This window comes from Carnobacterium sp. 1290_CSPC (assembly GCF_001053265.1).
Taxonomy (GTDB): domain Bacteria; phylum Bacillota; class Bacilli; order Lactobacillales; family Aerococcaceae; genus Aerococcus; species Aerococcus urinaeequi.
The window spans coordinates 1-82,063 of sequence record NZ_JVVG01000053.1 but is presented as its reverse complement, the minus strand read 5'-3'; the positions used below and the strand labels follow the sequence as shown (position 1 = coordinate 82,063).

Annotated in this window: 86 protein-coding genes and 1 riboswitch; of the genes, 76 read left to right on the top strand and 10 right to left on the bottom strand. The window is 41.0% G+C overall.

What is annotated here, in order from left to right; all coding sequences use genetic code 11:
• Nucleotides 1–87: 87 nt before the first annotated feature.
• Nucleotides 88–912: a metallophosphoesterase gene (locus AC973_RS04585; protein WP_048727866.1), complete on the bottom strand. Its 825-nt coding sequence runs from the start codon at nt 910–912 to the stop codon at nt 88–90.
• A 125-nt stretch (nt 913–1,037) separates the two neighbouring features.
• Here AC973_RS04585 and AC973_RS04580 point away from each other — a divergent pair, with 125 nt between their 5' ends.
• Nucleotides 1,038–1,418 carry a hypothetical protein gene (locus tag AC973_RS04580; protein WP_016896516.1) on the top strand — a complete coding sequence of 127 codons (381 nt, stop codon included), beginning with the start codon at nt 1,038–1,040 and terminating at the stop codon, nt 1,416–1,418.
• A 130-nt stretch (nt 1,419–1,548) separates the two neighbouring features.
• Nucleotides 1,549–2,208 (top strand): hypothetical protein, encoded by a 660-nt coding sequence (locus AC973_RS04575; protein ID WP_048727863.1) that lies wholly within the window; start codon nt 1,549–1,551, stop codon nt 2,206–2,208.
• An 83-nt stretch (nt 2,209–2,291) separates the two neighbouring features.
• Here the strand turns inward: AC973_RS04575 and AC973_RS04570 are convergent, their stop codons facing one another.
• Nucleotides 2,292–3,806: a phosphate:AMP phosphotransferase gene (locus tag AC973_RS04570; RefSeq protein WP_225968932.1), complete on the bottom strand. Its 1,515-nt coding sequence runs from the start codon at nt 3,804–3,806 to the stop codon at nt 2,292–2,294.
• Between the two features lie 144 nt (nt 3,807–3,950).
• Here AC973_RS04570 and AC973_RS04565 point away from each other — a divergent pair, with 144 nt between their 5' ends.
• The 9 genes from AC973_RS04565 to AC973_RS09635 all read left to right on the top strand — a co-directional run bounded on the left by AC973_RS04565 (nt 3,951) and on the right by AC973_RS09635 (nt 10,413).
• Nucleotides 3,951–4,574 (top strand): carbonic anhydrase, encoded by a 624-nt coding sequence (locus AC973_RS04565; protein WP_048727856.1) that lies wholly within the window; start codon nt 3,951–3,953, stop codon nt 4,572–4,574.
• Nucleotides 4,575–4,652: 78 nt separating this feature from the next.
• Nucleotides 4,653–5,228: a ribonuclease domain-containing protein gene (locus tag AC973_RS04560; protein WP_048727853.1), complete on the top strand. Its 576-nt coding sequence runs from the start codon at nt 4,653–4,655 to the stop codon at nt 5,226–5,228.
• 18 nt (nt 5,229–5,246) lie between these two features.
• Nucleotides 5,247–5,516 (top strand): barstar family protein, encoded by a 270-nt coding sequence (locus AC973_RS04555; RefSeq protein ID WP_048727850.1) that lies wholly within the window; start codon nt 5,247–5,249, stop codon nt 5,514–5,516.
• 55 nt (nt 5,517–5,571) lie between these two features.
• Nucleotides 5,572–6,384 (top strand): hypothetical protein, encoded by an 813-nt coding sequence (locus AC973_RS04550; protein ID WP_048727847.1) that lies wholly within the window; start codon nt 5,572–5,574, stop codon nt 6,382–6,384.
• A 307-nt stretch (nt 6,385–6,691) separates the two neighbouring features.
• Complete coding sequence (locus AC973_RS04545; protein WP_048727844.1) at nt 6,692–7,441, top strand: TIGR02206 family membrane protein; 750 nt, start codon at nt 6,692–6,694, stop codon at nt 7,439–7,441.
• 171 nt (nt 7,442–7,612) lie between these two features.
• Nucleotides 7,613–7,861, top strand: coding sequence for a hypothetical protein (locus tag AC973_RS09895; protein WP_048727827.1), 249 nt, complete (start codon nt 7,613–7,615; stop codon nt 7,859–7,861).
• A complete protein-coding gene (locus AC973_RS04535) occupies nt 7,836–8,288 on the top strand; it encodes an alpha/beta hydrolase fold domain-containing protein (RefSeq protein WP_082148231.1) in 453 nt (150 codons plus the stop codon). The genes AC973_RS09895 and AC973_RS04535 overlap by 26 nt, the downstream gene beginning before the upstream one ends.
• 219 nt (nt 8,289–8,507) lie before the next feature.
• Entirely contained in the window at nt 8,508–10,220 is a 1,713-nt protein-coding gene (locus AC973_RS04530) for a DUF975 family protein (RefSeq protein ID WP_048727823.1), read from the top strand.
• Nucleotides 10,221–10,284: 64 nt separating this feature from the next.
• A complete protein-coding gene (locus tag AC973_RS09635) occupies nt 10,285–10,413 on the top strand; it encodes a YvrJ family protein (RefSeq protein ID WP_003143129.1) in 129 nt (42 codons plus the stop codon).
• Nucleotides 10,414–10,469: 56 nt separating this feature from the next.
• Here the strand turns inward: AC973_RS09635 and uvrC are convergent, their stop codons facing one another.
• Entirely contained in the window at nt 10,470–12,365 is a 1,896-nt protein-coding gene (uvrC, locus tag AC973_RS04525; RefSeq protein ID WP_048727820.1) for an excinuclease ABC subunit UvrC, read from the bottom strand.
• A gap of 581 nt (nt 12,366–12,946) precedes the next feature.
• On the opposite strand from uvrC, the gene AC973_RS04520 reads away from it, so the two are divergent.
• The 5 genes from AC973_RS04520 to AC973_RS04500 all read left to right on the top strand — a co-directional run bounded on the left by AC973_RS04520 (nt 12,947) and on the right by AC973_RS04500 (nt 19,535).
• Nucleotides 12,947–14,311 (top strand): metallophosphoesterase, encoded by a 1,365-nt coding sequence (locus tag AC973_RS04520; protein ID WP_048727817.1) that lies wholly within the window; start codon nt 12,947–12,949, stop codon nt 14,309–14,311.
• A gap of 102 nt (nt 14,312–14,413) precedes the next feature.
• On the top strand, nt 14,414–15,775 hold the full coding sequence (locus tag AC973_RS04515; RefSeq protein ID WP_048727815.1) for a DEAD/DEAH box helicase: 1,362 nt from the start codon (nt 14,414–14,416) through the stop codon (nt 15,773–15,775).
• A gap of 102 nt (nt 15,776–15,877) precedes the next feature.
• Nucleotides 15,878–17,257, top strand: coding sequence for a bifunctional UDP-N-acetylglucosamine diphosphorylase/glucosamine-1-phosphate N-acetyltransferase GlmU (glmU, locus tag AC973_RS04510; protein ID WP_048727812.1), 1,380 nt, complete (start codon nt 15,878–15,880; stop codon nt 17,255–17,257).
• Between the two features lie 125 nt (nt 17,258–17,382).
• A complete protein-coding gene (locus AC973_RS04505) occupies nt 17,383–18,378 on the top strand; it encodes a ribose-phosphate diphosphokinase (RefSeq protein ID WP_048727809.1) in 996 nt (331 codons plus the stop codon).
• Nucleotides 18,379–18,596: 218 nt separating this feature from the next.
• Nucleotides 18,597–19,535, top strand: a complete 939-nt coding sequence (locus tag AC973_RS04500; protein ID WP_048727803.1) for an AEC family transporter — start codon at nt 18,597–18,599, stop codon at nt 19,533–19,535.
• A gap of 89 nt (nt 19,536–19,624) precedes the next feature.
• On the opposite strand, the gene AC973_RS04495 is transcribed toward AC973_RS04500, so the two are convergent.
• Nucleotides 19,625–20,581 (bottom strand): L-lactate dehydrogenase, encoded by a 957-nt coding sequence (locus AC973_RS04495; protein WP_048727799.1) that lies wholly within the window; start codon nt 20,579–20,581, stop codon nt 19,625–19,627.
• An 852-nt stretch (nt 20,582–21,433) separates the two neighbouring features.
• On the opposite strand from AC973_RS04495, the gene pth reads away from it, so the two are divergent.
• The 20 genes from pth (at nt 21,434) to carB (ending at nt 48,910) form a co-directional block, all read left to right on the top strand.
• On the top strand, nt 21,434–21,997 hold the full coding sequence (gene pth / locus AC973_RS04490; protein WP_048727795.1) for an aminoacyl-tRNA hydrolase: 564 nt from the start codon (nt 21,434–21,436) through the stop codon (nt 21,995–21,997).
• A 22-nt stretch (nt 21,998–22,019) separates the two neighbouring features.
• Entirely contained in the window at nt 22,020–25,721 is a 3,702-nt protein-coding gene (gene mfd, locus AC973_RS04485) for a transcription-repair coupling factor (RefSeq protein WP_048727792.1), read from the top strand.
• Nucleotides 25,722–27,386 carry a putative polysaccharide biosynthesis protein gene (locus tag AC973_RS04480; protein WP_048727788.1) on the top strand — a complete coding sequence of 555 codons (1,665 nt, stop codon included), beginning with the start codon at nt 25,722–25,724 and terminating at the stop codon, nt 27,384–27,386. It abuts the gene before it with no gap.
• 295 nt (nt 27,387–27,681) lie between these two features.
• Nucleotides 27,682–27,960, top strand: a complete 279-nt coding sequence (locus AC973_RS04475) for an RNA-binding S4 domain-containing protein (RefSeq protein ID WP_048727786.1) — start codon at nt 27,682–27,684, stop codon at nt 27,958–27,960.
• 95 nt (nt 27,961–28,055) lie between these two features.
• Complete coding sequence (locus AC973_RS04470) at nt 28,056–28,499, top strand: FtsB family cell division protein (RefSeq protein WP_034258092.1); 444 nt, start codon at nt 28,056–28,058, stop codon at nt 28,497–28,499.
• Between the two features lie 95 nt (nt 28,500–28,594).
• Nucleotides 28,595–29,155, top strand: a complete 561-nt coding sequence (locus AC973_RS04465) for a S1 domain-containing RNA-binding protein (protein WP_026465813.1) — start codon at nt 28,595–28,597, stop codon at nt 29,153–29,155.
• A gap of 177 nt (nt 29,156–29,332) precedes the next feature.
• Nucleotides 29,333–30,784 (top strand): tRNA lysidine(34) synthetase TilS, encoded by a 1,452-nt coding sequence (gene tilS, locus AC973_RS04460; protein ID WP_048727779.1) that lies wholly within the window; start codon nt 29,333–29,335, stop codon nt 30,782–30,784.
• A 197-nt stretch (nt 30,785–30,981) separates the two neighbouring features.
• Nucleotides 30,982–31,533 (top strand): hypoxanthine phosphoribosyltransferase, encoded by a 552-nt coding sequence (gene hpt, locus AC973_RS04455; RefSeq protein WP_048727775.1) that lies wholly within the window; start codon nt 30,982–30,984, stop codon nt 31,531–31,533.
• Nucleotides 31,534–31,600: 67 nt separating this feature from the next.
• On the top strand, nt 31,601–33,766 hold the full coding sequence (ftsH, locus tag AC973_RS04450) for an ATP-dependent zinc metalloprotease FtsH (protein WP_048727773.1): 2,166 nt from the start codon (nt 31,601–31,603) through the stop codon (nt 33,764–33,766).
• Between the two features lie 439 nt (nt 33,767–34,205).
• On the top strand, nt 34,206–35,081 hold the full coding sequence (gene hslO, locus AC973_RS04445) for an Hsp33 family molecular chaperone HslO (protein ID WP_048727770.1): 876 nt from the start codon (nt 34,206–34,208) through the stop codon (nt 35,079–35,081).
• A gap of 75 nt (nt 35,082–35,156) precedes the next feature.
• A complete protein-coding gene (locus AC973_RS04440; protein ID WP_048727768.1) occupies nt 35,157–36,086 on the top strand; it encodes a PLP-dependent cysteine synthase family protein in 930 nt (309 codons plus the stop codon).
• A 49-nt stretch (nt 36,087–36,135) separates the two neighbouring features.
• The gene (locus AC973_RS04435) at nt 36,136–36,471 is read left to right on the top strand and encodes an ArsR/SmtB family transcription factor (RefSeq protein ID WP_003142497.1); all 336 of its coding nucleotides are present in this window, start codon (nt 36,136–36,138) and stop codon (nt 36,469–36,471) included.
• Nucleotides 36,472–36,699: 228 nt separating this feature from the next.
• Entirely contained in the window at nt 36,700–38,226 is a 1,527-nt protein-coding gene (gene lysS / locus AC973_RS04430) for a lysine--tRNA ligase (RefSeq protein ID WP_048727766.1), read from the top strand.
• Nucleotides 38,227–38,539: 313 nt separating this feature from the next.
• Nucleotides 38,540–38,950, top strand: a complete 411-nt coding sequence (rpsL, locus tag AC973_RS04425) for a 30S ribosomal protein S12 (RefSeq protein ID WP_026465805.1) — start codon at nt 38,540–38,542, stop codon at nt 38,948–38,950.
• Between the two features lie 25 nt (nt 38,951–38,975).
• Complete coding sequence (gene rpsG / locus AC973_RS04420) at nt 38,976–39,446, top strand: 30S ribosomal protein S7 (RefSeq protein WP_016896550.1); 471 nt, start codon at nt 38,976–38,978, stop codon at nt 39,444–39,446.
• Between the two features lie 110 nt (nt 39,447–39,556).
• Entirely contained in the window at nt 39,557–41,650 is a 2,094-nt protein-coding gene (gene fusA / locus AC973_RS04415; RefSeq protein WP_016896551.1) for an elongation factor G, read from the top strand.
• 168 nt (nt 41,651–41,818) lie between these two features.
• Nucleotides 41,819–43,006 carry an elongation factor Tu gene (gene tuf, locus AC973_RS04410; protein ID WP_048727763.1) on the top strand — a complete coding sequence of 396 codons (1,188 nt, stop codon included), beginning with the start codon at nt 41,819–41,821 and terminating at the stop codon, nt 43,004–43,006.
• A 316-nt stretch (nt 43,007–43,322) separates the two neighbouring features.
• On the top strand, nt 43,323–44,180 hold the full coding sequence (locus AC973_RS04405) for a glycosyltransferase family 2 protein (protein WP_048727760.1): 858 nt from the start codon (nt 43,323–43,325) through the stop codon (nt 44,178–44,180).
• A gap of 447 nt (nt 44,181–44,627) precedes the next feature.
• A complete protein-coding gene (locus AC973_RS04400) occupies nt 44,628–45,716 on the top strand; it encodes a carbamoyl phosphate synthase small subunit (protein WP_048727757.1) in 1,089 nt (362 codons plus the stop codon).
• A complete protein-coding gene (gene carB / locus AC973_RS04395; RefSeq protein ID WP_048727754.1) occupies nt 45,716–48,910 on the top strand; it encodes a carbamoyl-phosphate synthase large subunit in 3,195 nt (1,064 codons plus the stop codon). Before AC973_RS04400 ends, carB begins: the two co-directional genes overlap by 1 nt.
• 79 nt (nt 48,911–48,989) lie before the next feature.
• Here carB and AC973_RS04390 read toward each other — a convergent pair whose 3' ends face one another.
• The 4 genes from AC973_RS04390 to AC973_RS04375 form a co-directional block, all read right to left on the bottom strand.
• On the bottom strand, nt 48,990–49,829 hold the full coding sequence (locus tag AC973_RS04390; protein ID WP_004262525.1) for an energy-coupling factor transporter transmembrane component T family protein: 840 nt from the start codon (nt 49,827–49,829) through the stop codon (nt 48,990–48,992).
• Entirely contained in the window at nt 49,822–51,624 is a 1,803-nt protein-coding gene (locus AC973_RS04385; RefSeq protein ID WP_048727750.1) for an ABC transporter ATP-binding protein, read from the bottom strand. The genes AC973_RS04390 and AC973_RS04385 overlap by 8 nt, the downstream gene beginning before the upstream one ends.
• Before the next feature lie 18 nt (nt 51,625–51,642).
• Entirely contained in the window at nt 51,643–52,197 is a 555-nt protein-coding gene (locus tag AC973_RS04380) for an ECF-type riboflavin transporter substrate-binding protein (protein ID WP_048727747.1), read from the bottom strand.
• 70 nt (nt 52,198–52,267) lie between these two features.
• Nucleotides 52,268–53,110, bottom strand: a complete 843-nt coding sequence (locus AC973_RS04375) for an SAM hydrolase/SAM-dependent halogenase family protein (RefSeq protein WP_048727744.1) — start codon at nt 53,108–53,110, stop codon at nt 52,268–52,270.
• 358 nt (nt 53,111–53,468) lie between these two features.
• On the opposite strand from AC973_RS04375, the gene AC973_RS04370 reads away from it, so the two are divergent.
• The 38 genes from AC973_RS04370 (at nt 53,469) to fabV (ending at nt 77,197) form a co-directional block, all read left to right on the top strand.
• On the top strand, nt 53,469–53,876 hold the full coding sequence (locus AC973_RS04370; RefSeq protein ID WP_225968931.1) for an SseB family protein: 408 nt from the start codon (nt 53,469–53,471) through the stop codon (nt 53,874–53,876).
• 369 nt (nt 53,877–54,245) lie between these two features.
• Nucleotides 54,246–54,554 carry a 30S ribosomal protein S10 gene (gene rpsJ / locus AC973_RS04365; RefSeq protein WP_016896561.1) on the top strand — a complete coding sequence of 103 codons (309 nt, stop codon included), beginning with the start codon at nt 54,246–54,248 and terminating at the stop codon, nt 54,552–54,554.
• Between the two features lie 68 nt (nt 54,555–54,622).
• Nucleotides 54,623–55,258 carry a 50S ribosomal protein L3 gene (gene rplC, locus AC973_RS04360; RefSeq protein WP_004262542.1) on the top strand — a complete coding sequence of 212 codons (636 nt, stop codon included), beginning with the start codon at nt 54,623–54,625 and terminating at the stop codon, nt 55,256–55,258.
• A 23-nt stretch (nt 55,259–55,281) separates the two neighbouring features.
• Complete coding sequence (gene rplD / locus AC973_RS04355; RefSeq protein ID WP_016896562.1) at nt 55,282–55,905, top strand: 50S ribosomal protein L4; 624 nt, start codon at nt 55,282–55,284, stop codon at nt 55,903–55,905.
• Nucleotides 55,905–56,195, top strand: coding sequence for a 50S ribosomal protein L23 (gene rplW / locus AC973_RS04350; protein WP_004262545.1), 291 nt, complete (start codon nt 55,905–55,907; stop codon nt 56,193–56,195). Before rplD ends, rplW begins: the two co-directional genes overlap by 1 nt.
• Nucleotides 56,196–56,216: 21 nt before the next feature.
• Nucleotides 56,217–57,050, top strand: coding sequence for a 50S ribosomal protein L2 (gene rplB / locus AC973_RS04345; RefSeq protein ID WP_016896563.1), 834 nt, complete (start codon nt 56,217–56,219; stop codon nt 57,048–57,050).
• 37 nt (nt 57,051–57,087) lie between these two features.
• On the top strand, nt 57,088–57,366 hold the full coding sequence (gene rpsS, locus AC973_RS04340; protein ID WP_016896564.1) for a 30S ribosomal protein S19: 279 nt from the start codon (nt 57,088–57,090) through the stop codon (nt 57,364–57,366).
• A 21-nt stretch (nt 57,367–57,387) separates the two neighbouring features.
• Nucleotides 57,388–57,744 (top strand): 50S ribosomal protein L22, encoded by a 357-nt coding sequence (gene rplV, locus AC973_RS04335; RefSeq protein ID WP_048727736.1) that lies wholly within the window; start codon nt 57,388–57,390, stop codon nt 57,742–57,744.
• Nucleotides 57,745–57,747: 3 nt separating this feature from the next.
• On the top strand, nt 57,748–58,398 hold the full coding sequence (rpsC, locus tag AC973_RS04330; protein WP_004262563.1) for a 30S ribosomal protein S3: 651 nt from the start codon (nt 57,748–57,750) through the stop codon (nt 58,396–58,398).
• Between the two features lie 3 nt (nt 58,399–58,401).
• The gene (gene rplP, locus AC973_RS04325; RefSeq protein WP_004262566.1) at nt 58,402–58,830 is read left to right on the top strand and encodes a 50S ribosomal protein L16; all 429 of its coding nucleotides are present in this window, start codon (nt 58,402–58,404) and stop codon (nt 58,828–58,830) included.
• Nucleotides 58,823–59,014 (top strand): 50S ribosomal protein L29, encoded by a 192-nt coding sequence (rpmC, locus tag AC973_RS04320; RefSeq protein ID WP_004262569.1) that lies wholly within the window; start codon nt 58,823–58,825, stop codon nt 59,012–59,014. The genes rplP and rpmC overlap by 8 nt, the downstream gene beginning before the upstream one ends.
• Nucleotides 59,015–59,043: 29 nt before the next feature.
• Entirely contained in the window at nt 59,044–59,307 is a 264-nt protein-coding gene (gene rpsQ / locus AC973_RS04315) for a 30S ribosomal protein S17 (RefSeq protein WP_004262572.1), read from the top strand.
• Between the two features lie 27 nt (nt 59,308–59,334).
• Complete coding sequence (rplN, locus tag AC973_RS04310; protein ID WP_004262575.1) at nt 59,335–59,703, top strand: 50S ribosomal protein L14; 369 nt, start codon at nt 59,335–59,337, stop codon at nt 59,701–59,703.
• A gap of 32 nt (nt 59,704–59,735) precedes the next feature.
• On the top strand, nt 59,736–60,074 hold the full coding sequence (gene rplX, locus AC973_RS04305) for a 50S ribosomal protein L24 (protein ID WP_004262586.1): 339 nt from the start codon (nt 59,736–59,738) through the stop codon (nt 60,072–60,074).
• The gene (rplE, locus tag AC973_RS04300; RefSeq protein ID WP_016896565.1) at nt 60,074–60,616 is read left to right on the top strand and encodes a 50S ribosomal protein L5; all 543 of its coding nucleotides are present in this window, start codon (nt 60,074–60,076) and stop codon (nt 60,614–60,616) included. Before rplX ends, rplE begins: the two co-directional genes overlap by 1 nt.
• A gap of 27 nt (nt 60,617–60,643) precedes the next feature.
• The gene (locus tag AC973_RS04295) at nt 60,644–60,829 is read left to right on the top strand and encodes a type Z 30S ribosomal protein S14 (RefSeq protein ID WP_004262592.1); all 186 of its coding nucleotides are present in this window, start codon (nt 60,644–60,646) and stop codon (nt 60,827–60,829) included.
• Nucleotides 60,830–60,865: 36 nt separating this feature from the next.
• Nucleotides 60,866–61,264, top strand: coding sequence for a 30S ribosomal protein S8 (rpsH, locus tag AC973_RS04290; RefSeq protein ID WP_026465792.1), 399 nt, complete (start codon nt 60,866–60,868; stop codon nt 61,262–61,264).
• A 49-nt stretch (nt 61,265–61,313) separates the two neighbouring features.
• Entirely contained in the window at nt 61,314–61,850 is a 537-nt protein-coding gene (gene rplF / locus AC973_RS04285; protein ID WP_016896567.1) for a 50S ribosomal protein L6, read from the top strand.
• A gap of 92 nt (nt 61,851–61,942) precedes the next feature.
• Nucleotides 61,943–62,308, top strand: a complete 366-nt coding sequence (rplR, locus tag AC973_RS04280) for a 50S ribosomal protein L18 (protein ID WP_016896568.1) — start codon at nt 61,943–61,945, stop codon at nt 62,306–62,308.
• Nucleotides 62,309–62,329: 21 nt separating this feature from the next.
• Nucleotides 62,330–62,842 carry a 30S ribosomal protein S5 gene (gene rpsE, locus AC973_RS04275; protein WP_016896569.1) on the top strand — a complete coding sequence of 171 codons (513 nt, stop codon included), beginning with the start codon at nt 62,330–62,332 and terminating at the stop codon, nt 62,840–62,842.
• Nucleotides 62,843–62,855: 13 nt separating this feature from the next.
• Nucleotides 62,856–63,035 carry a 50S ribosomal protein L30 gene (gene rpmD / locus AC973_RS04270; protein WP_004262600.1) on the top strand — a complete coding sequence of 60 codons (180 nt, stop codon included), beginning with the start codon at nt 62,856–62,858 and terminating at the stop codon, nt 63,033–63,035.
• Nucleotides 63,036–63,060: 25 nt separating this feature from the next.
• A complete protein-coding gene (gene rplO / locus AC973_RS04265) occupies nt 63,061–63,501 on the top strand; it encodes a 50S ribosomal protein L15 (RefSeq protein ID WP_016896570.1) in 441 nt (146 codons plus the stop codon).
• Nucleotides 63,501–64,802: a preprotein translocase subunit SecY gene (secY, locus tag AC973_RS04260; protein ID WP_048727728.1), complete on the top strand. Its 1,302-nt coding sequence runs from the start codon at nt 63,501–63,503 to the stop codon at nt 64,800–64,802. Before rplO ends, secY begins: the two co-directional genes overlap by 1 nt.
• A gap of 33 nt (nt 64,803–64,835) precedes the next feature.
• Nucleotides 64,836–65,483, top strand: a complete 648-nt coding sequence (locus AC973_RS04255) for an adenylate kinase (protein WP_026465788.1) — start codon at nt 64,836–64,838, stop codon at nt 65,481–65,483.
• A gap of 119 nt (nt 65,484–65,602) precedes the next feature.
• Nucleotides 65,603–65,821: a translation initiation factor IF-1 gene (gene infA, locus AC973_RS04250; RefSeq protein ID WP_004262604.1), complete on the top strand. Its 219-nt coding sequence runs from the start codon at nt 65,603–65,605 to the stop codon at nt 65,819–65,821.
• Between the two features lie 31 nt (nt 65,822–65,852).
• The gene (rpmJ, locus tag AC973_RS09630; protein WP_004262605.1) at nt 65,853–65,966 is read left to right on the top strand and encodes a 50S ribosomal protein L36; all 114 of its coding nucleotides are present in this window, start codon (nt 65,853–65,855) and stop codon (nt 65,964–65,966) included.
• 32 nt (nt 65,967–65,998) lie between these two features.
• Nucleotides 65,999–66,364: a 30S ribosomal protein S13 gene (gene rpsM, locus AC973_RS04245; RefSeq protein ID WP_004262607.1), complete on the top strand. Its 366-nt coding sequence runs from the start codon at nt 65,999–66,001 to the stop codon at nt 66,362–66,364.
• 23 nt (nt 66,365–66,387) lie between these two features.
• Nucleotides 66,388–66,777: a 30S ribosomal protein S11 gene (gene rpsK, locus AC973_RS04240; RefSeq protein WP_004262610.1), complete on the top strand. Its 390-nt coding sequence runs from the start codon at nt 66,388–66,390 to the stop codon at nt 66,775–66,777.
• A gap of 66 nt (nt 66,778–66,843) precedes the next feature.
• Complete coding sequence (locus AC973_RS04235; protein WP_004262612.1) at nt 66,844–67,788, top strand: DNA-directed RNA polymerase subunit alpha; 945 nt, start codon at nt 66,844–66,846, stop codon at nt 67,786–67,788.
• A 25-nt stretch (nt 67,789–67,813) separates the two neighbouring features.
• A complete protein-coding gene (gene rplQ / locus AC973_RS04230; RefSeq protein WP_004262615.1) occupies nt 67,814–68,194 on the top strand; it encodes a 50S ribosomal protein L17 in 381 nt (126 codons plus the stop codon).
• Nucleotides 68,195–68,613: 419 nt separating this feature from the next.
• Complete coding sequence (locus tag AC973_RS04225) at nt 68,614–70,527, top strand: acyltransferase family protein (protein ID WP_048727723.1); 1,914 nt, start codon at nt 68,614–68,616, stop codon at nt 70,525–70,527.
• Nucleotides 70,528–70,636: 109 nt separating this feature from the next.
• Nucleotides 70,637–71,086: an OsmC family protein gene (locus AC973_RS04220; protein WP_048727720.1), complete on the top strand. Its 450-nt coding sequence runs from the start codon at nt 70,637–70,639 to the stop codon at nt 71,084–71,086.
• A 70-nt stretch (nt 71,087–71,156) separates the two neighbouring features.
• A riboswitch (FMN riboswitch) is annotated at nt 71,157–71,282 on the top strand.
• Between the two features lie 120 nt (nt 71,283–71,402).
• The gene (locus AC973_RS04215) at nt 71,403–72,245 is read left to right on the top strand and encodes an energy-coupling factor ABC transporter ATP-binding protein (RefSeq protein ID WP_048727717.1); all 843 of its coding nucleotides are present in this window, start codon (nt 71,403–71,405) and stop codon (nt 72,243–72,245) included.
• A complete protein-coding gene (locus AC973_RS04210) occupies nt 72,221–73,153 on the top strand; it encodes an energy-coupling factor ABC transporter ATP-binding protein (protein WP_048727872.1) in 933 nt (310 codons plus the stop codon). The genes AC973_RS04215 and AC973_RS04210 overlap by 25 nt, the downstream gene beginning before the upstream one ends.
• Nucleotides 73,154–73,942, top strand: coding sequence for an energy-coupling factor transporter transmembrane component T family protein (locus AC973_RS04205; RefSeq protein ID WP_048727713.1), 789 nt, complete (start codon nt 73,154–73,156; stop codon nt 73,940–73,942). It abuts the gene before it with no gap.
• Between the two features lie 24 nt (nt 73,943–73,966).
• A complete protein-coding gene (truA, locus tag AC973_RS04200; RefSeq protein WP_048727712.1) occupies nt 73,967–74,824 on the top strand; it encodes a tRNA pseudouridine(38-40) synthase TruA in 858 nt (285 codons plus the stop codon).
• 157 nt (nt 74,825–74,981) lie between these two features.
• Nucleotides 74,982–75,764 (top strand): type I 3-dehydroquinate dehydratase, encoded by a 783-nt coding sequence (gene aroD / locus AC973_RS04195; protein ID WP_048727709.1) that lies wholly within the window; start codon nt 74,982–74,984, stop codon nt 75,762–75,764.
• Nucleotides 75,765–75,997: 233 nt separating this feature from the next.
• Nucleotides 75,998–77,197, top strand: coding sequence for an enoyl-ACP reductase FabV (gene fabV, locus AC973_RS04190; protein WP_048727706.1), 1,200 nt, complete (start codon nt 75,998–76,000; stop codon nt 77,195–77,197).
• A gap of 113 nt (nt 77,198–77,310) precedes the next feature.
• On the opposite strand, the gene AC973_RS04185 is transcribed toward fabV, so the two are convergent.
• Complete coding sequence (locus AC973_RS04185) at nt 77,311–78,207, bottom strand: fructose bisphosphate aldolase (protein ID WP_107069894.1); 897 nt, start codon at nt 78,205–78,207, stop codon at nt 77,311–77,313.
• A gap of 193 nt (nt 78,208–78,400) precedes the next feature.
• On the opposite strand from AC973_RS04185, the gene pepF reads away from it, so the two are divergent.
• Together pepF and AC973_RS04175 are read left to right on the top strand one after the other, a co-directional pair.
• On the top strand, nt 78,401–80,212 hold the full coding sequence (gene pepF, locus AC973_RS04180; RefSeq protein WP_048727703.1) for an oligoendopeptidase F: 1,812 nt from the start codon (nt 78,401–78,403) through the stop codon (nt 80,210–80,212).
• Between the two features lie 50 nt (nt 80,213–80,262).
• Nucleotides 80,263–80,427, top strand: coding sequence for a hypothetical protein (locus tag AC973_RS04175; RefSeq protein ID WP_048727700.1), 165 nt, complete (start codon nt 80,263–80,265; stop codon nt 80,425–80,427).
• Nucleotides 80,428–80,796: 369 nt separating this feature from the next.
• Here AC973_RS04175 and AC973_RS04170 read toward each other — a convergent pair whose 3' ends face one another.
• Entirely contained in the window at nt 80,797–81,975 is a 1,179-nt protein-coding gene (locus tag AC973_RS04170) for a 5-methyltetrahydropteroyltriglutamate--homocysteine methyltransferase (protein WP_048727698.1), read from the bottom strand.
• Nucleotides 81,976–82,063: the final 88 nt, after the last annotated feature.

Genomic DNA, 82,063 nt, shown 5'->3' with positions numbered 1-82,063 from the left:
TGAGACTAGGACGTTGCCATGCAAGATGAAAAACCAGTAGCTTCGGCTACTGGTTTTTTTTGTGGTCATTTTTCAAAAAAGGAAGGTTTAAACGTACTTTATAAACATGGCGTGGTCGATTTCTAGGTAGAGGTTGTTATGACGCCATTCGCGTTCATAGCCGAGACTATTACTGATAAAATGTTGATTGCCTTGCTTTATTTGGTGTCTGATGTGAACGTGTCCCATGATTGATTGTTTGATTGGGTAATCTTGATAGAAGGGTAAGTAGTCGTCGGTTGCGATATAGGCATTGAAGAAGTCGAACACCCGGTGTGGCATGGGAATAGTAAACTCAGGAATGGTGATGACATGGGTCAGAAGAATGATGTTTTTGGGTTGATGATCTGCCATGACTTGATCTAAGGTTTCTTTGGTTTCCTGAGCGAATTGCTTAGAGACTTCTTTGTCAGTTGCTTGCCAATCTAGCCGGACTTTGTCTTGCCAGGTGACGAGTTTGTGACGGCCGGTCTCTAACTTTTCTTTTGTAAAGGCTGGATCATGGTAGGCATGGTTGTACCAACCTGTATGACCGACAACCGCAGTATCGTTGCCCACTATCAATGCTTTGTTTAACATGCTTTGCGGGTGACTTTTAAAGGTGTCGTGGATAGTCAATGTATGTTTTTTGGCCGACTTTGCTTCCCAGTAATCATGGTTACCTGGTATAAAATAAATCTTAGCGCCGGATTGGGCTTGTAACTTTTCCACAAATGCAATGGTCTTCTCGAAATGGTTAGAGATGTCACCACCGATAAAGACTTCGTCTAGTGCTTGGTCGTTGATGTAGGCGGATAGGGTATGAAGAAAGTCTGTTTCTTGTAGTGTCTTACTGCGGTCGATATGTATATCTGATATAAATCCTAGTTTCATTTGTTTCACCCTTATTCTTGGAATCAACTCTATTCTACCATATGGCTTGAGAAGGCATATTAATTGAATTTCTACTGTCGAAAGCATACCATGAGTTTATAAACAAAAACTAGGAGGTATTATAAATGGTAGACAATATTCAACCATTCACACAAGATGAATTTGAGAAAGAGATTAAGGATTTTCAAGAGATTACAGCAAATGTGGCGAAAGGGTTCTTAGAAGAAGACGAAGCTAAATTGGTATTTATTGGTCGTCCTACTTGTCCTTTCTGTCGTAAATATTTACCAAAATTAATCCAAGCCTTAGGCGATGATGTAAGCAGTACATACTATTTAAATTCTGAAGAAACAGCAACTGATGATGCTTTATCTGACTTCCGTTTTGAAGTGGGCGCTAAAACTGTTCCTTCATTAGTTTACGTTGGTGGAGACGGTAAATTTAAAAACTTAAATGCGGATTCTTCAAATTCTGTAGCGGAAATTGCGCAAGCTATTAAAGGGTAATGCCAGGTTAAAGGCAAGTTTAGTAAATATATCTTTGCTAAACCCTTAAGAAAGGTTTAAAGCGCATGAAATCGTTTGAATATATCTATATTTTTCTTTAGACTTATAGGTATAGAAAGGTGTGATTTTAATGAAAACGCCAAAAGTAGTGATGGGATTCCTAGCTGCCGGAGTATTAGCAGCTGGATATACTATTACACAAGTTCAAGCGGATGAAAATGCACAAGATTTATATACAAGTAATGTGGCATCATCTCAAGTTGAATCAGCTACGTCAAGTAGTGAATCAACTAGTCAATCGGAAGAAGCAAGCACAAGTACTGAGGAAATAGCCACTAGTGAGAGTGAGTTAGCTTCAGATACGTCTGAAACTTCAGCTACTAGTGAGGCAACAGACACTATTGCAACAGATACTGAGGAAGCAAGTAGTCCTGTAGTGGAAACCACTACAAGTGAAGAACTGACAGATCAAACTGACACAGATACACCAGCTGCGGAGCCTGCAGTTGCTGAAGAAACAGCAGTGGAAGAAGCTGAATCAGCTGATCAAGTAGCAACAGAAGTTGCACCAGCAGCTAGTGAAGAAGCTACTAGTGTGCCTGACCAAACTGAAAACCGTCAAATTATTATTGATCGTGTAGGTTTAGCAAGTGATGCACTAGATGGTTATAGTGATGAGCAAATTGCACAATCACGTGTAGAAGCAGAAAACTTAGGTTCAGACCCCGGTTATTCTTACTCATGGTTATTGCAACAAACGCCAGCTAACGCTGCAACACAATCAATGTAACAAATAAAATTAAAGAACCACTTCCCTTAAATCCATTGAAGATTTAGGAAGTGGTTCTTTTTATCATTCATTCGATACTTCTTTTAGTCATCTAAGAAAGCTTCCATCCGTTTGATGAAGTCTTTTAATACAGTAATACGCGCGTGACGTTTGTCGACCCCAGAAATGACTTTCCATGGGGCTTCTTTAGTAGAAGTTGCAGCAACCATTTCATTCATGGCGGTGTTATAGATGTCAAATTTATCCCGGTTTCGCCAGTCTTCATCAGTAATTTTGTATTGCTTGTCAGGGTCTTTTTCCCGGCCCATAAACCGGTCATATTGGGTGTCTTTATCAATGATAATCAGGTATTTCAATAGGAGATAGTCCTGGTCAGTGATGTTGTGTTCCATCTGGTTAATTTCTTCGTAAGCTTCTTGCCACCGGTAAACTGGCGTCAGGTTTTCGATTCGTTCAACTAAGACACGGCCATACCATGTGCGGTCAAAAATCGTCATCCGTCCCAAACTTGGGAAGTCTCGGTAAAATCGCCATAGGTAATGGTGATTCAACTCTTCATCATTTGGGGCAGCGACGGTAGCCACGTCATACCCACGAGGGTCCATCAACCGGGTTAAGCGTTGGTAATTCCCACCTTTACCGGCAGCATCTGACCCCTCGTAGGCTACAATAACCCCTTTGTTTTCTTGGTAAGCCCTAAACAACAAGTTGGCAGCCTGTTCTTGCAAGTCTTCCTTGATGTCATCATAATCTTTTTTTGAAATTATTGGTGAATGATCAACTTGCCCCACGATATCTGGACTATTACCAATAAAGTCTAAGTCTAATTGCGGACGTGTCAAATCTCTAGACAGCCAATCTTCTAAGCAATCGATACAAGTTTTGAGGGCCAAACGGGATTGATCCTTTTGGTCATCCACATGTAGGATATGCCATGGCGTTTCCTCAAAGTTTGTTTTCTCCAAAATCTCCGTAAAGTGTTTACGGTAAGCCTTGTAGTTTTTCAACTGGTCCTTATCTTGCTTGGTGACTAAGACTTTCCGGTAAGGATCTTCTTTCAAAGCCTCAATCCGGTCCGCCATTTCGTCCTTACTATGGTGGATAAAGAACTTGACCACTATGGTATCATCGTGGGCGAGGGCTTTTTCAATAAAGGAAATATCGTCTAAAACATGATTAAGTGTTTTCTCCTTCATATCCAGCTGGTGGAAGAGGTCATAGTAGAATGAGCGGTCGAAGAAGACGATCTGACCGCGCTTAGGCGACCGCATGAAGAATCGGCGCAAATACGGGCGCTGTTCATCTTCCAAAGTACTTTCATCAAATACGGCCACTTCATAATATTTAGGGTCTAGTTCACGCGTCAAATCCTTGAGCAAGAATCCTTTACCAGAAGCCTCCCAACCATCCACAATCACCAGCATACTTTTCTTGGTTTCTTGTAGTTGGCGGTGTAATTCAGCAAATTTCTCACCTAATTCTGACCGTTTCATATCCTGTAATTCGACTGGAATACTTGTTCTATGAGTGTTTTTGTTGGGTAACATCCGCGTCACTTCTTTCTTTTTGTCAAAATGGCAATTAATATTTAAGGTCATTTTCTTGTATATACATTATAAAGCATAAATGCAATAATGCATAAGGATTGTGCTATTTTCGGTAAAACAGTAGGTATTTTAAAGGAATCCAAGAGTTTTATGATAAAATAATTAGGAAGTACTATATGAAAGAAGGAAAACTGAATGAGAGATTTTAAACTAGCGGTCGATCACTTCCATGAAACGGCCTATAAAGACAAACAAGACATATACGAAGCATTAGCGCGCACCCATTCGCCACACACTTTAGTGATTACTTGTGGTGATTCACGTATTAATGTTGAGAGCTTGTTACAAGCCGGCCCCGGTGAAGTTTTCCAAATCCGAAATATCGCAAATATCGTACCAGAATACAACGACCCAGACCCAGTATTATCCTTACAAGCAGGTTTAGATTTCACTGTAACCTCATTAAAAGTCAATAATATTATCTTACTTGGCCATATCAACTGCGGGGGCTGTAACACTTGTTTGAACCCACCAGAAAATTTTGACGAAATGCCTTATTTAAAAGAATGGCTTAGCAAGTTAAATCCAGTCAAGGAATCTATCGCAGACCAATTAGCAGCCTTAGATGATCCAGTTGCTAAGAGTGACTTGATGGAAAAAACGAATATCATTACCCAATACAACCACTTAATGGAATACCCAATCATCGCTGACCGTGTGGCAGCCGGAAACCTAAAAGTAGAAGGTTGGCATTTCCATACGGATGAAGGTTTTGTTGAAGTTTATCAACCTGAAACCAAGACATTCACGCGACTTTAAGTTAAAATAGATATAATTGAAGCGTCCTTAAATCAAAAGGACGTTTTTCTTTTCGATTTGAAGGAGGGACAAGAGACGATGAATCCACAGAAAAATCAGTTAGAAGCGATCCAGCAGCTGATCAAAAATCCGAAGTCGGTTATAGGGATAATCTTAGCGGCGTTAGCAGTCTATGCCTCGCAAGAACCGTGGAATACGGACGACCAGAACAACAATCAAAGTGACCAAGCACAAGTAGCTGACAGCGAATCAGATTCTTCAACGACTAGTGAATCTGCAACAGAATCCGCTCAAGCAACAGACGGGGACACAGTCCAAGTGGCTGAAGACAGAACTTACACAAGTCCTGAAGAAGTAGCTGCCTACATTGACCAATATGACACACTGCCAGAAAACTATATCACCAAATCCGAAGCCGAAGATTTAGGTTGGGAATCTAGCGACGGCAACTTGTGGGAAGTAGCAGAAGGCATGTCAATCGGTGGCGATTATTTTGGAAACTATGAAGGCCTACTGCCAGAAGAAGACGACTACCGAGAAGCAGACGTTAATTATGTCGGCGGCTTCCGCGGCGCTGAACGCATTATCTATTCAGACGACGGCGATATTTACTACACGGACGACCACTACGAATCCTTCCAACAACTCTATTAATCTTAAGGAGTGACAGGCATGCAAACACTTATCATTGATGGACAAGACCTTTATGGGCAAAAGGACTTGCACGATTACCTAGCAAAAGCCCTAGATTTCCCTAGCTATTACGGTGCCAATCTAGATGCCCTTCACGACATGCTAACTTCATGGCAAACACCCATCATCATTTACTTAGTCAACCTAGATGCCTTGTCAGAACACCTAGGCGCGACTTACAGCAAAAAGTTCCTCAAATTATTGTTGGATGTTGAAGAAAAGAATGCATTCTTGACGATTCTTAGGTAAGATGAAGACAAAGCATTTCTAGACGAAGCAATAAAACGAGCGAAGGAGGGAAGAAATGGGCGTAATGTTAACGTTAGCCTACGAGGTTGCGATTAAAGACCAACAAGTGGCCCTTGAAATTATCAATCAGGCCCACACCATGATTCAAAGCAAATTCCAACCAGCCTTAATGTCTGACAATATCCAATTAGACCATGCCATTCATAAGCAATCTATCCTATTTGCCGATGGTATGTCAGCATTCTTATACTACCGCCTTTTACAACAGGCCATTTACCCCATTCAAATCAATGGGGGGCTAGGTCTATCTGAGGATATTGCCCAGTCATTAACCTATTCAGAACAAGTATTAAAAGAAGCACAGAGAATGGGCGAAGGCTACATTCTATACAATGCGAACTTTTTTGAAGACGGCTTATTAAATATGCAATTGATTAACTGGCAAAAAATCATCCAAGAACAAACGCCAGTTGCCAGGGTATTGTCATTCCTCTATGAAATCCAAGCCCCTGTCTATGTTGACGGATCTATGTTGACCCAAGATTTCTTAGGGGGAGACTTGATTGCGCTAGACCAAGCCAAACAAGCCCTATATGCAGACGATGAAAAATTATTATCTATGACAGATATCAACTTTTCAGCCCGTAAAACCAGCAAGTGGTTGGAGGTTTTTGACCAAGTCGATAAAAACAAGTATTTTATCACCGGTTTATTTAAAAAAGGCTATGCCACAGCCGTTGCCAATATGACCTACATGACCCGGCAAAATATTGATTACCATTTCCGCAGTGGACGGTTCGCGTTTGAGCGAGACATGCTTGCGACAATTGTCTTACAAATGGACCGCGAGATCGCCGCACTAGGTTAGGTAAAGTGAATAAGTGGATCAGTAGACCAGTGGAAAAGGAATACATGAGAAAAAGGTTTGAGAATCACTATTTACTGAGGGATTTTCAGGCCTTTTTTCTTTGGGATGGATTGTAAACAATAAGTAAATATTATGTTTACAAAAACGAAACTTTTCCAAAGGGTTTTCTACTTGAGCAAGGGCGAAAGTCTTTGGTAATATGAATAAAGAAAGCGTTCGGAAGAACCGAATTAAACTGAACGCTAAAGGAAGCATTATAGGGATGATGTTATTTGAATGGGATTGAAAGGAAAATGGTGAACGATTCATGGAATCATGGGATAAACAAGCAAGTCGCCGTAAAGCCAAGCTACAAGGGCTAAAAGAAAAGATTTACTTGAACTGTGTCAATATTGATGCACCCTTTATTAAGGCATTTTCACTGGCGCATATCTTATACTTAGCTGCCTTCTTTATGATTTTACTTGCCATGTTTATTTTTAGAGACTTTATCAACATCCACCAGGTAGTTATTGGTCGTGTCATGTTTACCATTTCCATTTTACAACAAATACTCTTATACTCTTGGTATTATTTCGAGACCAAATTCGACTTAAAACAAGCCTTGCCACTGCACATTTGTCGCCTATCAACCATAATGGGACTGATTTACCTACTAACAGGTAACCAAATGATCATGCAAGTATTATTCTATTTCGGAATTTACGCTTACTTCTCATTTTTTATGCCAAGCCGTATCAACAAAATTTACCACGTATCAGGCCTAAGCTACTTTTTAAACCATGTTATTACGATTTTGATTCCATTCTTCGCTTACTTCACCACAGGATGGACACCCTCAATCCGCGGTTTAATCGTGTCACTAGGTATTTTTGCAGTTTACTGGTTTGTCGCATTAATGGTCAACAAATCAACTGACGGTAACTATTTCTACATGAAATATCGCCCAGTACCAGCCTTAGATAAAGTCAACTTCAAAACCTATACAGTAGGAAACTTTATCTTTACAGTAGGGCTATTCTTGATTGGCTACAGCATCTTCAATTTCTTTGTCTAAATATTTTCTAAAAGAACATACGCACGCTGAGTTGAGCGCTAGCGCTACTTGGGGTGCTTTTTTCAATGATGGGCCACACGGGATACGCTAATAGTGGGATTCTTATAAGTTGGCGGCCAATGGGACGAGTGCTTGCTTGGATGAATTAAAATTCACCGGGACCCGACGCCAATGATTCAATACCTCAACAACATTATCGAGAAAAAATATACCCCCTTCCTATTCTTGTATCGACGGGTAGTGGGGACGACTTTAAACCGGGATATTTCAAACGGGCAAGTGACTATTCGCGAGTATGACTGCCCTATTGAAGAACGGTTTACGCATGCCCGGCTCTTTTATCCGGATGAAGTGCAACAAGCCATTGAGCCAGCACCTGTAATCCTTTACCTCCATGGTGGGCGATTCATCGGGCGCTAATATTGCTGCAGCCATGAATATCTATGACATCGAATCGGGTAACCAGTGGATTAAACAGCAAATTCTCCTTTACCCCGTCGTTAATATGGCACTTAAGGAAACGCCGGGTTATGAGTGGTCCTTGGACGAGTATGATATCCATGACAACGACGAAATCATTACCTTTATCGTCAAGTCACTTGGAATCGGTGTTCATTATATTAACAAGTTATATGTTAAAAATGTGGACCTCAAAGATCCGCTACTGTCGCCACTATTCGCTTCAGATAAAACCATTCAACAAATACCACCGACCGTTATTGTGACAGCGGAATACGATTTCTTGCGGATTGAGTCAGAAGCCTATGCCAAACGCCTGCTGACAAATGGTGTCCAAACGTCCTTCTTCCGTTACCTGGGTTTAGACCGTGGTTTTGTCGATAAATAGGGATTTCCCCCCAATCAGAAGATGCCTTAAATGAGATTGGTATCCGCTTTAGAGAGACCTTTGGCTTGGGGAAAATGACTGAATCTGAAAGTGTGTGACCTTTTCCTTCAATATCTAAATGGGTTTCATGTATAATAAGGTATATAGTATTTTTCACATACAGAAGAAAAAATGTAAGTGATCAATTTTAAAAGGATCAACAAAAAGGGAGTGTGTAAAATGTCTTATAAAATTTCACGAAAAGCTTCGGAGATAAACAAAGAAGCGAGTGCCATCCAGCAGGGGAATACCCTAGCGATTTTTGGTGCGACTTTAGTTACCGGAATTATTACAGGCTTGATTACTTGGGCAATTGAAATGATTACCGGCACAACCGATACGACAACCGCAACAGATTCTATGTTGACGATTGCGGGTATGGCATCGTTGATTATTACGATCTTTATTTCTTTCCCGTTAAGCTTAGGGATTGACTGGTCGGTTTTACGATTGGTGGATGAGGATCGTTTCCATATTGGGAATATTTTCGAACCCTTCCAACGTCGTTATTTCCGTAATATCTGGAACCAAATTATCTATACTATCGTCATCTTTTTATGGACAATCTTGTTTGCCGTAGTTCTTGGTGGTATTGGTGTTGGAATCTTCTACCTAACTGGTCAATCTTTAACACCGCCAGCTGACTTAACAGCAGGTGATTATTCAGGATTAGCAGGTCTTGCAGTAGGGTTAGCACTTCTTTTTATCATCTTGTATGTTATCTTGATGACAATCGTTACCTTGCGTTTAGCGATGAACAGCTACCTACTATTTGACAATGACCGTATTGGTGGCCGTAAGCCATTGAAAGTGTCTAAAGTCATGATGAAAGGGAACAAGTGGACATTATTCTGGATTGGTTTCCAAAATGCCCTTTACCCAGTTTTACTAGCTATTGTGATTTTTGGTGGTTTAGGACTATTAGGTGCCTTCCTAAATAACGGTGGTATCTTAATTGCTATCTTAGCGATTATCGCGACTGTAGCCATCATGATCTTCTCGATTAAATATACAATCCGTCAAATGGTTGCGACAGCTTTACTATACCGTTTAATTACTGACGAGCACGGTGATGACTTAGACCTTCGTTTTAAAGAATTAGACCTAACACCAGACGCACCAGTAAACAACTACCACACTGAGCAACGTCCAGCCTTTACGGAAAATGCAGCAGCCATTCATCCAGCTGATGATGTCGCAACAGGTACTGCCGCTAACCAAGCGATTAGTGAAACTGAAGCAGAAAAAGAAACAAAAGCCGCTGACCAAGCTGACAACCATGTTGGTGAAACAGCCACTATAGCAGCAGGCGCTGCCGCAGTATTCTCCTTAGCTGACGAAGAAAAAGCTGGCCAAGATGACGAAGTGACTGAATCTAGCGAATATAAAGCAGAGGCAGTAACTGACAATAATGCAGGTGGATCTTCAGCCTTACGTGGTTCATACCAAGTAGGTCAAGATGCAGATATACGTCAACCTTACCAAGCAACTTATACAGCTAGTGATGGTCCTATTTCAGCCATACGTAACCACTTTACGGTAGAAGCGTCTGATTATAACGTAGGAAGACCAGCACAAGAAAAGCCTAGCTTTGACTTGAACGCAGGTCCAGCATCAGAATCAGCAGCTGTACGTCACTCATACGTAGTGGGCGGTCAAGCAAGCTCAGATGATGCAACAAACAATGAGGACCAAACGCCGGGAAAGAAACCTTATAACATTATGGGCTACAATACACCAGACCGTACGGATTTTGGTAAAGTTGAAAACGCCAAGGATGTTATTCTAGCAACAGACAAGGCCGAATCAGGTGAAAACGGTATGTTAAACCCTGGGGATTTCGATAAAGATGTAGACTATGATCCTGAAATCGATCCAGATCAGCAAAACTAATTGAATACTTGTCAAAAAACAAACCACCACCGTTCCTTTATATAAGGAGGTGGTGGTTTTGGATATGTTGGATGTTTCCATGCAACTGATTGGCAATGTCGGCTTTCCTATATTCGTGTCGATTTACTTGATGACACGAACAGAGAAAAAGCTGGATGACCTAATAGCAGCCGTCGAAAAACTAGCACAATAGAGAAAGGCGTCTAGCCCATTCAATTTCGATGGGGCTAGGCGCCTTTTTAATGCAAGTTATTCACTTAAACCTTGATCAATGTTTAACAGGATTTCGTCAACTTCATTTGTTTCTTCACCATCAACCGCTCCGATACTATCAACAAGGCCTTCATTTGCATAAGGAGAGTCTTTTTGCCCGTCCCAAGCAGCCTTATGAATTTCAACAGCCACTTTTTCTGGAATGGCTAATGCTTGAATATCCGCAATCGCAGCTTCACGAACGGCTTTCATTGTCTTAAAGTGACGCAAGACTTTAGTCCGCGTCTTAGGACCTACCCCGTCAATGCCGTCCAGTTTAGAAGTAAAGGATTGTTTACTTCTAGTCTTACGGTGGAAGGTAATGGCAAATCTGTGGACTTCATCTTGAATCCGTTGCAAGAGATGGAAGGCCTGGGACCGAGGATCAAGCGGGATAATGGTTAGAGGATCACCAAAAATCAGGTTGGCCGTCCTATGCTTATCATCCTTGACCATACCAGCCACTGGAATGTCTAAACCAAGCTCATCTTCCAAGACTTCCTTGGCAGCATTCACTTCAATTGCACCACCATCCATCAAGATTAAATCAGGGAAATCCCCATTCTCTTTCAGGAGGCGTCCATAACGACGGCGGATAACTTCTTGGGTTGTCGCAAACTCATTGGATCCATCAACCGTCTTGATCTTGTACTTGCGGTACATAGATTTATTCGGACGCCCGTCCTCATAAGCCACCATCGCCGATACAGGGTTTGTCCCTTGGATATTTGAATGGTCGAAGCTTTCAATGACTTTTAAGTAGGGCAAGTTCAAGGCTTCAGACAATTGGTCAATAGCACCAGTCGTTTTTTGTTCCTTCATAGCCAACAATCTAAATTTGTCTAGATGGGCAATCTTGGCATTTCGTTGTGCCATCTGCAGCATCTTGTGCTTGTCGCCTCGTTTAGGTGTCGATACCTTCACTTCAACCGTATCCGAAATCAATTCATTGTCCAAGTTACCCGGCACCAAAATTTCTTTAGGCTTAGTATGGTTGGCTTCTTGGTAGAATTGGACGATGTAGGAAGTCAACTCCTCTTCGGGGTCAGAATACACTGGGAAAAGGGCCGAGTCCCGCTTAATAATAGAAAACTGCCGTAACAAGAATACCTGGATGGAAATCCAGCCTTTGTCAAAGTAAAAGGCGAAGACATCACGGTCATTGTATTGCTTGGACATGATATTTTGCGGTTCAACCGTTTGTTCAATATAGTTGATTTGATCACGGTACTCAGCAGCTCGTTCAAACTGCAAGTCTTCAGAAGCAGCAACCATTTTCTCCTTCAAATCATCTTTAATATTCTTCACGTCACCATTTAGGAAACGGCGAATCCGTGCTTTCTGCGCCTCATATTCTTCAACCGGCACCTCATGGTCACAAGGACCAATACATTGTCCGAGATGGTAATAGAAACAAGCCCGCTTTTCATTCTTCCCGCACTTACGCAAAGGATAAGTCTTCTGTAGCAAATCAAGCGTACCGGATGCAGCATAAATATTCGGATAGGGACCAAAGTACTCGCCACCATCATCCTCCACCACAGACGTAATAATCATCTGCGGATCGCGCTCCTTGGTAATCTTGATATAAGGATACATAGTCCCATGCTTCAAGCGAATATTGTAGTGAGGCTGGTGTTTCTTAATCAGATTAATCTCCAGCAACAAACTCTCTTTATCCGTTTGTGTGACAATATAGTCAAAATGGTCAATTTCACTCACAAGCTGAGCCGTCTTCCCGGTATGGGTCGACTTGAAATAAGAACGGACACGATTTCTTAAATTCTTCGCTTTACCAATATAAATAATTTGGTCATCCGCATTCTTCATAATGTAGCAACCAGGTAAAGTTGGTACAAGGGTTAACAAATTCTCAATTAACTCACTAGCCATCCTTGGCCTCCTTTCGTCAATAATAGCGGCCCTAACATAAGGCCTCCAAGTTTAAATGAATCATTTCATAAAGATTGGTTGTCGCTTATATCGCAATTACTATTTGTTATGCTAGTGAACTTTCTAAGAAAAGTAACACTTATATTGAAATATGGCTAATCTTGATTATCCGAACTATAATCAAATTACCGCCGCGTTAGTTGGTGATCCTTAAAAGCGCATGCCAGCAACTAGCACGGTCAAACTTCGCCACTAATGCCATATCAAAATAGTGCGATATCTTTCTATAACTACCTTACGTGTTTCTTATTTTAGGATAAGTATTTTTTCCTCTTCAATCCAAAATTATACCACGCAGAGGTGGTTTTGGGCAGTAATTTGAATGCGTGGGTGAAATAGTAGCTTAGAATTGGTATATTTCGTCTTTGTGTTATAAGGATTGGGATGGATATGGTAAAATATACAACAAAGCTAGCAAGTACAGGGCAGTCCTTTTTCAAGAGGGCTACATGTAGATAAAGCAAATTTCCTAGGCTGAGTGAGATTTGAGTTTGGGAAACAAAAACCAAGGAGGAATTGTTATGGCAAAAAAATCAGCTTTCAACACTTTATTAGGCTTGGGCACCTTAGCTTTAGGTGCTGCTTATGTTAGGTGGCAAAACTATACTGTTGGAACGACAGATTACTTTGTCGAGAATCCTCAATTTAAGGATAGTTTAAATGGTTTTACCATTGCCCACCTATCTGATTTACACTTACCTGACCAAAATGTAAATTTGAATGATATTTTAGACCAAGTCTATAAAATACAGCCAAATATTATCGCCATTACCGGGGATATTGTGCAAACTGATGCTACTAATTTAGATGAAGCGACCTTGTTTACATTTTTTAAAGCTTTGACTGACATTGCACCAACATTTGCCACTTTTGGTAATCATGATGCAGCGTCATTGCAACATAACCTTTTAGTCCGCACCATGGGAGCAGCAGGTATTGTTCATTTGAATGACCGGGCCATTACCTATACTTATAAGGGTCAACCGCTGACCTTGATGGGCTTAGATGATAAAATGAATAAATATTTCTTAGTTGGAGATGCACTGAGAACAGTTGATTTAACAGCTGAACAAATGGCTCAACCAAAGATTTTATTAGCTCATCACCCAGAAGCATTCTTACGGTATCATGAAAATATCAATAAATCACCTGATTTGGTTTTATCAGGTCATGCCCATGGTGGCCAAATTCGTGTACCAGGTATTGGTGGTTTATTTGCACCTAACCAAGGAAAATTACCAAAATATACTTCAGGTGTATTCTATTTGCCAGGTAACCCTGACAAGCAAATGGTGGTATCTCGCGGGATTGGGGCGTCAAGCTTCCCAATTCGCTTAAACAACCGTCCTGAAGTGATTGCAGTCCATTTAACAACGGATATTGGCCGGGCTGTTGATGGGTTAACCAAGTCAATTGATTACATCACTGAACAAGAGGGCGGGGTAACCTTTCAGCAAGTTGAAAAGCAATACCTAGCCCGCAAACAAGAACGTGCGCAAGCGCAAGGCTACTTTTCAGTAACACCGGATGCCACAAGTAGCCACGAAATTATCGATGCCATTGATAAAGAAGCAAATGTTGATGCCTATACATTGGTGCCGAATGAGGAGGAAACGGATATGACAGATCCAAGAGAAAATCCTTTTGTAGACAATAATGACTATGATGATGATGCAGTAGACCGTTCGACGATCGAAGCCCCTAAATATGAGGCTGATGATGAGGAGAAAGTACCGCATAACCCAAGTATTAAGTCGTCTTATATCTTGTTGGACCCAGAAACAAATGAAAAAACAGTCGTAGATGAAAACGTAAATGCAGAGAAAATTTTCTCTGATAATTTAAATGAAGATGTATTTATTGTGAAGGACCCTAAGAAAAAATAGGGGGTTAATAACTTAAAGGAGAGGGCCTAACCATGGCCCTTATCTTTTATAGGGATAAGAACCCAAAAGCAGTAAATTAGAAAAAAGAAATAGAGGACTAAAATGACGGAAAATGATACACAAACAACTGGTTTTGTAAGCCAATTACCTACTGGCCTTCAAGAAAAATGGCAGTCAGCTGGCTTTGGCCAAGCAACTGACATTCAAACGGAGACCTTCCAACCCATGTATGATGCTCAAAGTGTGATCGCATCAGCACCAACAGGTTCAGGGAAAACCTTGGCTTATTTACTACCGGTTTTAAGCCGAATGGTGGCTGAACGAGAAGCGTCCCAAGGTCAATACAATGGGGGCTTGAAACTGATTGTTTTGGTGCCTTCACAAGAATTGGCTTCCCAAGTTGGGGATGTGGTCCAAGCGTGGGCACGAGCTGTTGACTTCAAAGCCATGAAAATTATTGGTGGCGCCAATGTGAAGCGGCAAATTGAGAAAATTAGAGAAAGACCGGATATTGTAGTCGGAACTTCAGGCCGGATGATTGAACTGATTGACCAACGTAAGTTGAAGGTTCATGAAGTGGATACCATCATTATTGATGAGGCGGATGCTTTGTTAGATGAGGAACATATTGGCCAAACCAAGCAATTCGTTAAAAAATTACCGGGTAGAGCGCAAGTAGCTTTATTCTCAGCAACAGTACCAGATACTTTGGCTGGCTTAGCTAGTGACTTATTGGCTGAACCTGTGGTTGAATTGGCAGCTGAAAAAATAAGAACGGCCTTTGAAAAACAACGACAAGATGGCTATATTAACGTTCCTGTTCGTAAGCGTGACGATATGTTGCGTCGACTTGCTCAAGTTGAGGGGATGCAGGCCTTAGTCTTTGTCCGTACGGTAGCTGAAATTGAACAGTTGCAACAAAAATTGCAGTTCAACCATATTCAAACGGCTTACTTGCATTCGAAGATGGCGGCGCAAAACCGCCAGCAAGCCATTGCCAAGTTCACGAAGGGTGAATATACTTACCTATTTACAACGGATGTGGCGGCACGTGGTTTGGACATTGAAGACCTACCTTTGGTTATTCAGTATGATTTACCAGCGACCCCTGAACAATATACTCATCGGGCTGGGCGAACTGGCCGTATGGGGAAAGAGGGAATTGTCTTGACTTTCGTTAACGACCGTTCGCTTAGAGATTTGAAGAAGCAGGTTGGTGATGATATTCAACTGACAGCATTCTATACTTATGGGGGGCAACTGACGGACCAGGTACCGAGTGCGAGCCATAACGACGAAGACCAACCCCTTTTACAGGAAGAAAAAGAGGGGGCGGCTGTCAAAGCAAAAGTACGGGTGAAAAAACCGAAACAAGCGAATAAAGCGGCGGCACCAGCGAAGGCGCGCAAGAAGAACCGGAAGCGAGATAATAAGAATAAAGGGGCTAGACGGCACAAGGATTAATCTAGACTGGTCGAGCAACTTGGAATTCGATACAATGAAGTAGTAATAATCGGTTATATAATGAATGATGGATAAATGATTTTAGAGGAGTGAATGTACATAATGAGCAACCGTTATGCAGTAATTCTAGCAGCAGGTAAAGGGACTCGTATGAAGTCTAAATTGTATAAGGTGTTACACCCAGTTGCGGGTAAACCTATGGTAGACCACGTTTTGACTAGTGTGAATGACGCTGGGATTGATGAAGTGGTGACGATTGTTGGACATGGTGCGGAAGCGGTCCAAGAGTTATTGGGCGACCGTACAGCTTACACGACACAAACGGAACAATTGGGTACTGGTCATGCGGTGCAACAAGCGGCGAGTGAATTGGCTGATAAAGAAGGTACTACTTTAGTTATTTGTGGTGACACGCCTTTATTTACAGCGGATACGATCGCGCGTTTGTTAGATGTGCATGAAGAGGCTGGCTTTAAAGCGACGATTTTAACTGCGCCTGCTGATGATCCGACTGGTTACGGTCGTATTGTCCGTGATAAAGAGGGCCAAGTGGTGAAAATTGTTGAGCAAAAGGATGCTAATGATGCTGAAAAATTAATTGCTGAAATTAACACAGGGACTTATGTCTTTGATAATGCTTTGTTATTCGACGCTTTAAATAAAGTCGGTAATGACAATGCGCAAGGTGAGTACTACTTGCCAGATGTGATTGAAATCTTGAAGGAAGCTGGCGAGGCTGTTGGGGCCTTCCAAATGGATAACCTAGATGAGTCACTTGGGGTAAATGACCGTGTGGCTTTAGCGCAAGCTAACCAAACCATGTTTAAACGAATCAATGAGTTCCATATGCGTAATGGGGTAACGATTGTCGACCCGGATGCGGTTTACATTGAAGCTGGCGTTGAAATTGGTGCGGACACGGTGATTGAACCAAATGTATATCTTAAAGGGGATACTGTGATTGGTGAAGACTGCCATATTCACGCAGGGACAACAATCCGCGATTCTAAGATTGGTGACCGTGTGAAAGTCCGTGCTTCTGAAATTGAAGAAAGTCAAGTGAACGATGGCGTGGATATTGGACCAAATGCCCACTTACGCCCGGCATCTGTTATTGATGAAAATGCCCATATCGGAAACTTTGTGGAAATTAAAAAAGCGCATATTGGTGCGGGCACTAAGGTTGGTCATTTAACTTATATTGGTGATGCAACTTTAGGCAAAAATATCAATGTTTCTTGCGGTGTGATTTTTGCAAACTACGACGGTGTGAACAAACACCATTCAACAATCGGTGACAACTCATTTATCGGGTCTGACGTGACTATCATTTCACCTGTAAATGTTGAAGCTAATGCCTTCTTAGCAGCTGGTTCAACTATTACCAAAGATGTCCCAAGCAAGGCTTTGGGGATTGCCCGTTCACGTCAAGAAAATAAAGAAGGTTTTTGGGATAGATTACCAATTGGTAAAAAAGACTAAGACTGCAAATGTTTTAACTAAATTCACATTTTTCGATTCGCTATTTAGCTAACAATCGTCGTTTTTCTATGGTAGAATAGGTACGATAAGAGTGTCTGAGCATTCAGTATTGTGGAGGGAAAAAAATGTCAGAATCTATAGTCGATCATGGACTAAAAATCTTTTCATTGAGTTCAAACAAAGAACTTGCTGAAAAAATTGCAACTTCAATGGGCGTAGAGTTAGGTCATATTTCAGTGTCACATTTCAGTGATGGTGAAATTAAAATTGCGATTGAGGAATCTATTCGTGGGGACAATGTTTATATCATCCAATCAACATCTGACCCAGTAAATGATAACTTGATGGAATTATTAATTATGATTGATGCTTGTCGTCGTGCAAGTGCCGAAACGATTAATGTTGTGATTCCTTACTTTGGCTACGCACGCCAAGACCGTAAGGCACAACCGCGGGAACCAATCACAGCGAAATTAGTGGCGCGTATGATGGAAAATGCTGGTGCAACCCGTATTCTTGCGTTAGACTTACATGCTGCGCAAATCCAAGGTTTCTTCGAAGTGCCAGTAGACCACCTATACGGTGCGCCATTACTAGCAGAATACTTCTTAACCAATGACCGTTATACCGATTCAGACATCGTTGTTGTTTCACCTGACCATGGTGGGGTAACACGTGCACGTAAACTCGCTGAATTCTTAAAAGCACCGATTGCCATTATCGATAAACGTCGTCCAAAAGCAAACGTGGCAGAAGTCATGAATATTGTTGGGGACGTTGCCAACCGTCACGCCATCATCATCGATGACATGATTGACACAGCGGGTACCATTACCCTAGCTGCATCAGCAATCAAAGACGCGGGCGCATTATCTGTTGTGGCTTGCTGCACACACCCAGTATTATCTGGCCCAGCAATCCAACGTTTAGAAGACTCAGACTTAGACGAAGTGGTCGTTTCTGACTCAATCTACTTACCAGATGAAAAACGTATCGATAAAATTAAACAAGTAACTGTATCTGAATTAATCGCGGAAGCTATTGTACGTATCCACGAAAACCGTTCAGTATCACCGTTATTTAATGAAAAATTCGAAGGTATGCACCACGTAATTGAATAAGCTTGTTGATGAGTGAGTGATAGATAAATTGAAAAGGGCGGTCCTACCATTGCTGGCGGGACTGCTCTTTTATTGTCTTAGCAATTCCAACGTGTAGAAATCTTGGAGCGGTATGCTACAATGGGTTTATTGTAAATTATTCAGGTGCGGGAAAAGTGGCAGTCCCTTGGTAAGCACGCCGAGCGTTTGTCAAAAACATTTTATATTGGAGGAAATTTATGTTTGGTAACTTTATGATCGGGTTTAATGCAGTCATGCCGATGTTAATCTATATGCTTTTTGGACAATTTTTTGCTCAAGCGGGGATGATTAAACAAGAATCCTTTCAAGATTTTAACAACGCCTTATTTAAAATTTTGCTACCAATTAACTTATTCACCAATATTTATAAGTCTGATTTCAAGCAATCATTCAACGGCTATGCCTTGACCTATATCCTTGTCATCGCTTTGACCCTATACTTTATGCTAGCCTTTATTATTCCAAAGGTATCCGATGACCGGACCCGTTACGGGGTGATGCTACAGGGGTCAGTTAGAGCTAATGCCATCCTATTTGGTTTACCCTTGGGGACATCTCTATTAGGTGAAGAAAATATGGGGATGGTGACTATTACCTTGGCCATCATCGTGCCGTTCTGGAATATCATGTCGGTCGTCGGTTTTTCTTTATATTCAGAAGATAAGGTATCTTTTAAACAGATGGGTAGAAGTATTATCACGAACCCAATGGTGATTGCCACGTTCATTGGTTTGATTGTTGTCTTACTGGGTTTACAATTTCCAGAAGCCATCAATACTTCTTTAACCAACATTAACCGAATGGTATCGCCGCTTGCCTTGATGGTCATGGGTGGGACTTTCTCTTTTAAATTGAAAGATGTCGATTTTGCCTTAATCTTTACGGTAGCCAATAAATTGATTATTATTCCTTTAATCGGAATCACCCTCGGTGCTATTCTAGGTTTTAGAGGGGATGCAATCGTTTCTATCCTGATTGCATTCGCTGGGCCAACGGCTGTGTCGTCTTATGCTCAAGCCATTGCAGCGGACGGAGACGGGGACTTAGCCAACCAAACAGTGGTGTTTACGACCATCTTTTCTATGATTACGTTGGTATTCTTGATTACCTTGATGAAAACATTTGGTTTATTCTAATAAAACAGTAAGTAAAAACCCCCTAAGTCGCGGAACTTAGGGGGGTTTTATGTATTAATGAGCGTCTTGTAGTAGGATGAGTTGGGCAATTAGAAGTCTAATTTTGCCCAAGCTGTTTCTAAGGTGTCGCGTAATTTAGTTGCTGACAATTCCATTTGTTGTTGCTCGTGGTCGTTTAAGTCAGCTTCGATGATACCACGGATACCTTCACGGTTGATGATAGCTGGAGCACCAATATAAACATCATTTTGGTTGTATTCGCCATCTAGGTAAACAGATACAGGTAAGATAGCATTTTCGTCATTTAAGATAGCTTTTAAGATGCGGACTAAAGATACACCAATACCGTAGTAAGTTGCGCCTTTTTTCTCGATAATCTTATAAGCCTTGTCACGTACGTGGTAGAACAAGTTCACTAAAGCTTCTTCGTCGATTGCTGAAGTTTGAGACACCCAGTCGTAAATTGATTGGCCACCAATGTTTGCGTGTGACCATACGGGGAACTCGGTGTCACCGTGTTCACCCATGATGTAGGCGTGGACGTTTCGTGCGTCAACATCTAATGTAGTGGCTAATTCTTGACGAAAACGTGCTGAGTCTAATGACGTACCAGAACCGATGACACGGTTAACAGGTAAGCCAGAGAATTTCCAGGTTGCGTAAGTTAAGATGTCTACTGGGTTAGTAGCTACTAAGAAGATACCATCAAAGCCTGAAGCCATAATTTGATCAACCATGCTCTTGAAGATACGTAAGTTTTTATCTACTAAATCTAAACGTGTTTCACCAGGCTTTTGTGCAGCGCCTGCAGTAATCACAACAACATCAGCGTCAGAACAATCATCGTAAGTCGCCTTGTAGATTTTCTTAGGAGATGTATAAGCTAGGGCGTCGATAAGGTCTAATACATCACCTTCAACGCGGTCTTCATCTAAATCGATAATTCCTAATTCTCTACCAACACCTTGAATAACGGAAGCATACGCAAATGCAGATCCTACAGCACCATCACCAATTAAAATAACTTTTTGACCATTTTTTGACATAATAGATTCTCCTTAACTTTTTGTCTCTTATAGTATACAAAGCAAACCATATGGTAAATGTTCCATTAACCCGTGCAAAGCTATTGAACAATCGGTTTAAAACTTAGCTTGTTGATTAGTTAGTGAAATATTTAACATAATCATACCATCCTGTTTAAAAAAATCAATAGGTTTTTATCATTATTTTTCAAGTATTTTAGTATAATTGGAACTTTAGAACGCTTGTAAACGGATACAAAAGCTTGGTATCAAGTGTTTTTAAAAAATATAAAAAACTGTTACATATGTAGTTTGAATCTGTACTAATAAAAATAAGAAACTTTGTGAAAAGTTGCGTAAAGCGTTCGTAAATGAAACAATATTGTTTCGAACTTTAGTCAATTTCTTGTAAAAAGGGGACGGTGATGATGGTGGGCGACCACTTTTAAATGGGCCTCCACCCCTATTATGGCAAAAATGTATCCGCTTTCCAAGTAAGACCTCCTAAAGTCGCAAAAATTGGCTACTATAACACGTGAACAAAATGAACTAGCGTTCACTGTGCACAAGGACCAGGCTTTTATCTTTCAAGCCGAGGGGCTCTTTGTGGTATAATAAACCTATCGAATATATAGGCGCTGTATGGGCTAACTCGCTAGGGGCGAGTGAATGCCTGTGCAGGTTTTTGTGTGTTAACAAGGATTTGTGCTACGAATTTAGAGTCTATTATCGAGATGACGATTGGCAAATAAAGGGCAATTCACTATTATAGATGAATTTGAGTTTGACTTATCGATAACTAGAAAATACCTATACAACATGACAACAAGTATTTAAACGAATATTAGAAGCGAAAACAAGGAGCTATCAAGAATGAAATTAATCGTCGGATTGGGTAATCCAGGTAAAAAATATGAGGGCACACGACACAACATTGGCTTTATCGCTTTAGGTGAATGGGCCTACCAACATAATGAGACTTTCAACAAAACAGGCTTTAAAGGGGAATACTTTGAAACTTTTGTTAACGGGGAGAAAGTGATTTTCCTAAAACCAACTACCTTTATGAATAATTCAGGAGAAGCGGTTGGCGCTATGGCCAACTATTATTCAATTCCAGTAGAAGATATTTTAGTGGTTTATGATGATTTAGATATGGATCCAGGCCGGATTCGTTTACGTCAAAAGGGGTCTGCTGGTGGACACAACGGGGTGAAATCACTGATTGCCCACCTTGGTACCGACAAAATTCGCCGCATTAAACTAGGAATCGGCCATCCGGGTAAAGAAGGGACCGTTGTCAACCACGTCCTATCAAGATTCCCTAAAGAAGACCATACCCCAATGCTTGCTGCTACGCGTGCAGCGGTTGAAGCCATTGACTACTGGTTAGCAGGCAATTCTTTTGAAGAAACCATGACCAACTACAACAACTAGCCAAGAAAAGGAGGGAGACCGCTTGGATTTACAAACATTTTTCTTGCAGGAATCTCAAAATGAATCATTTAAACAACAAGCCAAATCAGGTCAATCAGTCCTTTATCTAGGCCTTCAAGGGGCTAGTCGGGCTTATATGGCTAAAACCCTACTGAATTTGGCCAGCGAGCAAAAAGTAGTCATTGTAACCAACAATCTACTGCAAGCCGACCACTTTTATAATGACCTACAAAGTGACTTTTCTGATGAACAATTGCATCTCTTTAATGTGCCTGAATCTGTGGCTGCTGACTGGGCGATTGCCAGTCCAGAAGCCTTAGCCGATCGGTTGAATGTTTTAAATTGGGCGCGTGACCCTAAAGCGACTGGTGTCCTAATCACGCCTATGTTTGGTTTGAAACGCCTATTAACCCCAACTGAAATTTGGGACAACACTCGTTTGCTAGTCAAATTAGGGGATGAATTAGAACCAGCTACCCTAGTTCAACGTCTGTTAAATCAAGGTTACCAACGGGCGGAAATTGTCATGACCCCAGGTGAAATGAGTCAACGCGGGGACATCGTAGACTTTTATCCTATAAATGCCGAATATCCAGTCCGAGTATCTGTGGGCTTTGACGAGGTAGAACGGATTTCAACTTTTGATCCCAACACCCAAAAATCCCTGCAAGACCAACCAAGTATCAACATTCAACCGTCGCAAGAATTCATTGTCTTGCCGCAACAATTACAAGCCCAAGCTGATGCCTTCCAAAAACTGATGGCCAAGTCGTTGGCTAAGATAAAGGACGACGTGGTTAAAGATTTAGCGACTGCCGTTGTTAACGATGAAGTCCTTGCATGGAAAAATGGCGAAACCACGGAAAACTCAAAATACTTCCACCAGTATATGTACCCAGAAACCACGACCATCCTTGACTATATTGGCGACCAAGCTTTCTTAATTTTGGACGACTATGCGCGTCTAATCCAAGAAGAGGCTACTTGGACCAGCAATACTGAAATGTACTTACAAACTATGGTTGAAATGGGACAGTTACCGGCTCAAGTCCAAGTATATGCTGACTTTAAGGAAGGTATTCAAGCTTTTAAAGGTCGTAAATTTTACTTTTCAGTATGGCAGCAAGGGCTAGGGTCACTGAAATTCGATGGGCTGTACCAGTATCAAACGCGAATGATTACACAGTTTTATGACCAAATGGATGCCCTGAAAATTGAACTAGATGCTTGGATTCGTACAGGTCGAACAGTGGTTATCATGTTAAAAGACAAGGACAGGGTGAAAGAAGTCCAAGCCATTTTGCGAGAAATAGATGTAGCGGCTGAAGCGACGGACGAAGGGAATATCTTCGCCAACAAGGTTAACCTAATTGCGGGCGGCTTATCAGGATCGATTGAATTCGTCCAAGAACGTTTAGTCTTACTGGCTGAAGCGGATATCTTCCATACCCAGAAGAAACGACGCAAGGCTAAGAAACCGCTGATTTCAAATGCGGAACGGATCAAAAACTACCAACAATTAGAAGTTGGGGACTATGTGGTTCATGTTAACCACGGGATTGGGCGGTATACTGGTATTGAAACTATCGAGTTTGCCGGCACCCACCAAGACTACTTGACCATTGTCTTCGCCGACCAAGCAGCTATTCATGTGCCGATTGACCAAATCGATTTGGTTCAAAAATATGTGTCTGCTGAGGGGCGTGAGCCTAAATTAAATAAAATGGGCGGTAGCGAATGGGCGAAAACCAAACAGAAGGTGTCCAGCAAGATTGAAGATATTGCGGATGAACTGATTGAATTATACGCCTCTCGTGAAGCACAGAAAGGTTTCGCTTTTAGTCCAGATACTGCTGAACAGGCCGAATTTGAAAATGCCTTCCCGTATTCAGAAACCGATGACCAAGTCCGGTCGATAGCTGAAATTAAGAAGGATATGGAAGTAGAGAAACCGATGGATCGATTACTCGTTGGAGATGTCGGTTTTGGAAAAACGGAAGTCGCTATGCGAGCTGTCTTTAAAGGTTTAATGGAGGGTAAACAAGTAGCTTTCTTAGTGCCCACGACTGTTTTAGCCCAACAACATTACGAAACCTTCACTGAACGGTTTGCAGACTGGCCTTTTGAAATTGGCTTATTATCTAGATTTAGAAGCAAGGCCCAACAAAATGAAACCATTGCGGGCTTGAAAAAAGGGCAAGTGGATATTGTGATTGGTACTCACCGCGTCCTATCTAAAGATGTTGAATTCCTTGATTTAGGGCTATTAGTGGTTGATGAGGAACAACGGTTTGGGGTGAAGGCCAAGGAAAAATTGAAGGCCTTAAAAGCGAATGTAGATGTGTTGACCCTGACGGCGACACCGATTCCTCGTACCTTAAACATGTCTATGCTAGGGGTTCGGGACTTATCCGTTATTGAAACACCGCCAGCCAACCGGTATCCCGTCCAGACTTTTGTAATGGAGCAAAATTACGGGGCAGTCAAAGATGCCATTGAACGAGAAATTGCTCGAGATGGTCAAGTTTTCTATCTCTTTAATAATGTGGCCCAAATCGAAGAGAAGGCGGCCTTTATCAATGAGTTGGTCCCTGAAGCGAGGGTGGCCATTGCCCATGGTCAAATGACTGTTGCCCAACTGGAAAATGTCATGATGGACTTTGTACTTGGTGAGTTTGATGTTTTAGTGACGACAACCATTATTGAGACAGGTGTCGACATTCCTAACGCCAACACCTTACTGGTTGAAGGAGCCGACCGGATGGGGCTATCTACCCTCTACCAATTACGGGGCCGGGTTGGACGATCAACTCGAATTGCCTATGCCTATTTCATGTACCGTCCGGACAAGATGTTGTCTGAGGTATCTGAAAAACGCTTGATGGCCTTACGTGATTTCACGGAACTAGGGTCTGGTTTTAAGATTGCCATGCGTGACTTGTCCATTCGTGGGGCAGGTAACTTGCTCGGGAAACAGCAACACGGCTTTGTTAACTCAGTCGGTTTCGACCTCTATTCACAAATGTTACGTGAAGCAGTCCAACGTAAACGGGGCATTTTACCGGCTAAGAAAACTGAGCCAGTGGAAATATCACTATCTATTGATGCTTATATTCCGCAGAGCTATATCCGGGATGAGCGACAAAAAGTGGAGATTTATAAACGGGTGCAGGCCATGACCAGTGTAGATGAAATGTGGGACTTGGATGATGAGTTGATGGATCGATACGGTGAACCACCAATTGAAACGCAACTGTTACTGCAAGTGGGTGCTATTAAAGCGGCGGCTGATAAGGTTGGTGTGACAAGCATTAAACGCATTACTGCTAGCAACACCATAGAAGTCCTTTTCTACGAAAATCTTGAACAAAAAATCATGACACCAGCTATCTTCAAGGCATTAGAGGACAATCCTTTACGCTTGGCGATTAAGCAAGTTGGGGCTGCCTTAATGATTAGCCTAGGTTTAAACAAGTTGTCTACTGAAGAATGGTTGGACTACTTACTGCAATTTACAACCAAGTTAGCTGATGACGAAAAAGTAGTCCAAATGAAGGCGGACCAATTGGCTAAGGAAAAAGCTGACTACGAGAAATCCCAAGCCTTAAAAGTTGAACAAGAAGAGGCGGCGAGTAAAGCTGCTGTAGACGCACAAGTGAAGGCTGCTGAAAATGAAGCTAATCAAACTGGTTTAGATGCAGAAAATAATCAAGCAGGTGACTAGATGGTGAAAAATGACGATTCAAAGGCAAGGTCAACGGGCCAAGTGGCCATGCAAGGGGCTGCCGTTCTAACGCTCGCAGCCTTAGTGGCTAAAGTATTGTCTGCTATCTACCGGGTTCCTTTACAAAATATGGTCGGTAACGAAGGTTTCTATGTCTACCAACAGGTCTACCCAATATACGGAATAGGGATGACCTTCGCTTTAAATGGTTTGCCATCTTTTATTGGTAAACAGGTCGCCCTACAAAATAACCACAAGCAAAGTAAATCTTTGTTGAAGAGATACGCAGTCATTGTGTCGGTTTTTGCACTCGCTTGTTTTGCCCTGATTTATTTTGGGGCTGATTGGATTGCAACTATGATGGGTGATGGTTTATTGGCGCCTGTTATCAAAAGTGTGTCTTTTATGTTCCTCTTGATGCCAGGTTTACTCCTGTCCAGAGGTTTTATGCAGGGGCGTAATCTTATGACCCCAACCGCTATTTCGCAAGTTGCCGAGCAATTCGTTCGGGTGGCAGTCATTTTAACTGTCGCCTTCATCTTTAGCCGGATGCAGGTGACTGACAAGAATCCAGATGTCTACCAGATGGGTTTTTGGACCATGCAGTCAGCTTGGATTGCCGCCGCAGCTGCTTCGATCGTCATGGCTTATTACCTGTTAGATTACCGCGAGAAGGCCATGTACCAAGACTTTTTAGCCGGGCATTACGGGTTAGGTCAAGCGAGTGAGACTGATGATGCTACAGGATTATCTTGGACTAAATTAACCAAAAACTTTGTCACAGAAGGCTTTGTTATTTGTTTCTTCTCAGCACTATTGGTCTTTTATCAGCTGATTGACGCCTTTACCGTTTACGACCAATTGGTAGATAATGGAATTGCGACGGCGGTAGCCAAGGATATGAAGGGGATTTACGACCGCGGCCAGCCCATCGTCCAACTAGGCATGGTTGTGGCCACATCACTTGCCACTTCATTCTTACCCGCCCTTGCTTTAATGAAAAAGGGTGACCGCAAGCAAGCTGGCGAATTTGAAATTGTCAGCAGACAATACCTGCGGGTGACCCTCTTTCTCGCCACTATCATTACGGGCGGATTGATATCGATCATGCCTCAATTAAACCATTTCCTATTTGCTAGTTCTGCTGGCTCTGAGGTCTTAATGGTTTATGTGATGATGGTTATCTTCGCCAGTCTCGTATTAGGGCAAAATAATATTCTCCAAGCCCAAGGGCAGTGGTATAAAGCAGGTATTGCCTTTATGGTCGGCATGCTGGTTAAAGGGATATTTACAGCGAGTTTAGTTGATTTTCTAGATACGGCAGGCGCCGCCTGGGCGACCAATTTAGGTTTAGCAGCTATGATCATTTACCTAAATTGGACCTTGCCTAAGCAAGTACGTCTGGTTAAATGGGGGCGAGTAGCCTTTAAAGCAGGATTACTAGCTGTTTTAATGGTTGCGGTGAACTTTACTTTAGCTTACTTATGGCACCAAGTTTTAGGGATAGCGCCGGAACGGTTGATGGATACCTTGTTGATGGGGATTCAAATCTTTGTAGGCGTTATGTTGACGATGGTTTACTTACGGAAAGACCCGATATTAAGCCAAGTCGATTGGGAAACCTTGCCAAAAGGCGAGTTGATATGGCGGCTATTGCAGGGATAAAGCGTAGTGAATTAGTGCACGTTCCCGAAATGGGAAAGGCGTCCCCTATACGGAAATGTTGTTTCCAATAGGGGTATAGTCATTTTGCCTAGAGAATCATTAAAGCTTGTAAGGGGATAAAACCCCGGAAAAGCTAGCAAATTCCTAGCTTATTGGTTAAGGACTAGGCGCAAACCATGGTATACTAGATTTAAGATAAGTATGGAAATGGTTTTTGTGGATTAATTTAGAGAAGATTAAAAGAAACTAGCCGAAATTTCAAAAAAAATACGTATATAATAAAGGAGCAAGATTTTTGCGATTAGATAAATTTTTAAAAGTATCCAGAATTATTAAAAGACGAAGTGTTGCTAAAGAAGTTGCGGACAAGGGTCGGATTACCATTAATGGTCGTCCAGCTAAGTCAGGTACAGATGTTAAAATCGGTGACGAACTGGTGATTACATTTGGGAATAAAGACCTGACTGTTCAGGTTGAAAACTTGAAAGAAACAACACGAAAAGATGAAGCGGAAAATATGTTTACCATAGTTGGCGAAAGTTACCACGAGGATCAGGAAAAAGGTAGTCTTTAGTCTTGATTTATGATGGCGCTAGCTTTGAATTATTGTTATACTATTTAAGTATATGATTGACGGATTCAAAGCAACCACAGAAAGGGGTTTTTGCTATGCGGCCAGAAGATCGTCCCGACCGTGAAAGCAAAAAAGTGACATCATTAGCAGAACACCGTAAAGCAAAAACCAAGAAGTGGTCACGAAAACCAAGGACCACAGCTGATTGGATTACAAGGCTTATCGTTGGTATCTTCGCTGTTGTGACCTTGGGTTGTGTGTCGACTGCTTATGCAGCGCACAAGGACCAACAAGGCGTTGAAGAACAAATTGCTTTAACTGAGGATGAAATTGCCGGTGAACAAAAGGCGATTGACACCTTAAGTCAACAAGCATCCTTACTGAAAGATGATGAATACGTGGCTAAATTAGCGCGGTCACGTTATTACTTAAGTAAAGATGGGGAAGTTATCTTCAGTGTACCTGAAGATAACGCTTCTAAACAAGCTGAAATCTTAAATAAGGCTTATTTACAAAATCAAGAAAATAATGATGAATAAATTGCGATAACAAGGTAAACTAGAAATAGCTTTACTCGTCCGGATAAAAATCCATTTACCGGATGCAAGAATTTCAAGGAGGATATTTGGGATACATGGCAATTGAAGTAGGAAATAAAGTTACCGGAAAAGTTACAGGGATTACAAAATTTGGTGCATTTGTTGATTTAGGAGAAGGCAAAAATGGTTTAGTCCACATCTCTGAAGTAGCTGAAGGCTACGTGAAAGATATCAACGATGTCTTATCGGTTGGAGATGAAGTAACTGTTTTAGTGACCAATGTAGCTGATGACGGTAAGATTGCATTGTCAATCCGTCGTTTAAACGCAGATGGCGCAAGCAAACCAGCGTCTTCTAATCGCGGAAACAACGATGGTGGCGGTCGCGACCGTGGCAACCAAAACTTCCGTAAAGATGACAACCGCGACAACCGTGGTGGTGGCTATCAAGGTAAACCAAAATCAAACAACCATTCAGGTGGTCGTTCAAACTTTGGTGGCGGGAATTCATTCAAGTCTAACGCTGGTAATAAAGCGGGTACAAATGATTTCGATAGCTTGATGTCATCATTCTTAAAAGATTCTGATGACCGTTTAACTTCTTTAAAACGTAATACAGAAGGTAAACGCGGTGGTCGAGGCGGCCGTCGTTCTTAATAAGATATAGTGGGTCGTAACTAAGGTTACAGGCCCAAAACTAAGTGTAGACACTTATTGAGAGGGGTCTGTGGCAATTTGTCGCAGACCTCTTTGATGTTTAACCGTGTCTATGATAGAAAGGGATACCTAGAGAATATTCGGGAAAGTAAAAACTTAGGAAAGGAGCGGTATGTAATGGGTGAAAATGTACTAAAGATAGTGGAAGACTGGCTACTAGCTACGAAAGACCGGTTGAAGTCGCAACTACCGGCTAACTATGTGCCAATTGATGGGCAGATCCCCTTTCTATTGGCTGTATCTGGTGGCGTCGATTCTATGGTTTTGTTGGATTTGTTTCACCGCTTAGGTCAAAAATCATTAGTGACTTTTTCAGTAATCCATATTAACCACCAGCTCCGTCCTGAATCAACGGCTGAGCAAGATATGGTCATCAAGTTTTGCGAGGACCGAGACATTCCTATCCAAGTAGTGGCTTGGGACCACGATGACCCGCAGAATCCAAATCGGTCGGAATTGGCGGCACGCGAATTCCGATATGCGGTCTTTGAGCGGATGATGGTCTTGACCAAGTCACCTTTCCTAGTGACTGCCCACCATCAAAATGACCAGGCGGAAACAGTCTTGATGCGGTTAGTTCATGGCGGCCGCTTGAAGAGTATTGCCGGCATTCATCCCTACCGGCCAATTCCCTTGGACCAGGGCTTGCAGACGGGCTATGTGCTCCGCCCCTTGTTAAGTGTGGATAAGGCTGATTTATATGACTATGCAACGGCGTGGCAGGTCCCTTTTAGTGAGGATGCGTCTAATCTTGACCTGTCTTATACCAGAAACAGGTTTAGACAGCAGTATTTGCCGGAATTGGAGTCGGAAGATGGCGCTCTTATTGACCATCTGGGCGACTTCGCCTTGGCTGCTCAAGCGACTAGCCGGTTTGCGGAGGCTTATATGGACCAATTTTTAAGAGATGTCTTGACGAAGAAAGATGACACTTGGCAAGTCGATTTGGTTGCCATAGCGGACTATGACTTGCCTGAACAGGTCTTGTTGTGGCAGCGATTGTTCGACCGAACGAGGGTTGCCGACTTGGCTGCCTTTACGCAAGACGGCTTTAAGCGGATGGTGGCTTTCTTACAAAGCGAGAATGGGCAAGCTGAGTGGCGGTTGCCTGGAGGCTACCGCCTGGTCAAGGTGTATGATACGGCCTATATTCTGCCCGGTGGCCGGTCTGATTTCTTAGCAAGTGTTGGTGCCACCGGTAAAATGACTGAGCAAGTTTTAAGCTGGCAGGACTGGGTGGCAGTAAACGACCAGGTCAAATTTGGTTGGTTTGACGAGGACCAAGCGGATGTTTATTTGCACCAGGGGTCTGTTTTGTTGGCTGAGGTGGGTGCTGACGTTAACTTGACTGTGCGCAATCGCCGTCCCGGAGATTTTATCCACCTCTCAAACGGTCATCGACAAAAGCTAAATCGCTTTTTAATCAACGAAAAAGTCCCATCTGGTATCCGAGATGATATTTTTGTGTTAGCGGATAGCCAGCAAGAGGTGTGGGGCCTCTTTTTCAATGGAGAGGTCTTATATGTAAACCGGAGTGGTGCGGGGGCTAAAGTATTGGTAAAATTTTAGGGGTTTTTGACGTATTTGTTGGCGTTTAATGGTAAGATTGATATAATACTTTTCGCTTATTGAAAGTTTTTTAGGGTGGTTTTTCTGCGCTAAAGGGGCTAGATTTGGATGAGTAGTCTTAATTAATTGCTATTAAATTGGGTTGTTTGCTAAAATAACCTAGAATTATGTGAAATGAAATGTGGAGGATTATAGGCATGCATAAAGATGTAGAGGAAATTTTATTTTCTACTGAGGAAATTGCGGAACGTATTCAGGTGTTAGGTGAGGAATTATCGGCGGATTATCAAGATAAGAAGCCGATTGTAGTTGGTATTTTGAAGGGTTCTGTCCCATTCATGTCTGACTTGATTCGTGCAATGGACATTAAATTACAAATTGACTTTATGGATATTTCAAGTTACGGCGGTGGGGTTGAGTCATCAGGTCAGGTGAAAATTTTGAAGGACTTAGATGCAGACGTATCTGGTCGTCACGTGATTATTGTTGAGGATATCGTGGATACTGGTAATACGCTAGCAAAAATTCATGATTTGTTCCAACACCGTAATGCAGCAAGTGTGAAGGTGGTAACTTTACTTAATAAACCTGAACGCCGTACTGCAGATGTTTCAGTGGATTATATTGGTTTTGAAATCCCTGATAAGTTTGTAATTGGTTATGGTATGGATTTTGACGAAGAATATCGCCAGCTACCTTATATCGGTATTTTGAAGCCTAGTGTTTACGCACATTTATTCCATAATTAGTGAGTTTTTTATATTTATAACTATTCGATGGCTACTTTAAGAACAACAATTAGAATGGGGAAAATGAATGCAACAAAAGAGACCTAACAGACCAAATAGAAACACCTTCATCAGAAGTGGTTTGCTGTGGCTGATTATGTTCTTTGCTTTGATGGCATTAGTTAGATCATTAACGAGTGATTCTACTGGTGGTACCACTGAAGAGTTAACACAATCAGAATTCATTCAAACACTTTCTGATGGAGATGTAGAGAGTTTCTCTATCCAATCCAACGCCGGGGCTTACCAAATCCGCGGGGCTTACAAGGGTTCGGGTGAGGAATCAAGTGAATCATCATCATCAACTAGTGATGGGATTCCAATTTTCCAAGATTTACAACAAAGCTCAGCTTCTGAGTTTGTGGTAAACGTATTACCCAATGACAACACGATTGCAACGATTACGGACACAGCGAATGCGACCGGTACTGAAATGACGGCCTTAGAAGAAGACCAGTCTGGTATGTGGTTGAGCTTATTATTCACTGCTGTACCGATTGTTTTCTTCGTTGTGATTATGTATATGATGTTCAGCCAAAGCCAAGGTGGCGGTCGAAACAACCCAATGTCTATGGGTAAATCGAAGGCTGTTGATCAATCGAAGAAAGAAGTAAAAGTACGATTCTCTGATGTCGCTGGTGCGGATGAAGAGAAACAAGAGTTGGTTGAAGTGGTGGACTTCTTGAAAGATCCACGTAAATTCCAAGCTTTAGGAGCCCGTATTCCAAAAGGTGTGCTTTTAGAGGGTCCTCCAGGTACTGGTAAGACATTACTTGCTAAAGCAGTTGCCGGTGAAGCTGGCGTGCCATTCTACTCAATCTCAGGTTCTGAGTTTGTGGAAATGTTCGTTGGTGTCGGTGCTTCTCGTGTACGTGACTTATTCGAAAATGCTAAGAAGAGTGCCCCATCTATCATCTTTATTGATGAGATTGATGCTGTTGGTCGTCGTCGTGGTGCTGGTCCAGGATCAGGTCATGATGAACGTGAGCAAACATTAAACCAATTGTTGGTTGAGATGGATGGTTTCTCTGAAAAAGATAATGTTATCGTGATTGCAGCAACTAACCGTTCTGACGTATTGGACCCAGCTTTACTACGTCCAGGTCGTTTTGATAGACAGGTATTAGTTGGTCGTCCAGATGTTAAGGGACGGGAAGCAATCCTGAAAGTACATGCCCGTAACAAGCCGTTCGGCCCAGGTGTGGACTTGAAGGTATTAGCGAAACAAACGCCTGGATTTACTGGTGCTGAACTTGAAAACTTATTAAATGAGGCGGCTTTAGTGGCAGCTCGTGTAGATAAGAAACAAATTGATATGATTGATATTGATGAAGCGCAAGACCGCGTGATTGCTGGTCCGGCTAAGAAAGATCGCGTGATTTCTAAGGTTGAACGTCGTATGGTTGCTTACCACGAGGCTGGTCATACCATTGCTGGTTTAGTCCTAAGCGACGCCCGTGTAGTCCACAAGGTGACAATTGTACCGCGTGGTAAAGCTGGCGGTTATGCGATTATGCTTCCTCGTGAAGACCAAAACCTTTACACAACCAAAGACTTGCGTGAACAAGTTATTGGTTTACTAGGTGGACGTGCCGCTGAACAATTAATCTTCAATACCCAAACTTCTGGAGCTTCTAATGACTTTGAACAAGCGACAGGTATTGTTCGTGCCATGATTACTGAATACGGTATGAGTGAATTACTTGGACCAATTTCATACGAAGGTAACCACTCAATGCGTGGGGCAGCTTCTGGTTATGCACAAAACAAATCTTACTCTGAACGCACGGCTGGTCAAATTGATGACGAAGTACGTAAGTTCATGGACGAGTGCTTGGACGAAGCAGAAAGTATCTTAGCTTCTCACCGTGATCAATTAGATGTGATTGCTGAGAAATTACTAGAACTTGAAACATTAGATGAACGCACAATTCGCGCCTTATTCGAAACTGGTGAAATGCCAGAACCATTAGATGGCGAACAACAACGTGAATCAGAAGCTAAATCTTTTGAAGAAGTGAAAAAAGACTTACAACGTGGCGCTGAGCACCGTCAATACCGTAATGGTGAGTGGTCTGAAGAAACGACTTCAGAAGACCAAACCGAAGCGGCTGATGATGTTAATGACTCTGATGACGACAACGACGATCATCAAGGTCCACAAGGGCGAAACGCACATATAGATCAAGACTAAGTAAGGGTGCGAGCGAGACCGCTAAGCTCAACAACACTGGAAGACTAGAGTCGTGCCACACGCAGTGTGGTGCAAACTAGTTTGAAGTAGACTTGAGCTGCCCTTACGAACCCGACTAGGGTGTAAGGGCCGATTTTTCTTGAATCAATAAAAAACCTCCGATGACATTTTATCGGAGGTTTTTCAATGCAATTAAAGAAGCGACTTTCCTAGCAGCAATAAACGGGTTCATTAAACCAATAATGACTGCGTTTCACAAAAACTGCACAATATCTTTCAGATATTGTGCAGTTTTTGTTCCAAGGGTCATTATTTACCGGGTTGCTTTACACTTTGCTAACTATAATATTTTCACTGTTCGTCAAATTAGGTTAGAATGGTAGTTGAAGAGCGACAAGCGAATAATGGGTGCCTAGCACCTAATGATGGAGTGAAATGAATGACAGATAAATTAATTAAGGCAGTGGCCTTTGATGGTGAAGTTCGTATTACAGCTGTAGATGCTACAGGTATTGTCCAAGAGGCACAAAAGAAACATGATACATGGTCTGCTTCTACAGCAGCCCTAGGACGTACGTTAGTGGGTACTTTGATGATGGGGTCTGATATTAAAGATGATGCCAAAATCACTATCCAAATCAACGGGAATGGCCCGGCTGGTAAGTTAGTGGCTGTTGCGGACGGTCAAGGAAATGTGAAAGGCTACGTTCAAGAGCCACATATCAGCCTAGATCCAAACGACAAAGGCAAGATTGATGTACGTGGCGCGGTTGGAACGGAAGGACTTTTTACCGTAACGAAAGATTTAGGTTTGAAAGAACCCTTCTCAGGTCAAGTGCCAATCGTTTCAGGTGAAATCGCTGAAGACTTCACGTACTATCTTGCTTATTCTGAACAAACGCCTTCTGCAGTAGGTTTAGGTGTCTTGGTGGATACGAATGAAACAGTAATTAACGCTGGTGGCTGGATGATCCAATTGATGCCAGGGGTGACTGAATCATCTATTGAAGCCGTTGAAAAGGCCGTTGCTGAAACACCGCAAGTAACCGAATTATTGTCAGATGGCGCGACAGCCAAAGACATGATCAACCGTTTGTTAGGGGAAGAAAATGTCAAATTCTTAGATGAACGTGATGTGCAATTCGCTTGTGACTGTAACAAAGACCGGTTTGCAGCTGGATTAGCGACTTTACCAAAAGAAGAAATCACAGCTATGATCGAAGAAGATAACGGGGCCGAAGTGGTATGTCAATTCTGTAATAAACGCTATCAATTCACAGCTGAAGATTTAAAAGGCATTGAAGACCAAGCTTAAGGTCAAGGTTTGCTATAATAGGCACAATCAACAAGGCTATGCAATCATTTTATAGAGAAAGGTTTGAGCTAGAACATGGAAGTTACAAATTATATGAGTCAATTAATCGGAGAAACACCATTACTGAAATTGCAACGAACAGTCCCATATAAAGCCGCCCAGGTATACGTCAAACTCGAAACAGCTAACCCAACCGGATCAATTTACGACCGAGTTGCCTTAAACATGATTGAAGTAGCGGAAAATGAGGGTCGCTTACAAGCGGACCAACAAATTGTGGTCGCAACCACAGCCGAAGTTGCTGCCTCTTTCGCCTTACTAGGAGCGAGCAAGGGTTATGATACAAAGGCCTTTGTCCCAGATACGGCCACTCACCATGACTTGACAATCTTACGTGCATACGGGGCTCAAGTGCAACTAGTACCCGGCAAACAAGGTGTTGTAGATGCGATGACCCAAGCACGGGCTTACGCTGAAGCGGGCAACCACCTATTTATTGATGTTTACGATGATGAGGGCAACGCTGCCGTCCATGAAAAAACAACAGGACCAGAAATCATCGAAGCCTTAAACGGCGCGCCAGATGCCTTTGTATCAACTGTCGCAACTGGTGGGACGATGACGGGCGTTGGAACAACCCTTAGACAAGAGAATAAGGATATCCAACTCTACGCGGTAGAAGATAAGGATAGCAAATTCTTGTCAGGTGAAATGGCTAAGCCAAGTGTAGCTACTGGATTCAACCCAGGTTTATTGCCTTTGAATTTGGATACCACTTTATACGACAGTATTGTGGCTATTGATTTGGCCAAGGCCAAAGAAACTAGTCGTTTGTTAGCCATCAATGAAGGTTTATTGGTAGGGCCAGCAGGTGGTGCGGCAGTTGCAGCAGCTATCGCAGTGGCTAAAACACTAGGCCAAAACAAAAAAGTAGTCGTTGTTATTCCAGATGATGGTAGACGATTTGTTGCTGAAGGTGCTTTCGACTTCAATACAATCAATTAACAGAAGTAATTGAGTGAATAAACATTATTAAAAGTGAAAGAAGGCTTTTATGAAGGAAGCAGAAGAACATCTTGAGGATCTACATGGTACGGTTGAACCGGAGCAAATTCAACATTTGAGTAAAATGTTTAAGGCTTTGGGGGATCCGACAAGATTACGCATACTATATTTATTGGGTGAAGGCGAAATGATGGCTACTAAGATTTCTGAAGAATTAGGTTTGGAACAATCAGCAGTGTCCCATCAATTAAAGAAATTGTTTGAATTGCGGCTAGTAAAGAAACGTAAGGAAAGAAATACGGTCATTTACAGCCAGGCAGACAGCCATGTCCTGCAAATTTTAACGGATGCCTTTACGCATATTAAAGAAGAGGATGACCAATAATTGAAAGCATAAGCAGTTCCTACCATAATAAGGTTTTCTTTAACCTGAAAATTTGGTACAATGCTTGTGTTTTCGTATTCTCATAGAGAGACGACAGTTTATCCGAAAAAACTGTTCTGATAGAAATTGTCGACAAGGGTCGCTTGCTTTTTTGGCAGAAAGTTGGCAATATAGATAAGTATCAAATTGACTAGAGGATAACGATAGATAAAGTAAGGAGTGTATATAGTGACTGAAGAAAATAATCAACATCAAGCTACTGATGCGACTGAAGGGTTGAACGACCAACTACTTGTCCGTCGTGAAAAAATGGCTGAGTTAGAAGAAAGCGGCTATAACCCATTTGCTTCAGGGTTTGAACGTAACGCAGTAGCAGCTGATTTACACAAAAAATATGAGGCTTATGACAAAGAGCAATTAGCTGAAATGGATGACGTCGTAGCCATTGCCGGTCGTTTAGTAACGAAACGTGGTAAGGGTAAAGCTGGTTTTGGGAACATCCAAGACATGTCAGGCAACATTCAAATCTACGTGCGTCGTGACCACATCGATGAAGAGGATTACGACCACTTATGGAAGAAAGCTGACTTAGGGGATATCGTTGGTGTTGAAGGTACTTTAATGCGTACAAACACTGGTGAATTATCTGTTAAAGCAACGAAATTCGTCCACCTAACAAAAGCTTTACGTCCATTACCGGATAAATACCATGGTTTAACAGACGTAGAACAAATCTACCGTCACCGTTACCTAGATCTAATTGCCAACCGTGAATCATTCGACCGCTTCACAAAACGTTCGCAAATCATCCGTGAAGTTCGTCACTACTTAGACAGTAACGACTATCTAGAAGTTGAAACACCTGTCTTACATAACATTGCTGGTGGTGCCTCAGCGCGTCCATTCATTACCCACCACAATGCCTTAGACATGGAATTATATCTACGTATCGCCCTAGAATTGCACTTAAAACGTCTAGTTGTTGGTGGTATGGAACGTGTGTATGAAATCGGTCGTGTATTCCGTAACGAAGGGATCGATACAACGCACAACCCTGAATTCACTATGCTTGAAGTTTATACAGCTTATAGCAAAATGACTGACGTGATGGACCTAGTTGAAGGTTTATTCCAATCAGTCGCTGAAAAAGTATTGGGTACAACAAGTATCACTTACGACGGTCAAGCAATCGAATTAGGTGGCAAATGGCGTCGTGTACACATGGTAGATGCAGTTAAAGAAGCGAGTGGCGTTGATTTCTGGCAAGAAATGACAGATGAAGAAGCTCGCGCAATTGCCAAAGAGCACCATGTACAAGTTGAAAACAACTTTACAGTTGGACATGTCATTAACGAATTCTTTGAAGAATTTGTTGAAGACACTTTAATTCAACCAACATTCGTTTACGGTCACCCAACAGCGATTTCGCCATTGGCACGTAAAAACGAAGAAGACCCACGCTTTACTGACCGTTTTGAAGTATTCATTGTAGGTTCAGAATCTGGTAACGCCTTTACCGAGTTAACGGATCCAATTGACCAACGTGAACGTTTTGAAGCCCAAGTGAAAGAAAAGGCTGAGGGTAACGACGAAGCGCATCCACTAGATGAAGAATTCTTAGAAGCCTTAGAAACAGGTATGCCGCCTACAGGCGGATTAGGAATTGGTATCGACCGTATGGTTATGCTATTAACAGACGCACAATCTATCCGTGACGTCTTACTATTCCCAACAATGAGAAACGTAGAACAGTAAGTATAAAAAAAGGCCACACTTTCCCATGCTAGCCGGGGTAAAAGTGGTCTTTATTTTTTTGAGATTATTTGTTGACGCGACCTTGCGAATGTGATAAATTATATAAGGTGCTTTTTGTATGCAGATTCCTGTATTTGTATCCAAATCGAACAGTCGTGCTGACTGGTACATTAGCACACAAACATTGAAAAGCTGAAATCGTAGCTGTAAAGCGATTTTTATTTTTTCAAAAAAATTATGACACGCTTGGATGTGTGAGCATAAAGTATATACAAAAAAATCACCCATTAATGGGAAGGAGGAGCTTATAGTTATGCCAACTATTAACCAATTAGTACGCAAATCACGCCAAAGCTCAACTAAAAAATCTGGTTCTCCAGCTTTAGGCCGTGGTTACAACTCAATGAAACGTAAATCTACTTCTACAAACTCTCCTCAAAAACGTGGAGTTTGTACACGTGTAGGTACTATGACACCGAAAAAACCTAACTCAGCGTTACGTAAATACGCTCGTGTTCGTTTATCAAACATGATCGAGGTAACAGCTTACATCCCAGGTATCGGCCACAACTTACAAGAACATAGTGTTGTTCTTATCCGTGGTGGACGTGTGAAAGACTTACCAGGGGTTCGTTACCACGTTGTTCGTGGTGCGTTAGATACTGCTGGAGTTAACGACCGTAAACAAAGCCGTTCTAAATACGGTACTAAAAAACCTAAATAATTAAAATTCGAAAGGAGGAGCACAAATGCCTCGTAAAGGACATATTGCAAAACGTGATGTATTACCAGATCCAATTTATAACTCAAAATTAGTTACTCGTTTAATCAACCGTATCATGGTTGATGGTAAACGTGGTAAAGCAGCTACTATTTTATATACTGCCTTCGACAACATTAAAGCTGAAACAGGTAACGATCCAATGGAGGTTTTCGAACAAGCAATCGAAAACATCGCACCAGTTTTAGAAGTTAAAGCTCGTCGTATTGGTGGTTCTAACTACCAAGTGCCAATCGAAGTTCGTCCAGAACGTCGTCAAACTTTGGCATTACGTTGGTTAGTAAACTACGCTCGCCTACGTGGGGAGAACACAATGGAACAACGCTTATCACACGAAATTATGGATGCTGCTAACAATACAGGTGCTTCAGTTCGTAAACGTGAAGAATCACACCGTATGGCAGAAGCTAACAAAGCCTTCGCACATTTCCGTTGGTAAGAGTTTTCTAAAAGTCGATAATTTATATTGTCGACTTTTCTCTAAAAACGTTATAATGATTGTGGAAACCAATTATTAAACGAATCAAAGAAAAAAGGAGTAAAGATAAGATGGCTAAAAGAGAATTTCCTCTTGAAAAGACTCGTAATATCGGTATCATGGCCCACATTGATGCTGGTAAAACGACGACTACTGAACGTATCTTGTTCTACACTGGTAAAATCCATAAAATCGGTGAAACTCACGATGGTGGGGCACAAATGGACTGGATGGAGCAAGAACAAGAACGTGGTATCACTATTACATCTGCTGCAACAACTGCACAATGGAAAGACCACCGTGTAAACATCATTGATACCCCAGGACACGTGGACTTCACTGTTGAAGTTGAGCGTTCATTGCGTGTATTAGATGGTTCAGTAGCTTTACTAGATGCCCAATCGGGTGTAGAGCCTCAAACAGAAACTGTTTGGCGTCAAGCAGATACTTATAAAGTACCTCGTATTGTATTCGTAAATAAAATGGATAAAATGGGTGCAGACTTCTTATACTCTGTAAACACTATCCACGAACGTTTACAAGCAAACGCTCAACCTATCCAATTACCAATTGGTTCTGAAGATGACTTCGAAGGTATCATTGACTTAGTGGAAATGAACGCTGAAGTTTACACTTCTGATGACGGTAGAGAATACGAAGAACGCGAAATTCCAGAAGAATACCGCGAATTAGCTGAAAAATGGCACACAAACCTAATTGAATCAATCGCTGACGTGAATGAAGATATTATGGAAAAATACCTTGAAGGTGAAGAGATTTCTAAAGAAGAGTTGAAAACGGCTATCCGTACAGCAACTACTAACGTTGACTTCTTCCCTGTAATGTGTGGTTCTGCCTTTAAAAATAAAGGTGTTCAATTAATGCTTGATGCAGTTATCGACTACTTACCTGCACCAACTGATGTACCACCAATCCAAGGTCATGCATTTGACAACCCAGAAGAAGTGATCGAAGTTCGTGCGAACGACGATGCACCATTCTCAGCATTAGCGTTTAAAGTTATGACTGACCCATTCGTAGGTCGTTTAACTTTCTTCCGTGTATACTCTGGTACTGTTCAATCAGGTTCATACATCCAAAATGCTACTAAAGACAAACGTGAACGTTTAGGTCGTATCTTAATGATGCACGCTAACTCTCGTTCTGAAGTAGATGAAGTATTCTCTGGTGATATCGCTGCTGCCGTAGGTCTTAAAGACACTACTACAGGTGATACATTATGTGACGTTGACAACAAAGTTATCCTTGAGTCAATGGAATTCCCTGAGCCGGTTATCGAAGTTGCTATCGAACCAGATACTAAAGCTGACCAAGACAAAATGTCTATCGCTTTAGGTAAATTAGCTGAAGAGGATCCAACTTTCCGTGCGTCAACTGACCACGAAACTGGTCAAACAATCATCGCTGGTATGGGTGAGCTTCATCTTGACATTATCGTTGACCGTTTGAAACGTGAATTCAATGTTTCTGCAACTGTAGGTGCGCCTCAAGTATCTTACCGTGAAACATTCACACAACAAACTCAAGTTCAAGGTAAATTCGTTCGTCAATCAGGTGGTAAAGGTCAATACGGTGACGTATGGATTGAATTCACACCTAACGAAGAAGGTGCTGGATTTGAATTTGAAAATGCAATCGTCGGTGGTGTGGTTCCTCGTGAATACATCCCTGCTGTTGAAGCTGGTCTTAAAGATGCAATGGAAAACGGTGTATTAGCTGGATTCCCATTAATCGATGTTAAAGCTAAACTTTACGATGGTTCTTACCATGATGTCGATTCATCTGAGACAGCTTTCAAAGTTGCTGCTTCATTAGCGTTACGTAACGCTATTAAATCTGCTAAACCTGCAATTCTTGAACCAATGATGCGTGTTGACATCCAAGTTCCTGAAGAATACTTAGGGGACGTTATGGGTCACGTATCAGCTCGTCGTGGACGTATTGAAGGTCAAACACCACGTGGTAACGCGTTGATGATTAACTCACAAGTTCCGTTATCAGAAATGTTTGGTTACGCAACTACTTTACGTTCTGCAACTCAAGGACGTGGTACTTTCACAATGACATTCGATCATTACGAAGCTGTACCAAAATCTATTCAAGAAGACATTATCAAACAATATGGTAAAGGTTCAGAAGATTAATTTTTAAATTAAGACTTTGACCATAGGCTTACTCGTGGAAATCAAGTACCTGCTAGGTTTTTCAAAGGTTAGATGCTTGATTTCTGAAGCGAGTTTGACTATAATGAACTTATTGAAAATCTATAAAATTTAGGTTTATATTTTCTATTCTTAGGAGGAATACATAAAATGGCAAAACAAACATATGAACGTACAAAACCCCATGTTAACGTTGGTACTTTAGGACACGTTGACCACGGTAAAACAACTTTATCAGCTGCAATCGCAACTGTATTAGCTAAACACGGTTTCGGTGAAGCTCAAGACTACGCTTCAATCGATAACGCTCCAGAAGAGCAAGAACGTGGTATTACAATCAATACTTCACACATCGAGTACGAAACAGCTAACCGTCACTACGCGCATATCGACGCCCCAGGACATGCTGACTACGTTAAAAACATGATCACTGGTGCTGCTCAAATGGACGGTGCGATCTTAGTAGTATCTGCTGCTGATGGTCCAATGCCACAAACTCGTGAGCATATCCTTTTAGCTGGCCAAATTGGTGTTCCAGCATTCGTAGTATTCTTAAACAAAGTTGACCAAGTTGACGATGAAGAATTACTAGAATTAGTTGAAATGGAAGTTCGTGACTTATTATCTGAGTACAACTACCCAGGTGACGATCTACCTGTAGTTGCTGGTTCTGCTTTATTAGCATTACAAGGCGACGAAGCTCAAGAAGCTAAAATCATGGAATTAATGGAAGCTGTAGATACTTACATTCCAGAACCAGAACGTGACAACGACAAACCATTCATGATGCCAATTGAGGATGTATTCTCAATCACTGGTCGTGGTACTGTTGCTACAGGTCGTGTTGAACGTGGTGAAATTCGTACAGGTGACGAAGTTGACATCGTTGGTATTGCAGAACAAATCGGTAAATCAGTTGTAACTGGTGTTGAAATGTTCCGTAAAAACTTAGACTACGCTCAAGCTGGTGACAACATCGGTGCATTATTACGTGGTGTTCAACGTGAAGACATCCAACGTGGTCAAGTATTGGCTGCTCCTGGTTCAATCACTCCACATACTAAATTTAAAGCGCAAGTTTACGTTTTATCTAAAGAAGAAGGTGGACGTCATACGCCATTCTTAACTAACTACCGTCCACAATTCTACTTCCGTACTACTGACATCACTGGTGTTATCACTTTACCAGAAGACGTAGCTATGGTTATGCCTGGTGACAACGTTGATATGGACGTTGAATTGATTCACCCAGTTGCGATCGAAGATGGTACTAAATTCTCTATCCGTGAAGGTGGACGTACTGTAGGTGCGGGTACAATCACTACAATCGAAGCTTAATTAACACAATTAAACTTTAAAAATCAAATTTGCAAATTGGAAAGGCGACCGGGTGACGACTCGGTCGTCTTTTTTTGTGCTTCTATAATAAATGGTTCTATAATAAATAGTGTTGGTGAGATTTCATGTTGAATCTCATTGACACTATTTTTGTGTACGGCAAAAGGCCATGCTATCTTTCATGCATGCAAAACAGTTACCTAACGAAATATCATGAATGATATAAACAAATAACGAAATATTTTGCCGCAATATCTTTTTTTGAACCAAGGGAGTATACTTATGGCAGCGAAATTTAAATGAAATTTGGTGTTTTATGCATATCTTTGAGGATGCGACTACGGTTGCTGTTGGTGATTTATTAGGCGTTTCAAATGATGTTGTTTTTAAACATGCATATCCTGTGGAAACAAAAATCTCTAAAAGTTTGGTAGCAGCTATGCAGTCACTAGAGTATTCACGAGCCTTTATGGGCTCTCGCATTTTTAGCGATGCTTTTAATGGTAATTTAAATGTATCGGGTGGGTTTGGTCTCTTTAAAAAGGAAGCGCTTATTAGTGTGAATGGTTATGATGTGAATAGTGTGGCTGAAGACATGGACTTGGCCTTACGCTTACATCGGTATTACGTGGAGAATAAAATCCCCTATAATAATCGGTATGTTGCGAATGCAATCTGTTGGACGCAAGCGCCTTTTACTTTAAAAGACTTGGCGAAACAGCGGTCGAGATGGCATCGAGGATTAATACAAAGTATGTGGCAACACCGTACCATCATGTTAAATCCTAAATATGGTTTACTAGGTACCGTATCGTACTTATTCTATTTTCTATATGAATTGATGGCGCCATTTATTGAATTACTAGGTATCATCATTATTTCTTTATTATTCATGCTAGGCATGTTAAATGTTTCTTCCGCGATAGCACTTGCGCTGTTATATTTTCTGTTTTGTGTTTTTCAAACGATGGTTTTCTACGTGGGCAGATATTTTATCCAAGACTATCAATTTTTCCGCGGGGATACCTTAAAAGCTTTTGGTATTACAATTCTAGATTCGATCTTCTATAGACCCTATCTACTATTTGTTCGTTTATATGCTGCGATTACTTATAGTACCCACTTGCATAGTTGGCATAAGATTGAACGAGAAGCATTCGATAAGACAAGCTAAATAAAGCTAGTGCATTTGTAAAGAGACAAGTAGCTTTAAGGAATAAGGATTTGTGCTTGCTTGTTATCTTTTCATTTTTATACAGTATTTGCACATTCTAACCTAAATTAATATAGTAATGAAATTTCAGGAGACCGGATTTAAGGGCCATTTATCAGAATTCTATGAGTAGATTGTATATAAAATTGTGAAAAATGATAATTTTTTACATGATTTTGTTGACTTTGCATAGTCAATAGCGTAATCTTAGAAAAAACAAAGCAACCTTTTAATCAAGTCCTGTGAGGCTTTCAAGGGGTCAAGTGAAACCATGCGAATGGTTTGTTTACTATATCTTCAATTTACTTGTAGTGTCGTAAAGCGCTTAGCCCTCGGGCTAAGTGCTTTTTTTTATGGTGTAAATGTAAATGGTCATAATCGGTGTGTTCGTTGAAGGTGAGTGAAAAAATGGAAAAAATATTGTTGTTAGAAACTGGTGAAACATTTTATGGTGAAGCTTTTGGTGCTACGAAAGAGGTTATTGGCGAAGTAGTCTTTTCAACAGGAATGACAGGTTATCAAGAATCATTAACTGACCAGAGTTATAACAGTCAAATGTTAACATTTACCTTTCCATTAATTGGAAATTATGGTGTAAATGCTGATGATTTTGAATCTGTAGACCCTACAGTGAAGGCTATCATTTGTCGTGAAGTTGCACGTTTCCCATCTAACTGGCGATCAAAAATGAGCTTGGATGAGTTCTTAGTGGAATATGATATACCAGGCATTAAACATATTGATACGCGTCAATTAACCAAAACAATCCGTAGTCACGGAACGATGAAAGCTAGTTTACTAAATGAGGGGACTGACATTGAAGCTGCGCTTGCGACACTTCGCGCGATAGACTTGCCTACAAACCAAGTAGCGCAAGTATCAACTAAAACGCGATATGTGAATCCAAATGCTGGTAAGAATGTGGTCGTAGTAGACTTTGGTTTGAAACATTCAATTTTACGTGAATTAAACAAACGTGAGTGTAATGTAACGGTGGTACCATATGATACAACTGCCCAAGAAATTTTACGTTTAGCTCCTGATGGCGTCATGTTAACCAACGGCCCTGGGGATCCAACGAGTATTCCAGAAGCTTTAGACATGATTAATGAAATTCAAGGTAAAATACCTTTGTTTGGTATCTGTCTTGGTCACCAATTGTTGTGTTTAGCGAATGGTGGCGAAACCTTCAAAATGAAATTCGGCCATCGTGGCTTTAACCACCCTGTACGTGAAATTGCTACTGGTCGTATTGATTTCACTTCTCAAAACCACGGTTATGCGGTAGATGCTGATTCATTAGTGCATACAGATTTAGAAATCACTCATATCGAAATCAACGATGAAACGGTAGAAGGTGTGCGCCACAAAACTTTACCTGCTTTTAGTGTGCAATATCATCCTGATGCAGCACCAGGACCACATGATGCAGACCACTTATTTGATCGTTTTATTGAATTAATGGATAACAACAAGAACTTGGAGGGGACTATTTAATGCCAAAACGTACTGATATTCACAAGATTATGGTTATCGGATCTGGTCCAATTATCATCGGACAGGCAGCAGAATTTGACTATGCTGGTACACAAGCATGCTTATCTTTACGTGAAGAAGGTTATGAAGTTGTATTAATTAACTCCAATCCAGCAACTATCATGACTGACACGGAAATTGCTGACAAAGTGTATATTGAACCGATTACGCTAGAATTTGTATCACGCATCTTACGTAAAGAGCGTCCAGACGCGATTCTACCTACTTTAGGTGGCCAAACAGGTTTAAACATGGCGATTGAATTAGCCAATGATGGTATTTTAGATGAATTAGGTATCCAATTATTGGGTACAAAATTATCAGCTATCGATCAAGCTGAAGACCGTGACCTTTTCCGTAATCTAATGCGTGAATTGAATGAACCAGTTCCTGAGAGTGATATTGTACATACAGTTGACGAAGCACTAGCTTTCGCAGAACAGGCTGGTTATCCAGTAATTGTACGTCCTGCCTTTACCATGGGTGGAACAGGTGGGGGGATTTGTAATGACCCTGCTGAATTACGTGAAATTGTTGCTAAGGGCCTTAAATTATCGCCTGTAAACCAATGTTTGATTGAAATTTCAATCGCTGGTTACAAGGAAATCGAATACGAAGTAATGCGTGATAGCGCAGATAATGCTTTGGTTGTTTGTAACATGGAAAACTTTGACCCAGTTGGTATTCATACAGGAGATTCAATTGTTTTCGCACCGACCTTGACTCTAACAGACCACGAAAACCAAATGTTGCGCGATGCATCATTAAAGATTATCCGTGCCTTAGGTATTGAAGGTGGTTGCAATGTGCAATTAGCCTTAGATCCAAACAGCTTCAATTACTACGTTATTGAAGTAAACCCACGGGTGAGCCGTTCTTCAGCGCTTGCATCTAAAGCAACTGGTTATCCAATCGCCAAAATTGCAGCCAAAATCGCAGTAGGGTTAACACTTGATGAAATGATCAACCCTGTAACAGGTACAACCTTAGCCGAATTTGAACCAGCTTTGGACTATGTGGTTGCGAAGATTCCACGTTGGCCATTCGATAAATTCGAGAAAGGTGATCGTCAGTTAGGTACTCAAATGAAAGCCACTGGTGAAGTCATGGCTATTGGTACGAACCTTGAAGAAGCGCTGTTAAAAGCTGTCCGTTCACTAGAAATTGGTGCTGAACACATGGCAACAACTGCTAGTCGCGAAGCTGATGAAGTAACCTTAATTGATAAGATTACACGTGCACAAGACGACCGTATCTTCTACTTAGCTGAAGCTTTGCGCCGCGGATATACCATTGAACAATTACATGACATGACAAAAATTAATCTCTATTTCCTAGATGTTTTAATGCACATTGTAGAATTAGAAAATACACTTGAAGCCAATAAAGAAGATGTTGCTGTCTTAAAAGAAGCAAAACGTTATGGTTTCTCTGATTTAGCCATCTCTAGACTATGGGAAAATGATTTAGCAGATGTACGTGACTTACGAGCTGCAAACGGCATTCGCCCAGTCTACAAAACCGTTGACACCTGTGCGGCCGAGTTTGAATCGAACACACCATACTACTATTCAACCTATAGTGCTGATAACGAAAGTATGCCTTCAGACAAAAAGACTGTTTTAGTATTAGGTTCAGGTCCCATCCGTATCGGTCAAGGGGTAGAATTTGACTACGCCACAGTTCACTCTGTCAAAGCAATCCAACAAGCTGGCTACGAAGCGATTATCATGAATAACAACCCAGAAACAGTTTCAACTGATTTCTCTATTTCGGATAAACTTTACTTCGAACCACTTACTTTAGAAGACGTACTACATGTCATCGACCTTGAACAACCAGAAGGGGTTATTGTACAATTTGGTGGTCAAACAGCGATAAATCTAGCTGAACCATTACATGCATTAGGTATTCCTATCTTAGGGACAACCGTAGAAGACTTAGATCGTGCTGAAGACCGTGACTTGTTCGAGCAAGCCTTAACAGACTTAGGAATCCCTCAACCAGAAGGTTTTACAGCAATGTCTGTAGAAGATGCTTTACAAATCCCAAGTAAGATTGGCTATCCAGTCTTAGTACGTCCAAGTTATGTCTTAGGTGGGCGTGGTATGGAAATCGTGGATAACGATGCCGACTTACGCAGCTATATGGAAGATGCCATGATTGCCTCTCCAGACCGTCCAATTTTGATTGACCATTATGTAGTGGGTACCGAAGTCGAAGTCGATGCAATTTGTGACGGTGAAAATGTCTTAATCCCAGGAATTATGGAACATATCGAACGTTCTGGGGTCCACTCAGGTGACTCTATGGCCGTTTATCCTTCACAAAGTCTATCTGATGAAGTGAAGGCGACCATCGTCGATTACACTGAACGTCTATCTTTTGGCTTAAATTGCTTGGGTATGATGAATATTCAATTCATTGTTCAAGATGGCCAAGTTTATGTGATTGAAGTAAATCCACGTGCCAGCCGTACAGTACCTTTCTTGAGTAAGGTAACGGGTATTCCAATGGCACAAGTAGCAACGCGTGCTATCCTTGGCGAAAGCATTATTGACCAAGGTTACCAACCAGGTCTTTACGCTGAAGGCAACATGGTTCATGTAAAAGCACCAGTATTCTCATTCACTAAATTGAACCTAGTTGATCCGCAATTAGGACCAGAAATGAAATCAACTGGTGAAGTGATGGGTTCAGATATCAACCTTCAAAAAGCACTATACAAGGCCTTTGCAGGTAGCAACATCCACGTCAATGATTTCGGTAATGTCTTGTTCACAATTACCAAGGCTGACGTAGCAGAAAGTTTGGCATTGGCACAACGTTTCCGTCAAATTGGCTTCAGTGTCATGGTAACGGGCGACATGCAAGCGGAATTTGAAGCTGCAGGTATTGATACTGTTGCAGTGACATCAAATGAAGTAACAGACGAAAAAGAAATTGAGCAAACATTAGTGAACTTGATTACCGAAGAACGTGCACAAATTATCATTAATACATGGGGTCGCGCGCGACACGACCAAAACTCGGGTCAATTAATTCGTAAAGCTGCCATCGAGCGTGGTGTGCCACTATTAACATCCATCGATACAGCAGAAGCAATTCTATACGTATTGGAAGACCGCGGTTTCCAAATCAAAGCGTTAGTATAAACCGCCATCTGATTTGAAACTTTAGGCAAAATAAAAAGGTAGTCCGAAAGTACATGAAACTTTCGGGCTACCTTTTTTGTTATTGAAATGGATTATAGAAACGACCACCATTGGTAAAGAATAGATATATACCAATCGCTACAATGATGACTGTCACAAACAGGGCAAGGAAATCCCCACGCTTGAAGGGGCGTGCGCTATACCATGTACGTCGATTTTCTTTACCAAAACGACGCAATTCCATCGATTGGCTAATCACTTCAATGCGGTCGAGACTAGAAAATATCAAAGGCATGATAACCTGAGCCGAACGCTTAATGCGTTGGAAAAAGGGCGCCTTTTTTGACATTTCAATCCCGCGCGCTTGTTGGCTTTGACGAACAGCAAAGAATTGACTTTGGATATCCGGAATATAGCGTAAGGCTAAGGCCACAGCATAAGCAATACGGTAGGAAACCCCAATCCGGTTTAAGGAAGAAGCAAACTCACTAGGGTTTGTCGTTAAGATAAAAATTAAAGCCAGGGGTATGGTCGAGAAATATTTAACAAACAGATTAAACTCATAGAATAGTTGTTCCTGAGTGATGGTATAACGACCAATACCTTCAGCAATCACCGTACGTGATCCATAGAGTTGAACCCCGTATTCTGGTTCGAAAATATAGATCGTAATTAGGTTCAAAATAGAGAAGAAGAGGATAAAGTAAATGACTGTATTCACTTCAGACCATCGAATCTTGGAAAGCCAAAAGAGTACAAGCGACAAAATACCCAAGCCAATCAGAAATCTTGTATCGTAGGATGTCATGGCAATAACCGAAAGGGTGATAAAGGCAATTAACTTGGTTGCACCAGATAAACGGTGAAGTGGCGTGTCATGGGCAATGTAGCCTAATGTTTGGGCTTGTGTTTTAGCCATAGTCAGTCACGCTCCTTTCTATACCTGCTGTCGTTGGGTTAACTGTTGGAAGATTTCGTTCAAAGCGAATGAAGGTATCAATAAAGTTTGTCGGTGCGATATTAGGCAATGTCTTGGCTAACTGATAAATGCTAGTCGGTGCCAAATGTGCTTGCTTCATCAAATATTCATTAGAAAGAACGGCAGAAGGTTTATCATCTGCTAGGATTTTTCCATCATGTAGTACGATGGTTCGATTAGAGTATTCCTGCATCAAATGCATATCGTGGGTAATCATCAATATGGTGATTCCTTCGGTAGCATTCAATTCTTGAATAAATGTCATCATATCCGTGTAGTGTTTATAATCTTGTCCAGCCGTAGGTTCATCCAAAATCAAGAGCTTTGGATTTAAGACTAGAATGCTTGCAATCGTCGCGCGTCTTTTTTGCCCATAAGATAGTGCCGAAATTGGCCAATTACGATAGGGATATAGACCACAAATGGTCAACGCATGACCCACACGTTCCTGTAAGGCCTCATCCGTTGCATACTGGTACAAACCGCGATTGATTAAACCCGCAGCCACCTCATCCGCCAGAATATTCTTTGAAATCATCAAATTTGGATTCTGCATGACATAGCCTATATTATCTGCAATTTCCTTAATCGATAGATTTGCCGCATCTTGACCGAACAAGGTAATTGTCCCCGCATCAGGACGCTCAAAACCACACAGGAGCTTAGCGAGCGTTGATTTGCCAGCCCCATTCGTGCCGACCAACGAAATGAGTTCCCCATCGTAGATTGTCAGATGCATATCGGAAATCAGAGGCGCATCTTGATAGCGAAAAGCAACATCATCGAGTTGAACAATTGGGGTCTGTTGGACATTTTGGCTCGTTTCAACCTGACTATCATACCAAGTCGTTAACTCCTGCGCCACCTTAGGCGTTACTAGGTCAGGTGTAAAGGCACCAAGGCGTTGAAATTGATCCAAGGAGACCCCAGCATAAGCAAAAGCATCCAAATAGAGGGGTTGACGAACTCCAATTTGGTCCAACAAATCAGAACGTAGCAACGCGTCAACGGACATATCGCCCACCAAATGGCCGTCTTCAATCACGATTACGCGATCAATATCAGCAATCAGGGTTTCCTCCAGACGATGCTCGATCACAATCGTCGTTAATTGTTCAGACGCATTTAGCTGACCAATGAGTGCCATGGTTGCTAAGCCCGATGCTGGGTCTTGATTAGCTAATGGTTCATCAAATAGGGCAATCGGTGATTCGTCAATTAAAACCCCACCAATAGATACCCGTTGTTTCTGCCCGCCTGACAAGGCTTGAGGTTTGGCATTTAATAAGTCATGAAGATCTAATGTAGTAGCCCAGGCATTTACCTTGTTTACCATTTCTCCTTGATCAACATAATCATTTTCTAAAGCAAAGGCTAGGTCTTCAGCTACTGTTAAGCCAACAAATTGACCATCGGTATCTTGCAAGACGGTACCAACTTGTAGTGAAAGGTCAAAAATTGACTGTCCTTTAATTGATTGCCCGTTAATAAAAATATCACCTGTGAAATCACCGTCAAAGGTATTGGGGATTTGCCCATTAATCATTTTTCCGATAGTGGATTTCCCAGAACCTGAAGGTCCGATAATAAGTACTTTCTCACCAGGATAAATGGCAAATGACAAATCGTGTAGATTTAAGTCCGCTTGACTCGCATAGCGAAAAGATACATTTTTAAATTCAATAGCCGGTGTGACATTCAAGTCCACCGGCTCTGTTGTAAATACGTTATTCATAATAAAAACTACTTTCTATTATTGCTCTTTACGCAAACTTCCTGATTTCGTACGTGTAGAAGCATATCCTTTAAGTAACAATGTACCAATAATACCAACAGATAATGCGTTAACAAGTGCAGAAACACCACCTTGTAAGAAAACTTTGTTGGCAGGTTCAGAATAAATTAAAATGTCTAAGACTGGTGCAATGACAACCCATGATAACACGTTCACGATAACTTGACCAATATTGAATTGAATTGCATCTTTCAGTGTAAAAATACCTTCGTTTACTTTTAAACGACGACCTACGATACCAAAACCATAACCAGCAAAACCAGATGTTAGTACCCATGACCACCACAAACCGTATGTTAATAGGTCTTTGATAGCGTGACCGATTAAACCAATGAATAGACCAGCAAATGGTCCAAAGATAGTAGCCATTAAAGCTAAGAAGGGATAGGTTGTTTCAATACTTGTATTTGGAATACCAGTCGGGATAGATAGGAAGCGACCTAAGATAAAGAATACGGCTGCACCCACACCGATAGCAACTAGGGTTGTAATAGATGATTGTTTTTTATTCATTTTTATTCTCCTTTGAATGTTTCTTCTATATAATAGCACTTGTGTATGCGTTCGAATATAAGCTTAGCAATTAAATTTTAGTGATTTCAATATTCCAATCCACACCAGTACCTACACCGTATGTTTCAGAGAAGTTTTGTTGGTTAATGGCTACACCCAAATTCAATAATGAGTTGATATAACCCACTGGTTCACCAACAGGTACATCAGCGAATGAATGGCCGAATAAAATATGGTTTTGATAATGTTTAATGCCGTTATGGTAAATAGTAACCGAAATGGTGTCACCGTTTTGAATGCCCGCTTCTTTTAGCATAGTTGAAGAGATATTCGTCCACAGTGAACCAAAGCGGACGTCTAGTATATCGATAGTTCCGTAAATAGTGTTGTCAGCTAAACGCAAGTCGCCTAGTTTGAAGCTAGTCACCGCATCAACAGGGATATTATTTTTCAATTCGTCATAGTAAGACGCGTCTTGTGCTAGTTTAGCACCGTTATAAACGTAAACGTCACGTCCATGGAAGGTATGTGATTCTTCAGAATGTGGTAAGCGGTTTTTAATTTCATCGATTTCCTTCACAGATTCAAGGCCGATGTGTTTAGCCACGTGAGTTAAGGTGCCGTTGTCAGGCGTTACAATATAATGACCTGAGTCAGTTTTCGCTACAACAGATTTACGTGCAGAACCAACACCAGGATCGACTACAGAAACGAAGACTGTATTTGCTGGCCAATATTTAATGGTTTGTAATAGGCGATAAGAAGCGGCGAAAATATCGTAAGCAGGAATTTCGTGGGTTAAGTTAGCAACTGTTAAAGCTGAGTCTACTGTGTAAGCCACTCCGTACATTGCTGCTACCGCACCATCACCTAAACCGAAGTCAGTTTGTAATACTAAGAAACTATTCGTCATATCTGTATCCTCCAATGATATAATATCCTGTTATAGGCTTATCATACGCAACTTGTGGGCATTTAACAATCACTGTCAAATGAATTTCGCAAGATATAAGCTATCGCAAGTGATAGGTAAACTTGTTCGGTCCAAGTGGAGATATATGATTTTTGAACAGTCATTTGTTACAATAAACACCTAAAGCATGAATTCGCTATAATATAGAAGTAATTCTTATTTGAAAAAGCTGGTCCGGATTAGCTGACGACCATCTAAAGGAGAGAATGCTATTTTCCGAGAACTCAATAGCGAATAACAAATAAGAATGATTATACAGTTATTATATAGAAGAAAAATGAAAGGAAGGCAAGATTTAATGACGCAGCCATTCGGCAAGCAAAGTTTAATAGAAGTATTGACCGCATATAAGGCAGATCCCAATCCGTTAACAACGCTGGCTATGTTGACCACGATGGCGACCGCCCACTTATACGCTATCCAACTAGAGGGGACACCAGCCGACAAAAGTATCTGGTTAACTTACGACAAAGAAAAGGGAAAACGAGAGCTTGTGACTTTCACGGACAAAGATCAAGCTAGCCAATACGCATCTAAAGCAGATAATGTTTCGACTCAGCAAATGACTTTTAAACAGATTGCCTTGATGGTTTTAACCACAGACAACCCTATTGATAGCTTTATCGTCAATCCTTGGACCACCAAAGCAAAATTTAATCAAAGTATCATCGAAAAGGTATGGCAGTACGCGATAAAACATGTATAATATACCTATTGAAAGATGACACAGTAGGGCGCGTTGCTAAGAAATGGCAACCGCCTTGTAAAATATTTCGAAATGATACACTAGGTAGCGTTGGCAATAACCGCCAAAAAATGGCCTTTAATAAAGAAATAGCGATAAATAAGGATTTTTTTGAAAAAAAGACGAGAAAAAGCTTGCACTGCCTAGTTTAATTTTGTATACTAATTGGGTGCCGTTTTATACGGAGCAACAGTATTTGCGTGCAAACGTTGATACACCAATAAGCAGTGATGTATGAGGTTGCGACACACCCGGTAGCATTGCCATAAGGGTGGCCGGTAATTCATACGGAGCAAGTCAAATTTAAAATATGACGAGGAGGAAAAAGTCATGGCAAAACAAAAAATTCGTATTCGTTTAAAAGCTTACGAACACCGTGCATTAGATCAATCAGCAGCTAAAATTGTTGATACTGCACAACGTACAGGAGCAGAAGTATCAGGCCCAATTCCATTGCCTACTGAACGCTCATTATTCACAGTAATCCGTGCAACACATAAATACAAGGATTCACGTGAACAATTCGAAATGCGTACGCACAAACGTTTAATCGACATCGTTAACCCAACACCAAAAACTGTTGATGCGTTAATGAAATTAGATTTACCATCAGGCGTAGACATCGAAATCAAATTATAATTCCAGAATCATCGAAACAAATTAGTTAACCCAATTATTAAATAAAAAAATTATACGGAGGTGTACTCATGACTAAAGGAATCTTAGGAAAAAAAGTAGGTATGACACAATTCTTTACAGAAACTGGTGAATTAGTACCAGTTACAGTTATCGAAGCACAACCAAACGTTGTTTTACAAGCTAAAACAAACGAAACTGATGGCTACGAAGCTATTCAAGTTGGTTTTGACAACAAACGTGAAGTATTGGCAAACAAACCTCACAAAGGTCATGTAGCAAAAGCAGAAACTACTCCTAAGCGCTTCATTAAAGAATTCAAAGATGTTGAGCTAGGAGATTACGAAGTTGGATCAGAAATCAAGGTTGATATCTTCCAAGCAGGAGACATCGTTGATGTTACGGGTACTTCAAAAGGTAAAGGATTCCAAGGTGCTATCAAGCGTCATGGTCAATCACGTGGACCTATGTCACACGGTTCTCATTACCACCGCAGCCCAGGTTCAATGGGTATGGCGTCGGATGCTTCTAAAGTATTCAAGGGTAAAAACTTACCAGGACAAACTGGTGGTACTCAAATCACTATCCAAAACCTAGAAATCGTTAAAGTAGATGCAGAGCGCAACGTCATCTTAATCAAAGGTAACGTTCCAGGTGCTAAAAAATCTATGGTAACAATCAAATCTGCAGTTAAATCTGCTGAATAATACCAGGAAGGAGGAACAGTTTCATGGCAAACATTACATTATTTAAACAAGACGGTTCACAAGCTGGCGAAATCACATTAAACGATGAAGTCTTCGCAATTGAACCAAATGAAAATGCAATTTACGATGTAGTTATTATGCAACAAGCTTCATTACGTCAAGGCACCCACAAAGTTAAAGGACGTTCAGAAGTTAGCGGTGGTGGACGTAAACCATGGCGTCAAAAAGGTACAGGTCGTGCTCGTCAAGGTTCAATCCGCTCTCCACAATGGGTAGGCGGTGGCCGTGCATTCGGACCAACACCTCGTTCATATGCTTACAAATTACCTCGTAAAGTTCGTCGTTTAGCTTTACGCTCTGCATTATCTAATAAGGTAGCAGAAAACAACTTTATCGTTGTTGATGAATTAGCATTCGAAACACCAAAAACTAAATTATTCCAAGAAGTGTTGAATAACTTACAAGTTGAAAATAAAGTTTTAGTTGTAATCAATAAAGACAACGACAACGCACAATTATCAGCTCGTAACTTACCAAACGTAAAAGTAGTTGATGAAAACAACGTTAACGTATTCGACTTAGTTAACTCTGAAAAAGTCATCATTACAAAAGCAGCACTTTCTAACGTAGAGGAGGTACTAGCATAATGTTGGCACACGACGTAATCATTCGCCCAATCATCACTGAAGAATCAATGTTGAAAATGGACGAAAACAAATACACTTTTGAAGTAGCTGTTAAAGCAAATAAAACAGAAGTTAAACAAGCAATCGAAGAATTGTTCAACGTAGACGTGAAAAACGTAAACATCATGAACGTTCGCGGTAAATTAAAACGTATGGGACGTTTTGCTGGTTATACACGTAAACGCCGTAAAGCAATCGTAACCATCGCTGAAGGTCAATCAATCGAAATCTTCGGAAACGAAGCAGAATAATTAAGATAGGAGGAAATTCACGTGGCGATAAAAACATATAAAGCAACGACTAACGGTCGTCGTAACATGTCAGGTTCAGATTTCTCAGAAATCACTAAAACAACTCCTGAAAAAACATTGTTAGAATCACAAAGCAAACGTGCTGGTCGTAACAACAACGGTCGCATTACAGTTCGTCATCACGGTGGTGGACACAAACAAGCTTACCGTATCATTGACTTCAAACGTAATAAAGACAACGTTGAAGGTTTAGTGAAAGCTATTGAGTACGATCCAAACCGTTCAGCTAATATTGCGTTAATCCACTATACAGATGGTATTAAGACTTACATCATCGCACCTAAAGGTTTACAAGTTGGTGCTCGTATTTCTTCTGGTGAAGCAGCAGATATCAAAGTTGGTAATGCATTACCATTGAAAAACATTCCAGTTGGTACTTTAGTACATAACATTGAAACTAAACCTGGTAAAGGTGGACAATTAGTTCGCTCTGCTGGTGCTAGCGCTCAAGTGTTAGGTAAAGAAGACAAATACGTATTGATCAAATTAACTTCTGGTGAAGTTCGTATGATCTTAGGTACTTGTCGTGCAACAATTGGTGTTGTTGGTAACGAACAACACAGCTTAATCAACGTAGGTAAAGCAGGACGCTCTCGTTGGGCAGGTAAACGTCCAACTGTTCGTGGTTCTGTAATGAACCCTAACGATCACCCTCACGGTGGTGGTGAAGGTAAAGCTCCAGTCGGACGTCCAAGTCCAATGACTCCATGGGGTAAACCTGCACGTGGTATTAAGACTCGTGATAAGAACGCACGTAGCAATAAATTAATTGTACGTCGTCGTAACTCTAAGTAATCACATTAAATAGGATAGCGAAGGGAGCCAAATAAATATGAGCCGTAGCTTGAAAAAAGGACCTTTTTGTGATGACCATTTAATGAAAAAAGTGGTTGCACAACAAGACGCACAAAAGAAACAAGTAATCAAAACATGGTCACGCCGTTCAACAATTTTCCCTAACTTTGTTGGGTTAACAATTGCTGTATACGATGGCCGTAAACATGTACCAGTTTTTATCCAAGAAGATATGGTAGGTCACAAACTAGGTGAATTCGTACCAACTCGTACATACAAAGGACATGGCGCTGACGACAAGACAACTCGTCGTTAATCTGAGAGGAGGAAATAAAGAATGGCAGAACAAATTACATCTGCAAAAGCAACTGCAAACACAGTTCGCGTTTCTGCTCGTAAAGCACGTTTAGTTGTTGATTTAATCCGCAACAAAACTGTCGGTGAAGCTATTGCAATCTTAAAAAACACTCCTCGTTCAGCATCTCCTGCTGTAGAGAAAGTGTTAATGTCTGCAATTGCAAACGCAGAACACAACTTTGGCTTAGAGCCAGCTAACTTAGTAGTAAGCGAAGCATTCGTAAATGAAGGACCAACGATGAAACGTTTCCGTCCACGTGCGAAAGGTACAGCTTCTAGAATCAACAAACGTACAAGCCACATTACAGTGGTAGTAAAAACAGCAGAGGAGGCATAATTAATGGGACAAAAGATTAATCCTATCGGTATGCGTATCGGCGTCATCAAAGATTGGGACGCTCGTTGGTATGCAGAAAAAGACTTTGCAGATACTTTACACGAAGACTTACATATCCGCGAATACATCGCTGAAACATTAAAAGATGCTTCTGTATCTCAAGTTGAAATTGAACGTGCTGCAAACAAAGTTAACGTAAACATCCACACTGCTAAACCGGGTATGGTTATTGGTAAAGGTGGTTCTGAAGTTGACGCATTACGTAAAACTTTAAACAACCGTACAGGTAAAAAAGTACACATCAACATTGTAGAAATTAAAAAACCTGAATTAGACGCTAAATTAGTTGGTGAGTCAATCGCTCAACAATTAGAAAACCGTGTAGCTTTCCGTCGTGCGCAAAAACAAGCAATCCAACGCACAATGAAATCAGGAGCTAAAGGTATCAAAGTTCAAATCTCAGGTCGTTTGAATGGTGCCGACATGGCGCGTTCAGAAACTCAAGTAGAAGGAACAGTTCCATTGCATACATTGCGTGCGGACATCGACTACTCATGGGAAGAAGCCGACACTACTTACGGTAAGATCGGTATCAAAACATGGGTATGCCGTGGTGAAATCCTTCCAACAAAAAATATTCAAGGGGAGGCTTAAAACATGTTAGTACCTAAACGTGTAAAACACAGACGTGAATTCCGTGGTAAAATGCGTGGCGAAGCTAAAGGCGGAAAAGAAATTGCATACGGTGAATTCGGTTTGCAAGCATTAGATTCAGCATGGATCACTAACCGTCAAATTGAAGCATCTCGTATTGCCATGACACGTTACATGAAACGTGGTGGGAAAGTATGGATTAAAATCTTCCCACATAAATCTTATACAGCTAAAGCAATTGGTGTTCGTATGGGTTCTGGTAAAGGTGCTCCAGAAGGTTGGGTATCTCCAGTTAAACGCGGTAAAATCTTATTTGAAGTTGCCGGCGTTCCAGAAGAAGTAGCTAAAGAAGCATTGCGTTTAGCATCTCACAAATTACCTATTCGTACTAAAATCGTAAAACGTGAAATTGGTGGTGAATCTAATGACTAAATTTACAGATATTAAAGATCTTTCCACTGCTGAACTTACTGCTAAAGAACAAGAATATCGTCAAGAATTATTCAACTTACGATTCCAATTGGCAACTGGTCAATTAGAAAACACAGCTCGTATTAAAGCTGTTCGTAAAGATATCGCACGTGTTAAAACTGCGTTACGTAATCAAGAAGCGTAAGAAAATTCAGTAAAGGAGGAAACCTGTCCATGGAAGAACGTAATAACCGTAAAGTGTTACAAGGCCGTGTTGTTTCTGACAAAATGGAAAAAACAATCACAGTCCAAGTTGATACTTTCAAATTCCATCCAACATATGGTAAACGTATCAAATATTCTAAGAAATACAAAGCACATGATGAAAACAATTCAGCAAAAATGGGTGACATCGTCCGCATCGCGGAAACTCGTCCATTGTCAAAAGACAAATACTTCCGTCTTGTTGAAATCGTTGAAGAATCAATCATTATCTAATAACAACTGGAAGGAGGTACTCTATAAATGATTCAATCAGAAACTCGTTTAAAAGTAGCAGATAACTCAGGCGCGCGTGAAGTCCTAACAATTAAAGTATTAGGCGGATCTGGCCGTAAAACTGCAAACATTGGTGATGTTATCGTGGCAACTGTTAAAAATGCAACACCAGGTGGAGTTGTCAAAAAAGGTGATGTAGTTAAAGCAGTTATCGTTCGTACTAAGAGCGGCGTTCGTCGTCCAGATGGTTCATACATCAAATTCGACGAAAATGCATGTGTAATTATTCGTGACGATAAATCTCCTCGTGGAACACGTATCTTTGGTCCAGTTGCACGTGAATTACGTGACAACAACTATATGCGTATTATTTCATTAGCTCCAGAAGTAATCTAAAATCTGAAGAAAATAAGGAGGTGCCCGTTTAAATGAAAGTAAAAGCAAATGACACAGTTATCGTTATTGCCGGTAAAGACAAAGGCAAACAAGGTCGTGTAAAACAAGCTTTGCCAAAAGCTGACAAAGTTGTTGTTGAAGGTGTTAACATCGTTAAAAAACATCAACGTCCAACTCAAATGAACCCTCAAGGCGGTATCATTGAAGTTGAAGCACCTATTCATGTATCTAACGTACAACTAGTAGACCCTAAAACAGGCGAAGCAACACGTGTAGGTTACCAAGAACAAGATGGTAAACGTGTTCGCGTAGCGAAAAAATCAGGCGAAGTAATCGCTGAAGCAGTATCAGGAGAGGAGGACGCTGAATAATGGCTAATCGTTTACAAGAAAAATATAAAAATGAAGTAGTTCCGTCAATGATTGAAAAATTTAACTATAGCTCAATCATGCAAGCACCTAAATTAGATAAAATCGTTATCAACATGGGTGTTGGTGATGCAGTATCTAACGCGAAAAACTTAGAAAACGCTGTTGAAGAATTAACATTAATCGCTGGTCAAAAACCAGTTATTACAACTGCTAAGAAATCAATCGCTGGTTTCCGTTTACGTGAAGGTATGCCAATCGGTACCAAAGTTACTTTACGTGGCGAACGTATGTATGAATTCTTCGACAAATTAGTATCAGTATCACTACCTCGTGTACGTGACTTCCGTGGTATCAGCAACCGCTCATTCGATGGTCGTGGTAACTACACATTAGGTATCCGTGAACAATTGATCTTCCCAGAAATCGACTTTGATAAAGTATCTAAAGTACGTGGTATGGACATCGTAATTGTTACAACTGCTGATTCAGACGAAGAATCATTAGAATTATTAACTCAACTAGGAATGCCATTCCAAAAATAATAAAGTCTTGAAGGAGGCGTGAGTAATTTGGCAAAAAAATCAATGATCGAAAAGAACAAGAAACCAGCTAAATATTCTACTCAAGAATATACTCGTTGTGAACGTTGTGGACGCCCACATTCAGTTTACCGTAAATTTAAATTATGCCGTATTTGCCTTCGTGAACTTGCCTATAAAGGGGAAATTCCTGGAGTCAAAAAAGCAAGCTGGTAAATTTCTGGTAATTAAGTAAAGGAGGGTGTACTCGTAATGGTCATGACTGATCCAATTGCGGACTTTTTAACTCGTATTCGTAACGCCAACATGGTGCGCCACGAATCATTCGAAAGTCCATCATCAAAAATCAAAGAAAATATTGCTGCTATCCTTAAAGAAGAAGGATATATCAAAGATTACGAAATCATCGAAGATGATAAACAAAACGTTATCCGTGTATTCATGAAATATACTAGCGATAACCAACGAGTAATCACAAACTTAAAACGTATCTCTAAACCAGGTTTACGTGTATACGCGAAAAGTGATCAAATTCCTAAAGTTTTAAACGGTTTAGGTACTGCATTAGTTTCAACATCGGAAGGTGTTATCACTGATAAAGCAGCTCGTGCTAAAAACATCGGTGGCGAAGTTTTAGCTTACGTTTGGTAATAAATAACAAAAATAAAAAAACAAAATTGAAAGGCAGGTGCAGTCTAGAATGAGTCGTATTGGTAACAAAATTATCGAGATTCCTAGTAACGTAACCGTAGAAAAAGCTGGTTCAACTATCACTGTTAAAGGCCCTAAAGGCGAATTATCACGTGAGTTCAACCCTGTAATTGATATTCAAATCGGAGAGAAAGAAATCACTTTCACTCGTCCGAATGACCACAAAGAAGTACGTTCTATCCACGGAACTACTCGTGCATTAGTAAACAACATGGTTGTTGGTGTTTCTGAAGGATTCGAAAAGAAACTTGAAATGACTGGTGTTGGTTACCGTGCACAATTAGCAGGTAACAAATTAACTGTCAATGTTGGTTTATCTCACCCTGTTGAATTCGTAGCACCAGAAGGCATCGAAATCGAAGTGCCAACTAACACTACAATCAACATCAAAGGTATCAACAAAGAAGTTGTTGGTGAATTAGCAGCGAATATCCGTTCAACTCGTTTACCAGAACCATACAAAGGTAAAGGTATTCACTATGTTGGCGAATACATTCGTCGTAAAGAAGGTAAAACTGGTAAATAATTGTAATTCTTTACAATTATTTCCTTTTACTTGTATCCAAATTATCTATAAAATAAGGGTGACGAGGTCATCCTTACAAATCTAACAAAGAGGTGACTATTTTGATCAGCAAACCAGATAAAAATAAATTACGTCAAAAACGCCACGCGCGTGTTCGTCGCAACATTTCTGGAACAGCAGAGTGCCCACGCTTGAACGTATTCCGTTCTAACAAACACATCTACGCTCAATTAATTGATGACGTAGCGGGTGTTACTGTAGCGAGTGCCTCTACAAACGAAGAAACATTATCTGCCGCAACTAAAACCGAAAGTGCAGCATTAGTTGGTAAAGCTATCGCTGAACGCGGTGTAGCAGCAGGCGTTAAAGTTGTAAAATTTGACCGTGGTGGCTACCAATATCACGGACGTGTACAAGCTTTAGCAGATGCAGCTCGTGAAAACGGCTTAGAATTTTAGGAAAAGGAGGAAGCCAAGAACATGACAAACACATTTCAAGAATTAAACATTAACGAAAACGACCTTGAAGAACGCGTTGTTGCCATTAATCGTGTTGCTAAAACCGTTAAAGGTGGACGTCGTATGAACTTCGGTGCCGTTGTTGTTGTCGGTGATAGAAATGGCCATGTTGGTCTAGGTACTGGTAAAGCTGCCGAAGTACCAGAAGCAATCCGTAAAGCGGTTGAAGATGGTAAGAAAAACTTAATTACTATACCTCGTGCAGGATCAACTGTTCCTCATGAAGTTATCGGTAAATTTAACGGTGGTAACGTATTACTTAAACCAGCTCAAGCCGGTTCAGGTATCGCTGCTGGTGGTCCAGTTCGTGCCGTAGTCGAATTAGGTGGTATCGCAGATATTACTTCTAAATCACTAGGTTCTAATTCACCAATCAACATCGTACGTGCTACTCTAGAAGCAATTAAATCATTAAAATCTCCAGAAGATGTCGCTGCATTACGCGGTAAATCTGTGGAAGAATTATTAGGTTAAGGAGGAAATTCGAATGACTGAAGTAAAAATTACTTTAAAACGCAGTTTAATTGGACGTCCTCAAGACCAAATTAAAACAGCTCAAGCACTAGGTTTAACAAAAGTTGGTAAAACAGTTGTTAAAACTCGTAACGAAGCAATCAACGGTATGATTACTAAAATTGCTCACTTAGTAGTTGTTGAAGAAGCATAATCTAGAATAGGAGGTGCCTAACAGGATGAAATTACATGAATTACAACCTTCAGAAGGATCTCGTCACACACGTCACCGTGTAGGTCGTGGTGCAAGTTCTGGTTGGGGTAAACTATCAAAACGTGGACAAAAAGGTCAAAAAGCTCGTTCAGGTGGTGGTGTACGTTTAGGTTTCGAAGGTGGACAAACACCATTGTTCCGTCGTATTCCAAAACGTGGTTTTACAAACATCAACCGTAAAGAATATGCGATCATCAATCTTGATGACTTAAACGTATTTGAAGACGGTGCTGTTGTAACCGCTGCTGACTTAATCGAAGCAGGCTTAGTTAAAAAAGAAAAATCTGGTATCAAAGTTTTAGGTAATGGTGAATTAGAACGCAAACTAACCGTTAAAGCAGCTAAATTCTCAGCATCAGCTAAAGAAGCTATTGAGACCGCTGGGGGTTCTATTGAGGTGATCTAATGTTTCAAATACTGAAAAATGGATTTCAGGATAAGGATATTAGAAGCCGCTTGGCATTCACAGCAATCATGTTGATTGTATTCCGTATCGGGGCTAGCATAACTGTCCCGGGCGTGAATGCTGCAGGAATTCAAGGGTTAGCTGAATCTGGTTTATTCAGCCTACTAAACACTCTTGGTGGGGGAGCACTTTCGAGCTACTCCATCTTTTCATTGGGTGTTTCACCGTATATAACCGCATCAATTATTATTCAACTATTGCAGATGGAGATTATACCTTCATTTACAGAGTGGTCTAAACAGGGTGAAGTTGGTCGTCGTAAGTTAAATCGATGGACTAGATTCTTTGCAGTAGCAATTGGCTTTTTCCAAGCTTTAGCTATTTCAATAGGATTTAATTCATTGTCATCACTAGGATTAATTGATAATCCAGGTTTTGTAACTTACTTATTGATTGCTTTATTCATGACTGCCGGATCTATGTTTGTTGTCTGGATTGGTGAGCAAATCACTGAATATGGAATTGGTAATGGTACTTCAATCATTATCTTCGCTGGTATTCTAGCGCAAATCCCTTCAGAGTTAACGTCTTACTATCAAAATAACATTGTAGATGCTACTAGCAGTGAATTAAATCAACAAATGATTTATGCAGGAGTATTTGTTCTTGTATTTATCCTATTAATTATGTTCGTCATTTTCATGAGTCAAGCGGAACGTCAAATTCCCGTACGTTATTCCAAACGTGCGAATTCGGCATCGCAAAAGTCTCATTTACCATTAAAAATTAACTCAGCAGGTGTTATTCCCGTTATCTTCGCGTCATCATTAATCATGGTGCCACAAACGGTACTCGGATTATTTGCCGCTGATTATAGTGATGTTTCTTGGTATCAAGTATTGTCAACAATCTTTAATTTGGAGCAACCAGCGGGTATTGCTATTTACGCAATTGTCATTATTTTGTTCACATTCTTCTATGCACATATTCAGATTAACCCTGAACGTGCTGCAGAAAACTTGCAAAAAGCTGGTGGTTATATTCCAAGTATCCGTCCAGGTTTAGCAACTAAAGAATATTTACAGAAAATGTTAAATCGTTTAAGTGCAGTTGGCTCACTATTCTTGATGGGTGTAGCAGTTCTACCTTTACTAGGGGCATACTTCTTTGATATGCCACAATCAATTGCTTTAGGTGGTACAAGCTTACTAATCGTTGTCGGTGTTGCTTTAGACACTGCAAAACAAATTGAAGGGCGTACAATTAAACGTCAATACGTTGGCTTTATTCATGATAAATAAGACTAATGCGTAACGTGCTTGGGGAGGACAATTATGAATATTATTTTAATGGGCTTGCCTGGTGCCGGTAAAGGTACTCAAGCAGCTAAAATCGTTGAAGATTACAAATATCCACATATTTCTACTGGAGATATGTTTAGATCAGCAATCGCTGAAGGAACTGAATTAGGAAAAAAAGCCAAATCATTCATGGATGAAGGTGCATTAGTTCCTGATGAAGTAACGAATGGTATTGTTGAAGAAAGACTTCAAAAAGAAGATACACAAGCTGGCTTTATGCTAGACGGTTTTCCAAGAACTGAAGCGCAAGCTAAAGAACTTGGCGGTATCATGACTCGCTTAGATCGCGACATTGATGCAGTTATCTACTTAGACGTGCCAGCTGAAACGTTGAAAGAACGTTTATCAGGACGAATCATTTGTCGTAACTGTGGCGCAACATACCACAAAGTTTTGAACAAACCAAAAGTAGACGGCGTATGCGATGTTTGCGGAAGCCATGATTTCTACCAACGTGAAGACGATAAACCTGAAGTTGTTGAGAACAGATTAAATGTTAATCAAGAACAACAACAACCAATCTTAGACTTCTATGAAGGTCAAGGTAAGCTTTATCGCATTCCTGGTGATATCGGTATTGACAATGTTTACGCTGAGATCCAAAAGATTTTAGATAAATAATTTTTGTTGCTTTAAGTCGCTAATTATGGTAAGATATTCGGGTTGACTGAACATTTCGTATTTCTATCCTATAATCAATTAGTGATTAAACGAAACAACCACCATTAGGAGGAAAAACTTTGTCAAAAGAAGATATGATCGAAATTGAAGGTACTGTTACTGAAACATTACCTAATGCTATGTTTAAGGTCCAATTGGAAAATGGTTATGAAGTTTTAGCGCATATTTCAGGAAAAATGCGTGTAAACTACATTCGTATTTTGCCAGGTGACCGTGTAAAAGTTGAGATGTCTCCATATGACTTGACGAAAGGTCGTATCACCTACCGATTCAAGTAATGTAGAGATATATAATCGAGGAGGTATAACTGTGAAAGTAAGAGCATCTGTTAAACCAATGTGCGAACATTGTAAAGTTATTCGCCGTAACGGTAAAGTTATGGTTATTTGTTCTAATCCAAAACATAAACAACGCCAAGGCTAATTAAAGATAAATAAAAAGGAGGGTTTTCGTATATGGCTCGTATAGCAGGAGTAGATATTCCACGTGAGAAACGTATCGTTATTGCCTTAACATACATCTATGGTATCGGTAAAACGACTTCTCAAAAAATCTTAGCGCAAGCTGAAATTTCAGAAGATACTCGTGTACGTGACTTAACTAACGATGAGTTAGATCGTTTACGTGCAGCAGTAGATACAATCAAAGTTGAAGGTGACTTACGTCGTGAACGTGCTTTAGACATCAAACGTCTACAAGAGATCGGTTCATACCGTGGTATCCGTCACCGTCGTGGTTTACCAGTTCGTGGTCAAAACACTAAGAACAACGCACGTACGCGTAAAGGTAAAGCTGTCGCAATTCAAGGTAAGAAAAAATAATCTAAAAGGAGGTTAATTACACTATGGCTAAACGTCCAGTTTCACGCAAACGTCGTGTGAAGAAAAATGTCGAAACAGGTGTGGCGCACATCCACTCTACATTTAATAATACTATCGTTATGATTACTGATGAGCATGGTAATGCAATTTCTTGGTCATCTGCAGGTGCTTTAGGATTTAAAGGTTCTCGTAAATCTACTCCTTATGCTGCACAAATGGCTTCAGAAACAGCTACAAAAGCTGCTATGGATCACGGTATGAAATCTGTTGAAGTTTCAGTAAAAGGTCCTGGTTCAGGTCGTGAATCAGCTATCCGTGCTTTACAAGCAGCAGGTTTAGAAGTTACTGCTATTCGCGATGTAACACCTATTCCTCATAATGGTTGCCGTCCTCCAAAACGTCGTCGTGTTTAATCGATTGATGAACTTGGATATGCGATGATACATTTTCTCACGTTTTGAAAGGGGTAATTTGTCGATATGATCGAAATTGAAAAGCCAAATATTGAGACAATTGAAATTAACGACGATAGTAAATTTGGTAAATTCGTTGTAGAACCATTAGAACGCGGCTATGGAACAACCCTAGGTAATTCATTACGTCGTATCTTGTTGTCCTCACTACCAGGTACAGCAGTTACATCAATCCAAATTGACGATGTTTTGCATGAATACTCAACAGTCCCAGGTGTACGTGAAGACGTTACTGAGATTGTGTTGAACGTAAAACAATTATCATTGAAATTGTATGACGTAGAAGAAAAACAAGTAGAAATTGACATCACAGGTCCAGCTGACGTAACAGCTGCTGATATTATTGCCGATGCTGATTTCGATGTTATGAATCCAGACTTACATATTTGTACGCTTGCAGAAGGCGCTCGTTTCCACATGATTATGAATGTTAAAAACGGTCGTGGTTTTGTGCGCTCAGAAAATAATAAAGTGGATTCAATGCCAATTGGCGAAATTCCAGTGGATTCTATCTACACACCAATTTCCAAAGTAAACTATCAAGTTGAAAATACTCGTATCGGAGAAATCAACGAATACGATAAATTGACTATGGATATTTGGACTGATGGTACAATTTCACCCGAAGAAGCATTAAGCTTAGCGGCAAAAATCATGACGGAACACTTGGAAGTATTCGTTAACTTAACAGACGAAGCTCGTCAAGTTGAAGTTATGGTCGAAAAAGAAGAAACACAAAAAGAAAAAATGCTTGAAATGACTATTGAAGAACTAGACTTATCAGTTCGTTCATACAACTGTCTAAAACGTGCAGGCATCAATACTGTTGAAGAATTGACTAACAAGTCTGAACCAGAAATGATGAAAGTACGTAACTTAGGTCGTAAGTCTCTTGAAGAGGTTAAAAACAAGCTAGCTGCTCTTGACTTATCTTTACGTCAAGAAGATTAATAAATCATAAAGGAGGATACTGACAATGGGTTACCGTAAATTAGGTCGTACTAGCTCTCAACGTAAAGCTATGTTACGTGACTTAACTACTGATTTAATTATCAATGAACGTATTACTACAACAGAAACTCGTGCGAAAGAGATCCGTCGTACAGCTGAAAAAATGATTACTTTAGGTAAACGTGGAGATTTAGCTGCTCGTCGTCAAGCGAACCAATTCGTTCGTAACGAAATCGCCGATGTTCGCGCTGAAGGTGAAGACATCGTTATCGAGTCTGCTTTACAAAAATTATTCAACGATCTTGGTCCTCGTTACGCTGAACGTCAAGGTGGATACACTCGTATCTTAAAAACTGAACCTCGTCGTGGCGATGCTGCACCAATGGTTATTCTTGAATTAGTTTAATAAAAACTTTTAGTGATGTATAAAACGGAGTGTCATGATGGTGGTTGTACCTAGTATAACCGAGTCTAGCTCTATCTACTCCTAGCGTGATGAAGTTCGCTAGGAGTGGAATATATCCATAAGTCTTATGAATAAATCAAGGCCAATTCATTTAGGTGAAAAATTGGTTCGGCATATGTGTTGTTTAACCAACAGGTGTTTGGTAGCATATATGCTTTTTTATTTTCTAAAGTGGTTGGGGCTAGGGCTCAACCACTTTTTTGCTCTTTAGTGCGTCGTTTGTCGGCAGGGCTTTGGGAAATCTCAAAATTTGATGTTCTCATTTTCCTATACTATCGATATAATATATGTATTATAATTGCGTAAATTGTCTCGAGCATTGACAATTGCGTGCTTGGCAATTTAGAGAGGCGAAGGTAATGAAGAAAAACTACTTTACACAGTTTGATACAATTCGATTCTTAGCGATGTTGGGTATTATTTTATATCACTATCTAACTCACCTTGTTTCAGGTGGTTTCTTAGGGGTGGACATCTTTTTAGTCCTTTCAGGTTACCTAGTGACGAGTCAAATGGAGAGTAAATATGAAGCAGATATCCAGGAATCTTATTTTAAGAAAACCTGGGGTCGCATACGTAAAATTTGGTGGCCCATGGTCATTATTACAATGGTGGGGCTGACTTATTTACTACTATTTAGGCAACAGTTATTGGTCAATATCGGCATTAATCTAACCACATCCTTGTTATTTGTCAATAATTGGCAGCAGATTCTATCTGGATCGTCCTATTTCGCCAATATGTTACACCCGTCTTTGACCACTCATTATTGGTATATAGCCGTTTACATGCAGTTTATGGTCATTTGGCCACTATTCTTCAAGGTTAGTCGACGTTTCACCAAGACCAGATGGCAATCCGGTTTGGTCATGCTCGCTGCCGCACTTTTGTCAGGCATCTTGATGGCGATCGTCTTCACACCCGGTGAAGATCCTTCAAGAGTTTACTATGGTACGGATACTAGATTCTTCTCTATTGCTCTTGGTGGGGCTGCTGCTCAATTGTTGGATATGGACCAACTGGCTACTTGGTTGAAGGACCGAGTTGGGCGCTTTCACCACTTTATTGTTGATGTGGTGTTGTTAGGCCTATTGGCTATACTCACTTATGGGATGCTCCACATGCTTGATGCAGCGACGTTCACTTACTATGGTGGAATGTTTGGCTTTGATTTATTAGCTGCTGTAATGATTGCCTTGTTGACTTATAAAGGCTCTTGGGTTGGTTTTCTATTGAAATTTAAACCCTTGCGGTGGTTAGGTGAACGTACATTCCATATGTATTTATGGTATTACCCAATCAATGTGCTATTTCATATGGTACCAACCAGCCAGAATTGGTTTACCAATAGTATTTGGCCACAAGTCATTTTGATTATTATCCTGTCGTGTTTATCTTATGCCTTACTAGAGGAAAAAAGATGGCCGGTGCCGGTTTTCAATGAAGTGCGTAACAACCAACCCCTCCGTCTTTTTACTAAGGTTCGCAACTTGTTTAAAGAGCCGGCACCCTGGTTGACCCGCATTTTATTCATTGCATTTGCCCTCGTTTTCCTAGGAGGCGTGAGTGCGGTGGCGGTGTCTAAACCGGCTGACAATGTGACGGTAGAGGAGCAGCAAGCTGCTCAACAAGCCAAGAAGATTGAAGAACTGAATAAACAAAGGGCTGAGCAAGAAAAACAAGCTGACGCTAGTCTTTCAACTTATAAAAAGAACTTAAGTGAGGCATCATTAGGATTTTACCAAGGTATTCCTGATGAGCAAGCTCGGTTTGCGTATCAGCTATCTGTGACTTTCATCGGTGATTCCTTAATGGTGGGCGAATCAGAAGGTTTGTATACTTTGTATCCTAATGCAATTGTGGACGCTGCGGTTGGCCGCCAGTTATATACCTTAATTGGCTATCCAGCTAGCTTGGACGCGCAGGGTATGCTAAAAGATGTCGTTTTGGTTGACCTAGGTGCGAATGGTGGCTTTACATCAGCACAACTAAGTGACTTCTTAGATGAGATTGGTCGAGAGAAAACGATTTTTCTAGTGAATACGCATGTTGACCGCCCTTGGGCAGATGATGTAAATAAAGCTTTGGCTCAGGCAGCTAGTGACGAAAGTGATTCAGTCTACTTACTGGACTGGCATGATTACTATACCAACCATGCTGAAGCGTCTACTTGGCTAAGTCAGGATGGGGTACACTTTAATTCGGATGGTGGGCAAGTTTGGTTACAATTTCTGACAAATGGCATGTATCAAGTCTTGAAAAAAGAATATTGAATTCAAAGGCAATTGCATGATTTAAATGCGATTGCCTTTTTTGCTAGGAGTATTAGGGGTATAATGACCCATATTAGAGCATAACCAAGAAGATGGAGGAAATGCGCATATGGCTGAGGATAAATTGTTATATTCAACACGAGTGCATAATGATCAAGGACTTAAAGGAATGGCTTGGGTTGAAGGGGAAAATGAGTTGCGGGTTCAAACATCAAGTCCATTGAAAGCAGATGAGCCGGGGACTAACCCAGAACAACTCATTGCCTTATCATGGGCAACTTGCTTGAATGCGACGATTGAAATTGCTTTAGACCGACACGGAATCAAGGATGTAACCAGCGAGGTAGCTATCCAAGTGGACTATAAGTTAAACAAGGAAACGAAGGTTACCTACTTTGATTTTAAAGTAGACGTTTTCCTCGATTTACCACGCGACCAGGCAGAAACCATTGTTTATGAGGCAGAAGGACGGTGTCCGGTATCTCAAATCATCGGTGATTATACATACACGGAAATGGTAATTCACGCTAATGATTATGGTGACGGTTCAAAGGGGTGAGGTGTCTTGACATCTAATGATTGCTTTTACTGGTGGATTTTAGTAGACTAAACTAAGTGAAAAATAAATAAAATGTCTTCAGGGCAGGGTGCGAGTCCCGATCGGCGGTAAAGTCCGCGAATTACCAGGTGTATTAGGTGATTGAACTAGTGGAATTCTAGTACCGACTGTTACAGTCAGGATGGAAGAAGCGTATAGCAGGATGAACGAGACAGCGATACAAGTGGCTAGCTGGGCTTGGTCTTCTTTAACAAACTCTTCCAAGTAACGTTGGAGGAGTTTTTTCTTAAATATATAAAGTGAGCGAGGGAACAAGATGGCGAAACCGATTATTCAGGTTCAGGATTTGTCTTTTCAATATAGTCAATCAGATGAGAAATTAGCTATAGATGGCCTATCAACGACTATCTACGAAGGTGAGTGGCTAGCGATTATTGGTCATAATGGATCAGGGAAATCAACATTTTCAAAACTATTGGTAGGCTTATTAGAAGCTAAATCTGGAACAATTGTAGTGGATGGAAAAGTCCTATCTATGGAAACCTTATGGGATATTCGTAGCCAAGTTGGACTAGTCTTTCAAAATCCAGACAACCAATTTGTGGGCGCTACTGTAGAAGATGATGTGGCTTTTGCCTTGGAAAATATGGGCATGCCGGTTGATGAGATGCATGAGAGGGTGGAGTCTGCCCTAAAACGGGTTAAAATGTGGGACTACCGCGACAAGGAACCAGCAGCCTTATCTGGTGGTCAAAAGCAACGGGTTGCGATTGCGGGCGTGATTGCTATGGCACCAAAAATCATTATTTTAGATGAATCGACTTCAATGTTAGATCCTGAAGGTCGGGACGAATTGATGGCAATTGTGGCGGATATCAAACAAGATAAGGCCCTAACTGTGATTTCGATTACCCATGATTTAAATGAGGCGGCGGAAGCTGACCGTATGCTTGTTTTTAAAGAGGGGCAAATTATTAAAGAGGGTACGCCAGCTGATATCTTTATTTACGGGAATGAGTTAACTGAGATTGGTTTGGATGTGCCTTTTTCCGAGCAACTAAAAAGTGCCCTAGCAAAACGTGGGGTTGCTGTGCCGGATGCGTATTTTGATGAAGAAGGGTTGGGTGAATGGTTATGCAAATCGTATTTGAACAAGTAGGCTTTACCTATGGCGCGGGCACACCATTCGCTAGTGAAGCTCTCCATGATATCAATGTGACAATTCCAGATGGTTCATATACGGCGATTATCGGCCATACTGGGTCAGGGAAGTCGACCATTACCCAACACCTTAACGCCTTGGTACAACCCACTGTGGGCCAAGTACGGATTGGTGAGGCGGTAGTGTCAGCTGACTCTAAACCAAAAGACTTGAAGAAGATCCGCCAACGAGTGGGGATGGTCTTCCAATTTCCTGAAGGGCAACTATTTGAAGAAACTGTGCTTAAAGATGTGATGTTTGGGCCCATGAATTTTGGCGACGATGAAGCAACGGCCCGCGAGAAAGCTGAAGCGGCTTTAGCTGCAGTTGGGATTGCCTCGACTTTATTTGAGCGGTCACCCTTTGAGTTATCTGGTGGGCAAATGCGCCGTGTAGCTATTGCTGGGGTGATTGCCATGAAACCAGAAGTACTGGTTTTAGATGAACCAACTGCTGGATTGGATCCAAAAGGTCGGATGGAAATGATGTCTATGTTCGACCGCTTGTACCGAGATCAAGGGTTGACGATTGTTTTAGTGACCCATCAAATGGAAGATGTGGCGGCTTATGCCAACCACGTGATTGTGTTGGATGCAGGTACATGTGTGAAAGAAGGAACACCAGCTGAAGTATTTGCAGATCCTGCTTGGTTAGCCAGCCACCAATTGGCTTTACCGGACGCAGCTGACTTTGCTTTCGACTTACAAAATAAATTACAACGTTCACTTTGGGACAATGAGATAGAAGTCCCCTTAACTGTCGATGCTTTAGCTGACTTAATTGTTGATAAATTGGCTTTAGCAACCGGACAAAATGACGATGACAAGTTAAGCGGATTTATTACAGGGGAAGGGGGCCAATTATAGATGAAAGATAAATTGATTATTGGCCGGTACATTCCCGGTAATTCCTTGATGCACAAACTGGACCCAAGGGTGAAATTGGTGGGCTTGATTGTCATGATGTTGCTGGTGTTTGCGGCAACTGATGTCACGACCAATATCGTCATGATTGCAGTGGTTACGAGTTTGGTCTTTTTAACTGGGATTTCTTTAGGGATATTTTTACGTGGTTTAAAACCCATGATTGCTATTATCATTTTTACGGTAGCCCTACAAATCCTCTTTACTCATACCGGGGACGTCCTGTGGTCATTTGGTCCACTAGCCTTAACAACTGGTGGTTTATCCAATGCGGCCTATATTTTTGTCCGCTTCCTATTGATTATTTTCCTATCGACGATTTTGACTTTGACTACTCAACCCTTGGCTATTACCGATGCTATGGAAGCCTTGCTGAAGCCTGTTCGTAACATTTTGCCAGTCCATGAGATTGCCTTAATGTTATCGATTGCCTTGCGATTTGTCCCGACCCTACTAGAAGAGGCAGATAAGATCATGAATGCACAGCGGGCACGTGGTGTAGACTTTTCAGAAGGGAATATCCTTGAGCGGGTAAAAGCCTTTATTCCAGTCCTAATTCCCTTGTTTATTTCTGCCTTTAACCGAGCTTACGACCTAGCCACTGCCATGGAAGCGCGTGGTTACAAGGGTGGTGAAGGCCGGACCAAGTACCGTCAATTGCATTGGGGCAAACTAGATACCCTTGCCAGTATCTGTCTTGCGGTTTTGACCGTTGTCATGATTATCTTATAGCCACTAGTAGAAGGAGGGCGCATTTTGCCTAGATTTAAAGTAACCTTGCAATACGACGGAACACCCTTTGTCGGCTTCCAAGTGCAACCAAATGGCCACACTGTACAAGAAGCCCTTGAAAAAGCCTTAAAGCTCATGTCAAAAGGACAGACGATTCCTGTTGTTGGGTCAGGCCGGACCGATTCAGGTGTTCATGCCCTTGGCCAAGTCATTCATTTTGACTATCCAGCGGAAATTGGTGAGGAAGCGGTCTTAAGGGCAATGAATTCAATCCTTGATGATGCTATTCGAATCACTAAGGTTGAACGGGTGGAAGATGATTTCCACGCCCGTTTTCATACTAACGGTAAGAAGTATATTTACAAGGTAGATACGTCCAAGTTTCCGTCACCATTTACTAGACAGTATATGTACCACCATCCCTACCGAACGGATATTAAGCGTATGCAGAAGGCCTTAAAGGACATTATCGGCGTTCATGATTTTAAGTCCTTCTGTTCGACTAAAACGGATAAAACCAACTTTGTCCGAGAAATTTACCGGGCCGAAGTGACGGCTGACCCGGATGCAGAAACCTTGACCTTTATCTTTGAAGGGTCAGGATTCTTGTACAATATGGTCCGGATTTTGGTGGGCACAACGCTTCAAATTGGGGACGGGTTAAGACCAGTTGACGAGATGAAACGGTTGATCGCAGCCGAAGACCGGAATGAAGCAGGACCCACAGCAGCCGCACATGGCTTATATTTAGCGGAGGTTTATTACCTAGGGCTAGAAGACCGCCGACAGGTTTCCAAGGCTTATAGCGACTATAAAGCTGGTTTAGGGACTCCTGTGGATGCAAGTGTGGACTTAGATGCAAATTCAGATGAAGACTTTTAGAGACGGTCGACAAATTTGATGATGATATTAATAAGAATAAGTTCTTGAATCTTTGGTCACAAATTTTATATAGCTTAAAAGGCAAAAACTCGATACAATATACATATCAAATGGTATCGAGTTTTTTATTTTGCCTTGATGTCAGAAGGAGTCCAACATGAAGAGTGTAAAAATTGCTTCCTTGAAGTTCGGGGAGGATAGACCAAAAATTATTATTCCCTTAGCCGAGGATAATGCTGTAGATATTATCAACTGTGCCAATTTCTACCGACGTCAACCAGGCGATATGGTGGAATGGCGGATTGATTACTTTGACGATTTCGACGAGCTGGAAGAGTTGGCTGAATTGAGTAAACGGGTGAAAACCTCTATTCAAAAGCCCTTACTTGCCACCTTTAGAACCTTGAGCGAAGGCGGGGAGTCAGCTATTGGCAAGAGCCAGTATGTTGAAATGTATCGGTATTTAATCCAAGCCAGGGCTGTCGACGCTATTGATATCGAGTTTGAGCGAGGCCAGGACATCTTAGACAACCTGATTCCTTTCGCTCACAAACACCAAGTCAAAGTAATCGTTTCCTACCATGATTTTGTGAAAACCCCTTTGGAAAATGATATAGTCAAGCGCCTACAAAAGATGGGTCAGTCAGAGGCGGATATTGTGAAAATGGCCGTCATGCCCCACGATGAAGCGGATGTATTGGCTTTGATGAATGCGACCCACCAAGCGTCCACATTAATCGACCAACCCTTGATTACCATGTCGATGGGCCGTTTAGGCAAGATTACCCGAATTGCCGGGGAAATCTTCAAATCAACGGCTAGCTTTGCCACTATAGAAGGTATGTCGTCTGCTCCTGGGCAAATGGACGTTGAAGATGTGGAAGAATGCATGAACTTGTTGAATTTACGTGTAGATGACCTGGATGATGACGATTTCTAGGATATAATTTGTTTCTAGGGTTGAAAAACGGCCATTAAGTAATGAAAATACGTATATGACAAGAGAGGATTGCGGGGTAAAACCGCAGTCCTTTTTGCTTTCAAAAAAATTTTTCATTAAAGCTTTGATTTTTGATATAATCATGTAAAACTTTACTACTAGTTTTCTTAACTATATAATTAAAAAGTGAATTATCAAAAAATTGAGAAATTAGTAAATATTAGGAGACTTATATGACTTTAGAAATTAAGGCAAAAATGCGTGGAAATGTCCTTGTTGGTGTGAATCCGATGGGGTTGAAGCAAGAAGTAAACAATCAAATTCAATATGTTAAAGACCAAGGGACCTTTGAAGGGCCGAAGAAAGTTTTGGTATTAGGGGGCTCATCTTCTTATGGATTGGCTAGTCGGATTAACCTAGCTTTTGGTGCGGGGGCAGATACGATTTCAGTTTCCCACGGTGGGGGACCACGATCTGAGAAAAACCTTGGTAAGCCAGGCTGGTATAACAATATCTTTTTCCGGCAAGCAGCGGAAGCTGAAGGGTTAATCGCGAAAAATATTATGGCAGATGCCTTCTCTAACGAAGCGAAGGATCAAGTGATTGAATTCATCAAGAATGAATTCGGCGGAAAAGTGGACTTTGTGGTCTATTCATTGGCTTCAGGACGCCGTACAGACCCAAATACAGGGGAAACTTACAATTCAGTGATCAAATCAATCGGCCAAGAAGTTGTGGGACCAAACGTCAACCTACAAAAGGAAACCTTCTATGAACAAGTGCTTGAACCTGCAACTGAGCAAGAAATCGCAAATACTGTGAAAGTAATGGGCGGTGAGGACTGGCGGATGTGGATGAATGCCTTACAGGAAGCAGATGTGCTTGCTGAAGGTGTTGAGACAGTGGTTTATTCTTATTTAGGGGCTGATTTAAACGAGTCATACTACAATAAGGGAACCTTGGGACGGGCTAAAGCGGACTGTGACAAGGCTGCCGCTTTAATCAATGAAGACTTAAAAGATATCAACGGAAAAGCGACTGTCGTTGTAGCAACAGCAGTGACGACGAAAGCATCATCAGTTATTCCATTCTTCCCAGTTTATTGTCTAGGGTTGTATAAGATAATGGAAACACGCGGCCAACATGAAACGCCAATTATGCATATTGACCGAATTTTCCGTGACATGTTATTTGGTGATAAGCCAGAGTATGATGAAGAGGGCCGTTTGCGTCCGGACTCATGGGAATTAGATCCAGAAGTACAAGCTGAAGCCAAGGTTTTAATTGAACAAATCAACCAGGACAATTTTAATACTGACTTTACTGCATGGGATACCTTCATGAAAGAATTCTTGAATTTAAATGGCTTTGAAGTGGATGGTTATGAAGAGAAACCAGTGACTTATGAAGAGTTAGTGAATTTAAAACCCTAAATAGCGATCACCATCAAGCACGATAAGCGAAGGCGCCTTCGACTTATCGTGTTTTTGCTATAAAAAAGCTCAGAGGACTAAAATCCCCTGAGCATGATGTATATTAAAATAGTTTATCTCTTGTTAACGGATGCGTCGTAAATGGTATCAATAGCACTGGCTAGTAAGTCATTGAATTCGTCATCTGCTTGGCTTGCTCGTAAATCAGACGCGAGGGCACGTGAGAACGACGCAATCATGTCGTGGTTTTCCGCCAATAGTTCATTGGCTTCTTCACGGGTATAACCACCTGATAAGGCCACTACACGAACAACGTTAGGGTGACTGGCTAATTCACGATAAGTATCTGGTACAGTAGGGATTGTCAGCTTCAACATGACTAAGTCATTTTCCCCTAATTGATCTAAGTGTAATCTGATTTCTTCAGCTAATAATTCTTCGATGGCTGCTTTGTCTTCAGCCTTGATATTCACTTCAGGTTCAATAATCGGTACTAAACCTGCATCAATAACTTGTTTAGCGACTTCAAACTGTTGGTCGACAACTTCTTTGATGCCTACAGGGTTAAATGCGAGAATATTAGACCGTTCCTTAGTACCGAAAATACCGCGGTCATTTGCACGTGCTAATAGGTCGTCAAGTTCTGGCATATCTTTCATTAATTGTACGCCATTGGCTTCTTCGGCAAGTCCTTTATCAATTTTAAGGAAGGGTACGATCCCTTTGTCTGCTAAGTATTCTGCGGTGTATTTACCGTCTACTTGGCGGTCCATGGTATTTTCAAATAGGATAGCAGCTAGAATTTTATCGCTAGTAAAAGCTGGACTGGTCATGATTCGCGTCCGCATTTCATGAACTTTCGCAAACATTTCGTCTTCATTGCTGTAGGTATCTTCGGCTACACCATAGGCTAATAGGGCTTTTGGTGTTGAACCGCCTGATTGGTCTAGGGCAGCGATAAATCCAGGGGCATTTGACATGCGTTCTAATTGTGCTTGATTAATTGACATATTGAAAATTCCTCCTTAAAAATTAGCGGTGGTATCATTTCGTCACTTATTATTATGAACCTAATATTTTAAAAATCCAAAGAAAAACACTTATGAAGAAGGATAGCCAACCTATTTCTGGTAAGTTTTGGGGTTTTAGTGGTAAACTTGTTTAAGAAAATTACCATTAAGCTAGGAAAGAAGGATATGCCGGATGACAACAGAGAATACATTCCCAACCCGCGACCAAGTAGATGTAGCAGCCACTTGGGACCTCAGCCAAATTTTTGAAGATGAAGCAACTTTTGAATCGAAATTAGCTGAATTTAAAGATCTAGGACAAGCTTTCAAGGAAAATTATGAAGGTAAATTAAGTGACGCGAGCGATATTGCTAATGCAGTTTTAGCGGCTTCTGACGTGCAAGTTTTAGGGTCACAATTGATGCACTATACCTTTTTAGCGGTTGAAGCCGACCGTACAAATTCACAAGCAGCATTGAAATTACATAAGGTATCGGCAGCGAGCAAAAATGTTCAAGAAGCGATGCTATTTTTCCAAAATGCATTACTAGAAAAATCAGCAACTGAACTGGAAAAAGTAAAGGCCATTGCTCCAGAAACAGCAGATTATATTGCTGAAGTTGAACGTCAACAAGCGATATATCTGGGTGCTAAAGTGGAAGATGTACTATTCCAATTCGAACAAGCACATGATCAAAATTATGAAGTGTATAACAACGCTAAATTAGCCGATTTAACTTTTCCTGATTTTGAAGTAGATGGTACTACTTACCCTTTAAGTTTTGTTTTATATGAAGATAAATATATGTTTGAAGAGGATACAGCCGTTCGTCGGGCCGCCTTTGATGCTTTCTCAAAAGAATTGGCAAAATACCAAAATACCTTTGCAACAACTTATTATGGCCACGTCTTGCAGGAAAAAGCTCAGGCTAACATCCGTGGCTATGAATCAGTGATTGACTACCTACTCTTCAGCCAAGACGTGGACCGAGAACTATATGACCGTCAAATTGATGTCATCATGGAGAAATTGGCACCCGTTATGCGTAAATATATCAACCACGTTAAAGAAGTACGCGGCTTAGATAAAATGACTTATGCAGACTTAAAGATTGGTTTGGATCCGACTTTTTCAAAATCTGTTTCATTTGAAGAATCAGAAGCCTACGTTAAAGAAGCCACAGCTATCATGGGCGAGGACTACTTTAACGAAATCGCACCAGCCTTCACTGACCGCTGGGTAGATTACGCCCAAAATGTTGGTAAATCAACTGGTGGATTTGCAACCATCGCTGCCGGTGTTCATCCATATATCTTAATGAGCTGGACAGAACAATTGTCTGATGTCTATACCTTGATTCATGAATTGGGTCATGCAGGGCAAATGAGCCGAGCTGAAGCCAATAACTTGTTTATTTCAAGTGAACCCAGCTTGTATGTGATTGAAGCGCCGTCAACTTTTAATGAGTTACTATTAACTGGCTATTTACAAGCCAATGGTGAAGACGACCGTACCCAACGCTTTGCCTTAGCCAATATGCTAACCAACACATATTTCCATAACTTCATTACACACTTGTTAGAAGCAGCCTACCAACGTGAAGTTTACCGACTAATTGACAAGGGTGAAGCCTTCACAGCCGAAACCCTTTCTGACTTGAAAAAAGGGGTATTAGAAGCTTTCTGGGGTGATGCTGTAGAGATTAATCCTGGTGCTGAATTAACTTGGATGCGTCAACCACATTACTACATGGGCTTATATTCTTATACTTATTCAGCAGGCTTAACGATTGCTACACAAGCCTACTTGAATATCCGTTCAGGTGAAGATGATCAAGCCATTGAAAAATGGATCAACTTCTTGAAATTGGGGCGGATTAACCCAGTTGAAGCTGCAAAAGTAGCAGGAGTGGATATTGCAAGTGGTGAACCATTAGAAAATACCATAGCCTTCTTAAACGACACAGTTGACGCTATTATTGACTATTCAGCGAAACTGGCTTAATGAAGACTAGGGATTGCCACAAATAGATGGAGAGAAAGTTTGGTGAATAGATGATTTGGGTATTTTTCGTAGCAGCTCTTTTGCTACTGATGACCAGTAACTATATGTACAGAAAAGAGCAGAAGCGTATCTACATCGTCTTCGGTGTCCTCGCGGTTGTGCTATTAATCTTCTTTATGGCTTTCTTTGTACTATACAATATGCAAGGGGCTTAAATATTGAATTGCTATCTAAGTAGAATCCTATTTTTTGGATTCTACTTTTTTATTTATTACAAAAATCCGTAGGCTTCCGCTTTCTCTATCATTGCCTTAAAATCCTTGGTACCGATCTCATCCAAGGTGTGAGAACTTGGCTGACCATTCAGACTTTAACGGGGTTCCTCCGAACATTCTGATATGCGTCAGCATGAGAATATTTAAGCCCTTAATAGGCGAGGGATGCAACAAAGTAAAGCTCAAAGGCTTAACTTTAACTTCTCCGATTGATTGAAGTGATTGCTGATACAAGAATAAAGACATTAAAAAAGAGGCTGGCGTGGGGAGCCAACCTCTTTCGAAGGATGATAGTTTTTTGATTAGGGATTATTCACCAAAGTATTTGAATGCGATTGCTTGTCCTTGTTTGATTTTGTCCCATTGGTTTTCGTGGGTTAATTCGTTACCACCGTCACATGAGGCAAAGCCACATTGGTGGGATAGGTATAATCGATCTTTTGATACATATTTGCTAGCTTCTTCTAAGCCGTTTAGGGCGCGTTCTTCATCGTCTAAGTCAGCTGTTTTTGATGATAGTAAACCTAATACAACTTCTACTTGGTCGTTGTCTTTAAAAGCTTCTAATGCGTCGATTGAACCAGCACGCTCGTCGTCCCACTCTAAGTAGAAACGGTCGTAACGTTGGTTTTTCAAGAAATAATGAGCAATTTTCTCATACGAACCGTCAGCTATGTGTCTAGAAGCGTAGTTACCACGACAGTTGTGGGTGTATACTTTTAAACCTAATTCATGACCATAATCAATAATTGCATTGTTAATAGCTACATAAGCTTCTGCACTGGCTTTAGCGGCCTCAGCGTCCCAAGTACCATCTTCATTTCTAAATGGTGAATTTGATGCATCCTCTGCATGGATAGTCCATAAACAGTCATCTAATTGGAGGACTTTACCGCCTTCTTGTACATATTCATCTAAGAATTCTTTGTAGGCCTTGATTAAACCTTCTCGTAATTCAGCTTGTGATTTGTATACCTCGTTGTATGTTTGTAGGTTTAAACCTAAATCAACATACATATGACCTGGTGAAGGGATACAAACTTTCACATCAGCATCTGAATCATTTAAGGCCACTAAACGTTTGTAGTGGTCGATGAAGGGATGATTTTTTCCTGATAATGGTTTGAAGATTTCAATACCGATATCTTTACGCGTTTCGAATGCATGCTCATGGTCATGGTCAACGAAGATATAACCTTGATCAGCAATGAAACGACGTACGCCGTCAAAGCCCCAAACGAAGTCTAGATGCCATAATGATTTAGAGTATTCGCCATCTGTAATTTCTGGGAAGTCTAATTCGATTTCTTTTTTTACGATATCAGCAACTGCTTCGTCTTCTACTTTTTCGTAGTTGTCGAAATCTTGGTAGAATGGATATTGGATATCGTCGCGTTCCTCGATTTGTCGTTTGTAGGCTAATAAGTCTTCTGGACGTAAGAATGAACCAACTGTAAGGAATCGTTTTGAAGTTTGTGTTTGTGTCATAATAATGTTCTCCTTTTTCGATAAATATTTTTGAACTTGTTATGAGTATATGGGTCTGGCATAATAATTACAAATAACTATTATATGT

Coding starts and splice junctions, on each gene's coding strand:
- AC973_RS04375 (WP_048727744.1), bottom strand. CDS start 53,110: ATGACGAATAGTTTCTTAGTATTACAAACTGACTTCGGTTTAGGTGAT.
- rpsQ (WP_004262572.1), top strand. CDS start 59,044: ATGGAAGAACGTAATAACCGTAAAGTGTTACAAGGCCGTGTTGTTTCT.
- rplX (WP_004262586.1), top strand. CDS start 59,736: ATGAAAGTAAAAGCAAATGACACAGTTATCGTTATTGCCGGTAAAGAC.
- rpsK (WP_004262610.1), top strand. CDS start 66,388: ATGGCTAAACGTCCAGTTTCACGCAAACGTCGTGTGAAGAAAAATGTC.
- rplQ (WP_004262615.1), top strand. CDS start 67,814: ATGGGTTACCGTAAATTAGGTCGTACTAGCTCTCAACGTAAAGCTATG.
- rpsE (WP_016896569.1), top strand. CDS start 62,330: ATGACAAACACATTTCAAGAATTAAACATTAACGAAAACGACCTTGAA.
- AC973_RS04215 (WP_048727717.1), top strand. CDS start 71,403: ATGGCGAAACCGATTATTCAGGTTCAGGATTTGTCTTTTCAATATAGT.
- rplP (WP_004262566.1), top strand. CDS start 58,402: ATGTTAGTACCTAAACGTGTAAAACACAGACGTGAATTCCGTGGTAAA.
- rplV (WP_048727736.1), top strand. CDS start 57,388: ATGGCAGAACAAATTACATCTGCAAAAGCAACTGCAAACACAGTTCGC.
- glmU (WP_048727812.1), top strand. CDS start 15,878: ATGAGCAACCGTTATGCAGTAATTCTAGCAGCAGGTAAAGGGACTCGT.
- AC973_RS04575 (WP_048727863.1), top strand. CDS start 1,549: ATGAAAACGCCAAAAGTAGTGATGGGATTCCTAGCTGCCGGAGTATTA.
- rpsJ (WP_016896561.1), top strand. CDS start 54,246: ATGGCAAAACAAAAAATTCGTATTCGTTTAAAAGCTTACGAACACCGT.
- AC973_RS04370 (WP_225968931.1), top strand. CDS start 53,469: ATGACGCAGCCATTCGGCAAGCAAAGTTTAATAGAAGTATTGACCGCA.
- AC973_RS04400 (WP_048727757.1), top strand. CDS start 44,628: ATGGAAAAAATATTGTTGTTAGAAACTGGTGAAACATTTTATGGTGAA.
- AC973_RS04385 (WP_048727750.1), bottom strand. CDS start 51,624: ATGAATAACGTATTTACAACAGAGCCGGTGGACTTGAATGTCACACCG.
- AC973_RS04565 (WP_048727856.1), top strand. CDS start 3,951: ATGAGAGATTTTAAACTAGCGGTCGATCACTTCCATGAAACGGCCTAT.
- AC973_RS09635 (WP_003143129.1), top strand. CDS start 10,285: ATGTTGGATGTTTCCATGCAACTGATTGGCAATGTCGGCTTTCCTATA.
- AC973_RS04435 (WP_003142497.1), top strand. CDS start 36,136: ATGAAGGAAGCAGAAGAACATCTTGAGGATCTACATGGTACGGTTGAA.
- AC973_RS04380 (WP_048727747.1), bottom strand. CDS start 52,197: ATGAATAAAAAACAATCATCTATTACAACCCTAGTTGCTATCGGTGTG.
- AC973_RS04175 (WP_048727700.1), top strand. CDS start 80,263: ATGATTTGGGTATTTTTCGTAGCAGCTCTTTTGCTACTGATGACCAGT.
- AC973_RS04555 (WP_048727850.1), top strand. CDS start 5,247: ATGCAAACACTTATCATTGATGGACAAGACCTTTATGGGCAAAAGGAC.
- AC973_RS04205 (WP_048727713.1), top strand. CDS start 73,154: ATGAAAGATAAATTGATTATTGGCCGGTACATTCCCGGTAATTCCTTG.
- rplN (WP_004262575.1), top strand. CDS start 59,335: ATGATTCAATCAGAAACTCGTTTAAAAGTAGCAGATAACTCAGGCGCG.
- AC973_RS04405 (WP_048727760.1), top strand. CDS start 43,323: ATGCATATCTTTGAGGATGCGACTACGGTTGCTGTTGGTGATTTATTA.
- AC973_RS04480 (WP_048727788.1), top strand. CDS start 25,722: ATGGTGAAAAATGACGATTCAAAGGCAAGGTCAACGGGCCAAGTGGCC.
- rpsM (WP_004262607.1), top strand. CDS start 65,999: ATGGCTCGTATAGCAGGAGTAGATATTCCACGTGAGAAACGTATCGTT.
- aroD (WP_048727709.1), top strand. CDS start 74,982: ATGAAGAGTGTAAAAATTGCTTCCTTGAAGTTCGGGGAGGATAGACCA.
- AC973_RS04585 (WP_048727866.1), bottom strand. CDS start 912: ATGAAACTAGGATTTATATCAGATATACATATCGACCGCAGTAAGACA.
- rplC (WP_004262542.1), top strand. CDS start 54,623: ATGACTAAAGGAATCTTAGGAAAAAAAGTAGGTATGACACAATTCTTT.
- rpsL (WP_026465805.1), top strand. CDS start 38,540: ATGCCAACTATTAACCAATTAGTACGCAAATCACGCCAAAGCTCAACT.
- tilS (WP_048727779.1), top strand. CDS start 29,333: ATGGGTGAAAATGTACTAAAGATAGTGGAAGACTGGCTACTAGCTACG.
- AC973_RS04255 (WP_026465788.1), top strand. CDS start 64,836: ATGAATATTATTTTAATGGGCTTGCCTGGTGCCGGTAAAGGTACTCAA.
- AC973_RS04440 (WP_048727768.1), top strand. CDS start 35,157: ATGGAAGTTACAAATTATATGAGTCAATTAATCGGAGAAACACCATTA.
- rplE (WP_016896565.1), top strand. CDS start 60,074: ATGGCTAATCGTTTACAAGAAAAATATAAAAATGAAGTAGTTCCGTCA.
- pepF (WP_048727703.1), top strand. CDS start 78,401: ATGACAACAGAGAATACATTCCCAACCCGCGACCAAGTAGATGTAGCA.
- rplD (WP_016896562.1), top strand. CDS start 55,282: ATGGCAAACATTACATTATTTAAACAAGACGGTTCACAAGCTGGCGAA.
- AC973_RS04235 (WP_004262612.1), top strand. CDS start 66,844: ATGATCGAAATTGAAAAGCCAAATATTGAGACAATTGAAATTAACGAC.
- secY (WP_048727728.1), top strand. CDS start 63,501: ATGTTTCAAATACTGAAAAATGGATTTCAGGATAAGGATATTAGAAGC.
- rpsS (WP_016896564.1), top strand. CDS start 57,088: ATGAGCCGTAGCTTGAAAAAAGGACCTTTTTGTGATGACCATTTAATG.
- AC973_RS04225 (WP_048727723.1), top strand. CDS start 68,614: ATGAAGAAAAACTACTTTACACAGTTTGATACAATTCGATTCTTAGCG.
- rpsG (WP_016896550.1), top strand. CDS start 38,976: ATGCCTCGTAAAGGACATATTGCAAAACGTGATGTATTACCAGATCCA.
- AC973_RS04535 (WP_082148231.1), top strand. CDS start 7,836: ATGGTGGGCGATTCATCGGGCGCTAATATTGCTGCAGCCATGAATATC.
- rpmC (WP_004262569.1), top strand. CDS start 58,823: ATGACTAAATTTACAGATATTAAAGATCTTTCCACTGCTGAACTTACT.
- hslO (WP_048727770.1), top strand. CDS start 34,206: ATGACAGATAAATTAATTAAGGCAGTGGCCTTTGATGGTGAAGTTCGT.
- fusA (WP_016896551.1), top strand. CDS start 39,557: ATGGCTAAAAGAGAATTTCCTCTTGAAAAGACTCGTAATATCGGTATC.
- rpmD (WP_004262600.1), top strand. CDS start 62,856: ATGACTGAAGTAAAAATTACTTTAAAACGCAGTTTAATTGGACGTCCT.
- AC973_RS09895 (WP_048727827.1), top strand. CDS start 7,613: ATGATTCAATACCTCAACAACATTATCGAGAAAAAATATACCCCCTTC.
- AC973_RS04465 (WP_026465813.1), top strand. CDS start 28,595: ATGGCAATTGAAGTAGGAAATAAAGTTACCGGAAAAGTTACAGGGATT.
- AC973_RS04470 (WP_034258092.1), top strand. CDS start 28,056: ATGCGGCCAGAAGATCGTCCCGACCGTGAAAGCAAAAAAGTGACATCA.
- fabV (WP_048727706.1), top strand. CDS start 75,998: ATGACTTTAGAAATTAAGGCAAAAATGCGTGGAAATGTCCTTGTTGGT.
- AC973_RS04520 (WP_048727817.1), top strand. CDS start 12,947: ATGGCAAAAAAATCAGCTTTCAACACTTTATTAGGCTTGGGCACCTTA.
- rplO (WP_016896570.1), top strand. CDS start 63,061: ATGAAATTACATGAATTACAACCTTCAGAAGGATCTCGTCACACACGT.
- rplF (WP_016896567.1), top strand. CDS start 61,314: ATGAGTCGTATTGGTAACAAAATTATCGAGATTCCTAGTAACGTAACC.
- rpsC (WP_004262563.1), top strand. CDS start 57,748: ATGGGACAAAAGATTAATCCTATCGGTATGCGTATCGGCGTCATCAAA.
- rplW (WP_004262545.1), top strand. CDS start 55,905: ATGTTGGCACACGACGTAATCATTCGCCCAATCATCACTGAAGAATCA.
- rpsH (WP_026465792.1), top strand. CDS start 60,866: ATGGTCATGACTGATCCAATTGCGGACTTTTTAACTCGTATTCGTAAC.
- AC973_RS04220 (WP_048727720.1), top strand. CDS start 70,637: ATGGCTGAGGATAAATTGTTATATTCAACACGAGTGCATAATGATCAA.
- AC973_RS04530 (WP_048727823.1), top strand. CDS start 8,508: ATGTCTTATAAAATTTCACGAAAAGCTTCGGAGATAAACAAAGAAGCG.
- ftsH (WP_048727773.1), top strand. CDS start 31,601: ATGCAACAAAAGAGACCTAACAGACCAAATAGAAACACCTTCATCAGA.
- AC973_RS04185 (WP_107069894.1), bottom strand. CDS start 78,207: ATGTCAATTAATCAAGCACAATTAGAACGCATGTCAAATGCCCCTGGA.
- AC973_RS04500 (WP_048727803.1), top strand. CDS start 18,597: ATGTTTGGTAACTTTATGATCGGGTTTAATGCAGTCATGCCGATGTTA.
- AC973_RS04515 (WP_048727815.1), top strand. CDS start 14,414: ATGACGGAAAATGATACACAAACAACTGGTTTTGTAAGCCAATTACCT.
- AC973_RS04570 (WP_225968932.1), bottom strand. CDS start 3,806: ATGACCTTAAATATTAATTGCCATTTTGACAAAAAGAAAGAAGTGACG.
- AC973_RS04390 (WP_004262525.1), bottom strand. CDS start 49,829: ATGGCTAAAACACAAGCCCAAACATTAGGCTACATTGCCCATGACACG.
- carB (WP_048727754.1), top strand. CDS start 45,716: ATGCCAAAACGTACTGATATTCACAAGATTATGGTTATCGGATCTGGT.
- tuf (WP_048727763.1), top strand. CDS start 41,819: ATGGCAAAACAAACATATGAACGTACAAAACCCCATGTTAACGTTGGT.
- pth (WP_048727795.1), top strand. CDS start 21,434: ATGAAATTAATCGTCGGATTGGGTAATCCAGGTAAAAAATATGAGGGC.
- AC973_RS04550 (WP_048727847.1), top strand. CDS start 5,572: ATGGGCGTAATGTTAACGTTAGCCTACGAGGTTGCGATTAAAGACCAA.
- hpt (WP_048727775.1), top strand. CDS start 30,982: ATGCATAAAGATGTAGAGGAAATTTTATTTTCTACTGAGGAAATTGCG.
- AC973_RS04505 (WP_048727809.1), top strand. CDS start 17,383: ATGTCAGAATCTATAGTCGATCATGGACTAAAAATCTTTTCATTGAGT.
- AC973_RS04580 (WP_016896516.1), top strand. CDS start 1,038: ATGGTAGACAATATTCAACCATTCACACAAGATGAATTTGAGAAAGAG.
- AC973_RS04560 (WP_048727853.1), top strand. CDS start 4,653: ATGAATCCACAGAAAAATCAGTTAGAAGCGATCCAGCAGCTGATCAAA.
- uvrC (WP_048727820.1), bottom strand. CDS start 12,365: ATGGCTAGTGAGTTAATTGAGAATTTGTTAACCCTTGTACCAACTTTA.
- AC973_RS04545 (WP_048727844.1), top strand. CDS start 6,692: ATGGAATCATGGGATAAACAAGCAAGTCGCCGTAAAGCCAAGCTACAA.
- AC973_RS04495 (WP_048727799.1), bottom strand. CDS start 20,581: ATGTCAAAAAATGGTCAAAAAGTTATTTTAATTGGTGATGGTGCTGTA.
- AC973_RS04170 (WP_048727698.1), bottom strand. CDS start 81,975: ATGACACAAACACAAACTTCAAAACGATTCCTTACAGTTGGTTCATTC.
- AC973_RS04210 (WP_048727872.1), top strand. CDS start 72,221: ATGCAAATCGTATTTGAACAAGTAGGCTTTACCTATGGCGCGGGCACA.